Origin of the sequence: Amycolatopsis keratiniphila (assembly GCF_000400635.2) — a bacterium.
In the GTDB taxonomy this organism is placed as follows: domain Bacteria; phylum Actinomycetota; class Actinomycetes; order Mycobacteriales; family Pseudonocardiaceae; genus Amycolatopsis; species Amycolatopsis keratiniphila.
Genome location: NC_021252.1, coordinates 3134102 through 3249444, shown reverse-complemented (window position 1 = coordinate 3249444; position 115343 = coordinate 3134102). Strand labels below are relative to the sequence as shown.

Sequence of the window (115343 nt, the reverse complement as noted above, 5' to 3'; positions counted from 1 at the left end):
GCCGGGAGCTGGTCACGTGGTGAGCCGGGCGCTCGGGTGGTCGCTGCTCGCGATACCACTCCTGCTCGCGGTGGCCGGGCCGGTGCTCGCGGGTCCCGTCGTGTCGGTCGGCGCGCCCTGGCAGGCGCCGGACTCCGCGCATCCGCTCGGCACCGACGTCCTCGGCCGCGACGCGCTCACGGTGATCCTCGCGGGCGGGTTGCCCGTGATCGGCATGACCGTCGCCGCGCTCCTGCTCGCTTATCTGATCGGGGTTCCGCTCGGGCTCGTCGCGGCCGGGCGCGGACGGCGGGCCGACGAAACCGTGATGCGCTCGCTCGATCTCGTGCTGGCCTTCCCGTCGCTGCTGGTGCTCATGGTGCTCGCCGCGACCGGGCACCGCGGGCCCGGCGTGCTCATCCCGGCCGTGGCCGTCCTCCAGGTGCCGGCGATCACCCGCGTGGTGCGGGCCGCGGCACTGGCGCCCGGCTGCCGTACCGCCGTCGAAGCCCTGACCCTGCAAGGAAGATCGTGGTGGCGCATCCAGCTCGGATACGTCGCCCGGCACGTCACCGGCCCGGTCGCGACCGACGCCGGCACCAGGCTCGGCGTGGTGCTCTACCTGCTGGCGTCGGCGAACTTCCTCGGCCTCGGCCTGCCCGCCGACTCCCCGGACTGGGCCGTGGTCATCGAACGCAACAGCGAAGCCCTCTACACCGCGCCCGCGGTGGTCCTCGTGCCCGCCGCGCTGCTGATGGCGTTGTGCGTCGGCACGAACCTCGTCACCGACCGGCTGCTCGCCGCCCGGCGGGTGATCGCGTGACCGTCCTGGAGATCACCGGGCTGTCCGCCCACGCCGGGGAAACCGTTCTGCTCGACGACGTCTCACTGTCCCTCGCACCGGGCCGCACGCTCGTCGTGCTCGGTGCGTCGGGCGCGGGGAAGACCACCCTGGGCCTCGCCGCGACCGGACGGGCGCGCCCGGGGATCACGCTGTCCGGTTCGGTCCGGACGGCCGGCGCCGGGGTCGTCGGCCACCTGCCGCAACAGCCGTCGTCGGTGCTGGACCCGGTCCGCCGCTGCGGACCGGTGCTGGCCGAACTCGCCGCGCTGCACCACCGTGGCCGCGCCGCGCGGCTGGCGGCGGCCCGCACCGCCCTGGCGGAGGCGGGACTGGAGCCGGAGCTGTGGCGCCGGTTCCCGCATCAGCTGTCCGGTGGGCAGCAGCAACGCATGGCGCTGGCCACCACCCTCGTGACCCGGCCACGCCTGCTCGTGCTCGACGAGCCGACCAGTGGTCTCGACGAGGCGAACAGGGCCGTGCTCACCGCCAGGCTGGCGGAGCTTTCCCGCTCCGGCACGGCGTTGCTGGTCCTGACCCACGACCTCACGCTGGCGCGTGCTTTGGACGGCGACGTCGCCGAACTCCGCGACCACCGGCTGCTGCCGCGCGAGGCCGTCCCCGGCCACGCGCGCCTCGACGAACCCGCGCCCGCGTCGCCGACATCGCCGGTGCTCGTCGTTCGCGGACTCACGGTGCGCGCCGGGCGGACGCCCCTCATCGAGGACGTCGATCTGGATCTGGCGGCGGGGAGCCGCACCATGCTCACCGGCGTCTCGGGAGCGGGCAAGACGACGCTCGGCCGCGCACTCGCCGGGTTGACCCCGCCGACCGCGGGCACGATCGAAGTCGACGGCGTGCGGCTCCCCCGCCTCGCCCGTCGCCGCGACCGCGCGCAACTGCGGGCTGTCCAATACGTCCACCAGGACAGCCGCGCGTCCTTCGACGAGTTCCGAGGGGCGCTCGACCAGGTCGCCGACACCGCCCGGCTTCTTCGCGGACTCGGTCGCGAAGAAGCCCGGCTCGAAGCGACGGAGATCCTGGATGCCCTCGGCGTCTACCCGGCCGACCGCCGCCCCGGCCTGCTCTCCGGCGGCCAGCTCCAGCGCTGTGCTGTGGCCCGCGCGCTCCTGGCCCGTCCCAGGGTCCTCGTCTGCGACGAGCCGACGTCCGCCCTCGACGCGGCCAACCGCGCCCGGCTGTGGGAATTCGTGACCACGGCGGCGCTCCGGCACGGCATCGCGCTGCTCGTGATCAGTCACGACACCGCGGCCGCGCCGTTCGTCGACGGCACGTTCACCATGGCCGGTGGACGTCTCGTCTGAGCCTTCGATCACGGCCGGGCGGGAAGGATGTGGCGCCCTTCGCGGTCCGTGCTCAGGCACAACGAGCAGATCGTGCCGCCGGTCGCGGACGCGGCCACGTCGGGACGCTCGTAGGCCTCTCCGCAGACCTCGCAGTCGTAGTGGGTGCCGCTCGGATTGCCGTCTTCGTCCAGCAGCGGCTCGGTGATGCCGTCATCGGTGCGGCGCAGGTAGTAGCGCCCTCGGGTGAGGACGGCCATCAGCGGGGTCAGCAGGATCGCGACCACCACCGCGACCAACGGGGAGTACGGCCGGGGCCCGTCGCCGAAGAGTCCGAAGTAGACGGAGATGGACAGGAGCGAGGAGCCCAGGAACGCGACGACACCGACCGGGTTGACCGCGAACAGCATGCCGCGCCGGAACTCCGGCTGTTTCGGCGAGAGCCCGAGCACGAACTTGTTGATCGCGATGTCGGTGGCGACGGTGACCACCCACGCCATCGCGCAGTTCGAGTAGAAACTCAAGATGCCGTTGAGGAAGCTGAACATGTCCGCCTCCATCAGGATCAGCGCGATGGCCAGATTCACCAGCACGAACACCAGCCTGCCCGGATAGCGTTTCGTGATCCGGGTGAAGGAGTTCGTCCACGCCAGCGAGCCGGAATAGGCGTTGGTGACGTTGATCTTCACCTGGCTGAGCACCACCAGGACCAGCGCCAGCGGTACCACCAGCCACGACGGCATGACTTCGATGAACACCCCGGTGAACTGCTCGATCGGCTCGACGGCCGCCGCCTTCCCGACCGCGTCGAGGATGTAGATCGCCATGAACACGCCGATCGCCTGTTTGATCGCGCCGAAGAACACCCATCCCGGCCCGGCCAGCACCATCGAGGTCCACCAGGCGCGCCGGTTCTCCGCCGTGCGCGGCGGCATGAAACGCAGGTAGTCGACCTGCTCGCCGATCTGCCCCATGAGCGAAAGACACACTCCGGCACCGAGCATGATCGCGGCCGTGCTCAGCCCGGCGCCGCCCTCCCCCTCGTAGGACAGCCACCGCTGGACCGAACCGGGATCCTTCACGACGAGGAACACCAGCGGGGCCACCATCAGCAGCAGCCACAGCGGATTCGTCCAGCTCTGCAGCTTCGCCAGTACCTTCATGCCGTAGACGACCAGCGGGATGATGACCAGGGTGGACACGAGGTAGCCGAGCCACAACGGCAGCGATATCGCGTACTTCAGGCCCTGCGCCATGATCGAGCCTTCGAGCGCGAAGAAGATGAAGGTGAAGCTGGCGAAGATGACGCTGGTGAGCACCGAACCGTAGTAGCCGAAACCGGAACCGCGGGTGATCAGGTCGAGGTCGATGTTGTACCGCGCGGCATAGTAGGCCAGCGGGAACCCGGTCACGAAGATGATCACCGCCGCCAGGGCGATCGCCAGCAGCGCGTTGCCCGTGCCGTGGGTCAGGCCGATGCCGGCGCCGATCGAGAAGTCCGCCATGTAGGCGATCCCGCCCAACGCGGAAGCCCCGACCACCGCCGGTGTCCAGCGACGGTACGTCCTCGGCGCGAATCGGAGGGTGTAGTCCTCGAGGGTTTCCTTCGTCGCGCCGAGGCCGGCGGGCGCGGCACGGGTCTCCGATTCTTCGATGGTCATGGCCGAGGTCTCCTCCAGAGCGCCGGGGACGGAAGCCCGAAGCTACGAACGCCTCGTTTCCACCCGCCCGCCCGGTTGTGACGGCCGGGTTTCCGTGTGTTGCCGGATTTCGGCGCGGCCGTTAACAACCTTCGAGGGCGAGGGTCGTGAGTGATACCCATCTGCACAGTTTCCGAACTCGCGGGAGCGTCTACAAAGGACACATCCTGTGGTCTTATGTCCGCTTCATGCCTGTATGCGTGGTTCCCGAGAGGGATCGTGAGCGGTAATGAGGGTTAGAACGATCATTGCCACTCACGACCCCGCACGAAGCACCCAAACCGGACAACCTGACGAGAACTGCTGGCCCTTGGGGACAGTTAGGCCGACGCATGACTCGAGTCCTCGCTCACGACGGGCCGGAGTGGGCCGGAATCGACGCCGTGCAGTTCGCCATCCTCGGGCGGTCGAGGTCTTGGTCAGGGCCAACCCTCGACAAGCTCCAGCGGTCTCCGCTAGGCCTGTGACTCGGCGAGCAGTTTCAGCGCGAGCGCCTTGAGTTCCGGGCTCGCCGTCGCGGCGTTGCCCGAGTCGAACGGCGGCCGCGGGTCGTATTCGACGGCGAGCTGGATACCGCGAGCGATCTCTTCACCGGCCAATAGGGACGCGAGATGGAAGGCGAGGTCGATCCCGGCGGACACCCCTGCCGCGGTGACGACCTTGCCGACCTGAACGTAGCGCTCGGGCACGTAACGGACGCCGAAGGTCTCCTCCAGATAGCCCGCCGAAGCCCAGTACGTGGTGGCCCGCTCGCGGAGCAGCCCGGCCGCGCCGAGGATCAAGGATCCCGTGCACACCGACGTGGTCCAGGTCGTGTGCCGATGGATACGGCGGATCCAGTCGAGCAGAACCGGGTTCTCCATGGCGGCGACCGTGCCGCGGTTGCCCGCGCCCGGAACCAGCAACACGTCCAGGCGGTGCACCTCGGCCACCGAACGCTCCGCCAGCACCGCGACGTCACGGGTGTCCGTGCGCACCGGGCCGCGTTCCTGAGCGATCATCGTCACCGTGGCGCCGGGCAGCCGGGACAACACCTCGGCCGGCCCCGTCGGATCCAGCAGGCTGAACCCGTCGTAGAGCAGGATGCCGATCTTCGGTCCTTGTGTCTCCGCCTGAGCCGTGCCGGTGCCGAGGCCGAAGGCGGCGGCCGCCGCGACTCCGGCCAATACCGTCCTGCGTGTGGTCTTCGCACTGTCCATGCCGCGATTCTGGGGAGCTCAGGCGCCGATCGGGCGGGGCATGTCCTTCATCCTGCGAAGTGTGTCCCCGGTGATCCCGTAGTACTGGCGGAACGCCGTCCGCAAGGTCTCCGACGAGGCGAACCCGCATCGCCGCGCGACCGCGGCCAGCGGCAACGCGGTGGACCGCACCAGCTGGGCGGCGGCTTCGGTCCGCGCCGTCCGCACGGTCCGGGCCGGGGTGCTGCCCAGCTGCGCGGTGAACAGCCGGTTGAGGTGCCGCGTGGTGACCCCGGCGCGGGCCGCCAGCGCCGACGGGCTCAGGTCTTCGGCGAGATGCGCGGCGATGTACCCCAAGAGGTCGCGCACGACCCGGTTGCCCGGCGGCGGGACGGCCAGGAACGTGCTGATCTGGGCCTGGTCGCCCGGGCGATGCAGATAGGTCACCAGTTCGCGGGCGACCTCGCGGGCCAGCGTCGGACCGCAGTCGTCCTCGATCAGGGCGAGCGTGAGATCCAGCGCGCTGATGACCCCGGCCGAGGTGAACACGTTGCCGTCGCGGATGTAGAGCGGAGCCGGATCCACCGTCACCGCGGGGAACGTGGCGGCGAGCAATTCGCCGTATCCCCAATGCGTCGTGGCCCGCCGGTCGTCGAGCAGCCCGGCGGCCGCCAGCACGAAGGCGCCTGTGCACACCGAGGCGATCCGCCTGCTCCACCCGGCCAGCCGCCGCACCTGGGTCAGCAGGCGCTCGTCCGCCGCGGCCGCGCCCGTTCCCGCGCCGCCGACCACGATCACCGTGTCCACCCGCCCGGACACCTCGGCGAGCCGCCGGGCACCCGCGAGCATGATCCCCGACGAACTCCGGGTCGTCCGCCCCTGCACCGTCGCCAGCTCGACGACATACGGTGGCGCGGCGCCGTGCGAGTTCGCGATCTCCAGTGCCCCGCTGGGACAGGCCACGTCCAGGATCTGCGCGTCGTCGAACGCGACGATCACCACCCGGCGCACCGCTTCGTTTTCAACCCCCACACGGAGAATCTACCCGGCTGCCCGCTTACCTCAGACGTAATCGACAGGGTCCCCCGTCTCGATGATCCTTTGGCCATGAAGGTTTCACGACTCTTGCCCGCCCTCGACCGGCCCGCGAACGTGGAGCGGTTCATGGACGCCTACCGCGCCTGGGGAAGGAACGCCCAGGATGTCGACGCGTACATGAACCTGTTCGTCCAAGACGGGACGGCGCGCTTGTGGGACAGCGGGCTCGAAACGCCGCGGGACTGGGCGGGCATCAGGAGCCAGATCGAAGGCGTGCTGAGATTGGTCCCGGACTACGTCTTCGTACCGGAGACCGTCACTTCCGACCCCGACGGGAGGGTCGTGTTCATCGAGGCGCTGAACACCGGCACCGTCAAGGGGAAACCGGTCTCCTTCAAGACGATGCACCGGCTCGTCCTCGGCGATCCCGCCGCGGGCAAGGATCCGGCCCGGGTGCAGGACGGCAGGCGGTTCTGGGACCAGGTCAACATGTTCCGCCCGGTCGAGGATCCGGCGAACCCGCTGCGAAACCTCTTCGCAGGGATCACCGCGTCGGCGACGGACCCGGCCCCGGCGGTCCCCTTGCCGCCGCCGATCCGGCAACTGGCGTGGAACCGGGAAGCGGCGGGGATCCTGGTCGCCGGGGTGGACGGTACGGCGACCCTGCTGGGTCCCGGCCTGACCGAGCCGATCTCCGGCCGCCGGGCGATGACCGAATACCTGGACCGGTTGTTCGGCGCCGTCCGTGACGTCGCGCTGGAGCAGCGCGCCACCGTGTCCGCGGACGGCACCGAATACCGGGAGTGGATCGGCACCGCGGTGGCGCTGGGCGGCGCCGACCCGCGCACGATCTCCTTCAGCCTTGTCGAGCGGACGGTGAAGACGCCGACCGGCACGGCCTGGTCGCTGCATTTCGACACTTTGGACCTGATCGCTTCGGTCCAGACGGTGAAAGAACTGCGGGCCCGGATCTTCGGCTAGCCTCCTCGGCCTCAGGCGCGGCCGGTCCAAGGACTTCCGGCGCCCGTTCGTGTCGCGCTGCCGCCCGGCGGCAGGTCGAGGACGTCGATCAGGGTCCGGTCTTCGTCGATGGCGTGGTGCAGGTGCCCGACCTTGCCGGTGCCGCCGTCCGCGTCGGAAGCACCGACTAGTTGCCACATCCCGTCGTCGGCGTCGTGCTGCACAAGCAGAATCGGCTCGCGGCGCTCGAACACCTCAAGGGTCTGGACGCACAGGGTGCCCAGAAGCCAGTGCCGCATCCACCACGCCCGCCGATCGCGTCGCATGACCTCGTCGGCGACCGCCCAGACGAACGGCAGGTCCTCGTGGGCACGTGCCTCGTCCGCGGTCAGGTCCGGACCGCCCTGGGGTACCCGTTCGAACGGGTCACCGGTCAACGAGAACGCATGTCCGTCCTCGTGCGGGAAGATGACGGCGTGGAAGGTCCCGCCGCCGGGGTTGCCCGCGCCGATCCCGACCGAAAGGCGAGCGGCGTGCGGATCCGCGCCGGTGGTCCAGCCGAACGCGTACGAGGCCAGCTCGCCCCGCGGCCCGACGAACTCCCCGAACGCACGCCGGTCCGTCCCCTCGGCGGTTTCCGTCAGTACCAACGCACCCTCGTGCACCTGAATATCCACGTCCGCAAGGTAGGCGATGTCACCCGCTCACAGCGGTTCGGCCAGCAGCACGACCCGGTCCTGATCCGGATCGAATCCGAGGACCGGATGGGCCGGGCTTCCGCCTTCCGGCGTCATGAGAACCGGCTTTCCCAGCTCTCGCCCGATATCGGTAAGGAACCCGCACAAGATGTCGACCCCGGCCTGTCCCTGTAGCTCCCGCAGGTCGACGTCGAAGTCGATTTCCTCGGCCGCCGTGAGGCGGAAGATCGCGAGCACGCCTGGAACAGGGCAGACCTGCAGCTCCACCAGTGCGGCATCGGGCTCGCGAAGGAGCACTTCGGCCGATGAGGACAAGGGCAGCGTCAGGCCGTCCCGCCGGAGTTCCCGCTGCCAACCGCGCGCCTCGACCAGATCGAACACCTTCTGCCAGTCCTCCGCGGAGGTATCCGGAACGAACACGTCGGGCAGCGCACCCATCAGATCAGGGTCGAAGAAGCTCCTGACCGCATCCCACCGAAGATCCGCCATGCGGCCATTGTCCCGGCCGGATATTCCGGTGCGCCACCGAAAAACCGACCGTAGGATTCGCGCGGTGACGGAACTACCTCACGAAATCGTCCAGCATTACAGATCGACCGATGAGGGAGCACGACTCACCGGGTCGTCCGGCCGTCTCGAGTTCGTACGGACCCAGGAGATCGTGCGACGGCATCTGCCGCCCAAAGCCCTGCGCGTCCTCGATATCGGCGGAGCCACCGGAACGCACGCCGCCTGGCTCGCCGCCTGGCTCGCCGCGGACGGCCATCAGGTCACATTGTTCGACATCGTTCCGGAGCACGTCGCCGCTGCGCGGCAACTCGCCGACAGGACACCGGGAATGACCGTGGCGTTGGCTGACGCCCGGCGGTTGCCGGTGCCGGACGGCAGCTTCGACGCCGCGCTCCTGCTCGGTCCCCTCTATCACCTGACCGACCGCGATGAGCGTCTCGCGGCATTGCGTGAAGCCGGTCGCGCCGTCCGTCCGGGCGGATGGATATTCGTCGCGGCGATCTCGCGCTTCGCGTCGCTGTTCGACGGCCTGGCCCGCGGCTTCCTTTTCGACCCGGAATTCCAGCGGATAGTGAGCGTCGATTTGGCTTCCGGTCAGCACCGCAACGACGGCGACCATCCCCATTGGTTCACCACCGGTTACTTCCACCATCCCGGCGAATTGCGTCAGGAATGTCTCGATGCGGGGCTCGACCTGCTCGACGTGGTGGGTGTCGAAGGACTCGCGGGCTGGCTGCCGCAGCTCACCGAGCGGTGGAGCCACCCGGCGGACCTCGACGTTGTTCTCCGCTTCACCAGAGCCGTCGAAAACGAACCCTCATTGCTCGGGTTGGGCAGCCATCTGATCGCGATCAACCGGACGCCGGCCTGATCCGCCTTCATGTAACAGCTCCCCCAAACGCGACGACCTGCATGCAAGGTTCTCCCACGAAGGGGGCAGTGATGCGGCGACGGTGCTCACGAACGGCCTCTTTCGTGGTCGCCCTGGCGATCACTTGGACCACCGCGGGTTGCGACGACGAAACCGGGCAACGCGCCGACCCCGGCTGCCCCGATGCCACGACCGGAAGCCGGGTTCCGTTGTCGATGATCGAAGGGCGGCCGCGGGACTTGTCCCAGCTGGTCATGTGCACCAACGCAAGCGGAACCGCGGTCTTCGTCGGGAACGACACCAAGGTCGTCTGGCTGGTGCGGACAACCCCGAACGTCATGGCCGATCGCCACGGCGGCGTACCCACGGACGTGCAACTTTTCCGCCTGTGGAGAGCGAAGAAGCCCTTATACGGAACTCCGCTCGAACCCGGCACCGCGTTGACCGTTCCCTTGCCTCCGGCACAGGTGACGCTCCAGATCGACGTCGTACTTCAACACCAGTGGGCGACGTTCGACATGCTGGGGAAAACGTTCTCGGCCGCCGGTGAAAACCTTCCCGAGTTGGTCAAGAACGACAAGTACAAGAACGCCGTGCAAAGTTGTCTCGAAGCCAGCACACGAATCGCCGACTACGCCGCGGCGGCACGGTACGACACGGAGAAGTGGATCGATTCCCTTGGCTTGCTCACCGGCGGGGCCACTTGTGCCTCAGATCTCAAGCTCGCGGAGGACGAGCGGCAGCTCAAGGCCTGGCGCGAAGGTCGACGGCCGTTGCCGGCGCTGAAACCGTCGACCTTCGCGCAAAACGCGAGATCGGTCTCGTCAGAATTCGACGACGTTCTCAAAGCGGTCGGCCAGATCCTGGCCAAGTAACAGGAGCGCCGTTGATCAATCCGGCGATCACGGCCATCTCCACCGGCGGGTCGACCACCGGCTGGATCACGATCTCACCGACCCCGGCTTCGGCCAAGGTGGCGATGCGGGAGCGCAGGTCGTCCGGGGTCCCGACCAGGGTCAGGCTGTCCATCAGCGACGGCGTGATCAGGTCCCGGTCCGCCGGTGCGATGCGTTCGAGGTAGCCGGGGTAGAGCTTCGTGTACCGGTCCGGCGCGGTGGCCGTGGTGCCACGCCGGTCGAGCAGGCGGCGCACGGCGTCGCGTTCCTCGGCGCCGAGCCCGCCGGCGGCCGAAGGGGTGTCGGCGGCGAAGGCCAGCAACGACAACACGACGTGGCCCACCGCGTCCCGGGCCGGGTCGCCGTAGGGGTCGGCGCCGTCGTCGAGGACGTGCAGCGCGGTCATCAGGTACGAGCCGGTCCGGGGCGTGTCTCCGCGAGCCGCGTGCAATCCCCGCCAGGCCGCGGGATCGAGAAGTCCGAAAGAGACGAGGCCGGCATCCCGGCGGCCGGCGACCGCACCGGCTTTCGGTCCCAGCGCGGCCACCACGAACTCGATCGGGTCGGCGGTGTTCACCGCCGACCCGGCATGCAGGAACCGGACGTCGCGCACCCTGTCGCCCTCGCGGTACTCGACCGGGTGCCCGGCGCAGAGCCCTTGGAGCGCGGCGGTGAAAGCCTCCAGCTCGGCCGTCGTGGCCGGCGGCATGCCCAGGGTGCGCCGGGCGGTGTTCCCCGTGCCGACACCGCAGACGATCCGGCCCGGCGCCAGCGCATTGAGGCTGGCGAACCCGCTCGCCGCGGCGGGCGCCGACCGCAACGCCGGTGACGTCACCCCGATACCGAGCTTGATGCGGCTGGTCACCCGCGCACACGAGCTCAGCGCCACGAACGGATCACCGTGGACCATCGGTGTGTCGTACACCCAGAAGCTGCTGAACCCGAGCTCCTCGGCCCGCACGGCCAGCTCCGCCACACCCGGATGAGCCGCGACCACGATTCCGGTCCGCACAGGACTCCCCCTTCCACCCGTGAATCCGAGCTTGCCAGAGATCGTGACCGAATCGGTTACCGTGGCCTCATGCCCTCGCCTGATCGCCTCGCCGCTTTCGCGCTCGCGTCGTTCGTCCTGATCCTCATCCCGGGCCCCGCCGTGCTGTTCGCGATCAGCCGTGCCCTGGCATACGGCCGCCGGACCGCGCTGATGACCGTGATCGGCGGCGCGCTCGGCAGCTTCGTCGCCGCCACGGCCGTCGCCATCGGGGTAGGAGCCATCATCCAGGCCTCCGCGGTGATCTACACCGTGATCAAGTTCGCCGGTGCCGCGTACCTGATCTACCTCGGTGTCCAGGCGATCCGGCACCGCCGGGCGCTGCGGGAGGCCTTCGAGGCGCAAGCGGCCCCGATCAGCGGCAGGCGCACGTTGCTGCAGGGCTTCATCGTCGGCGTGACGAACCCGAAGGCGGTGGTGTTCTTCGCCGCGATCCTGCCCCAGTTCGTCGACCCCTCCGCCGGACAGGCCGGCCTTCAGATGGTGATCCTCGGCGCGGTGTTCGCCATCATCGCCCTGGCGATGGACTCTGTCTGGGGTGTGGCGGCGGGAGCCGTCCGGTCCTGGTTCGCCCGCTCGGCGCGGCGTTTGGACCTGGTCGGCGGAGCGGCCGGGCTCACCATGGTCGGGCTCGGCGTCGGCTTGGCCGTCAGCGGCCGCAAGGAGTCTTGACCTCCAGCGAACTGGAGATTCCATGCTGGACGCATGACGATCTGGATCTGTGGGACCTGCGGCGTCGAGCACCCCGACACCGCCGCACCTCCGGCCGGGGTCTGCCGGATCTGCGCGGACGAACGCCAGTACGTCCGCGCCTCCGGCCAGTCCTGGACCACCGCGGAAGAGCTCGCCGCGGAGCCGCACAAGCTGGTCCACGAGCAGCCGGAGCCGGGCCTCCACCGCCTGCACCGCGAGCCGGAGTTCTCGATCGGCCAATGGACTTACGTCGTGCAGACGGATCAAGGCAACCTGCTGTGGGACCCGCCGAACGCCCTCGACGAGCCCCTGCTCGACAAGATCGCCGAACTCGGCGGGGCGGCGGCGATCGTGGCGAGCCATCCGCATATGTACGGCTCGCAGGTGAGCCTGAGCCATCACCTCGGGAACGTTCCGGTCCTCGTGCATTCCGCCGACCGGGATTGGGTGCGGCGGGAGGATCCGGTGATCCGCGAATGGCACGGCTCCGAAGAGATCCTGCCCGGCGTCACGCTCGTCGAAGCGGGCGGCCACTTCCCCGGTGCGGCGGTCGCCCACGTCGCCGCGAACGGCGGCTCGCTGCTCGTGGGCGACACCATCGTGCCGGTGGCCGCCTCGGGCTGGGTGACCTTCATGCGCAGCTATCCCAACCAGATCCCGCTCTCGGCCGGCCTGGTCGAGCGGCTCGTGGGCCGGCTGGAGCCCTACGAGTTCGACCGGCTCTACGCGCTGACAGGCGCCACTCTGCAGGCTGGCGCGAAGGCCGCCGTGCGGCGCTCGGCCGAGCGCTACGTCGCGTGGGTCAGCGGGGCGAACGACCATCTCGGCTGAACGAATGCGATACCGGCGGACGTCGGCGATGCTGTACGCGTGGAGTACGTGTCCCGAGTGCCGCGTCCGCCGCTGGACGGGCTGATCGACGACCTCTACTACCTGGAGGGAGCGCCGCCGTACGCCCGGCTGACGCTGCCTCCGTCGCCGTCGGCGTTGCTCATCGTCAACCTCGGTGACCCGTTCCGCATCCGCGCCGGCGCCGACATCGAGACGGCCGCGTACGCCGACGGCTGCGTGATCACCATGCCCACCCGTGCGTACGAGTTCAGCTACCCCCACCGGACCACGTCCGTCGGCGTGCACTTCAAGCCGTGGGGGCCGTCGTCGTTCCTGGCGGTGCCCGCGGCCGAACTGTGCGACCGGCCGGTGACGCTGGAGCAGGTTTGGGGGCGGCCCGCCGTCGCCGGGCTGCGAGACCGGCTGGCCTCGGCGCCCGGCCCGCGCGAGATGCTGGCGCTGCTGGAGGAGGAGCTGATACGACGGCTGCGCGAGACCGCCGGCCTGGAGCTGGTCCGCCATACGAGCGGCGTCATCGCGGCGACCGGGGGAACCGCGGCGATCGGCGACCTGAGCGCGGCGGCCGGGGTCAGCGGCACCCATCTGGCACAGCGGTTCAAGGAACTCGTCGGCGTCACGCCGAAACGGCTGGCCCGCACCCACCGCTTCACCGCCACCGTGTTCGGCATCGACCCCACCGGGCCGATCGACTGGGGCGAGGTCGCCAGTCATGCCGGCTACTTCGACCAAGCCCACTTCGGCCACGAGTTCCGGGCGTTCACCGGGCTCACGCCGACCCGGTACCTCGAAGTCAGACGGCGGTTCCTGCTCGAACATCCCGGCCACGTGCTGGACGGCTGGCCACTCCCCGCCGATTGATTTCTTACAAGCGCGGCGGCCCGCGGCAGGCTAGTTTCGGCACCCTCGAAGCAGAGGAGGGCCTGTGGGCAAGGTGGTCATGTACAGCTCGGTGTCGGTCGACGGCTTCATCGCCGACGAGGACGACCAGCCGGGGCCGCTGTTCGACTGGTTGACCAACGGTGACGTCCCGTTGGACGACAGCGGTGTGCTCAGGGTGTCGCGAACGTCCTACGACCACACGCGGCCGTACTGGGACCGGATCGGGGTGACGATCGCCGGTCGCCGGGTCTTCGACCTGACGGACGGCTGGGACGGGAAGCCTCCGAGCGGGATCGACCACGTGATCGTCGTGACGCACCGGCCCGCCCCCGAAGGCTGGGACCCCGGCGCGCCCTTCCACTTCGTCGACGGCGTCGAGGCGGCCGTCGCCAAGGCGCGGGAGCTCGCGGGCGACCGTGTCGTCGAGATCGCGGCCGGCGACGTCGGTGGCCAGGCGCTCGCCGCGGGCCTGGTCGACGAGGTGCGCATGGACGTCGTACCCGTCGTGTTCGGCTCCGGCAGGCGCTTCTTCGGGTCGGTCCGCGCACAGCACCTGCTGGAGGACCCTGACGTGGCGATTCGGGGCGACCGGGTGCTTCACCTGAGCTACCGGGTGCGCCGCGACCACGAGGCGCGATAGGGGCCACGCCGGGTCGGTAGGGGTTGTCCGCCCGGACCGGCCGCCCGCACGCTCGGTGGGACGGGCGATCCGCCCGTCGCCGACGCAGGAGGTGGCCGGGTGGCGGACAACGACGAGGGACTCTGGGTACGCAGGTTCCATCCCGCGGACGACGCGCCCTACCGCGTCGTCTGTTTCCCGCACGCCGGGGGTTCCGCGAGCTATTTCTTCCCGGTCTCACGGACGTTGAGCCCCGCCGCCGACGTACTCGCGATCCAGTACCCCGGACGCCAGGACCGGCGTCACGAACCGGGGCTCGCCACCATCGCCGAACTCGCCGACGGCGTCACCGAGGCACTCCTGCCGTGGCTGGACCGGCCGGCCGTCCTTTTCGGACACAGCATGGGCGCGACCCTCGGCTTCGAGGTCGCCCGCCGGCTCGAAGCCGCTGAAGTGCGGCCGCACGCGTTGTTCGTCTCCGGGCGCGTGGCACCCAGCCGCGCCCGCGACGAGACGGTCCACCGGCGCGACGACGCGGGACTCGTCGCCGCGGTGAAGGAACTCGGCGGCACCGACGCCCAGGTCTTCGAGGACGAAGCGATCCTGGAAATGGTGCTGCCCTCGATCCGGACGGACTACACCGCCGCGGAGACCTATCGATACACGCCGGGTCCTCTGTTGCAGGCCCCGATCCACGCCCATCTCGGCGAAAACGACCCGAAGGCGACCGTCGGCGAGGTCCGCGACTGGGCCGCGCACACGTCCGGGCGGTTCACCCTGACCACGTATCCCGGCGGGCATTTCTACCTGAACACCCACGCCCCGGCCGTGATCCGGGCCATCTCGGACGCCTTGCGGCCGTCCGACCTCCATATCACCCAGTGAAAGGAGCCCTTCCGTGGTGCACATCAGAATCGATCCCACGGGATCCCGCGCGCGGTCGGCGGATCTGGAGTCCTACCAGAAGGTCGAAGACCTCACCCAGGACGTGAAGATCTGCGTCGACGGAGGCTACGAACACTTTTCCCACGCCGGGGAGTTCCAAAAGGACGGTCATGAGGTCTTCGCCGTCTTCCGGTGGTCTGGCCGCACCAAGATCGCCGAGTGAGAGAAAGGGGAATCCCATGTCCGCGAGACTCTTCGCCCTCGATTCCTTGCAGACGTTCGACGAGCTCGAACACAGCGCGCTGGGGGTGGCGGAGTCCCTCCGGGAGCGCGGCGTGACACCCTCGACCAGGGTGATGCTGAAGGCCGGGAATTCGGCCGCCTACGTGACCACGCTGCTGGCCCTGATGCATGTCGGTGCGAGCATCGTCCTCGTCGACCAGCAGGAGAACGCCGCCGAGACCCAGCGGGTCTGCAACCAGGCCGGGGTCAAGATCAGCCTGGTCGACGAGGACGCGCCGTTGGTCACCGACGGCCCGCACACCCTGCTCTACGAATTGCTCGTCGCCGGGGCGTCACAGGCCACCCGCGATCCGGAGCTGCGGGTGGGCCCGTGGTGCGAACTGCCGGACGGGCTGATCATGTACTCCTCCGGATCGACCGGAGTGCCCAAGGGCGTGGTCAAGAACGGCGGGCGGTTCCTGAAGAACCTCCAGCGCAACGCCGACCAGGTCGGCCACCACTCGGGCGACGTCCTGATGCCGATGCTGCCCTTTTCCCACCAGTACGGCCTGTCGATGGTGCTGATCGCGTGGCTGGTGCGCTGTTCGCTCGTGGTGGCGCCGTACCGGCGGATCGACCGTGCCCTGCGGATGGCGGGCCAGTGCGGGGTGACCGTGACCGACGGCACGCCGTCGACCTACCAGAGCATTCTCAACATCGTGAAGCGCAATCCCCGCTACGGCCTCGACCTGGCCGGCGTGCGGATGTTCTGCAGTGGCGCCGCTCCCCTGGGGTCGACGCTCAGCGAAGACTACGTCGCCTGGTTCGGCCTCCCCTTGCTGGACAGCTACGGCAGCACGGAACTGGGCAACCTCGCCTTCGCGACGCCGGAGAACCCGGTCGGCTGTGGCCGCGCGCTCCCCGGGCACGAACTGCGGATCCTCGACGACGAAGGCCATCCGCTGCCCGCCGGGCAGACCGGCGAGATCGTGATGTACTGCCCCGACATGATGGCGGGCTACCTCGCCGCGGACGGCTCCCTGGAGCCGGCGGAGCAGGGCTGGCGGCACACCGGCGACTTCGGCTACCTGGACGAGAACGACAACCTGTTCGTGGTGGGCCGCAAATTCGCCGTGCACCGCAAGGGACACACGCTCTACCCGGAGATCATCGAGCACAAGGTCACCGAAGCGCTGTGCCCGGTCAAGATCATCGCGCTGCCGGACGAACGGCGTGGCTGCCAGCTGGCGTTCTTCGTCGAAGATCCGCTCGGCCACGACGGCAGGCACTGGCGTACGCGCATCGCCGAGGTGCTGCCGGAGTTCGAGCGACCGGACCGCATCCGGGTCGTCGAAAGGTTTCCGTTGAACCGCAACGGAAAACCCGACAAGAAGCGGATGACGGAACTGGCACTGGCCGAATCGACCACTTCGCCGAAAGCCGGCTGAGAACGTGACCGACGAACGCACCGCCCTGGTCTTCCCGGGTATGGCCCCCACGAGAAGCGGGGACGTGAGCCGGTTCCTGATGATCAACCGGAAGGCACGGGAACGGCTCGCCACGGCCGAGGACGTCCTCGGCCGTCGCCTGCTCGGCCCCGCCCGCGAAGACGGCGATGTGTACGACGAGGCCGCACAGGTCGTCTTCATGCTGACGTGTCTTTCCCTCGCGGAGTGGGCCGAAGACGCCCTCGGCGTGAAACCGGAGATATGCGCCGGTCCCAGTTTCGGCCAGAAGGCGCTGACCGCGTATACGGGAGTGCTGCCGTTCGAGGAGACCGTCCGGCTCACCGCGGAGCTCTCGCGGTGCGAGATGTCGTACTTCGAAAGCGACTATTCCGACGTCGTGACCCACTGTTTCGTCCGGACTCCGGAGGAGGGTTTCGCCGAGGTCCTGGCCGAGCTGAAGGACGAGTTCCACGACATTTCGGGCGTCATCGACCAGGGCTTCTACCTGCTTTCGTTGCGGGAGAAGGATTTGGAGCGGGTGAAGGCGCGAGTCCGGGCGATCGGCGGCTACTCGATGCACACCATGCGCCCGCCCGTGCACTCCACCTTCTTCGGTGGTTTGCGCCGGCGGGCCGAGGAGGAGGTGCTGTCCGGCTTCACTCTTCGCGACCCCGGACTTCCGGTGGTCGCGGACCAGGACGGTGCGCTCCTGGACTCGGCGGCGGGGGTGCGCCGGATGCTGCTCGACACCTTCGACCGGCCGATCGACTGGCCGTCGATGGTCGCGACCTTGCGGGAGCAGGGGGTGACGTCCTTGTGTTTCGCCGGGCCGGACAATCTCTTCCACCGGGTGGACAGCACGGTGGCGAATTTCGAGGTGCGGACGGTGACGCCGGGGATGGCTTTGAAGCCGCGGAGCCGCGCTTGAGGTTCTGGTGAGTGGGGAGGATTTCGGACGTGTCCGGAATCCTCCCCACTCGGCGTTTCGGGCTGAGGCCGGGGATCCACGACGATGTAGGAATCGGGACACTCAACGTCCCGATTCCTACATCGTCGGCCCCCCGGCACACTCTCGCACTGGTCGTGGAGGATTCGGGACGTTGAACGTCCCAAATCCTCCACACTCGACTGTGCCGCGGGCGAAGGCTCCTTTCACCGCTTAAGACGCGGCGAAGGGAGCCTTCAGCCCACGACCGGTTCACGCGCAGCCGTTACCCCAGCCGCCCCAGCCACTCCCGGACGGCCTCGGCGGTCGTCCCGGCATGCCGCTCCAGCATCGTGAAGTGATCCCCCTCGACGTCCACCGTGTCGTGCGGCAAGGCCCAGCCGGACCGCCATTCGGTCCGGTCACGCCACGCTTCCAGGGGCTCCGACGCCCGCACGAGCAGAGTCGGCACACCGGTCGGCGCGGGCACATAGTCGGCGAACAAGCGCAGGTAGGCGCCCATGGCGGTGAGCCGCGTGTCGTCGCCGAGGCCGCCGCTGAGCCGGTCACGGATGCCGTCCAGCGCGTGCTCGTCCTGCGGGTAGACGTCGATCAGCACGAGCGCGCGCGGCGCGGAGCCCGCTTCCTCCAGGTGCCGAGCCAGCGCGTGGGCGAGCGGGCCGCCAGAGGAGTGGGCCACCAGGACCACCGGGTCACCGCCTTCGCGGAGGATCGCGTCCGCCTGCGCGTGGAGGACCGCCTCGATCGAGTCCGGCAGCGGCTGCCCGTGGCCGAAACCGGGCACCGGAACGACGGAAACGTCCTGCACGTCCCGGAACGACGCCGCGAACCGCGCGTATTCGTGCGCCCCCGAGCCGGCCAGCAGGGAGGGGACGCAGACCAGTTCGGGGCCGGACGGGCCCTTCGCGAGCCGGACGGGTTGCAGGTTCTGTTCCCGCGCGGTTTCGACGGTGAACGACGGCCGGTAGCGCGAAGCCTGCGCGGCTAGCGCGACGAACTGCGCGACCTCGTCGAGTTCGATCGCGCGGGCGAACATCGCGCCGAAGACGTCGGTGGCCGCTGGCACCGGCTCGGCCTGGTCGGGAACCGCGAAGTCACCGGAGATCCGTTCCGCGACGGCGAGCGGCGTCGGGTGGTCGAACACCAGCGACGGCGGGAGCCGCAGGCCGGTCGAGGCCGCCAGCCGGTTACGCAGGTCGACGGCGGTGAGCGAGTCGAAGCCGAGTTCGAGGAACGCGACACCGGCGTCGATCGCGTCGGCACCGTCGTGGCCGAGGACGGCCGCGACCTGACCGCGCACCAGTTCCAGGATCTCCGCGTCGCGGCCGTCCGCGTCGAGTCCGGCGAGCCGGGCGCGGAACGCGCCGCCGCCGTCGGGCGCGCGCCGGGCACGAGCGCGGACGAGCCCGCGCAGCAACGGCGGCACCTCCTCGGCGCGGAGCGCGGCGAGGTCGAGCCCCATGGGGACGGTCAGCGTCCGCCCGGTGGCGAGCGCGGCGTCGAGCAGGTCGAGACCCTCCTCTGTGGACAGTCCGGTGAGTCCCGCCCTCGCCATCCGGTCCACGTCGGCGGAACCGGTCATGGCGCTGGTGGTCGCCCACAGGCCCCACGCCAGTGACGCCGCGGCGGCGCCGTCCGCGCGGCGGCGTTCCACCAGGGCGTCCACGAAAGCGTTGGCTGCGGCGTAACCGGACTGCCCCGGATTCCCGAAGACCCCGGCCGCCGAGGAGAACATCACGAACGGCGCGGCATCGGGCAAGAGTTCGTGCAGGTTCACCGCGGCGTCCACCTTCGGCGCGAGCACCCGGTCGAGCCGTTCGGGGGTCTGCGCGGTGATCAGCCCGTCGTCGAGGACACCGGCGGCGTGCACGACACCGGTCACCGGATGCGCGGCCAGCACCTGGCGCAGCGCCTCCCGGTCGGCCGCGTCGCACGCGAGGATCCGGACCTCGGCACCCATCCCGGTGAGTTCGTCCGCCAGTGCCGCCGCACCGGGCGCGGAAGCACCGGAACGGCTCAGCAGCACCAGCGAACGGACGCCGTGCGTCACCACCAGGTGTTTCGCGACGGCCGCACCGAGGAGGCCGGTGCCTCCGGTGATCAGCACGACATCATCGTCGCTCCACGGCCGGGCCGGGCCGGGTTCCGGGACCCGGACGAGCCTCGGGACGAAGCCGACCCCGTCACGGACCACGACCTGCGATTCCCCGGCGGGCAGCGCCGCCGGGACGTCGCCGTCCACGAGCACGAACCGTCCGGGGTGCTCCGACTGCGCCGAGCGCACGAGCCCCCATACCGCGGCCGTCACCGGATCCGGGCGTTCGGTCGCGATCCCGCCTCGCGTGGCCACCACGAGCGGACCGTCCCCAGGCTCGTCGAGCCACGTCCGGACGCGTTCGAGCGCCGCACCCAGCACGGTGCGGAGATCCCCGGATTCGCAGTGCCACACCGTCGCGTCGTGCGGTTCGGTCGCGCCCGCGGGCACCCAATCCAGGCCGAACAGGGACTCTCGATACCCACCGAGGCCGGACACGGACACCGGCCGCAGCAGCAGACCGTCCACGTCGGCGACCGGTAGGCCCTCACCGTCGGCGACGGTCAGCGCGACCCCGTCCGCCGCCGGTCGCAGCCGCACTCGCAGTGCCGTCGCGCCCCGCGACCACAGCCGGACCCCGGAGAACGCGAACGGAAGCCGGAGTCCCTCCCCGTCGTCGGGAAGCACACCCAGCGCGATCCCGTGGAGCGCGCCGTCCAGCAACGCGGGATGCAGGCCGAAGGCCGGAGCCTCGCCGGTCTGGGCTTCGGGCAGGTCGATCTCGGCGAAGACCTCGTTCTCGCGACGCCATGCGGCGCGGAGTCCTTGGAACGCCGGGCCGTATTCGAGGCCCGCGTTCGCGAGCTCGTCGTACAGCGCCTCGACGCCGACGCGTTCCGCCCCGGCGGGCGGCCACTCCGCGAGCGGCGTGGGCACGCCGTCCGTTTCGGGCAGCAGGACACCGTTGCCGTGCCGGGTCCAGGGTTCGTCGCCGCGGCGGGAGTACACGCCGACCTCGCGACGGCCGTCGACGTCCGCGTCACCGAGTTCGACCGAGAGCCGGACGTCCGTGCCTTCTTCGAGCACGAGCGGTGCTTCGAGGGTCAATTCGTCGAGCAGCGCGCAGTCCACCTGAGTGCCGGCGGCCAGCGCGAGTTCCACGAAAGCGGTACCGGGCACCAGTACCGTCCCGGACACGGCGTGATCGGCGAGCCAGGGATGCGTCTCCAGCGAGATCCGGCCGGTGTACAGCAGCCCGCCGGTCCCGGGGACCGCGACGACGGCGCCGAGCAGCGGGTGGTCCACCACCGTCTGCCCGAACGCCGACGCGTCCCCGGCGGCGGTCCCGGCTTCCAGCCAGAACCGCTTGCGCTGGAACGGATACGTCGGCAGATCGACCCAGTCCGCCGTCGGCAGGATCGAAGACCACGCCGGGCTCAGGCCGTGCACATGGGCTTCGGCCAGTGACGCGACGAACCGCTCCGCACCACCCTCACCCCGACGCAAACTCCCCAGAGCGACAGCGTCTTCGCTGATTCCCGGGACCAGAACCGGATGCGGACTCGTCTCCACGAAGAACCGGAAACCGTCCTCCAGCAACCGATCCACCGTCGCCGCGAACCGCACCGTCCCCCGCAGATTCCGGAACCAATACCCAGCATCCAATTCCAGAGGCTCATCGGTCACCGTCGAATAAAACGGGATCACCGGCGCCTGCGGTGAGATACCCGCCAGCGCCGACAAGACCTCCTGCTCGATCGCATCCACATGCGCCGAATGCGAGGCATAGTCCACCGGGATCCGCTTCGCCCGCACATCCAGCAACTCACACCGCTTGAGCAACGCCTCCAAGCCCGCGACATCACCGGACACCACCACCGCCGACGGGCCGTTCACTGCTGCCACCGACACACCGGCAGGCAATAGCTCCCGCACCCGGTCCTCCGAGGCAGCCACCGACACCATGCCACCGAGCCCCGACAACGCCAGAATCGCCTTACTCCGTAGGCACACCACGCGCGCAGCGTCATCCAACGACAACGCACCCGCCACACACGCCGCCGCGATCTCACCCTGCGAATGACCAACCACCGCAGCAGGCTCAACCCCACACGCCCGCCACAACCGCGCCAGAGAAACCATCACCGCGAACAAAACAGGCTGCACCACATCAACCCGCTCCAACGCAGCCGCATCCGACAACACATCGGACAACTTCCAATCCACAAAGGACGAAAGCGCCTGCTCACACTCAGCCATCGACTCCGCGAACACCGGAGCCGACAACAACAACTCCTCCGCCATCCCCACCCACTGCGAACCCTGACCCGGGAACACGAAAACAGCCTTACCCGACTGCGCGGTGCCCTCGATCAGCAGGTTCGAGGGCTTTCCGGTGGCGAGCGCGTCCAGCGCGGCACGCGGATCACCGACGATGGCCGCCCGGTGCCCGAACAGCGGCCGCGCGGCCAGTGTGGCAGCGGCGCCTGGAAGGTCCACAAAGGACCGAAGCTGTGCAGCCCTGGCACGCAAGGCCTCCGGCGTCCGCGCCGACAACAGCCACGGCGTCGCACCGGTCACCACCGGCTGCCGGGGCTCGACCTCGGCAGCCGGGGCCGCTTCGAGGACGACGTGCGCGTTGGTCCCGCTGATGCCGAACGACGACACCGCGGCCCGGCGAGGACGGTCGAGCTCCGGCCACGGCCGCGCCTCGGCCAGCAACGAGACCGCGCCCGCGCTCCAGTCCACATGCGACGACGGGGTCTCCGCGTGCAGGCTCCGGGGCAGGATCCCGCTTCGCAGCGCCTGCACCATCTTGATGATCCCGGCGACTCCGGCGGCGGCCTGGGTGTGCCCGAGGTTCGACTTGATCGACCCGAGCCACAGCGGCCGGTCCGACGGCCTGCCCTTGCCGTAGGTCGCGAGCAGCGCCTGCGCCTCGATCGGGTCGCCCAGGGTGGTGCCGGTTCCGTGCGCCTCGACGACGTCGACGTCCGCCGTCGTCAGCCGGGCGTCGGCGAGCGCCTCGCGGATCACCCGCTGCTGGGACGGGCCGTTCGGGGCGGTCAGGCCGTTCGACGCGCCGTCCTGGTTCACCGCCGACCCGCGCAGGACCGCCAGCACCGGATGGCCGTTGCGCCGCGCGTCGGAAAGCCGTTCCACCAGCAGCATCCCGACACCCTCGGACCAGCCGGTGCCGTCCGCCTCTTCGGCGAACGGTTTGCAGCGGCCGTCCGGCGCCATCCCGCGCTGGCGGCTGAACTCCACGAACGTCCCGGGGGTGAACATCACCGTCACCCCGCCGGACAGGGCGAGGTCGCACTCGCCCCGCCGCAGCGCCTGCGCGGCGAGGTGGAGGGTCACCAGCGACGACGAGCACGCGGTGTCCACGGTGAGCGCGGGGCCTTCGAACCCGAAGGTGTAGGACACCCGGCCGGAGGCGATGCTGCCGGAGTTCCCGGTGCCGAGGTAGCCGCCGACCTCGTCGGGGATCTCGGTCAGCCCGGAGACGTAGTCGTGGTACATCAACCCGGCGAACACCCCGGTCCGGCTGCCCTTCAGCGAGCCCGGATCGATACCCGCCCGCTCGATGGCCTCCCACGACGTCTCCAGCAGGAGCCGCTGCTGCGGATCCATCGCCAGCGCCTCACGCGGCGAGATCCCGAAGAACGCCGGGTCGAACTCGGCGACGTCGTGGAGGAAACCACCCTGCGAAACGTAGCTCGTGCCCTGCTTGTCCGGATCCGGGTCGTACAGCGCTTCGAGGTCCCAGCCGCGGTCGACCGGGAATCCGCTGATCCCGTCGCCGCCGGTTTCGACCATCCGCCACAGATCCTCGGGCGAGGCCACCCCGCCGGGATAGCGGCAGGCCATCCCGACGATGGCGATCGGTTCGCTGCCCGCGGCTTCGGTCTCCTTCAGGCGTTTCCGGGTTTCGTGAAGATCCGCGGTGACCTGCTTGAGGAAGTACCGGAGTTTGTCCTCGGTGTCTTTCATTTCCGCCCCCAAGTCAGGAGATCCCGAGTTCCTTGCCGATGAATTCGAACATTTCGTCGTCCGAGGCGTCTTCGAGCCGATCCGCCACGGATTCGGTGCCCTCGCCCGGATCGCAGGCCGCGAGCAGGGCGCGCAGCCGGTCCTTGACCTTGCCGCGGATCGCGTCGTCCGGGCTTCCCCCGGCGAACGCGGCCTCCAGCCGGTCGAGTTCCGCCAGCACCCCCAGCGGCGGTGGCGCGTCCTCCACGACGATCTCCGCGCCGACCAGTTCCGCCACCGCGGTGGTGGTCGGATGGTCGAAGACCAGCGTGGCGGGCAGCCGGAGACCGGTGGCCTCGTTGACCCGGTTGCGCAGTTCGACCGCGGCGAGCGAGTCGAACCCGAGTTCCGTGAACGCCTTGTCCGGATCGACCTGCTCGGGACCGGCGTGCCCGAGGACACCGGCGACGTGCGTGGCGACGAGGTTCAGCAGTGCCGCGGCGCGTTCCTCGCCGGTCATCCCGGCCAGCTCCGCCTTGAGCGCGTCCCCGGTCGGTGAACCGGCGGTCTCGGCGCGTTTTCTGGTACCGCGGATCAGGCCGCGCAGCAGGGGCGGGACGTCGGTGCCGAGGCCCGCCCGCACGGTGGCGAGGTCCAGCCGCATCGGCAACAGCACCGGTTCGGCCGCCGTCACCGCGAGGTCGAACAACGCCAGACCCTCCTCTGTGGACAGTGCGCCCGCGCCGGAGGCGGACATCCGGTCCAGATCGCGCCCGGACATACCGCCCGCCATCCCGTCACCGGCCCAGAGTCCCCAGGCGAGCGAGGTCGCGGGCAGCCCGTGTGCGTGACGATGCCGGGCGAGCGCGTCGAGGAAGGCGTTGGCCGCCGCGTAATTCGCCTGCCCCGGATTGCCGAAGGTGCCCGCCGCCGAGGAGAACAGCACGAACTCGTCGACGTCTCCCGCCAGTTCGTGCAGGTTCACCGCGGCGTCGACCTTCGGCCGCAGGACGGCGTCGAGCCGGTCCGGGGTGAGGCCGTCGAGGACGACGTCGTCGAGAACACCGGCGGCGTGCACCACCCCGGTCACCGGGTGCTCGGCCAGAAGGCGTCGCAGCGCTTCACGATCGGCCGCGTCGCAAGCGATCACAGCGACCTCGGCGCCCAGACCCCGCAGTTCGTCGGCCAGTTCGCCCGCGCCCGGCGCGTCCGGGCCGCGGCGACCGGCGAGCACCAGCCGGGTCTTCCCGTGCGCGGTGACCAGATGCCGGGCCAGTGCCGCGCCGAGCGCGCCGGTGCCGCCGGTGATCAGCACGGCGCCGTCGGTCCGAGCCTTGCCTTCGGCGGCCGTCACGGCCGGTTTGACCAGCCGCGGCGCCTTCACCGTTCCCTCGCGCAACTCCAGCTGCGGTTCGCCGGAGGCGAGCGCGGGCAACAGCACACGGTACGACGCGTCCTGTTCGTCGAGGTCCACCAGCACGAACCGGCCGGGGTGCTCGGACTGCGCCGAGCGGATCAGGCCCCAGATCACCGCCTGCGCCGGTTCGCCGACGGCGCCGCCGGTGACCAGCACCAGCCGGGAACCGGCGAACCGGTCCTCGGCCAGCCACGCACGGACCAGCTCTAGCGCGCGGTGGGCGGCGGTGTGCGCGGCGGCTGCCAGCCCTTGGCGGTGGTCCGGCGCGCAGGACACGAAGACCAGCTCTGGCGCGCGATCCATCGCCTCGGCCAGCGCGGCGAGATCGGCGTAAGCCTGGCCGCGATAGCCGGCGGCGGTGAGCGCGGCGTCGAGTTTGTAGTCGTCGACACCGACGACCGCCCAGCTCGCGGCCACGGCGGCGGTGGGGTAGAGCGGAACCGGCGCCCACTCCAGACCGAACAGCGACTCGTGGCTGCCCTGCCGCCCGCCGAGTTGCTCCAGCGAGACCGGGCGCAGCGTCAGAGCGTCCACTGTGGCCACCAGCCTGCCGGTCTCGTCCGCCGCGGCCAGGGAGACCGCGTTCTCCCCCGCCGGCGACAGCCGGACCCGCAGGGCACGCGCACCGGAGGCGTGGAGCCGGACACCGGACCAGGCGAAGGGCAGGCGCACCCGCCCGGCCGCCACGTCGGCCTCCTGCTCACCCCCTTCGGCGAAGCCCAGGGCGTGCAAGGCGGCGTCGAGCAAGGCCGGATGCAGGCCGAAGCCCTCGGTCGTGGTGTCCTCGGGGAGGTCGACCTCGGCCCAGATGTCGTCCCCTCGCCGCCGGGCGGAGCGAAGTCCCTGGAAGACCGGACCGTACTCGAGCCCGGCGGCGGCCAATCCGTCGTAGAGGCCGTCGGTTTCGACGGTCTCGGCATCGGCGGCCGCCCAGGCCGACAGATCGAACGGTGCGCCCGCCGCCAGGGGCGACACGGTCCCGGTGGCGTGACGGATCCAGTCGCCGTCGTCGGGGCGGGAGTAGACGTCCAGCGCGCGCCTGCCGGTCTCGTCCGGCGCGGCGGCGACGATCCGCAGTGCCGTGCCACCGTGGTCCGGCAGCACCAGCGGTGCTTCCAGGGTCAGTTCGTCGACGGCCGCGCAGCCGGTCAGCTCCCCGGCCCGCAACGCGAGCTCGACGAACGCCGTGCCCGGGAGAAGGGTCGTCCCGGCGACGACGTGGTCGGCCAGCCACGGCTGCTCCTGCACCGACAGCCTGCCGGTGAACAGCACCGCGCCGCTGTCCGGCGCCTCGACCGCCGCGCCGAGCAGCGGATGCCCGGCGGGCGACTGCCCCAGCCCGGTGACGTCTCCCACCGCGGGCGCGGCGGGCCGCAGCCAGAACCGCTCGTGCTGGAAGGCGTAGGTGGGCAGATCGATCTTCCGGCCGGGGAGTGCCTTCGCCCAGTCGACCCGGACGCCGTCGACGTGCAACCGCGCTAGCGCGGTGACGAACGACTCGACGTCGGATCGACCGGCCCGCAGCGACGGCACGAACAGCTGAGCGTCCACTGTGGACTCGTTCGTGACGCAGTGCTCGCCGAGGGCGGTCAGCGGCGCGTCCGGGCCGAGCTCCAGGTAACGCCGGACACCCTGCGCCTCCAGGGTCCGGATCGCGTCGCAGAACCGGACCGCGTCCCGCACGTGCCGGACCCAGTACTCGCTCGATCGCGCCTGATCGCCGGTCAGCGGGTCACCGGTCAGCGTGGACACCAGCGGGATCCGTGGGTCGGCCGCGGCGATCCCGTCGAGCACGGCGCGGAATTCGCCGAGCATCCCGTCCATGAGCGGCGAGTGGAACGCGTGGCTCACGGTGAGCCGCTTGGTCTTGCGGCCACGTTCGGCGAACCCGGCGGCCAGCGCGGTCACGGCGGCTTCTTCGCCGGAGACGACGACCGACACCGGGCCGTTGATCGCGGCGATCGACACGGTCTCGTCGTCGATCAGCGGCCGGACCTCCTCTTCGGTGGCCTGGACCGCGATCATCGCGCCGCCCGACGGCAGCGCCTGCATGAGCCTGCCGCGCGCGGCGACCACGGTGCAGGCGTCCTCCAGCGACCAGACCCCGGCGACGTGGGCCGCCGCCAGTTCCCCGATCGAGTGCCCGGCCAGGAAGTCCGGCCGCACGCCCCGGCTCTCGACGAGCCGGAACAGCGCGACCTCGACGGCGAACATCGCGCACTGGGTGTATTCGGTGCGGTCGACCAGGTCACCGGCGAGCGCCTCGCGCAGCGGACGGTCCAGCAGGGTATCGAAACGCGCGCAGATCTCGCCGAAGGTTCGAGCGAACACCGGGAAGGCGGCGGAGAGTTCGTCGGCCATCCCGGCGCGCTGGCTGCCCTGACCGGTGAAGAGGAACGCGAGTTTCCCGCCCGGTTTCGCGAGACCGGTGACGAAGTCGCCCGGTTCTCCCCCGGCCAGCGCGGCGAGCGCGTCGAGCAGTCCGTCGCGGTCGCCCGCGGTGACCACCGCCCGGTGCTCGAAAAGCCCCCGTGTGGCAAGCGTTTGCGCGACGTCGGCGAGCTCGGGTGCGTGTCCGGTCAGCAACCGGGCACGCAACCTGGCGGCCTGCTCGCGCAGAGCGTCCTGGGTCTTGGCGGACAACGGGAAGGCAAGTACATCCGGCTGTCCGGGCGGTGCCGCGTCGCCGGCGCCGTCCGCTTCGAGGACGACGTGCGCGTTGGTCCCGCTGATCCCGAACGACGACACCCCGGCACGCCGTGGGCGTCCGGTGTCCGGCCAGTCCCGCGTTTCGGTGAGCAGGGAGACGGCGCCTTCCGTCCAGTCCACATGGGACGACGGCTCGTCGACGTGCAGTGTCCTGGGCAGGACGCCGTGACGCATCGCCTCGACCATCTTGATCACGCTCGCCACCCCGGCGGCGGCCTGCGTGTGGCCCAGGTTCGACTTCACCGAACCGAGCCACAACGGCTCTTCACGGTCCTGCCCGTAGGTGGCGAGCAGAGCCTGCGCCTCGATCGGATCGCCGAGCGTGGTCCCGGTTCCGTGCGCCTCGACAGCGTCCACATCGGATGGTCGCAAACCGGCCTGCGCCAAAGCCTGCCGGATCACCCGCTGCTGCGACGGCCCGTTCGGCGCCGTCAACCCGTTCGACGCGCCGTCCTGGTTCACCGCCGTGCCACGCAGGACGGCCAGCACCCGGTGTCCGTTGCGGCGGGCGTCCGAAAGGCGCTCCAGCAGCAGCATGCCGACGCCCTCGCCCCAGGCCGTGCCGTCGGCGGTCTCGGAGAACGCCTTGATCCGGCCGTCCGGCGCCATCCCGCGCTGGCGGCTGAACTCGATGAAAGTGTCCGGAGTGGACATCACCGCGACGCCGCCGGCCAGCGCCAGGCCGCATTCGCCCTGCCGCAGCGCCTGCGCCGCGAGATGCATCGCGACCAGCGAAGACGAGCACGCCGTGTCGATGCTGACCGCCGGCCCCTCCAGCCCGAAGGCGTAGGCGAGGCGCCCCGAGATCACGCTGCCCGAGTTCCCCGTGCCGAGGTAGCCCTCCAGATCCGCCGGGATCTCGGTGAGCCGCGAAACGTAGTCGTGGTACATCGCCCCGGCGAAAACGCCGGTCGCGGAGCCGCGCAGGGTGGCCGGGTCGATCCCGGCGCGTTCGAAGGCTTCCCAGGACGTCTCCAGCAGCAACCGCTGCTGCGGGTCCATCGCCAGCGCCTCCCGCGGCGAGATCCCGAAGAAGCCGGGGTCGAAGTCCCCGGCGTCGTGCAGGAATCCGCCGTAGCGGGTGCAGGAGGTGCCGGGCCGGGAGGCCTCGGGGTCGTACAGGCCTTCGACGTCCCATCCCCGGTCCGCGGGGAACGGGGTGATGCCGTCGCGGCCTTCGCTGACCAGCCGCCAGAGGTCTTCCGGCGAGCGGACCCCGCCGGGGAACCGGCAGGCCATGCCGACGATGGCGATCGGTTCGTCCACCGGCGCCGTGGTGACGACGGCGGCCGCGACCACGGTGCCGGACAGTTCCTCCCGCAGCCGGGCGACGACCGCGTCGGAGTTCGGGTGGTCGAACACGAGGGTGGCGGGCAGGCGCAGGCCGGTCGCGGAGTTCAGCCGGTTCCGCAGATCCACCGACGTGAGCGAATCGAAGCCGAGTTCGGTGAACGCCCGGTCCGACGGCACGTCCTCCGGGCCGGAGTAGCCCAGCACCGCGGCGACCTGTGCCCGCACGAGTTCGAGCAGGCGTGCGTCACGGTCCTCTTCGGACAGTCCCGCGAGCTGCCGCTTCCACGCCGACGCTCCCGCGGAACGCCGCGCGGGCGCCTTGATCAGACCGCGCAGCAGCGACGGCACGTCGGAACCGAGTTCGGCGCGGAGCGCGGCGAGGTCGAGCTTCATCGGCAGGACGACACCGTCACCCGCGGTGTCGAACAGGTGCAGCCCTTCTTCGGTGGTGAGGCCGGACCCGGTGAGCCTGGCGACGGCGGCGGAAGCGTCCATCCCGTCGTCGGTGTCCCACAGACCCCAGGCCAGGGACCGGGCCGGAAGGCCGTTGGCCTGGCGGTGCTGTGCCAACGCGTCCAGGAAGGCGTTCGCCGCGGCGTAGTTCGCCTGTCCGGCGTTGCCGAACGTGCCCGCCGCCGAGGAGAACAGGACGAACTCGTCGACGTCGCCCGCCAGCTCGTGCAGGTTCAGCGCCGCGTCGGCCTTGGGCCGCAGCACGGCGTCGAACCGTTCGGGAGTCAGGCTGTCGATCAGGCCGTCGTCGAGGACGCCGGCCGCGTGCACGACCCCGGTGAGCGGATGCCCGGGGTCGATCCCGGCCAGCAGCCCCGCGAGGGCTTCCCGGTCGGCGACGTCGCAGGACTCCAGGACCACGGAGGCGCCGAGCCCGGTCAGTTCCGCCAGCAGGTCCTTGGCACCGTGTGCGGCCGCGCCGCTGCGGCTGACCAGCAGCAGATGCCGCACCCCGTGTCCGGAGACCAGGTGACTGGCCAGCGATCGGCCCAGCGCACCGGTCGCCCCGGTGAGCAGCACGGTGCCTTCCGGGTCGAAACGCGGTGTGGCACTGGAGGGTGCGCTCTTCACCAGACGCGGCGCCCACAGCTTCCCGTCGCGGATGGCAAGCTGTGCCTCGCCGGTGGCGACGGCTCCGGCCAGGTCCGCTGGTTCGGTATCGGTGTCGATGAGCACGAACCGGCCCGGGTGCTCGGACTGCGCCGACCGCACCAGCCCCCAGACGGCGGCGCGGGCGAGATCACGCGTGTCCTCCCCCGCCACCGACACCGCGCCGCTGGTCAGCACGACCAGTGGGGTGTCGGCGTTGCTTTCGTCGGCGAGCCAGGATTGGAGCGCCGCAAGCGTTTGCGCGGTCGCTTCGCGCACGTTCACCAGACTGTCCACTTCGGACCGGACGGCGGGCGCGGTGTCCGCGGCACGGGCGCGGACCGGGACCCACTCCACCCGGAACAGCGAGTCGCCGCCACCACCGAACGCGGCGGGGTCGACCTGACGGACGGTCAGCCCGGCGACGGTCGCCACCGGCGCACCCGTCCCGTCCGCGATCGCCAGGGAGAGCGTGTCGCCCGACCCGGTGAGCCGGACGCGCAGGCTCGTGGCGCCGAGGCCGGTGAGCGAGACGCCCGACCACAGGAAGGGCAGCCGTGCCCCGCCTTCGGTGCTCAGCGCGCCGAGTCCGGCGGTGTGCAGGGCCGCGTCCAGCAGCGCCGGGTGCAGGCCGAACCGGGCGGCGTCGCCGTGATGGCGTTCGTCGAGGTCGATCTCGGCGTACACGGTGGTGCCGTCGAGCCAGGCCGCGCGGACGCCTTGGAAGACCGGGCCGTAGTTCAGGCCCGCGTCGGCGAGCGCGTCGTACAGCCCGTCGACGTCGGTCTCCTCCGCGGCGGGCGGCCATGACGTGAGGTCGGCGGGCGTGGCGCCGGTGTCCTCGGTCAGCGTTCCGACCGCGTGGCGGATCCAGGGCTCGTCGTCGGCACGGGAATGCACGCTGACCGCGCACGCGCCGGTGTCGTCCGGTTCGCGGACCCACACGCGCAGATCGACACCGCCGTGCTCCGGCAGGACCAGCGGGCTCTCCAGGGTGAGTTCGTCGAGGACGACGCGGCCGTGCCGTCGTCCGGCGGCGAGCGCCAGATCGACGAACGCGGTACCGGGCAGGAGCACGGTCTCCCCGACGGCGTGGTCGGCGAGCCAGGGCTGGGCCGCGAGCGACAGCCTCCCGGTGAACACGGTCCCGCCGGAGTCCGGCAAGGTCACCGCGCCACCGAGCAGCGGATGTCCGGCGTCGGACAGTCCCGCCGCGGTCAGATCGCCAGCCGCGGCACCCGCGTCGAGCCAGAACTCCGTGCGCTGGAAGGCATACGTGGGCAGGTCCACCCGGCGGGCCCCGGCGGACAGCGGGCTCCAGTCGACGCCGGCGCCGTGGACGTGCAGTCCGGCGACCGCCGTCAGCAGGGTCGTGACCTCGGGCTTGTCGCGCCGCAGGGCGGGGACGACGACCGCGTCCTCCAGGCTGTCCTGCGCCATCGCGGTCAGCACACCGTCCGGGCCGATCTCCAGGAACCGCGTGACGCCCTCGGCTTCCAGGAACTTCACCGAATCATGGAACCGCACCGCGTCACGGACATGACGGACCCAATAGTCCGAAGTGGACACCTCCGCCAAGCCACCCGACACGATCGGGATCCGCGGCGCCGCGAACGTCAGGCCCTCCACCACGGTGCGGAACTCGTCCAGCATCGGCTCCATCAGCGGCGAATGGAACGCGTGACTCACGGTAAGTCGCTTGTGCTTGCGGCCCTCGACCACAGCGGCGACGGCATCTTCGTCACCTGAGACGACGACCGACTCCGGGCCGTTGATGGCGGCGATCGACACCCGCTCCGTCAGCAGCGGGGTCACCTCCGCTTCGGTCGCCCGCAGCGCCACCATCGCGCCGCCCGTGGGCAGCGCCTGCATCAGGCGGCCGCGCGCCGACACCAGCGTCACCGCATCGTCGAGGGAAAGCACACCCGCGACGTGGGCGGCCGCGATCTCGCCGACCGAGTGCCCGGCCAGGAAATCCGGCCGGACACCCCAGCTCTCCACCAGGCGGAACAGGGCCACCTCAAGGGCGAACAACGCGCACTGCGTGTTCGCGGTCTGGTTCAGCTCCTCGGCCGACAAGTCCCTGAGCGGCTGCTCGAACCGGGAACACACCTCGTCATAGACCTCGGCGAACACCGGGAAACGCTCGGCCAGCTCACGGCCCATCCCGAGCCGCTGACTGCCCTGACCGGTGAACAGGAACGCCGTCCGGCCGGTGTGCCGCGCCGTTCCCCGGACGATCCCCTCGGTGGTCTCGCCGTGCGCGAGCGCGTCGAGCGTGGCGAGGAGACCGTCACGGTCACCGGCCACGAGCACGGCACGATGCTCCAAGTCCGCCCGCGCCGTGAGGGAGAGCGCGACGTCCGCCGCGGTCACCTCGGGAGTGGCCAGCAGGTGGTCGTGGAGGCGGGACGCCTGCGCTCGCAACGCTTCCTCGGTCTTGCCGGACAGCGGCCACGGCGGGACGTCCGGGTTTCCGGACGGCTCCGCGGCTTCCGGCTCGACGGCCTCGATGATGGTGTGCGCGTTGGTCCCGCTGATCCCGAACGACGACACCCCGGCGCGGCGCGGACGGCCGGTGTCCGGCCACTCCCGCGACTCCGTCACCAGGGACACCGCGCCACCGGTCCAGTCCACATGGGACGAAGGCTCATCGACGTGCAACGTCCGAGGCAGCACGCCGTGACGCATCGCCTCGACCATCTTGATCACGCCCGCGACGCCGGCGGCGGCCTGCGTGTGCCCGAGGTTCGACTTCACCGACCCCAGCCACAACGGCTCCTCGCGATCCTGGCCATAGGTGGCGAGCAAGGCCTGTGCCTCGATCGGGTCACCGAGTGTCGTTCCCGTACCGTGCGCCTCGACGGCGTCCACATCGGACGGACGCAACCCCGCCTGCGCCAAGGCTTGACGGATCACCCGCTGCTGCGACGGCCCGTTCGGCGCCGTCAGCCCGTTCGACGCGCCGTCCTGGTTGACCGCCGAGCCGCGAACCACGGCCAGCACCCGGTGACCGTTGCGGCGGGCGTCCGAAAGCCGCTCCAGCAGGAGCATGCCGACGCCCTCGCCCCAGCCGGTGCCGTCCGCGGCCTCGGCGAAGGATTTGCACCGGCCATCAGTGGCCATCCCGCGCTGGCGGCTGAACTCGATGAAGGTGTTCGGCGTCGCCATCACGGTCACGCCGCCGGCGACCGCGAGCGAACATTCGCCCTGCCGCAGCGCCTGTCCGGCGAGGTGCATCGCGACCAGCGACGACGAACAGGCCGTGTCGATGCTGACCGCGGGGCCTTCCAGCCCGAACGTGTAGGCCAGCCGCCCCGAGATCACACTGCCCGAGTTCCCCGTGCCGAGGTAGCCCTCGACGTCCTCCGGTACGGAGTTCAGCCGTGCCGCGTAGTCGTGGTACATCACGCCGGCGAAGACGCCGGTCTTGCTGCCCCGCACCGCGTGCGGATCGATCCCGGCGCGTTCGAAGACCTCCCACGACGTCTCCAGCAGCAGACGCTGCTGCGGATCCATCGCCAGCGCCTCACGGGGCGAGATCCCGAAGAACGCCGCGTCGAATTCGCCCGCGTCGTGCAGGAAGCCGCCCTCGCGGGCGTAACTCTTGCCCACCTTGCCGGGGTCGGCGTCGTAGACGTCTTCCCAGCCCCGGTTGACCGGGAACTCCGAAACCCCGTCCCGGCCGGCGGCGACCAGGTCCCACAGCTCTTCCGGAGAAGTGACACCGCCCGGGTAGCGGCAAGCCATGCCGATGATCGCGATCGGCTCGTCGACCGGACCGGTGCGCACCGGCGCGTCCGGCGTCTCGGCGAGTCCGCCCCCGGCGAGCCCTTCCAGCAGGTGTTCGGCGAGCACGAGCGGGGTCGGGTAGTCGAAGACGAGGGTCGCGGCCAGCCGCAGGCCGGTGACCTCGGTCAGCCGGTTGCGCAGTTCGACCGCCGCCAGCGAGTCGAAGCCGAGCTCCTGGAAGGGTTTCCCGGCGTCGATCGCCTCCGAACCGAGGTGCCCCAGCACGATGGCGACGTGCGTCCGCACGATCTCCAGCAGTTCCCGGCTCCGTTCGGCCGGGGCGAGCGCGGCCAGCCGGTCGGCGAGCGCGCCGGCCGAACCGGTGACGGCGGCACGGCGGGTGGGCCGGATCAGGCCGCGGAACAGAGGCGGCACGTCACCGCCGAGCCGCGCTCGCAACGCGGGCAGATCGAGCCGGATCGGGACGAGTGCGGCGTCGTCGAGCGCCGTCGCGGCGTCGAAGAGCGCCATACCGTCTTCTGTGGACAGTGCGGGAAAGCCCGGGCGAGCGGTGAGCGCGTCACCCATGCCGGAGGCCCACATCCCCCAGGCCAGTGCCGTGCCGGGCAGGCCGTTCGCCTGCCGGTGCCGGGCGAGGGCGTCGAGGAAGGCGTTCGCGGCGGCGTAGTTCGCCTGCCCTTCGTTGCCGAACACACCGGCGGCGGAGGAGAACAGGACGAGTTCGGTGTCGCCGAGCAGTTCGTGCAGATGCACGGCGGCGTCCACTTTGGACCTCAAGACGGCGGTGAGGCGTTCTGCGGACAGGTCACCGATGAGGCCGTCGTCCAGGACACCCGCGGCGTGCACGGCGAGGGTGATCGGCTGATCGGCCAGCAGGGCGGCGAGAGCGTCGCGGTCGGCGGCGTCGCAGGCTTCGATCCGGACTTCGGCGCCGAGCGCGGTCAGCTCACGGGTGAGGGTGTCCGCGCCTGGTGCCGCCGCACCGCGACGGCTGGTGAGCAGCAGCCGCCGGACACCGCGCGACCGGACGAGGTGCCGGGCGAGATCCGCGCCGAGCGCGCCGGTGCCGCCGGTGACGAGCACCGTCCCGTCGATGTCGCCGGGCTCGGCGGAGGCACGCGGGGCGCGGACGAGACGGGCACCGGACAGGACACCTTCGCGGAGCAGGAGCTCGGGTTCACCGGTGGCGACGGCGGCCGCGATGAATTCGGGCGTGGGCTCGGTGTCGGCGTCGAGGAGGACGAACCGGTCCGGGAACTCCTCCTGCGCGGTGCGGACGAGACCCCAGACGGTGGCCTGCGCCGGACGCGGCACGGCGTCCCCGACGGCACCGCTGGTCAGGAAGACCAGTTTCGGGCCGCCGCTGTCGGCATGCACCAGTTCGAGTGCGCGGACCGCGGCCGCGTGGGCGTCGCCGAGCAGGTCGCCGGTGTACCCGGTGAACGAGGCGACGACGTACTCCGCGGCGGCTTCGGCGGGGATGGTGAGCGGCTGCCAGTCCACCCGGAACAACCCGTCGCGCACCGGGTTTCGCGAGGTGAGGGCACCGGACGGGACCGCGCGGACGAGGAGGCCGTCGGCGGCGAACACCGGCCGTCCCTCCGGATCCGCGACGGCCAGCGCGATCGTGTCCGGCCCCGCCGGGGTCAGCCGCACGCGGATCGTCGTCGCTCCGAACGCCCGCAGGCTCACACCGGACCACGAGAACGGAAGACGCGCCTCGGTGGCGTCCAGCGCGCCGAGACCGGCGGCGTGCAGTGCCGAGTCGAGCAGGGCCGGATGGATACCGAACCGGGCCGCGTCGGCCTTCTCGGCGTCGGCCAGCTCGATTTCGGCGTAGACGGCCGAATCGTGGGTCCAGGCGGCGCGCACGCACTGGAAGGCGGGCCCATAGTCGAGGCCGACCTCCGCGAGCGCGCCGTAGAGGCCGTCGATCGCGACCGGCGCGGCGCCTTCGGGAGGCCAGGCGGCGAGGCTGAAGTCGGTGTCGGGGAAACCGGGGGCGAGGACACCGGTCGCGTGGCACGACCATTCTGCGTCGGCGGCCTCGGGGCGGGAGTGGACGCCGACCGTGCGCCTGCCGGTCTCGTCCGGCGCGCCGACGACGAGTTGCAGGCTGAGGGCGTCGTGTTCGGGCAGGACGAGGGGTTCCCGCAGGGTCAGTTCCTCCACGATCCCGCAGTCGACCTTGTCCCCGGCGTGCAGGACGAGGTCGACGAAGGCGGTGCCCGGCAGCAGGACGTGCCCCGCGACCACGTGCCCGGCCAGCCACGGCTGCGCCGCGAGGGAAAGCCGCCCGGTGAGCAGGACGCCGTGCGCGTCGGCCATCGTGACGACGGCGCCGAGCAGCGGGTGATCGGTGGCGCCCAGGCCCAGGCTCGCCGCGTCACCCTCGGCGTTCAGCGGGCCGTCCAGCCAGAAACGGCGGTGCTGGAAGGCGTACGTGGGCAGGTCGACGCGGCGGGCTCCGGCGAGCAGCGGCGTCCAGTCGACGGACGCCCCGTGGACGTGCAGCGTGGAGACCGCGGCGAGCAGGGTGACGTCCTCCGCGCGGTTGCGGCGCGAGGCCGCGACGACGACCGCGCCCTCGGTGCTTTCCTGGGCCATCGCGGTGAGGACGGCGTCCGGCCCGATCTCCAGGAAGCGGGTGACCCCTTCGGTTTCCAGGAACTTGACCGAATCGTGGAACCGCACGGCGTCACGGACATGGCGGACCCAGTAGTCCGAAGTGGACACATCCGCCAGACCGCCGGACACGATCGGGATCCGTGGCGCCGCATACGAGAGACTGTCCGCGACCGCGCGGAAGTCGTCGAGCATCGGCTCCATCAGCGGCGAGTGGAACGCGTGACTCACGGCGAGCCGTTTGTGCTTACGGCCCTCGAAGCGGGACACCACAGCGGCGACGGCGTCTTCGTCGCCGGAGAGGACCACCGACTCCGGGCCGTTGATCGCGGCCAGCGACACCCGGTCCGTCAGCAACGGGAAGACCTCGGCCTCCGTCGCCTGCAAGGCCACCATCGCGCCGCCGGTGGGCAACGCCTGCATCAACCGGCCTCGCGCCGCGACCAGCTTCACGGCGTCATCGAGGTTGAACACACCTGCGACATGAGCTGCCGCGATCTCGCCGATCGAGTGCCCCGCCAGGAAGTCAGGCCGCACGCCCCAGCTTTCGACCAGCCGGAACAGCGCCACCTCGAAGGCGAAGAGCGCGCACTGCGTGTTCGCCGTCTGGTTCAGTTCCTCGGTGGACAGTTCCTTGATCGGCCGTTCGAACCGGGCACAGACGTCGTCGAAGGCCTCGGCGAACACCGGGAAACGCTCGGCCAGTTCCCGCCCCATCCCGCGGCGCTGGCTGCCCTGGCCGGTGAACAGGAACGCCGTCCGGCCGTCGGTGGCGACACCTTGAGAGACCCCGGCGGTCGTGGCGCCGGCGGCGAGGATGTCCAGCCCCGCGAGCAGCTGGTCGCGGTCGGCCGCGACGATCGCGCCCCGGTGCTCGTGCAGGACGCGGGTGGTGGCGAGCGACGCGGCGACGTCGGCGACGCTCAGCTCCGGCCGGGCGAGGATGTGCGAGCGCAGCCGCACGACCTGGTCGCGCAGCGCCTCGGCGGTCTTGCCAGACAACACCGCGGGCACGGCGCCGGTGGGTGGCACGGCCGGGGACTCTTCGCTCTCGGGGGCTTGCTCGATGATGGTGTGCGCGTTGGTGCCGCTGACGCCGAACGAGGACACGCCCGCGCGGCGCGGCTGCCCGGTCTCCGGCCACCCGCGTGCTTCGGTGAGCAGTTCGACGGCACCGGCCGACCAGTCCACTTTGGACGACGGGTCCTCCGCGTGCAGGGTACGCGGCAAGATCCCGTGCCGGATCGCCTGCACCATCTTGATCACGCCGCCGACCCCGGCGGCGGACTGGGAGTGCCCGATGTTCGACTTCAGCGAGCCCAGCCACAACGGCCGGTCCGCGGATTTCTCCCGGCCGTAGGTGGCGAGCAGCGCCTGCGCCTCGATCGGGTCGCCCAGGGTGGTCCCGGTGCCGTGGCCCTCCACGACGTCGATCTGTCCGGCCGAGAGCCGCGCGTTCTCCAGGGCCTGCCGGATGACCCGCTGCTGTGACGGGCCGTTCGGCACGCTGAGCCCGCTGCTCGCCCCGTCCTGGTTGACCGCGCTGCCGCTGACGACCGCGAGCACTTCGTGGCCGAGCCGCCGCGCGTCGGAGAGCTTCTCCACCAGGAGCATCCCGACGCCCTCGGCCCACGACGTGCCGTCCGCTCCGTCCGAATAGGACTTGCAGCGGCCGTCCGCGGCGAGCCCGCGCTGACGGCTGAAGTCGACGAACGTGTCCGGTGTGGACATCACCGCGACACCGCCGGCGAGCGCCATCGAGCATTCGCCCTGCCGCAGCGCCTGCGCTGCGAGATGCAGCGCGACGAGTGAGGACGAGCAAGCGGTGTCGATCGTCACCGCCGGGCCTTCCAGCCCGAACGTGTAGGCGACCCGCCCGGAAACGACGCTGCCCGAGTTCCCGGTGCCGAGGTAGCCCTCGAGTTCCTCCGGGATGGCGGCGAGCCGGGAGACGTAGTCGTGGTACATCACCCCGGCGAACACCCCGGTCCGGCTGCCCCGCAGGGAGCCGGGGTCGATGCCCGCGCGCTCGAAGGTCTCCCAGGAGATCTCCAGCAGCAGCCGCTGCTGGGGGTCCATGGCGAGCGCTTCCCTCGGCGAGATCCCGAAGAAGGCCGGGTCGAATTCGCCCGCGCCGTCCAGGAAACCGCCCTCGCGGCAGTACGAGGTGCCGGGCTTCTCCCCCGTCGGGTCGTACAGCGCGGACAGGTCCCAGCCGCGGTCGGCGGGGAACCCGGAGATCCCGTCGCGGCCCTCGGCGACCAGCTCCCACAGATCCTCCGGCGACCGCACGCCGCCGGGGAACCGGCAGGCCATCCCGATGATGGCGATCGGCTCGTGGCCGCGGTCCTCGGCCTCCTTCAGCCGTCGCCGGGTCTCCCGCAGGTCGGCGGTCGCGCGCTTGAGGTAGTCGAGGTACTTGTCTTCGTTCGCCACGGAAGGGTCTCCCAGTATCAGGCGGGTCAGGACGCGCCGAGTTCGTGATCGAGCAGGTCGAACAGTTCGTCCGCGGTGGCCGACTCCAGCGAGTCGTCGGCCTCGGCGGCGGGCTCGCCGGTCCACGTCGCCAGCAGCGTGCGCAGGCGCGCGGTGACCCCGGCGCGATCCCCGTTCGCCGGGGCGGCGGTGGCCAGCAGCGCTTCGAGCCGGTCGAGCCCGGCGTGCACCGACGCGGTGGTGGCCACCCCTTCGGCGGGCAGTTCGGCCGCGAGGTGCCCGGCGAGCGCGGCCGGGTTGGGGTGGTCGAACACCACCGTCGTCGAGAGTTTCAGCCCGCTCAGCGCGCACAGCTGGTTGCGCAGTTCGACCGCGCTGAGCGAATCCATCCCGAGTTCGACGAAGCCCTTGCCCGGATCGATCGCCCCGGCGCCCGCGTGACCGAGCGCGGCCGCGACCTGCTCGCGCACCACCTCCAGCACCGCGTCGTCGCGTTCGGCGCCGGTCAGGCCCGAAAGCCTGTCCTGCAACGCCGGACCGGCGGGAGCGGACGCGGCGCGCCGGGACGGAGCCCGCACCAGTCCCCGCAGCAACGGGGGCAGCACCGCGGGTTCCACATCGCGGAGCGAGGATGGCGTCAGCGCCATCGGCAGCACCACCGGCCCGGCGCCGGACGCCGCGTCGAACAGGGCGAGCCCGGCTTCCGGGGTCAGCGCGGCGATACCGGTGCGGCCCATCCTGGCCAGGTCGGTGTCGCTCAGTTCGCCCGTCATGCCGCCGTCGGTCGCCCACAGTCCCCAGGCGAGCGACGTGGCCGGAAGCCCTTGTGCGTGGCGGTGGCGGGCGAGCGCGTCGAGGAACGCGTTGGCCGCCGCGTAGTTCGCCTGCCCGGGATTGCCGAACGTGGCCGACGCCGAGGAGAACAGCACGAATTCCTCGACGTCACCCGCGAGCTCGTGGAGGTTCAGCGCCGCGTCGACCTTCGGCCGCAGCACCTTCGCCAGCCGCTCCGGCGTCAGCGAATCGACCAGACCGTCGTCGAGCACGCCGGCCGTGTGCACGACGGCGGTCAGCTCGTGCCCGGCGAGGGCCGCTTCCAGCGCAGCGCGGTCGGCGACGTCGCAGGCCTCGACGGTGACGTCGGCGCCCGCGGCCGTCAGGTCCGCCACCAGGTCCTTGGCGCCTTCGGCCTCCAGCCCACGACGGGAGACCAGCAGCAGCCGGGTCACGCCGCGTGCGGTCACCAGATGCCGGGCCACCAGCGCGCCGAGCGCGCCCGTACCACCGGTGACCAGCACCGTCTTGCCGGGATCGAGCGCGACCGGAGCGGCCGCGGCGATCTTGCGGACCAGCCTCGGCGCGTACGCGACACCGTTCTCCAGCCGAAGTTCGGACTCGTCGGCCGACACCCGGACCGGATCCCCGGTGGTCTCGGCGATGCCGAACCGGCCGGGGTGTTCGGACGAGGCCGACCGGAACAGTCCCCGCACCGCGGCCTGGGCCAGGTCGGTGCCGTCGGTCAGCAGGACGAGCCGGTGCGCGTCCAGCCGCTCGTCGGCGAGCCAGTCCCGCACCTGGCGCAGCGCCCACACGGTCGCGTCGTGCACCGCCTCGGCGGTCTCCCCGGACGGGCAGACCAGCAGCGCGACTTCGGGCGTCTTGGCGGCGAGCAGTGCCGCGACGTCCACATAGGACTCTCCGGCGCCGATCCTGACATCCTCTGTGGACACTTCCTCGGCAGGCACGTCGGTCCACTCGACGTGGAACAGCGATCCGCTCCCCTGCCGGTTTCCGAGCTGCTCGGACGAAACCCGGCGGAACACCAGGGAATCCACAGTGGCCACCGGGGCGCCTTCACCGTCGGCGAGCAGCAGCGAGATCGTGGCCGGAGCGGACGAGGACAGCCGCACCCGCAACGTCCGCGCACCGGTCGCGGCCAGCGAGACACCCTTCCACGTGAACGGTAGGAAAGGTCCCTCGCTGTCACCCTCCAGCCGGAGCTTCGACGCGTGCAGCGCGGCGTCCAGCAGCGCGGGGTGGACGCCGAAGCCTTCGGCGTCACGGGAGCGGTCCTCGGGCAGCGAAACCTCCGCGTAGACGTCGTCCCCGGCCTTCCACGCCGCGCGCAGGCCCTGGAACAACGGCCCGTACTCGAACCCGGTGCCGTCGAGCCGGTCATAGAAGTCCTCGACCGGGATCTCGGTGCCGTCCGGTGGCCAGCTGTCCAGGTTCCCGCTGGCGGCCGGGGTTCCGGTGGCCAGGAGGCCGGTGGCGTGCCGCGTCCACGGTTCCTCGTCGGCGGCGGATCCCGCACGGGAATGGATCTCGATCGTGCGCCCGCCGTCCTCCCCTGGCTCGCCGACGGTGACGTGCAGCCGGACGTCACCACTTTCCGGCAGCGCCAGCGGAGCTTCCAAGGTCAGCTCGGCGACGGTTCCGCAGCCGGCGCGGTCACCCGCGTGCAACGCGAGATCGACGAACGCGGTGCCGGGAAGCAGAGCCGTACCGAGCACGACGTGCTCCGCGAGCCACGGCTGAGCCCGCAGGGAGAGCCTTCCGGTGAACGAGATCCCGCTCCCGCCGGGCACCGGGACGGCCGCGCCGAGCAGCGCGTGCCCGGCCTCGCCGAGCCCGAACGCGGCCGCGTCGCCCGTGGTCGCGCCGGTGCTCGCCAGCCAGAAGTGCCGATGCTCGAAGGGATACGTGGGCAGCGTGACCCGGCTCGCCTGGACGCCGTCGAACACACCCGCCCAGTCGATCCCGACACCGTGGACGTGCAGGCGGCCGAGTGTGGTCGCCAGCGCGGCGACCTCCGGACGTTCCCCGCGCAGGGTCGGGATCAGCACGGTGTCTTCGAGGAAGTCCTTGGCCATGGCGGAAAGGACGCCCTCGGGGCCGAGTTCGACGAAGGCGCGCACGCCCTCGGCCTCGGCCTCGGCGAACCGGATCGCGTCGTGGAACCGCACCGCCTCGCGGACGTGCCGCACCCAGTAGCCGGGTGAGGCGATTTCGGGATCGGAGCGGCCGGTCACCGTCGACACGATCGGGATCCTCGGCTCGCTGAAGGAAAGCCCGGACACGACACGGCGGAAGTCCGCGAGCATCGGTTCCATCAGCGGCGAGTGGAACGCGTGACTGACCACGAGCCGCTTGCTCTTGCGGTCGGCGAACCGGTCCACCACTGCGGTAACGGCGTCCTCGTCCCCGGACAGCACCACCGCTTCCGGGCCGTTGACGGCGGCGATCGACACGCGCTCGGTGGGCAGCGGGGTCACCTCGTCTTCATTGGCCTGCAAGGCGATCATCACGCCGCGAGACGGCAGGGCGCCCATGAGCCTTCCGCGCGCCTCGACCATCGTGGCCGCGTCCGCGAGCGACAGGACCCCGGCGACGTGCGCGGCCGCGATCTCGCCGACCGAATGCCCGAGCAGCAGCGCGGGCCGGACACCCCAGCTCTCCAGCAGCCGGAACAGCGCGACCTCGACGGCGAACAGGGCACACTGGGCGAACGCCGTTTCGTGCACTCGCTCGGTTTCGAGGACTTCGCGCAGCGACAGCCCGAGGCGCGGGTCCAGATGGGCGCACACCTCGTCGAACGCGGCGGCGAACACCGGGAAGCGGGCCGCGAGTTCGGCGCCCATCCCGGGTTTCTGGCTGCCCTGACCGGTGAACAGGAACCCCGGCGCCCCGGCGGTGAGCGCGCCGCGCAGCACCGCCGCGCTCGGCGTCCCCTCGGCGAGGAGGGCCAGCTCGCGCAGACGATCCGGCCCGGTCACCGCGGCCCGGATCTCCAGTCCCGCACGGGCGGTCGCCAGCGTGTACGCGATGTCGGAGTCGTCCCCGGGGTGCTCTTCCAGTTGCGCGTGCAGCCGGGAAGCTTGGGACCGCAACGCTTCCTCGGTCTTGGCCGAGAGCACCCACGGCACCCACGTGTCCCCGCCGGCGGGAGGCGCAGCGCTCTCCGGGACCTCTTCGATCAGCGTGTGCACGTTGGTCCCGCTGACCCCGAAAGAGGAGACGCCCGCCCGGCGCGGACGTCCGGTGTCCGGCCAGTCCACCGGTTCGGTGAGCAGCCGGACATCACCCGCCGTCCAGTCCACCTCCGTGGTCGGCGCGTCGACGTGCAGGGTCCGCGGCAGGACACCGTGCCGGATCGCCTGCACCATCTTGATCACGCCCGCCACACCCGACGCCGACTGTGTGTGCCCCAGGTTCGACTTGACCGAACCGAGCCACAGCGGATGCTCGCGTTCCCCGCCGTAAGCGGCGAGCAAGGCCTGTGCCTCGATCGGGTCGCCGAGGCTGGTTCCGGTGCCGTGCGCCTCGACGGCGTCCACATCGGACGGTGCGAACCCGGCGTTCGCCAGCGCCTGGCGGATCACCCTCTGCTGTGACGGCCCGTTCGGCGCGCTCAGCCCGTTCGAGGCGCCGTCCTGGTTCACGGCCGAACCGCGCACCAGCGCCAGGACGGGGTGCCCGAGGCGGCGCGCGTCGGAAAGCCTTTCCACCAGAAGGATCCCGGCACCCTCGGACCACGCGGTGCCGTCGGCGGCGTCGGCGAACGCCTTGCAACGCCCGTCCGGCGCGAGCCCGCGCTGACGGCTGAACTCCACGAACGCGGCCGGGTTGGCCATCACGGTCACCCCGCCCGCCAGCGCCAGCGAACATTCGCCGCGCCGCAGCGCCTGCGCCGCGAGATGCAGTGCCACCAGCGAAGACGAGCACGCGGTGTCGATCGTCACCGCCGGGCCTTCCAGCCCGAAGGTGTAGGAGAGGCGGCCGGAGACGACCGCGGTGGCGGTTCCGGTGAGGAAGTAGCCCTCGGTGCCTTCGGGCGCGTCGACGGCGTCCAGGCCGTAGTTCTGGAAGGATGCGCCGACGAAGACGCCGGTCGCGCTCCCCCGCAGGGTCGCCGGGTCGATCCCGGCCCGTTCGAACGCCTCCCACGACGTCTCCAGCAGCAACCGCTGCTGCGGATCCATCGCCAGCGCCTCACGCGGCGAGATCCCGAAGAACGCCGCGTCGAAACCGCCCGCGTCGTCGAGGAAGCCGCCTTCACGGGCGTACGTGGTGCCGAGGTGCGCGGGGTCCGGGTCGTAGAGCGCGTCGAGGTCCCAGCCGCGGTCGCCGGGGAAGGCGGCCATCGCGTCCCCGCCGTCCGCGACGAAGTCCCAGAACTTCTCCGGATCCGTGATCCCGCCGGGGAACCGGCAGCTCATCGCGACGATCGCGATCGGCTCGTCGTCGGTCACCACCACGGCCGGCGCGGCTTGTGTCCCGGTGACGTCGCCGGTGAGTTCGGCGACGAGATGCCCGGCAAGCGCCGAGGCCGACGGATGGTCGAAGACCAGGGTCGCGGGCAGCCGCAGCCCGGTGGCGGCGGCCAGCCGGTCGCGGACCTCGACCGCGGTCAGGGAGTCGAAGCCGAGGTCGCGGAAGGCGCGGTCCGGCTCGACGGCGGCGGCGCCACCGTGGCCGAGGACCGCGGCTGCCTGCGCGCGAACCAGGTCGAGCACGATACGGGTCCGGTCCGCCTCGGGGGCGGCCAGCAGTCCGGCGGCGAATTCGGAGCCGCCCGGTCCCGCGGTGTCGGCGGACAGCGCCTCGCGGACCTCGGGCAACGCGTCGAGCAGCGGCCGGGGCCGGGCGAGGGCGAATCCGGGAGCGAACCGCGCCCAGTCGACGTCGGCGACCGCGACGAAGGTCTCGTCGTGCGAGACGGCTTGGACGAGCGCGGACACGGCGAGCGCCGGGTCCATCGCGGCCAATCCGAGACGGCGCAAGCGGTCGACGTCGTCCTGGCCGGCCAGCCCGCTGCCGCCGCCCCACAGCCCCCACGCCACCGAGGTGGCGGGCAGGCCCCGGGCACGACGTCGTTCGGCGAGCGCGTCCAGGGCAGCGTTCGCGGCACCGTAGGCACCCTGCCCGGCGCCGCCCCAGACACCCGCGTTGGAGGAAAAGAGCACGAAGGCGTCCAGTTCGGCGCCTTCGAGAAGTTCGTCGAGGTGAGCGGCACCGCCCGCCTTGGCGGCGAGCGCGTCGGCGAGTTCCGCCGGGCCGGTCTCGGCGAGCGACGCGGTGGCCCCGACCCCCGCCGTGTGCACGACGGCGTTCGGCGGATACTCGGCCAGCACCGCCGCCAGTGCGTCACGATCGGCGACGTCGCAGGCGGCGAAGGTCACCCGCGCACCGAGACCGGCGAGTTCGTCACTCAATTCCGCCGCACCCTCGGCCGCCGCCCCGCGCCTGCTGGTGAGCACCAGATGCCCGGCGCCGTTCCCGGCGAGCCACCGCGCGACGTGGGCGGCCACCGCACCGGTGCCGCCGGTGACCAGGACGGTCCCACGGGGCCGCCATTCCGGCGCGACGGCGTCCCCGAGCGGCGCCCGCACGAGCCGCCGCAGATAGACCCCGGACGACCGGACGGCGACCTGGTCCTCGTGACCGGTGGCGAGCACCCCGGCGAGCCGGGCCGCGGCGCGTTCGTCGAGTTCCTCCGGAAGGTCGACGAGGCCGCCCCAGCGTTCGGGGTGTTCGAGTCCGATCGCCCGGCCGAGACCCCAGACGGCGGCCTGCGCGTTCGGGGTCTCCGACCGGCCGACGGCGACCGCGCCGGAGGTGACGATCCACAGTGGAGCGTCGAGGTCGGCGAGCTGGCGGACGAGGTCCGCGGTCGCGGCGAGCCCGGCGGGTACCACCGGGTGTTCCGGATGCGGCCGTTCGTCGAGTGCCAGCAGGGAAAGCACGCCGTCGACCGGCTCGTGCGGCAGTTCGTCATCGGGGCCCGCGAGCAAGACACGGGCGCCGAGCCGGGTGAGCGCCTCCGCGACGGGCGGCATCGGTCCGGACGGGACGACCAGCAGCCACGTCCCGTCGAGGGTGGCCGCTGCCGTCCCGGTCGCGGGGACCCAGTCGATCCGGTACCGCCAGTTGTCCACTGTGGACTTGTCGAGACCGGAACGGCGCCAGGCCGAAAGCGCGGGAAGCACCGCGTCCCAGGCTCCCTCCCCGGCGGGCACGGCGGCGTCGAGCGCGCCGGTGTCGGCCTGGTCGACAGCCGCCCAGAAGCGCAGTTCGGCCGCCGTGCCGCCCTGCCGGACGACGGCGGCGTCGAGCCAGTACGGCACCCGCTGGAAGGCATAGGTGGGCAGGTCGACCCTGGTGGCAGTGGGCCACAACGCGGCCCAATCCGGGCGGAGGCCGCGTACGTGAGCCTCGGCCAGCGACGTCAGGAACCGGCGGGGGCCGCCCTCGTCACGGCGAAGCGAACCGAGCGCGACCGCGTGGGCGCCCCGTTCCTCGATGGTTTCGGTGACGCTGCCGGTCAGCACCGGATGCGCGCTGGCTTCGACGAAGAACCGGTGACCGTCGTCGAGCAGCCGCCGGACGGACCGGTCGAACCGGACGGTGGCCCGCAGGTTCCGGAACCAGTACTCCGGGGTCAGGCCCGCCGTGTCGAGGGGTTCCCCGGTCACCGCCGAGTAGAACGGCACCGTGGACGCGTGGTGCTCGACGCCGTCGAGCAGGCCGAGCAGTTCCTCACGCAAGACGTCCACCTGCGGCGAATGCGAGGCGTAGTCCACCGGGATCCGGCGGGCACGCACGCCGTCCGCCTCGCAGGCGGAGACGAGCCCGTCGAGCGCCTCTGGGTCTCCGGAGACCACGACCGACGCGGGTCCGTTGACCGCGGCCACGGCGATCCGGTCGCCCCACTCCGTCAGCCGAGGGAGCACGTCGTCGCGGCCGAGGGCGACCGCGACCATGCCCCCGGCGCCGGAAAGCGCGAGGATGGCCTTGGCCCGCAAGGCGACGACCTTGGCGGCGTCGGCCAGCGACAACGCGCCGGACACGTACGCGGCGGCGATCTCACCCTGACTGTGCCCGGTCACCGCGTCGGGTTCGACCCCGCACGCCCGCCACAGCGCCGCCAGCGACACGTTGACCGCGAAGAGGGCGGGCTGCACGACGTCGACGCGCTCCAGCGCCGTCGCGTCGCCGAGCACGTCGGTGAGCTTCCAGTCCACAAAGGACGAGAGAGCGCGTTCGCAGTCGAGCAGCGCGGCCCGGAAGACCGGCGAGGAGTCCTTGAGCTCCAGTGCCATCCCGGCCCATTGCGAGCCCTGCCCGGGAAAGACGAACGCGACCTTGCCCGGTGGCAAAGCGATACCTTCGACCAGCCCTGCCGCAGGCGCGCCGGCGGCCAAGGCGTCGAGCGACGCGTCCGCTTCGGCCACGACGACGGCGCGGTGCTCCAGCGCGGCACGGGACGTCGCGAGCGAGAAGGCGGTGTCGGTCAAGGATTCCGTCTGGCGAAGGTGCTCACGCAGCCGGGCGGACTGCGCGCGCAGAGCCTCGGCGCTCCGGGCGGACAGGACCAGCGGCGTCACCTCGTCGCCGAGCGGTGATTCGCCGTCGCGTTCGGCGGGCTCGACCTCCGGCGCTTGTTCGACGATGACGTGCGCGTTGGTGCCGCTGACCCCGAACGAAGAGATCCCGGCGCGGCGCGGTTCCCCGGTCTCCGGCCAAGGGCGGGCTTCGGTGAGCAGTTCGACCGAACCCGCTTCCCAGTCCACTTTGGACGTCGGGGTGTCGACGTGCAGGGTCATCGGGGCGATCCCGTGCCGGATCGCCTGGACCATCTTGATCACGCCGCCGACCCCGGCGGCAGCCTGGCTGTGCCCGACGTTCGACTTCAGCGAACCGAGCCACAGTGGACGGACGCGCTCCTGTCCGTACGCGGCGAGCAGGGCCTGTGCCTCGATCGGGTCGCCCAGGGTCGTCCCCGTGCCGTGTGCCTCGACGACGTCGACCTGGTGCGGCGCGAGGCCGGCGCTGTCGAGCGCCTGCCGGATCACCCGCTGCTGCGACGGGCCGTTCGGCGCGGTGAGCCCGCTGCTCGCGCCGTCCTGGTTGACCGCGGTGCCGCGCACCACGGCGAGGACGGGATGCCCGTGGCGACGGGCGTCGGAAAGCCGTTCGAGCAGCAGGATCCCGGCGCCCTCGGCCCAGCCGGTGCCGTCGGCCGCGTCGGCGAAGGGTTTGCAGCGGCCGTCGGGCGCCATCCCGCGCTGACGGCTGAACTCCACGAAGGTCTCCGGCGAGGCCATCACGGTCACCCCGCCCGCCAGCGCGAGCGTGGACTCCCCGCGCCGGAGCGACTCGGCAGCGAGGTGTAGCGCGACCAGCGAAGACGAACACGCGGTGTCGATGGTGACGGCCGGGCCTTCGAGGCCGAAGGTGTAGGCGACCCGGCCGGAGGCGACGCTCCCGGCGCTGCCGTTGCCGAGGTATCCCTCGAACTCGCGCAGTTCCTCGGCGCGGGGGTCGAGCCTGGAGCCGTAGTCGTTGTACATCACCCCGGCGAACACGCCGGTCCGGCTGCCGCGCACGGAAAGCGGGTCGATCCCGGCGCGTTCGAAGGCCTCCCAAGCGGTCTCCAGCAGGAGGCGCTGCTGCGGGTCGACGGTGAGCGCCTCGCGCGGGCTGATGCCGAAGAACGCGGCGTCGAACTCGTGGGCGTCGTAGAGGAAACCGCCCTCGCGCGTGTAGGTCTTGCCGTGCCGCGCGGGGTCGGGGTCGTAGAGGGCCTCGACATCCCAGCCCCGGTCGGCGGGGAAACCGCCGACCGCGTCGGTGCCCGCGGCCACGAGATCCCACAACTGCTCCGGACCGCGGACGCCGCCCGGGTACCGGCAGGCCATCCCGATGATCGCGATCGGCTCGTGCTCCCGCGCCTCGGCCTCCCGCAGCCGGGCCCGGGTCCGATGCAGGTCGGCCGACACCCGCTTGAGGTAGTCGCGCAGCTTCTCCTCGTTCAGCATCAGTAGCCAACCTCTTCGCGCCGGGAAAAACGAAATGCCACTCGAAGAAAAGCTAGGTGAGCTGCGAAGAGACGGACAACCCCTAGCCGCCCCTACGTCCCCTTAGGGAATAGGCGACGACCAGGGGCGCTTTCGAGACCGTATCCGGCCGGGGTGAAGGCTCCTTTCGCCGCATCAGACGCGGTGAAGGGAGCCTTCAGCCCACGTGCGTTCGGTCGAGCCACCGCCGGGGGGGTGTTGCGAAAGCCACTTTCGCAACGTTGAAGGTTGCGAAAGTGGCTTTCGCAACACCCGGGAACCCCATGCCGAAACCATTCTTACCACTCAAGAAGGCTTAAGCACATTGTCGATGAAGGCGAACATTTCCTCGTCGTCCGCCGATTCGAGTTTTCCGTCGATTTCCCCGGCCGGGTCTTCCCCGCCTTGGAGCGTGCCGAGAAGGGCCCGCAGCCGGGCGGCCAGCCGGGCCCGTTCGGCCTCTCCGGGGTCGGCCGCGGTCAGCGCGGCGGCGAACCGGTCGAGTTCGGCGTCGAGGGCCGGTCCGGCGGTCTCGGTGGCCAGTTCGGCCGCCAGGTAGGCCGCGAGCGCTCCGGCGTTGGGCCGGTCGAAGACGAGCGTGGGCGGCAACCGCAGTCCGGTCGCCTCGGCGAGCCGGTTGCGCAATTCCACCGCGGTCAGCGAGTCGAAGCCCAGTTCGAGGAATCCGCGGTCCCCGGCGATCGCGTCGGCCGACTCGTGCCCGAGCACGGCCGCCACCCGGATCCGCACGACCTCCTCCAGCAGCCGGACGCGTTCGGCCTCCGGCTTCCCGGCAAGGTCGCGTTTCAGTGCCTCGGCCGTGCCCGACGCCTCCCCCGACCGTCGCGCGGGGACGCGCACCAGGCCGCGCAGCAGAGCGGGGATCTCGGCGGCCGGGCGGCCCCGGAAGGCGGTCAGGTCGATCTTGGCGGGGACGAGCAGGCCGTCCCCTCCGGCCACGGCGGCGTCGAACAGCGCCAGGCCTTCCTCCGTGGACAACGCGGTGACACCCGCGCGGGCCATCCGGCGGACGTCGGTGTCGTCGAGGTCGCCGGTCAGCTTGCTGCGTTCCGCCCAGAATCCCCAGGCGAGGGACACTCCGGGCAGCCCCTCGGCACGACGCCGGAGCATGAGAGCGTCGGCGTAGGCGTTCGCCGCGGCGTAGCCCGCTTGCCCCGGGTTGCCGAACACGCCGGCCGCCGAGGAGAACGTGACGAACCGGCGGACCGGTCCGGCGAGTTCGTGCAGCACGCGGGCGCCGTCGGCCTTCGGGGCCAGCACGGTGCCGAGCCGGTCCGGGGTCAGACCGTCGACGAGCCCGTCGTCGAGCACGGCCGCGGCGTGCACCACCGCGGTCACCGGATGGGCGGCCAGCAGTGCGCGCACCGCGTCCGGATCCGCGACGTCGCAGGCCGCGACGGTGACCTGGGTGCCCAGTTCCGCCAGGTCCGCGACCAGGTCTTCCGCGCCCCCGCCCGTCCGCCCGGTCAGCACCAGTCCGCGCACGCCGTGCCGGACGGCGAGGTGCCGGGCCAGCGCCTGCCCGAGCCGTCCGGTGCCACCGGTGATCAGGACGACGTCGTCGGGCGTCCAGTCCGGTTCGCCCGCGTCGGCGGCCGCCACCCGCGCGAGCCGGGGTACCAGCGGTTTGCCGTCGTGGACGGCGACCTGCGCTTCCCCGGTCGCCAGCGCGGTGCGGACCTCGTCCTCGGTCCGCGCGTCGATCAGCACGAACCGGCCCGGATGCTCGGCCTGGGCCGACCGCACGAGACCCCAGACCGCGGCCGCCACCGGATCCGGCGACGCGCTCGCCACCGCACCCGAGGTGAGCACGACGGTCGTGGCCGTCGAATCGGCCTGGATCCGCTTCAGGACCTCTTCCAGGACCGGCCGCAGTTCGCCTTCGGGGCAGCGCCACACCCCCGGCTCTTCCGGCGCCGGCCCCACAGGAGCGGGGACCCAGTCGAGCCGGAACAGCGAATCCCGGTGGCGGCCCAGCTGGGCCGGGGAGATCGGGCGCAGCCCCAGTTCCCCGACGGTCAGCACCGGGGCGCCGGTCTCGTCGGCCACGGTGAGCGAGCCGCCGTCGGCGGTCGGCGTGAGCCGGACCCGGAGTTTCGACGCGCCCGTGGCGTGGAGGGTCACACCGGACCAGGTGAACGGCAGCCGCACGGTCTCGTCCTGGGCCCCGAGCCCGAGGGTGTGCAGGGCCGCGTCGAGCAGGGCGGGGTGCACGCCGAAGCGGTCCGCCTCCTCCTCCTCGGGCAGGTCGACCTCGGCGAACACGTCGTCGCCCTGGCGCCACGCCGCGCGCAGTCCCTGGAACACCGGACCGTAGGCGAGGCCGAGCTCGGCGAAACGGTCGTAGAGATCGGACTCCGGCGCTTCGGCGGCGCCGGGTGGCGGCCACTCGGCGAGCGAAACCGTCGATGGGGTGCCCGCGGACAGCGTGCCCTGAGCGTTGCGGGTCCAGGGTTCGTCGGAATCCTCCGGCCGTGAGTGCACGGACACGGCACGACGGCCGCGCTCGTCGGGCTCCCCGAGCACGACCTGCAGCGCCACGGGCCCGTCGAGGACGAGCGGCGCTTCCAAGGTCAGTTCGTCGACGCCGTCGCAGCCTGCCTCCCGCCCAGCGCGCAGGACGAGCTCGACGAACGCCGTCCCCGGCAGGAGCACGGTGTCCAGGACGGTGTGGTCGACGAGCCAGGGCTGCGTGTCCGGCGAGATCCGGCCGGTGAGGACGAGGCCGTCGCCGTCCGCGAGCGGCAGGGCGGCGCCGAGCAGCGGGTGGTCGACCACCGTCTGCCCGAACGCCGACGCGTCCCCGCTCGCGGTGCCCGCTTCGAGCCAGAACCGCTTGTGCTGGAAGGCATACGTCGGCAGGTCGACCCGTTCGGCGGGCGGCAGCACGGCGGACCACGAGGGGCTCAGGCCCTGCGTGTGGGCTTCGGCCAGCGACGCGACGAACCGCTCCGCACCACCCTCACCCCGACGCAAACTCCCCAACGCGATGGCTTCTTCACTGATCCCCGGAACCAGCACCGGATGCGGACTCGCCTCCACGAAAAACCGGAAACCGTCCTCCAGCAACCGATCCACCGTCGCCGCGAACCGCACCGTCCCCCGCAGATTCCGGAACCAGTACGCCGCATCCAATTCCAGAGGCTCATCGGTCACCGTCGAATAAAACGGGATCACCGGCGCCTGCGGTGAGATACCCGCCAGCGCCGACAAGACCTCCTGCTCGATCGCATCCACATGCGCCGAATGCGAGGCATAGTCCACCGGGATCCGCTTCGCCCGCACGTCCAGCAGCTCACACCGCTTGAGCAACGCCTCCAAGCCCGCGACATCACCGGACACCACCACCGCCGACGGGCCGTTCACGGCTGCCACCGACACACCGGCAGGCAGCAACTCCCGAACACGATCCTCCGAAGCAGCCACCGACACCATGCCACCACGACCCGACAACGCCAAAATCGCCTTACTCCGCAGGCACACCAACCGCGCAGCATCATCCAACGACAACGCACCAGCCACACACGCCGCCGCGATCTCACCCTGCGAATGACCCACCACCGCAGCAGGCTCAACCCCACACGCCCGCCACAACCGCGCCAACGACACCATCACCGCGAACAAAACAGGCTGCACCACATCAACCCGCTCCAACGCAGCCGCATCCGACAACACATCCGACAACTTCCAATCCACAAAGGATGAAAGCGCGCGCTCACACTCAGCCATCGACTCCGCGAACACCGGAGCCGACAACAACAACTCCTCCGCCATCCCCACCCACTGCGAACCCTGACCCGGGAACACGAAGACGGCCTTACCCGCCTCGGCGGTACCGGTCAGGACCCGCGCGGCGGGTTCGCCCTCGGCGAGGGAACGCAAGCCGCCGAGCAGTTCGCCGAGGTCTTCGGCGAGCACGACCGCCCGATGCGGCAACGCCGACCGCGTCTCGGCGAGGGCTCGCGCGATGGCCTTGGGCGCGGGCTCGCCAGTCAGATACGCGGCGAGCTTCGACGCCTGGGCGGCCAAAGCCTCTTCACTGCGGCCGGAAAGCACGAACGGCAAGACCGCGGAGTCGAGCACCCGAGTGTCCACAAGGGACTCGACCTCGACGGCCGGCGCTTGCTCCAGGATCACGTGCGCGTTGGTACCGCTGATCCCGAACGACGACACCCCGGCTCGGCGCGGTTCCCCGGTCTCCGGCCACGGCTGTTCCCCGGTCAGCAGCGAGACCTCGCCCGCCGACCAGTCCACATGCGACGAGGGAGCGTCGACGTGCAGCGTGCGCGGCGCGATCCCGTGCCGGATGGCCTGCACCATCTTGATCACCCCGCCGACCCCGGCGGCGGCCTGCGTATGCCCGATGTTCGATTTGAGGGAACCCAGCAGCAGCGGGCGTTCCCGGTCCTGGCCGTAGGTCGCCAGCAGCGCCTGCGCCTCGATCGGGTCGCCGAGGGTGGTGCCGGTGCCGTGTCCCTCGACGACGTCCACCTGCCCCGGCGAGAGCCTGGCGTCGGCGAGTGCCTGGCGGATGACCCGCTGCTGAGCGGGACCGTTCGGCGCGGTGAGCCCGTTCGACGCGCCGTCCTGGTTGATGGCGCTGCCCCGCAGCACCGCGAGGACCTGGTGTCCGTTGCGCTGGGCGTCGGAAAGCCGTTCGACCAGCAGCATTCCGACGCCTTCGCCCCAACCGGTGCCGTCGGCCGCGTCGGCGAAGGCCTTGCAGCGGCCGTCGGCGGCCAGTCCGCGCTGACGGCTGAAGTCGACGAACGCGGCGGGATGGGTCATCACGTTCACCCCGCCGACGAGGGCGAGCGTGCATTCCTCGCGACGTAAAGACTGCGCGGCGAGATGCAGCGCGACCAGCGAAGACGAGCACGCCGTATCGACCGAGACCGCGGGGCCCTCGAGGCCGAGGGTGTAGGCGATCCGGCCGGAGGCGACGCTGCTGAAGTTCCCGTTGCCGAGATAGGGCTCCAGCTCCGGCGGGATGTCGGTGAGCACGCCGGTGTAGTCGTTGTGGATGACGCCGGCGAAGACGCCGGTCCGGCTGCCGCGCAGGGTGGCCGGGTCGATCCCGGCGCGTTCGAGCACCTCCCACGCCGCTTCGAGCAGCAGCCGCTGCTGCGGATCCATCGCCTGGGCCTCACGCGGCGAGATCCCGAAGAACGCGGCGTCGAAATCCCCGGCTTCGTAGAGGAATCCGCCTTCGGAGACGTAGGTCTTGCCCGGGGTGTCGGGGTCCGGGTCGAAGAGCCCACCCAGATCCCAGCCCCGGTCACCGGGGAACTCCGACAGCGCGTCGGTCCCGGAGGCGACCAGGTCCCACAGCTGTTCGGGCGAGCGGACCCCGCCGGGGAAGCGGCAGCTCATCCCGACGACGGCGATCGGCTCGTGCCCGGCCTCCTCCAACTCGACCAGCCTGCGCCGCGCGCGCCGCAGCTCGCCGGTCGCCCACTTCAGGTTCTCCAGCAGTTTCTCATCGCCCGACACGGGTCACGACCTTCCGAATTCCTTGTGCAAGATGTCGAACAGCTCGTCGGCGCTGGCGTCGGCCAGATCGCCGTCACCCTCGTCCTCGGCCGGGCCGCGGGCCTCGGTCCACCGGGCGAGCACCGCGCGCAGCCGGTCGGTGATCCGGTCCGCGGTCTCGTCGTCGGTGACCGCCGCGGCCAGTGCGGTCTCCAGCCGGTCGAGGTCTGCCAGCACCGCCACCTCGGGTTCGGCGCCGGCCGGTTCGCCCAGTTCCGCCAGCAGGTGCCGGGCGAGCGCGGCCGGGCTCGGCTGATCGAAGACCAGCGTGGACGGCAGCCGCAGCCCGGTCGCCGCGCCGAGCCGGTTGCGCAGCTCGACCGCGGTCAGCGAGTCGAAGCCGAGGTCGCGGAAGGCCAGCTCCGGGCCGACCTTGGCGACCGACGCGTGGCCGAGCGCGGCCGCGGCGTGCGAGCGCACCAGATCCAGCAGGAACGGCTCCCGGTCCGCGGCGGGCAGTGCCGCCAGCCGCTGGGCGAGCGACGGTCCGCTCGTGGCGGCCGCTCCCGCGACCCGCTTGGCCGGAGCACCCGCGAGAACACGAAGCAGGGCGGGCACTTCGGTCTGCCCTCGGAGGGCGGCGGTGTCCAGGTGCACGGGCACCAGCGCCGCGACGTCCCGTTCCGCCGCCGCGTCGAACAGCGCAAGACCGTCCACAGAGGACAGTGGACTGACGCCGGATCGCTTCATCCTGGCCACGTCCGCCTCGTCGAGATGGCCGGTCATCGCGCTCCGCTCGGCCCAGAAGCCCCACGCCAATGCCTGCCCGGCGAGCCCTTCGGCCCGGCGGTGCTGGGCGAGTGCGTCGAGGAAGGCGTTGGCCGCCGCGTAGTTCCCCTGTCCGGCGGCGCCGAACGTCGCCGCGGACGAGGAGAACAGCACGAACGCGGCCAGTCCGAGGTCGCGGGTCAGTTCGTGCAGATGGACCGCGGCGTCGACCTTCGGGCGGAACACGGTGCCGAGCCGGTCCGGGGTGAGTGCCGGGATCAGCCCGTCGTCGAGCACGCCGGCGGTGTGCACCACGGCGGTCAGCGGGTGCTCGGGCGGGACCGAGCCGAGCAGTCCGGCGACCGCGGCGCGATCGGCGACGTCGCAGGCCACGACGGTCACCGTGGCCCCGAGGCCGGTCAGGTCCGCGACCAGTTCCCGCGCACCCTCGGCGTCGAGCCCGCGCCTGCTGGTCAGCAGCAGCCGCCGGACGCCGTGCGCGGTCACCAGATGTCGGGCGAACAGGCCGCCCAGCACGCCGGTGCCACCGGTGATCAGCACCGTTCCCTCGGGGTCGAGGACGGCGGGCGGCTCCAGCACGATCTTGCCCGTGTGCTTGGCCTGGCTGAGGAACCGGAACGCTTCGGGGGCGCGCCGGACGTCCCACGCCGTGGTCGGCAGCGGCCGCACCACGTCCTTGTCCGCCAGCGCCAGGAGTTCGCCCAGGATCTCCTGGATCCGGTCGTGCCCGGAGTCGATCAGGTCGAACGCGCGGTAGGTGACGCCGGGATGGGCGGCCGCGACCTCGTCCGCGTCGCGGATGTCGGTCTTGCCCATCTCGACGAATCGCCCGCCTTCGCGCACCAGCCGCAGCGACGCGTCGACGAACTCCCTTGCCAGCGAGTCCAGCACCAGGTCGACCCCGCGTCCGCCAGTGGCTTCGCGGATCTTGTCCTCGAAATCGAGGGTCCGGCTGGACGCGATGTGGTCGTCGTCGAAGCCCATCGCCCGCAGCGTGTCCCACTTGGCGGGGCTCGCGGTCACGTAGATCTCGGCACCGAAGTGCCGGGCCAGCTGGACCGCGGCCATGCCGACCCCACCGGCGGCGGCGTGGATCAGCACGGTCTGACCCGGCCGCAGCTCGCCGAGGTCAGCCAGGCCGACGTAGGCGGTCAGGAACGCGACGGGCGCCGAAGCGGCTTCGGTGAACGACCAGTCGTCCGGGACGGGCGCGATCAGCTTCCGGTCGGCGACGGCGATCGGGCCGAACGACGCGTCGAACATGCCCAGCACGCGGTCGCCCGGCGCCAGGTCGGTGACGCCGGGGCCGGTCTCGGTGACCACGCCCGCGCCTTCCCCGCCGATGCCTTCCTGCCCTGGCACGAGCCCGAGGGCCACCACGACGTCCCGGAAGTTGAGCCCGGCCGACCGCACGGCGATACGGACCTGCCCGTCGGCGAGCGGGGCCAGCAGATCGGGCCGGTCCCGTAGCACCAGGTTCTCCAGGGTGCCGCCGCCGAGGGTGTCGACGGTCCACGCGCGGCTGCCCGGGGGCGGGACGAGCGCGGTGTCGGCGGACGCCTTGACCAGCCGGGCGCCGAGCACCGTTCCGGCCCGCAGCGCGAGCTGGGGCTCGTCGAGCGCCAGCGCCGCACCCAAGACGGCCTCGGAACCATCGGTGTCGAGAAGACCGAACCGGCCGGGATTCTCCTCCTGCGCCGTGCGCACGAGGCCCCAGACCGTCGCGTTGGCCGGGTCGGACACCGGTTCGTCCGCGGCCACCGAGACCGCGCCCGAAGTGCGGAAGACCAGCCTGGCTCCGGAGAACCGCTCATCGGCCAGCCAGTTCTGGACCAGCGTCAGCGCGTCCCTCGCGGCGGCGTGCGCGCCCTCGGCGATATCGCCGGTGACGGGTGCGCAGGTCGTGAGCACCACGTCGGGCGCCGGCCTTCCCGCGTCGAGATCCGCGGCGAGCTCCGCGAGGTCCGCGCAGTCCTCGCCGAGCACGACGACCGCCGGTGCGACGACGTCCTTTGCGGACAGATCCGTCCACTGGATCTGGAACAGCGAATCCGCCGGATCCCGCCGGGCGCCGGCGAGCTGTGCCTCGGCCACCGGCCGGAACACCACGGAGCCGATCGAGGCGACCGGCGCCCCGGCGGTGTCGGCGAGGTCCACCGCCACCGCGTCCTCCCCGGCGGGGGAGAGCCGTACGCGCAGGCTCGGCGCGCCGACGGCCGACAGCGAGACCTCGTTCCACGCGAACGGAAGCCGCAGCCGTCCGTCGTCGGGGAGCATGCCGAAGCCCAGCGCGTGCAGGGCGGCGTCGAGGAGCGCGGGGTGCAGGCCGAACGCGGCGGCCTCGGCGATCCGGTCTTCCGGGAGCGCGACTTCGGCGAACACGTCGTCGCCCCGGCGCCACACGGCACGCAGCCCGCGGAACGCCGGACCGTAGCCGTAGCCCAGTTCCGCGAGACCTTCGTAGTGCCCTTCGAGGGAGATCGGTTCGGCTCCCGCGGGCGGCCACTGGGTCAGGTCCGCCACGGGCGTTTCCCCGTCCGCGGCGAGCAGGCCGGTCGCGTGCCGGATCCAGTCCGTGCCAGCGGTTTCGTCCCGGGAGTACACGGCGACCTCGCGGGTGCCGTCGTCTGCGGACGCTCCGACGGTCACCTGCAGCCGCGCGCTCCCGGACTCCCCGAGGACTAGCGGCGCCTCGATGGTCAGTTCGGCGATCCGGCCGCAGCCGGTGCGCTCCCCCACCGTGAGCGCCAGGTCCACGAGCGCCGCGCCGGGCAGCAGCAGCGCGCCCCCGACGGCGTGATCGGGCAGCCAGGTCTGGTTCCGCGCCGAGATCCGGCCGGTGGCCACCAGGCCGTCGCTGCCCGCCAGCGGGACGACGGCCCCGAGCAGCGGATGCCCGCCGTCGTCCAGACCGGCCTGTCCGGGATCGGCCGAAGACCGCGTCCGCAGCCAGTAGTGCTCGTGCTGGAAGGCGTAGGTCGGCAGGTCGACGCGGGTTCCGGGGGCCAGCGCCGCCCAGTCCGGGCTGAGGCCGTGGACGTGGGCTTCGGCCAGCGAGGTGAGGAACCGCAGCGGCCCTCCCTCGTCCCGGCGCAGGCTGCCGACGGCGACGGCGCGTTCTCCCGCGTCCTCGGCGGTGTCGGCGATCCCGGTGACCAGGACCGGATGCGGGCTCGCCTCGACGAAGAACCGGAACCCGTCGTCGAGCAGCCGCCGGACGGCTTGTCCGAAGTGGACGGTCCCGCGCAGGTTCCGGAACCAGTACGCCGCGTCCACCACCGGATCGAGCGGCTCCCCGGCCACCGTCGAATAGAACGGGATCTCCGGCGCCCGCGGCTCGATCCCGTCGAGCGCGGCCAGGACGTCTTGTTCGATGGCATCGACGTGCGCGGAATGCGACGCGTAGTCCACCGGGATCCGCTTCGCGCGCAGCCCGCTCGCCTCGCAAGCGGTCATGAGCGCGTCCAGACCGGCGACGTCACCCGACACCACCACCGACGCGGGACCATTCACCGCGGCGAGCGACACACCCTCGGGCAGGATCTCGCGAACCTGGGCTTCGGGAGCGGCGACGGAGACCATGCCGCCCCGGCCCGAAAGCGCCGTGATCGCCTTGCTGCGCAGGCAGACCACCCGTGCCGCGTCGTCGAGCGACAGCGCGCCGGCGACACACGCCGCCGCGATCTCGCCCTGGGAATGACCGACCACGGCGGCCGGTTCGATGCCACTGGCACGCCACAGCCTCGCCAGCGACACCATCACCGCGAACAAGGCGGGCTGCACGACGTCGACCCGCTCCAGCGCGGTCGCGTCCGAGAGCACCTCGGTCAGCTTCCAGTCCACATAGGACAGCAGAGCCGCTTCGCACTCCGCCATCGACTCGGCGAACACGGGTGCGGACGCCAGCAACTCGACCGCCATCCCGGCCCACTGCGAACCCTGGCCGGGGAAGACGAACACCGCCTTCCCGCTGGTCGCGGTCCCGGTCACCACCGAACCCGACGGCTCGCCCGCGGCCAGCGCGGCCAACCCGGCGATCGGGTCTTCGCCGACGACGACCGCCCGGTGTTCCAGCGTGGTCCGCGCGGTCGCCAGCGAGTAGGCCACGTCCGCCGGACGTTCGCCGGTCAGGAAGGACTTCAGCCGTGCCGCCTGCGCGGCCACGGCCTCGGGTTCCTTCGCCGACAGCGGCCACGCGACGACGTCACCGAGCAGCCCCGGCGAGGTTTCATCCCGTGTCTCGACCGCTTCGGCCTGTTCGAGGACGACGTGCGCGTTGGTACCGCTCATCCCGAACGACGACACCGCCGCCCGGCGCGGGCCACCGGTCTCCGGCCACTGGGTCGGCTCGGTCGCGAGCTCGATCCGGCCCGCCGCCCAGTCGACGCGCGAAGTCGGCGTGTCGACGTGCAGCGTGCGCGGCAGTGTCCCGTGCCGCATCGCGAGCACCATCTTGATCACCCCGGCGACGCCCGCCGCGGCCTGCGTGTGCCCGATGTTCGACTTGACCGAACCGAGCAGCAACGGCCGTTCCCGGTCCTGGCCGTAGGTCGCCAGCAGCGCCTGAGCCTCGATCGGGTCGCCCAGCGTGGTCCCGGTTCCGTGCGCTTCGACTGCGTCCACTTCGGACGGTTCGAGCCGCGCGTTCGCCAGCGCCTGGCGGATCACCCGCTGCTGCGAAGGACCGTTCGGCGCGGTGAGCCCGTTCGACGCGCCGTCCTGGTTGACCGCGCTGCCCCGCAGCACCGCGAGCACCGGATGCCCGTTGCGGCGGGCGTCGGACAGCCGCTCCACGAGCAGCATCCCGGCGCCTTCGCCCCAGCCCGTCCCGTCGGCGCCGTCGGCGAACGCCTTGCAGCGGCCGTCGGCGGCCAGTCCGCGCTGACGGCTGAACTCGACGAACGTGCCCGGTGTGGCCATCACGGTCACTCCACCGGCCAGTGCCAGCGAGCACTCGCCCTGCCGCAGCGCTTGCGCCGCGAGATGCAGCGCGACCAGCGACGACGAACACGCCGTGTCGACGGTGACCGCGGGACCTTCGAGCCCGAAGGTGTAGGAAACGCGGCCCGAGGCGACACTCGCCGAGGTGCCGGTGGCCAGGTAGCCCTCGACCCCGTCAGGGACCTCCGCCGAACCGGATACGTATTCGTTGTCCATCACCCCGGCGAACACGCCGGTGCGGCTGCCGCGCAGGGTGGCCGGATCGATCCCGGCGCGTTCGAACGCCTCCCACGACGTCTCCAGCAGCAACCGCTGCTGCGGATCCATCGCCAGCGCCTCACGCGGCGAGATCCCGAAGAAGCCCGCGTCGAAATCGCCGGCGGTTTCGAGGAAGGCGCCTTGGCGGGTGTAGGAGGTGCCCCGGCGGTCCGGGTCGGTGTCGAACAGCCGCTCCAGGTCCCAGCCGCGGTCGGCGGGGAACTCGCCCAGCGCGTCCCGGCCCTCGGCCAGCAGGGCCCAGAGCCGTTCGGGGGTGTCGGCGTGGCCGGGGAACCGGCAGCTCATCGCGACGATCGCGATCGGCTCGTCGGCCGTCACCGCCGCCTGCCCGGTCTCGGGCCCGCCCTGCGCACCCAGGACGCCTTCGCCGATGTGGGCGGCGAGCGCTTCCGGGGTCGGGTAGTCGAAGATCAGCGTCGCCGGCAGCCGCAGCCCGGTGGCGGCGGTGAGCCGGTTGCGCAGCTCGACGGCGGTCAGGGAGTCGAAGCCGATCTCCTGGAAGGACCGCGTGGCCTCGACCGCGTCCGCCGCGGTGTGCCCGAGCACGGTCGCGGAATGGGTGCGCACGAGGTCGACCAGCAGCGTCTCCCGGTCGGCGACGGGCACCGCGAGAAGCCGGTCTCGCAATGAGTCCGCGTCACCGGCGGCCCCGGCGGACGCGGCACGGCGTACCGGGCCGCGGGCGAGGCCGCGCAGCAACGGCGGGAGCCCGTCCCCGCCCATCGCGGTGACGTCCAGGCGCATCGGCACCAGGACCGGTTCCGCCAGCGCGCCGGCGGCGTCGAAGAGCTCCAGGCCGTCCTGTGTGGACAGTGCGGCGGTACCGCTCTGGGCCATCCTGGCCAGCTCGGCCTCGCCGAGCGTCCCGCCCATCCCGCCCGTTTCGGCCCACAGACCCCACGCCAGCGACCGGGCGGGCAACCCGTGCGCCGCGCGCCGGACGCTGAGCGCGTCCAGGAAACCGTTGGCGGCGGCGTAGTTCGCCTGCCCGGCGTTGCCGAAGACCCCGGCGGCCGAGGAGAAGACGACGAACTCGGCGAGATCCGCGCCGCTGGTCAGTTCGTGCAGGTTCAGCGCCGCGTCGACCTTCGGCCGCAACACCTTCGCCAGCCGCTCCGGGGTCAGCGAGCCGACGAGGCCGTCGTCCAGGACACCCGCCGTGTGCACCACGCCGGTCAGCGGATGCGCGGCCGGGATTCCGGCGAGGACGGCGGCGAGCGCGCCGCGATCCGCCGCGTCACACGCCTCGACCGTCACCGAGGCGCCTGCCTCGGTGAGTTCGGCGACCAGCTCGGGTACGCCCGGGGCGTCGTGGCCGCGCCTGCTGGCCAGCAGCAGCCGCCGGACGCCGCGTTCGCGCACCAGATGCCGGGCGAAGAGCGCGCCGAGGGCACCCGTTCCCCCGGTGACGAGCACGGTGCCGTCGGGATCGAGGGCGGCGGGCATGGTCAGGACGTTCTTGCCGACGTGCTTGGCCTGGCTGAGGAAACGGAACGCGTCGGGGCCGCGCCGGACGTCCCAGCCGGTGACCGGCAACGGCGTCAGCGCCCCGGCCGCGAACAGCTCCAGCAGTGCGGCGAGCATCTCGTGGATGCGCTCGGGTCCGGCGTCGATGACGTCGAAGGGGTGGTACTCGACGCCGGTCTCCCCCGGTTCCCGGATGTCGGTCTTGCCCATCTCGGCGAACCGCCCGCCCGGGGCCAGCAGCCGCAGTGACGCGTCGACGTAGTCGCCGGCGAGCGAGTTCAAGACGACGTCGACACCGCGTCCGCCGGTGGCATCGCGGAACTTCTCCTCGAAGCCGAGGTCACGGGAGGACGAGAGGTGGGTGTCGTCGAAACCGTTGGCACGCAAGGTGTCCCATTTGCCCGGACCGGCGGTGCCGAACACCTCGGCCCCGGCGTGACGGGCCAGCTGGGTCGCGGCCATACCGACGCCGCCCGCCGCCGCGTGCACCAGGATCGACTCTCCCGCTTCGAGCCGCGCGAGGTCGAACAGGCCGTAGTAGGCGGTGAGGAACACGATCGGGACCGAGGCCGCCGTGGCGAACGACCAGTCCTCGGGCATCTTCGCCAGCGTCCGGTGATCGGTGACGACCTGGGGCCCGAAGCCGTTCGACATCAGGCCGAACACGCGGTCGCCGACGTCGAGGCCGGTGACACCGGGCCCGATCTCGGTGACCACGCCCGCGCCTTCACTGCCGAGGGTGGCCGCGCCCGGGTACATGCCCAGCGCGATCAGGACGTCGCGGAAGTTGAGCCCGGCGGCCCGCACCGCGATCCGGACCTCGCCCTCAGCCAACGGCGCGACTGCTTCGGGCGACGGCACCAGCGTGAGGTTCTCCAGGGTGCCGCGACCGGTGGTGTCCAGCCGCCAGGCTCCCTCGGGCGGGGTCAGTTCCGTGGACGAGGCGGTGGTGGCCAGGCGCGGCGCGAGTGCCCGGCCGTCACGCAAAGCGATCTGAGGCTCGTCGATGGCCAGGATCCGGCCATCGGGCAAGGTCTCGGCGTCGACCAACAGGAACCGACCGGGGTTCTCCGACTGCGCGGCACGCACCAGCCCCCAGACCGCGGCGTGCGCGAGGTCGGTCACCGCTTCGCCGTCGCCCGCGGCGACTCCGCCCCGGGTGTGGACGACAAGCGGACCGCCCGGCTCGTCTTCGAGCCGCCGCTGGACGACTTCGAGAACGGCGGCCGTCGTTTCGTGGACACGCTCGGCGGAGTCGCCACCGCGCGGCACGGAGAAAACCGACTCCGCGGGGAGGGTTTCGCCGGTCTCCGGGAGCGGGACCGGACGCCAGGCGACCCGGTAGAGCGAGTCGTGTCCCTTGCGGGCCAAGGCGTCGCCCGAGATCTCGCGCAGCGTCAACTCTTCGGCTGAGACGACCGGGCGGCCGGTGCCGTCGGCGACCAGGACCTCGAACCCGTCGGGACCGGACGGCCGCAGCCGGACACGGAGCCGGGTCGCGCCGGCGGCGTGCAGGCGCACCCCCGACCAGGCGAACGGGAGCCGGGTGCCGTCGCCGCCGCCCGCGAGGCCGAGGGTGTGGAGCGCGGCGTCGAGCAGCGCCGGATGCACGCCGAACCGAGCCGCGTCGGAGTGCTGGTCCTCCGGGAGTTCGACCTCCGCGAACAGGTCTTCACCCGCTCGCCACGCCGCACGGAGGCCACGGAACGCCGGGCCGTACTCGAGACCGGTGGCGGCGAGCCGCTCGTAGACGTCACCCACCGGGACGGCTTCGGCGTTCTGGGGCGGCCAGGTCGTCAACCCGGCCGGTTCGACGGCTCCGGCGGCCGATAGCAGCCCGGTCGCGTGCCTCTGCCAGCCGTCTTCGCCTTCCTCGCGCGAGTGGATCTCGATGGTCCGGCGACCGGTGTCGTCGGCCGCGCCGACCAGCACGGACAGCTGGGTCGCACCGCGCTCGGGCAGGACGAGCGGCGCTTCGAGGGTCAGGTCTTCGAGGTGGCCGCAGCCCGCCTCATCCCCCGCACGCAGGGCGATCTCGACGAACGCGGTGCCCGGCAGCAGGACCACGCCGCCGACCCGGTGTTCGGCCAGCCACGGCTGGGCGTGCCCGGACAACCGGCCGGTGAGCAGGAACCCGCCGTCGCCCGGCAGTGCCGCGGCCGCGCCGAGCAGCGGGTGATCGGTGGTGCCTAGCCCGGCTGCGGTGACGTCGCCCGCCGCGCCGCCCGCCGAGGAAAGCCAGAAACGTCGGTGCTGGAAGGCATACGTGGGCAGGTCGACGGGGCTTCCACCGCCGAGCAAGGCCGTCAGATCGACGCCCACGCCGTGGACGTGCAGGCCCGCGACCGCCGTCAGCAGCGTCTCCACCTCCGGCCGGTCGCGCCGGAGTGCCGGAACGACGACCGCGTCCTCGGCAGTTTCCTTGGCCATCGCGGTCAGGACACCGTCGGGCCCGATCTCCAGGAACCGTGTGACCCCCTCGGCTTCCAGGAACTTCACCGAATCGTGGAATCGCACCGCGTCACGGACATGGCGGACCCAATAGTCCGAAGTGGACACCTCCGCCAGACCACCGGACACGATCGGAATCCGCGGCGCCGCGTACGACAAGCTGTCGGCGACCACACGGAACTCGTCGAGCATCGGCTCCATCAACGGCGAGTGGAACGCGTGACTCACGGTGAGCCGCTTGCTCTTGCGACCCTCGAACTGAGAGACCACCGCAGCGACGGCGTCCTCCTCACCCGAAACGACCACCGACTCCGGACCGTTGATCGCCGCCAGCGACACCCGCTCGGTCAGCAGCGGCGTCACCTCGGCTTCCGTCGCCTGCAACGCCACCATCGCGCCACCGGTAGGCAAGGCCTGCATCAAACGGCCTCGCGCCGACACCAGGGTCACCGCATCGTCGAGGGAAAGCACACCCGCGACGTGAGCTGCCGCGATCTCACCGACCGAATGCCCAGCCAGGAAGTCCGGGCGGACACCCCAGCTCTCGACCAAGCGGAACAGCGCCACCTCAAGCGCGAACAACGCGCACTGCGTGTTCGCGGTCTGGTTCAGCTCCTCGGCCGTGAGGTCCCTGAGCGGCTGCTCGAACCGGGAACACACCTCGTCGTAGGCAGCGGCGAAGACCGGGAAACGCTCGGCCAGCTGAAGGCCCATCCCGAGCCGCTGACTGCCCTGACCGGTGAACAGGAACGCTGTCCGGCCCTCCGTCGCGCGGCCGGTGACAGTGAGGTTCTCCAGCGCGGCCAGCAGGGTTTCCCGGTCTGCGGCCACGACGGCGGCCCGGTGCTCCAGGGCCGCTCGGGTGGTCGCCAACGAGAAGGCGACGTCGGCCAAGGCAGCAGGCGTCTCGGCGAGGAAGTCCCTCAACCGCGACGCTTGGTCATGCAGGGCCGCTTCACTCCCGGCGGACAGGACGAACGCCGCCGGTCCCTCACCGGATTCGATGGCCTCCACCGGAGCGGGGCCCTGCTCCAGGACGACGTGCGCGTTGGTACCGCTGATCCCGAACGACGACACCGCCGCACGCCGGGGACGTCCGGCGTCCGGCCAGAGTCGCGCCTCGGTCAGGAGGGAGACCGCGCCCGCCGTCCAGTCCACATGAGACGACGGTTCGGTGACGTGCAGCGTCTTCGGCAGCACCCCGCGGCGCATCGCCTCGACCATCTTGATCACACCCGCCACCCCGGCGGCGGCCTGGCTGTGCCCGATGTTCGATTTGATCGACCCGAGCCACAGCGCGGCGTCCTCGCGGCCCTGGCCGTAGGTCGCCAGCAGCGCTTGCGCCTCGATCGGGTCACCCAGCGTGGTACCGGTCCCGTGTGCCTCGACGGCGTCCACTTCGGACGGTTCCAGGCGCGCGTCGGCCAAGGCTCGCCGGATCACCCGCTGCTGCGAAGGACCGTTCGGCGCGGTCAGCCCGTTGGACGCACCGTCCTGATTCACCGCCGAACCCCGGACGACGGCCAGGATCCGGTGCCCGTTGCGCTCGGCGTCGGAGAGCCGCTCGACGAGCAGCATGCCGACACCTTCGGACCAGGACGTGCCATCCGCACCGTCCGAAAAGGACTTCGAGCGGCCGTCCGGTGCCAAACCTCGCTGACGGCTGAAGTCGACGAACGTCTCCGGCGTGGCCATCACGGTCACCCCGCCGGCCAGCGCGAGCGAGCATTCGCCGCGCCGCAACGCCTGTGCCGCCAGATGCAGCGCCACCAGCGACGACGAACACGCCGTGTCGACGGTGACGGCCGGACCTTCGAGGCCGAAGGTGTAGGAAACCCGCCCGGACAGCACACTCCCGGAGTTGCCGGTGCCGAGGTAACCCTCGACGTCGTCGGGAACGACCGTGGCGCCGGTGAGGTAGTCGTGGTACATCTGCCCGGCGAAGACGCCGGTGTCGCTGCCCCGCAGCGTTCCGGGGTCGATCCCGGCCCGTTCGAAGGCTTCCCACGAGACCTCCAGCAGCAGCCGCTGCTGTGGGTCCATGCCCAGTGCCTCACGCGGCGAGATGCCGAAGAAACCGGCGTCGAAATCGCCTGCCTCGTGGAGGAATCCGCCCTCGCGCACGTAGCTCTTCCCCGCCTTGCCGGGGTCCGGGTCGTAGAGGCCGTCCACGTCCCAGCCGCGGTCGGCCGGGAAGAGCGAGATGCCGTCGCGGCCCTCCGCGACCAGCCGCCAGAGGTCCTCCGGCGAGGCGACCCCGCCGGGGTACCGGCATGCCATGCCGATGATGGCGATCGGCTCGTCGGCCGCCATCGCGGGCCCCTGAACCGGGGCTTCGGGGGCTGCGCCGAACAGTTCGGCGGCGAGCAGGTCCGCGAGCGCCTTCGGGGTGGGGTGGTCGAACACGGCGGTCGCGGGCAGCCGGAGCCCGGAAGCGGCGTTGAGGCCGTTGCGCAGTTCCACCGCGGTCAGCGAGTCGAAGCCCAGTTCCCGGAACGGACGAGCCGGTTCGACGGCCCCGGCGTCCCGGTGGCCGAGTACCTCGGCGACCTGGCCGCGCACCAGCGCGAGCAGTTCCCGGCCCCGCTCCTCGGTGGGCAGCGACGCCAGCCGGTCACGCAGTTCCCGCGCGGCGGGGGCGGCCGACGCGGTCCGCCGGGATTTCCCGGCGAAGGCCCGCAGGAGCGGCACGTCCGTGGCGCTCGCGCGCAGAGCGGGCACGTCGAGCCGCATCGGCACGAACAGCACTTCCTCCGCTCCGACGGCGAAGTCGAACAGGGTCAAGGCGTCCCCGACCGGAAGCGGCAGCAGCCCGGAGCCCGCCATCCGCGCGCGATCGGTCCCGGCGAGCGCACCCGCCATCCCGTCGCCGGTCTCCCAGAGCCCCCACGCGAGCGAGGTCGCGGGTAGTCCCCGTTCCCGGCGGCGCGCGGCCACCGCGTCGAGGGCGGCGTTGGCGGCGGCGTAGTTGGCCTGCCCCGCGCTGCCGAGCACCCCGGCCGCGGAGGAGAAGAACACGAGGTGGGCGTCACCGGCCAGTTCGTCCAGCAGGATTGCGCCGTCCACTTTGGACCTCAGGACGGTTTCGAATCGGTCCCGAGTGAGATCGGCGAGCAGGCCGTCGTCGAGGACGCCCGCGGCGTGGACGACCGCGGTCAGCGGAACGCCGTCGAGCAACGCCGTCAGCTGGTCGCGATCCGCGACGTCGCAGGCGACGATCCGGGCCTGCGCGCCGAGGTCCGCCAGTTCGGCGGCCAGCTCGCTCGCGCCTTCCGCGGCGGGACCGCGGCGTCCGGCGAGGATCAGGTTCCGCACACCGCGTCGTGTGACGAGGTGCCGGGCGAGTTCGGTGGCGAGCGCGCCGGTGCCGCCGGTGATCAGGACCGTGCCTTCCGGGTCCCAGCCCGGTCCGGTTTCGCCCCCGCGCACCGGGGTGAGCCGCGGGACACGGACCTCGCCCTCACGCACGATGGCTTCGGTCTCGCCGGAGGCCACGATGCCGGCCAGCAGGCCGGCCGTGAGCGTGGCGGGGTCGTCGGCGTCGACGAGCACGAACCGGCCGGGGTACTCCTCCCGCGCCGAACGCATGAGTCCCCAGACCGACGCCTGCGCAGGATCGGTGAACGCGCCGCTGGTCAGGAACACCACGGGGGCCTCGCCGGGCTCCACGGCGATCTGCCGGGCGTGCGCCGTCGCTTGCCGGACGTCATCGAAGTCCACAAAGGACTCCACGGTGGGTTCCCCAGCACCAGCGGGCACCGTCACCGGCGTCCAGGTGACGCGGAACAGCGAGTCACGGGGAAGCGAGGCGGTCGCGGCGACCGGAGCCCGCAGGCTGAGCGAGCCGACCGACAACACCGGCGCTCCGGCGGGGTCGGTCGCGAAAACGGAGACGGCACCGTCGCCCGCGGGGCTGAGGCGAACCCGGAGCACCGTCGCGCCGTCGGCGTGCAGGCGGAGATCCGACCAGGCGAAGGGGATCTCCAGCCCCCGCGACTCGCCGACGCCGATGGCGTGCAGGGCGGAGTCGAACAACGCGGGGTGGATCCCGAAGGTGCCGGGAGTGTCGTCCACCTGGACTTCGGCGAACACGTCGCCATCGCGGGTCCAGACGGCACGGACGCCCTGAAAGGCAGGGCCATAGCCGAGCCCTTCGGCCGCCAGGTTCGGGTAGAAGCCTTCGAGGTCGACAGGCTCCGCGCCCGAGGGCGGCCACTCGATCATCTCGTCCTGTGTGGACACTGCGGTACCGAGGACGCCGGAGGCGTGCCGCACCCAGAAGCCGTCGTCCTCCGGCCGGGCGTGCACGGTGACCGAGCGCCTGCCCTGGTCGTCAGCCGCGCCGACCGCGACCTGCAACTGGACCCCGCCCTTCTCGGGCAGCACCAGCGGCGCTTCCAGGTTCAGTTCCTCGACGGCCTCACAACCGGCCTCGTCGGCGGCCGCGAGCGCGAGTTCGGCGAACGCGGTACCGGGCAGAAGGACGTTTCCGCCGACGACGTGGTCCGCCAGCCACGGCAGTGTGCTCAGCGAGATCCTGCCCGTCAGGAGGATCTCGTCCTCGCCCGCCGGCCGGACCGCGGCGGCGAGCAGGGCGTGCGGCGACGCGTCCAGCCCGGCGGCGGACACGTCGCGGTGAGCGGCACCGGATTCGAGCCAGAAGTGCTCGTACTGGAACGGATACGTCGGCAGATCGACGCGCCGCGCACCGTCGAACAGCGGCGCCCAGTCGACCTCGGCCCCATGGACGTGCAGTCCGGCGACCGCCGTCAGCAGCGTCGTCACCTCGGGGCGGTCCCGTCGCGAAGCCGGGAGGACGACCGCGTCCTCGGCGCTTTCCTTGGCCATGGCGGTCAGGACGGCGTCGGGTCCGATCTCCAGGAACCGGGTGACGCCCTCGGCCTTCAGGAATTCGACCGAATCGTGGAACCGCACCGCGTCACGGACGTGCCGGACCCAATAGTCCGAAGTGGACACTTCAGCCAGGCCGCCGGACACGATCGGGATCCGCGGTTCGGCGAAGGTCAGCCCCTCCACCACCGCGCGGAAGTCGTCGAGCATCGGCTCCATCAAGGGCGAATGGAACGCGTGACTCACCGTAAGGCGCTTGCTCTTCCGGCCCTCGAAGTGGGACACCACCGCGGCGACGGCTTCTTCGTCACCCGAGACGACCACCGACTCCGGGCCGTTGATCGCGGCCAGCGACACCCGGTCGGTCAGGAGCGGGGCGACCTCCGCCTCGGTCGCCTGAAGCGCCACCATCGCCCCACCGGTCGGCAACGCCTGCATCAGGCGGCCACGAGCCGACACCAACGTCACCGCGTCGTCGAGAGAGAGCACGTCCGCGACATGAGCCGCCGCGATCTCCCCGACCGAATGCCCGGCCAGGAAGTCCGGCCGGAGGCCCCAGTTCTCGACCAGCCGGAAGAGCGCCACCTCGAAGGCGAACAACGCGCACTGCGTGTTCGCCGTCTGGTTCAGTTCCTCGGCGGACAGCTCCGCGATCGGTCGCTCGAACCGCGAAGAGACGTCGTCGAAGGCTTGAGCGAACACCGGGAAACGCTCGGCGAGCTCGCGGCCCATCCCCAGCCGCTGACTGCCCTGGCCCGTGAACAGGAACGCCGTCCCGCCGTCCGTCGCCCGCCCTTCCACCAAAGTGGCGGTCAGCAGATCGTCCAGCGTGCCGACCAGGGCGGCCCGATGATCCAGCGCGGTCCGCGTGGTGGCCAGCGAGAACGCCAGGTCCGCCGCGGTGACGTCCGAATCCCGCGCGAGTTCCCGCACGCGGGCCACCTGCTCGTGCAGGGCGGCTTCGGTCTTGCCGGACAGCACGAACGGCACCGGCCCCGCAAACGTGGACGGCGGTTCCTCTTCCGCGGTGGGCTGTTCGAGGACGACGTGCGCGTTCGTCCCGCTGATCCCGAACGAGGACACCGCGGCCCGCCGGGGTCGATCCGTCTTCGGCCACGGCTCGGCCTCGGTCAGCAACGAGACCGCGCCCTCGGACCAGTCCACATGCGACGTCGGCGCGTCGACGTGCAGCGTCTTCGGCAGCACACCGTGCCGCATCGCCTCGACGAGTTTGATGATCGACGCGACCCCGGCCGCGGCCTGGCTGTGCCCGATGTTGGACTTCACCGAGCCGAGCCAGAGCGGGGTGGTCCGGTCCTGGCCGTAGGTGGCCAGCAAAGCCTGTGCCTCGATCGGGTCGCCGAGCCGGGTGCCCGTGCCGTGCGCCTCCATGGCGTCCACATCGGACGGTGCGAGCCGCGCGTTCGCGAGTGCCTGCCGGATGACCCGTTGCTGGGAAAGACCGTTGGGCGCGGTGAGCCCGTTCGAGGCGCCGTCCTGGTTCACCGCGGATCCGCGCACGACGGCGAGGACGCGGTGCCCGTTGCGCCGGGCGTCGGAGAGCCGCTCGACGAGCAGCATGCCCGCGCCTTCGCCCCAGGCGGTGCCGTCGGCGGCTTCGGCGAACGCCTTGATCCGCCCGTCCGCCGCGAGCCCGCGCTGACGGCTGAAGTCCACGAACGCCGCCGGGTTGGCCATCACGGTCACCCCACCCGCCAACGCCAGCGAACATTCGCCCTGCCGCAGCGCCTGTGCCGCCAGATGCAGCGCCACCAGCGACGACGAACACGCCGTGTCGACGGTGACCGCCGGGCCTTCGAGCCCGAAGGTGTAGGAAACCCGCCCGGAGGCGATGCTCGCGAAACTCCCGTTGCCGAGGTACGGCTCGAGATCCGCGGGCGGCGTGCCCGCGATGGCCGAGTACTCGTTGTGGATGACGCCCGCGAACACGCCGGTCCGGCTGCCCCGCAGGGAATCCGGCGCGATCCCCGCGCGTTCGATCGCCTCCCAGGAGATCTCCAGCAGCAGTCGCTGCTGCGGGTCCATCGCCAGCGCCTCACGCGGCGAGATCCCGAAGAACGCCGGGTCGAACCGGGCGGCGTCGTGCAGGAAACCGCCTTCCCGGACATAGCTCTTGCCCGGTTTCCCCTGCTCGGGGTCGTAGAGCCCGTCGAGGTCCCAGCCGCGGTCGACCGGGAATCCGGTGAGGCCGGTGCGTTCTCCGGCGACCAGATCCCACAGCTCTTCCGGCGAGCGGACCCCGCCCGGGTAACGGCAGGCCATGCCGATGATCGCGATGGGCTCGCCGGTCAGGCGCCGGTTCTCCCCGCGCAGGCGGTCGGCTTCCTTCAGCGCCGCCCGCAGGGCCTCGACGACCTTGTTCTCGGATGTGGACATCGCAGCTCCAGGGTGTTTCACGTCAGGCGGGGTCGGAAGCGTCGAAAGCGAGTGCGATCAGGCGGTCGGCGTCCATCTCGTCGATGTCCGCGCCGTCGGGCGACTCGGTGGGGCGGTAGCCGGGGTCGGCCAGCCGGGTCAGCAGGTCCAGCACGCCGGCTTCGCGGAGCCGGTCGGCGGGCACCGAAGCGAGGACCGCGCCGATACGGGCGACCTCGTCGTCAACGGCTTCTTCGGCGGGTGCCAGCCGGTCGCCGAGGGTTTCGGCGAGCGCGGTGGGCGTCGGATGGTCGAACACGACCGTGGCGGGCAGCCGCAGACCGGTCGCCGCGTTGAGCCGGTTGCGGAGTTCGACCGCGCTGAGCGAGTCGAACCCGAGCTCCCGGAAGGCCTGCCGGACCCCGACCTGCTCCGGTGAGCCGAAACCGAGCACCGCGGCGACGTTCGCGCGGATCAGGTCCAGCAGGGCCCGGCCGCGGGCGGCCGGGGCGAGCCCGGCCAGCCGGTCGGCTAGTCCCTCGGACTGTGTGCCGGTGGCCGCGGCGGCCCGGCGCACCGGTGCCTTCACCAGCCCCCGCAGCAACGGGTGCACTTCCTCGCCCCGCAGGGCGGCGAGGTCGATGTGCATCGGGAGCGGCGCCGGTTCGTACCCGGCACGGGCGGCGTCCATCAACAGTAGTCCGTCCTCAGTGGACAGAGGGCTCATCCCGGACCGCTTGAGCCGGGCCAGATCCGCTTCACCGAGGTGGCCGGTCATCCCGCTCAGCTCGGCCCAGAAACCCCACGCGAGCGAGACCGCGGGCAACCCCTGCGCCCGACGGTGCCGGGCGAGCGAGTCGAGGAAACTGTTCGCGGCGGCGTAGTTGCCCTGTCCGGCGTCGCCGAACGCGCCGGCGGCCGAGGAGAACAGGACGAACTCGGCGAGATGCGCGTCGCGGGTCAGTTCGTGCAGGTTGACCGCGGCGTCGACCTTCGGGCGCAGCACCTTCGCCAGCCGCTCGGGGGTCAGCGTGGCGACGAGGCCGTCGTCCAGGACACCGGCGGCGTGCACCACCCCGGCCAGCGGATGCTCGGCCGGGACGGTGGCGAGCAGGGCGGCCAGCGCCGCCCGGTCGGCCGCGTCGCAGGCGGCGATGGTGACGGACGCCCCGGCGGCGGTCAGTTCCGCTTCGAGTTCGGCCATCCCGGCCGCCGCACGACCCCGGCGGCCGACGAGCAGCAGGTGCCGGACACCGCGCACGGTGACCAGATGCCGGGCGACCAGCGCGCCGAGTGTCCCGGTGGCGCCGGTGATCAGCACCGTCCCGTTCCCGTCCATTGTGGACGGGATGGTGAGCACGTTCTTGCCGATGTGCTTGGCCTGGCTCATGAACCGGAAGACCTCGGGTGCGCGGCGCGCGTCCCACACCGTCGGCCGGGGCACGGTGAGCGACCCGGCGCCGAACAGGTCCAGCAGTTCGGCCAGGATCTCGCCGATCCTCGGCCGTCCGGCGTCGAGCAGGTCGAACGCGCGGTAGGTGACGCCGGGATGCGCGGCCGCGACCTCGTCCGCGTCACGGATGTCGGTCTTGCCCATCTCCACGAACCGGCCGCCCTCGCCCAGCAGCCGCAGCGACGCGTCGACGAACTCCTTGGCGAGCGAGTCCAGGACGACGTCCATCCGGCCGAACCGGTCCTCGAAGTCCAGCGTGCGGGAGGAGGCGATGTGCTCGTCGTCGAAACCGAGGCCCCGCAGCACTTCCCACTTGCCGGGGCTCGCCGTGGCGAACACCTCGGCGCCGAGGTGGCGGGCCAGCTGGACCGCGGCCATGCCGACACCGCCGGTCGCTCCGTGGATCAGCACCTTCTCCCCCGGCCGGAGCCCGCCGAGGTCGACCAGCCCGTAGTAGGCGGTGAGGAAGACGACCGGCAGAGCGGCCGCTTCGGCGAACGTCCAGTCCACGGGCATTTCCGTGACCGTCCGCCGGTCGGCGATCGCGACCGGTCCGAACGCGCCGTCGAACAGGCCGAAGACCCGGTCGCCGGGCTTCAGGCCGGTGACGCCGGAACCGATTTCGGTGACGATACCCGCGCCCTCGCTGCCCATCACCGCCTTGTCCTCGGGATACATGTCGAGCGTGATGAGCACGTCGCGGAAGTTGATCCCGGCGGCCCGGACCTGGATCCGGACCTCGCCGTCGGCGAGCGGCCGGGCGGCCGTGGGCGCCGGGACGAGCGCGAGCTCTTCCAGCGTGCCGCGGCGGGGCGCGTCCAGCACCCAGGGGCCTTCCGGCGGGGTCAGCGTGCCGTCGGTGGAGACCTTGGCGAGCCTCGGCACGAGCAGTTCCCCGTCGCGCCACGCGAGCTGCGCCTCACCGGTGGCCAGCACTTCGGCGAGCAACGCCGGCGGAAGGTCGGTGTCGCTGTCGAGCAGGACGATCCGGTCGGGGTTCTCGGCCTGCGCGGACCGGACCAGGCCCCAGGCCGCCGCGGCCGGCAGGTCGCGGACGTCCGCGACCGCGCCGCGGGTGTGCAGCACCAGCCGCGCGTCGGCGAACCGCTCGTCGTCGAGCCAGGTCCGGAGCAGATCGAGCACCCGGGCGGTCGTGCGATGGACGCTCTCGGTGAGGTCCCCGGCCTCGGCTCCCACCGGCACCAGCACCACGTCGGGGATCTCGGCGAGCGCGGTCAGGTCGCCGTCGGACAGGACGGTGACGGTCGGCGTCTCGACGGCTTCCGGCGTGGAGACCGGAGTCCAGTCGACGCGGAACAGCGAGTCCGGCCGCCGGGATCCGGGCAGGGCGGCGGGCCGCGTGACGAGGCCTTCGACGGTCGCGACCGGCGCGCCCGCCGGATCGGCCGCCGTCACCGCGACGGTGTCCGTCCCCACGGTGAGCCGGACCCGCAGCGCGGTGGCGCCGACGGCGTGCACGGTGACCCCGGTCCACGCGAACGGCAGTTCCGCGCCGTCGCCGGACCGGACGGTACCGAGGGCGTGGAGGGCGGCGTCGAGCAACGCCGGATGCAGACCGAACCGGTCCGCGCCCTCGGCATCGGGCAGGACGACCTCGGCGAAGACGTCGGAACCCAGGGTCCAGGCCGCTCGCAGCCCTTGGAACGCCGGACCGTAGCCGTAGCCCTGCGCCTCGGCGTCGGCGTAAAAGCCGTCGAGGTCGGCGCTCGTCGCGCCGGCGGGCGGCCATTCGGTCAGTCCCTCTCCCGGGGTTTCCGCCGAAGTCAGGAAGCCGGATGCGTGCCGCACCCAGGTGTCGTCACCGGATTCGGCCTGGGAGTGCACGGTGACCTCGCGGCGTCCGTTCACTTCGGACCCCAGGACGACCTGGACGCGGACGCCGCCCTGCTCGGGAAGCGGCAGCGGGGCTTCGAGAGTCAGCTCGTCGATCCGCCCGCAGCCCGCGTGGGTTCCGGCCTGCAGCGCCAGCTCCACGAACGCCGTACCCGGCAGCAGCACCACGCCCTGCACCGCGTGGTCGGCCAGCCACGGCTGGGCGGCCGTCGAGATCCGGCCGGTGAGCAGCAGGCCGCCGGAGCCCGGCAGCGCGGTCGCGGCGGTGAGCAGCGGATGCCCGGTGGCGCCGAGACCGAATCCGGCGGCGTCACCCGGTTCCCCGGCGTCGGTGAGCCAGAACTCCTGATGCTGGAAGGCATAGGGCGGCAGATCCACCCACCCCGCCTCGGGCAGCAGCGCGGCCCAATCGGGGCTGAGACCGTGGACGTGCGCCTCGGCCAGGGAGGTGACGAACCGGGTCGGTCCACCCTCGTCACGGCGAAGGCTCGCGAGCGCGACGGCGGGCACGGCGGCCTCTTCGACGAGTTCGGTCAGCCCGGCGACCAGCACCGGATGCGGGCTCGTCTCGACGAAGAACCGGAACCCGTCCGCGATCAGCCGCCGCACCGCCTGGTCGAACCGGACGGTGGCCCGGAGATTGCGGAACCAATAGGCCGCGTCGAGGGTGGTCGTGTCGATCGGCTCACCGGTGACGGTCGAGTACATCGGCAGTTCGGCTTCGCGCGGCATGATTCCGCTCAGCGCCGTCACGACCTGCTGTTCGATCGCGTCGACGTGAGCCGAGTGCGACGCGTAGTCCACCGGGACCCGCTTCGCCCGCACGTCGAGCAGTTCGCATCGCTTGAGCAGCGCCTCCAGCCCGGCGACGTCACCGGACACGACGACGGAAGCCGGGCCGTTCACCACGGCCACGGAAACGCCATCGGGCAGCAGTTCCCGGACGCGATCCTCAGAGGCCGCGACCGACACCATCCCGCCCAATCCGGACAGCGCCAGGATCGCCTTGCTGCGCAGGCAGACCACGCGTGCGGCGTCTTCCAGCGACAGCGCGCCCGCGACACACGCGGCCGCGATCTCACCCTGCGAATGCCCGACCACGGCGGCGGGTTCGATGCCGCACGCCCGCCAGAGCCGGGCCAGCGACACCATCACCGCGAACAGCACCGGCTGGACGACGTCCACCCGTTCCAGCGCCGCCGCGTCGGACAGGACGTGCGTCAGCTTCCAGTCCAGATGGGACAGAAGTGCGGCCTCGCAGTCGGCCATCGCTTCGGCGAAGACCGCCGACGATCCCAGCAGATCCACCGCCATCCCGGTCCACTGCGATCCCTGGCCTGGAAAGACGAAGACGGCCTTGCCGTTCTCGGCGACCCCATCGACCACGTGGGGCGCGGGGACGGCGTCGGCCAGCGCGCGCAGCCCGGCGGTCAACCCGGCGCGGTCGCCCGCCACCACCACGGCACGGTGGTCCAGCGCGGACCTGGTCACCGCGAGCGCGCGGGCCACGGCGGGCAGGGAGACGTCGCCGGCCAGGTGCCCGGCGAGCCGGTCGGCCTGCGCGGCCAGGGCGGCGGACGTCTTTCCGGACAGGACGAACGGCAGCACGTCACCACCGAGCGGCGATGTGTCCGAAGTGGACTTTTCGACCGGTTCCGCCTGCTCCAGGACGACGTGCGCGTTGGTCCCGCTGATCCCGAACGACGAGACAGCCGCACGCCGGGGCCCGCCGGTTTCCGGCCAGGCCACGGGCTCGCTGAGCAAGGACACGTTCCCGGATGTCCAGTCGACCTTGGTCGTCGGCGTGCCGAGGTTGAGCGTGCGGGGCAGCACACCGTGGTGCATCGCCTGCACCATCTTGATGATCCCGCCGACGCCGGCGGCGGCCTGGGTGTGGCCGAGGTTCGACTTCAGCGACCCGAGCCACAGCGGCCGGTCCCGGTCCTGGCCGTAGGTGGCGAGCATCGCCTGCGCCTCGATCGGATCACCCAACGGCGTCCCGGTGCCGTGGGCCTCCACAGCGTCCACTTCGGACGGTTTGAGACCGGCGTCCGCCAAGGCCCGGCGGATCACCCGTTGCTGCGACGGACCGCTCGGGGCGGTGAGGCCGTTGGACGCGCCGTCCTGGTTGACCGCGCTCCCCCGCACGATCGCGAGGACGCGATGGCCGTTGCGGCGGGCGTCGGAAAGGCGTTCCACCAGGAGCATCCCGACGCCTTCGCTCCACACCGTGCCGTCTGCTTCGTCCGAAAAGGACTTGCAGCGGCCATCGGGAGCGAGGCCGCGCTGACGGCTGAAGTCCACGAAGACCTCGGGCGTGGCCATCACGGTCACCCCGCCCGCCAGCGCCATCGAGCACTCACCGCGCCGCAGCGCCTGCGCGGCCAGGTGCAGCGCCACCAGCGACGACGAACAGGCCGTGTCGATCGTGACGGCCGGGCCTTCCAGCCCGAAGGTGTAGGCGACCCGGCCGGAGTGAATGCTGGCCGAGGTCCCGTTGCCGAGGTAACCCTCGACGTCGTCGGGGACGCGGTTCAGCCCGGTCGCGTAGTCGTGGTACATCACCCCGGCGAACACGCCGGTTCCACTGCCGCGCAAGGACTTCGGGTCGATCCCGGCCCGTTCGACGGCTTCGTGGGAGATCTCCAGCAGCAGCCGCTGCTGCGGGTCCATCGCCAGCGCTTCCCGGGGCGAGATCCCGAAGAAGCCGGGATCGAACTGTCCGGCGTCGTGCAGGAAACCGCCCTCGCGCACGTAGGTCGTGCCGCGGTGGTCGGCGTCGGGGTGGTAGACGCCGTCGGTGTCCCAGCCGCGGTTCTCGGGGAACCGGGTGATGCCGTCGTTCCCGTCGGCGACCAGACGCCACAAGTCGTCGGGTGTGCTCACCCCGCCCGGATAGCGGCAGGCCATGCCGATGATCGCGATCGGCTCGTCGGCTTCGGCCGGAGCGGCGGGCTCGTCCCGGACCGGAGCGGAGCCGGCGGCGAGGAACGCGGCGACCGCACGCGGGTTCGGGTGATCGAACACCAGCGTCGGCGCGATCTTCAGTCCGGTGGCCGCGATCAGCCGGTTGCGCAGTTCCACGGCGGCGAGCGAGTCGAAACCCACCTCGGTGAACGCGCGATCCGGGTCGATCGCGTGCGCGTCCGGGTGGCCCAGGACGGCGGCGACCGTCGTCCGGACGAGGTCGAGCAGGGCCGCCTCGTCCAGTCCGCGCGGTGCGGCCGACGGCGCCGGGCGGGTGACCCGGACGAGTCCGCCGAGGACTGCCGGAAGTCCTTCGGCGGAGGCGCGGGCACGCAACGCGGCACGGTGCATCCGCATCGGCAGCAGTACCGGCCGGTCCGCCGCCAGTGCCGCGTCGAACAGCGCGAGCCCGTCTACTTCGGATAGTGCACGCTGGCCGGAGCGCTCGATCCGGCGCAGCCCCGCCTCGTCGAGCCGTGCTCCCATCCCGGTGGCCCAGAGGCCCCAGCCCAGTGCGACGCCGGGGCGGCCTTCCGCACGGCGGCGGAGGGCGAGCGCTTCGAGGAAGGCATTGGCCGCAGCGTAGTTGGCCTGACCCGCGCCGTCGAAGGTGGCCGCGGACGAAGAGAACAGCACGAACGCCGACAGGTCGAGGTCCCGGGTGAGTTCGTCCAGGACGAGCGCGCCGGTGACCTTCGGCCGCAGGACGGCCGCGAGCCGCTCGTGGTCGAGCGTGGTGATGGTCGCGTCGTCGAGCACACCGGCGGCGTGGACGACCGCCGACACCGGATGCTCGGCGAGCAGTGCCGCGACGGACTCGCGGTCGGCGATGTCGCAGGCGGCGACGGTGACGTCGGCACCCAGCGCGGTGAGGTCGTCGACGAGCGGCCCCGCGGCACCGCGACGGCTCACGAGAAGCAGGCTGCGTACCTCGTGCCGCTCGACCAGATGCCGGGCCAGCAGCCCGGCGAGACCGCCGGTCCCGCCGGTGATCAGCACCGTGCCGCCGGTGGTGAACGACGCCGGGGCCGGGCTCGGCACACGCGTCAGCCTGGGGACCAGCACCGCGCCGTCGCGGGCGGCGAACTCGGGTTCGCCGGAAGCCAGTCCGGCGGCGAGGCCGTCTTCTCCCGTGACGTCGGCCAATACCAGCCGGTCCGGGTGCTCGGCCTGCGCGGAACGCACAAGCCCCCACATGGCGGCCGCGGCGGGATCGGGGTTTTCGGTGGCGACGGCGCCGTCGGTGAGCAGCGCCAGCCTGGCCGGGGCGAACCGGTCGTCGGCGAGCCACGTCTGGACGAGATCCAGCACGCTTTCGAGAGTGGTGCAACGGACGGCGACGACCGGTGGCACGTCGTCGACGGCGGTGAGGTCCGGATAGAGCCGGTACTCGGCGACGCCCGGCGTTCCGGGAAGCGAAATCCAGTCGACGCCGTAAAGCGCGCCGTCCTGCGCGCGAGGAGCTGTGGAAAGAGGTCGCAGGGCTAAGGATTCGACCGACGCGACGGGTTCGCCCGCGCCGTCGGCCACCTTCAGGGACACCGAGTACGTCCCGGCTTCGGCACCCGCGACGTGGTTCTCGAGCTTGACGCGCAGAACGTCGGCGCCGCGCGCGTGCAACGTCACGCCGGACCACGCGAACGGCAGCGCCGCGGGGCCTCCACCGCCCCCGGAGCCGAGTTCGAGCACGTGCAGCGCCGCGTCCAGCAGCGCCGGATGCACGCCGAACCCGCCCTGGGTCTCCGGCACGGCGGCGACCTCGGCGTAGAGGTCGTCACCGGAGCGCCATGCGGCACGCAGGCAGCGGAACGCCGGCCCGTAGTCGAGGCCGGAGTCGGCCAACCGGTCGTAGAGATCGGAAAGGTCGAGGGGCTCACCGGCGGGCGGCCACGCCCCGAAGCCGGGAGCGGGCGCCGCGGCGCCGAGCGTGCCCGAAGCGCAGCGCGTCCACTCGTCGTCCTCGGTGTCACGGAAGAAGATCAGGAGCCCGCTGTCCCGGACCGACACCTGAACCTGAACGCCCGCTTCGGAAAGCACCATCGGCACTTCGAGGGTCAGTTCCTCGACGCCCCCGGCCCCCGCGAGTTCCGCGGCCCGCAGCGCCAGTTCGAGCAGCGCGGTACCCGGCAGCACCACGTCGCCACCGACGACGTGGTCGGCGAGCCAGGGCTGGGTGAGCGGGGACAACCTGCCGGAGAGCAGCAGCGCACCGTCTTCGGCCGTGGTGACCGACGCCCGCAGGAGCGGATGCCCGGTGTCGCCCAGACCGTAGGCGCCGGGATCCCCGGCGGTGTCCTGGTCGATCAGCCAGTACCGCTGCCGTTCGAAGGCATAAGTCGGCAAATCGGCCCTCGGGTGTGCACCGAACACCTGAGGCCAGCCGAGTTCGGCGCCGCGGACCCACAGTTCGGCCAGCGACGCGGCGAGCGCCTCCGCCTCCGGCCGCGACCCGCGCAGGCTCGGCACCAGCGCCGCTCCCTCGCCGTCGAGGACTTCGGCGGCCATCGGCGTCAGCACCGCGTCCGGGCCGAGTTCCAGGAGCACGTCGACGCCGAGCTCGTCCAGCCGCCGCACGCCGTCGGCGAACCGCACCGGGCGGCGCACGTGCTCCACCCAGTATTCCGGCGCCGTCGCCTCGGTGAGCAGCTCACCGGACACAGTGGACACCAGCGGGATCACCGGCTTCCGGAAGGTGAGGATCTCGGCGAACCGGCGGAACTCGTCGAGCATCCCGTCCATGTGATGCGAGTGGAAGGCGTGACTCACCTTGAGCCGTTTGGTCTTGCGCCTGGCGAACGCGGCGGCGACCTCCTCGACCGCGGCCTCGTCGCCGGAGACGACCACCGACCGCGGGCCGTTGACGGCCGCGATCGCGAGGCGTTCGTCAAGCAGCGGCAGGACCTCGTCCTCCGTCGCCTGCACCGCGAGCATCGCGCCGCCCTCGCGCGTGTCCTGCATCAGGCGTCCCCGCGCGGCGACGAGCGCGGCGGCGTCGGAGAGCGAAAGCATGCCCGAAACGTGCGCGGCGGCCAGCTCGCCGATCGAGTGCCCGGCGACGTAATCGGGGCGCAGGCCCCAATGCTCGTACAGCCGGAACAGCGCGACCTCGACGGCGAACAACGCGCACTGCGCGTATTCGGTGCGGTGCAACAGGCCGGCTTCCTCGGTGCCCTCGTCGGCGAACACGATCTCGGCCAGCGGCCGGTCCAGTTGCAGGTCGAGATGCCCGCAGGCGTCGTCGAAGGCGGCGGCGAACACCGGGAACCGGCGGTGCAGTTCGCGGCCCATCCCGGCGCGCTGGCTGCCCTGGCCGCTGAAGACGATCCCGATCCGCGCCGTCCCGTGGACCAGGCTCGGCAGAGCTTCACCGGTGGCCAACGCGTCCAACCCGGCCAACAATCCCGCGCGATCGGCGACCGTCACCACGGCCCGCCACTCCAGGGCGGACCGGGTGGTGGCGAGCGCGGCGGCGATGGCGGGGAGGTCACTGTCCGGCAGGGCTTCACGCAGCCGGGCGGCCTGACGGCGCAGGGCCTTCTCGTCGCGGCCGCTGACGGGGAACAGCCAGGTGGGCCACGCTTCCGGCGACGGCTCGGGCTCGTCCTCGGCGGGGGCCTGTTCGAGGACGGCGTGCGCGTTGGTCCCGCTCATCCCGAACGACGACACCGCCGCGCGGCGAGGCGCGCCATTCTCCGGCCAAGCAACGGTCTCGTTGAGCAGTTCGACGGCACCGGAGGACCAGGCGACCTTCGGGGTGGGCTCGTCGGCGTGCAGGGTCTTGGGCAGCACACCGTGCCGCATCGCCTGCACCATCTTGATCACCCCGGCCACCCCGGCGGCCGACTGGGTGTGCCCGATGTTCGACTTGACCGAGCCGAGGAGCAACGGGCGCTCACGGTCGCGGCCGTAGGTGGCCAGCAGTGCCTGCGCCTCGATCGGGTCGCCGAGGACGGTACCGGTGCCGTGTGCTTCGACGGCGTCCACTTCGGACGGTGCGAGCCCGGCGTTCGCCAGCGCGCGCCGGATCACCCTCTGCTGAGCGGCGCCGTTGGGCGCGGTGAGACCGTTGCTGGCGCCGTCGGAGTTGATCGCGGTGCCGCGGACGACGGCGAGCACCCGGTGCCCGTTGCGCCGGGCGTCGGAAAGCCTTTCCAGCACCAGCATCCCGACACCTTCGGACCAGCCGGTGCCGTCCGCCGCGGCGGAGAACGGCTTGCAGCGCCCGTCCGGCGCGAGCCCGCGCTGACGGCTGAAGGCGAGGAAACCGCCGGGGCTCGACATCACCGCGACGCCGCCGGCCACCGCGATCGGGCACTCCCCCAGCCGCAGCGCCTGCCCTGCCAGGTGCAGGGCCACCAGCGACGACGAGCATGCGGTGTCCACGGTGACCGTCGGGCCCTCGAACCCGAAGGCGTACGAGACGCGGCCCGACGCGACACTCGCCGCGTTACCGGTCAGCAGATAACCTTCGAGACCTTCTTCCGCGCCACCGAGACGCGGTCCGTACTCCTGGGTCTCCGCGCCGACGAACACGCCGGTCGCGCTTCCCCGCAAGGTCGCGGGGTCGATCCCCGCCCGCTCGAAGGCCTCCCACGACGTCTCCAGCAGGAGCCGCTGTTGCGGATCCATCGCCAGCGCCTCACGCGGCGAGATCCCGAAGAATCCCGCGTCGAAATCCCCGGCGCCGTCGAGGAACCCGCCTCGCCGGGTGTAGGTCTTGCCGGGCACCCCGGGGTCGGGGTCGTACAGCGATTCCACGTCCCAGCCGCGGTCGGCCGGGAAGTCCGACGTCGCGTCCCCACCCTCGGTGACCAGCCGCCAGAGGTCCTCCGGCGAACCGATCCCACCGGGGTAACGGCAGGCCATGCCGACGATCGCGATCGGCTCGTCGTCGGCGATCGCCTGGTAGTCCTCGATCTCGGCCACGGCCTCACCGGCGAGCAGATCGCGCAGATGACCGGCGAGCGCCGACGGTGTCGGGTGGTCGAAGACGAGCGTCACCGGCAGCTCCAGCGCGGTGGCCGCGGAGATCCGCCGGTGCAGTTCCACCGCCGCGAGGGAATCGAACCCGAGTTCGGCGAAGGGCGTGCCGGGCGCGGCGGTCCCCGCACCCGGCTTCGCCTCCAGCACCGCTTCGGTCTCGGCGACGACCAGCGCGGCGAGCGCCCGCCGCCGCTCCCCGTCCGGGGTTTCGTCGAAAGCGGCCAGCACCGTGGCCCAGTCCGGCCGAACACGTCGAGTTCGCAGAATCAGTTCGTCTCGCATGGTCCGCATTTCGGGTTCGAGGATGGGATTCCGAAGCTAGTGCGGGAACGGACCCCTTTCGCACCCCTACGTCCCCCTGTTCACGGTCGGGCGCGGGGTGGGGGCAGGGGTTGGCGAGCGGCGGTGTGCTGCGAAAGCCACTTTCGCAAAGTTGAAGGTTGGGAAAGTGGCTTTCGCAACGTCGGCGAGCGGGGAAGATTGAGGACGTCCAGTGTCCGAAATCTTCCCCACTCGGCTGCGACCTTGATCGACGGAGGATTGGGGACGCTGAGTGTCCCCAATCCTCCGTTGATCAAGATCCGAGACCCGGTCCCCCGACGATGTAGGAATCGGGACACTCAACGTCCCGATTCCTACATCGTCAACACCAGACACGCCAACGCTTGAGCTGGCCAGGTGATTCGAGTGTGGAGGATTTGGGACACTCAACGTCCCAAATCCTCCACACTCGACCGTGCCGCGATTCCGCCTGGGCCGAAGCACAGGAGTCAGTGCCCGAGGAGCTCCGCCAGCTCCCGCTTGAGGATCTTCCCGCTGGGCCCGAGCGGCATCGCGTCCAGGAACTCCACGCGGCGCGGATACTTGTAGGCCGCCACGCGCTTCTTGCTCCACGCCACGAGTTCCGCCGCCAGTTCCGGCCCGGGTTCCCGATCGGAAGCGGCCACCACGACGGCGCAGATCTCCTCGCCGTACCGTTCGTCCGGCACGCCGACGACCGCGACCTGGGCGATCGCGGGATGCCTGGCCAGCACTTCCTCGATCTCGCGCGGATACACGTTGTAGCCGCCGCGAAGGATCATGTCCTTCTTACGGTCCACAATGGACAGATAGCCGTCGTCGTCGAGGAAGCCTAGGTCGCCGCTGCGGAACCAGCCGTCCACGATCGCGGCCGCCGTGGCCTCGGGACGGTTCAGGTAGCCCGCCATCACGTTGTGGCCCCGGACGACGATCTCGCCGACCTCACCCGGCGGCACGGGTTCGATCCGGTCTTCGGTCTCGGCGCGCGCGATGGCGACGTCCACGCCCCAGATCGGTTTGCCGACGGTGCCCGCGCGGGTCGGCCACGCGCGCTGGTTGTAGGCCACCACGGGCGAGGTCTCGGTGAGGCCGTATCCCTCGTAGATCGGGCAGTCGAACACGGCCTCGAACCGCTCCAGCAGCGCTACGGGCAGCGACGAACCACCGGAGAAGGCCCGGTCGAGTTTGGGCCGCCGCGGCTCGTCCTCGGCGGCCTCCAGCAACGCGACGTACATCGTCGGCACGCCCATGAACAGCGAGCAGTTCTGCTCCACCATCAGTTCCAGCGCGGCTCGCGCGTCGAACCGCGACATCAGCACCATCGTCGCGCCGGCGCGGAAACAGGTCGCCATCCCGCAGATCTGGCCGAAGGTGTGGAACAGCGGCAGGCAGCCGAGCAGCACGTCGTCGGCGTGGAAGTCGAACGGCGACAGCATCGTGGTGGAAACGTTCAGCACGATGCTCAGGTGGGTCAGCATCGCGCCCTTGGGTTTGCCGGTGGTCCCCGAGGTGTAGAGGATCAGCGCGAGGTCCGAGGGTTCACGCGGTTCGTACCGCTCGATCTCGGCCGCGTCCCCGGCGAGGACGTCGAGGCGGACGCGGCCGGTGTCGGAGTCCTCCAGCATCGTCAGGACTTCGACACCGGCCGCGTCGGCGGCCTCGCCGCCCTGCTCCAGCAGGGCGGCTCCGCAGATCAGCACCCGGGCGTCACAGTCGGTGAGGATGTAGTGGATCTCCTCCGCGACGAGCAACGTGTGCACCGGCACGACGACCGCGCCGAGCGCCAGCGCGCCGAAGTAGACCATCGGGAACTCCGGCGTGTTCGGCAGGAGCAGCACGACCCGGTCGCCGGCGGCGACCCCCTGGTCCCGGAGCGCGGAGGCGTACCTCTTCGCCCCGGCCCAGAGTTCCCGGTAGGAGAACGGTTCCCCGTCGAACACGAGCGCGGGGTGGTCCGGCCGCCTGCCCGCCGAGTCGGCGAGGACGGCCGCTAGGGACAAGGACACCGGTCTCCCCTCTCAGAGCCTGTTGGCGGAAGCTGAAGTTGTACCTCGACAAGCACCCGAACGCGTGAACCCACCCTGGCCGAAGGCCCCGCTATCGCGGTGGCAGGACGCCTTGTCCGCCATCGCGATGTGGATGACCAGCGGCGTCCTGCCGACGTCGATCGCGGACACGGGTTCACCAACACGCACTCAGCCGCGCGGCAGACCGAGATCCAGCCAGATCTGGTCCAGCGCCTCGACCATCTTCTGCACGTCGCTGCCGGTGTGCACCGCCGACGGGGCCGTGCGCAGGATCTCCTGTCCGAACGGGACACTCGGCGCGTTGATCGACTGGATGTAGATCCCGTGCCGCTGCAACAGGAGTTCGTGCACCTTCTTGCAGAGCGCGTCGTCGCCGACCAGGATCGACACGATATGCGACTCGTCCGAGAGGAAGGGGATGCCGCGTTCGGCGAGCAGTTTGTGCAGCAGCTGCGCGTTGTCGGCGAGGATCTCGCGCTCCCGCTCCGACGAACGCAGGTGCCGGACGGCGGCGAGCGCTCCGGCGGCCACGGCGGGCGGCAGCGCGGTGGTGAAGATGAACGATCGCGAATGCGTGCGCACGGCGTCGATCAGCGCGGCGGGCCCGGCGATGTATCCGCCGGTGGTGCCGAAACCCTTGGCCAGCGTGCCCATCACGACGGTGAACTCGTCGGCGATCCCCTCGCGCGCGGCGATCCCGGCACCTTCGGGCCCGTACATTCCGACGGCGTGCACTTCGTCCACATAGGTCATGGCGTCGTACTGCTTCGCCAACGCGGCGAATTCGGCCAGCGGCGCGATGTCGCCGTTCATCGAGTAGACCGACTCGAACACGATCATCTTCGGCCGGTCCGCCGGGGCGGCGGCGAGCAGCTCGGCCAGATGGGCGACGTCGTTGTGGCGGAAGATCTTCTTCTCCACACCACTGTGCCGCAACCCGTCGATGATGGAGGCGTGGTTCTTCTCGTCGGAGAACACGATGCAGTCCTCGGGGCGGCCCGCCAGCACGGTCAGCGAACCGTCGTTGGCGGTGTAGCCGGAGGTGAAGAGCAGCGCGTCCTCTTTGCCGTGCAGTTCGGCCAGTTCGCGTTCGAGCGCCACGTGGTAGTGGTTGGTGCCCGCGATGTTGCGTGAACCGCCCGCCCCGGCGCCGAACCGCTCGACGGCCTCCTTCATCGCGGAGAGCACGTCCGGGTGCTGGCCCATGCCGAGGTAGTCGTTGCTGCACCAGACGTTGATCTCGGCGACCGCTTCGGCCTCCTCGTACCGGCTGGCCGCCGGGAACCGGCCCGCCTGCCGCCCGATCTCCAGGAAGTCGCGTTTCTGCAGCACTTCGCCTTGCAGGGTGCGCTGGAAGGACTCCAGGTAGGTGGTCATGACGTCAACTCGCTCTCTGGCTCGGCGTGGCTGGACTTGGTGGCGGGTTTCGCCTCTTCGCGGAGGCGGAGCTTGTCCGGCTTCCCCGCGTCGGTCAGCGGAAGCTCGGCGCGGAGCCGGATCTCCGCCGGCACGTGGCTCGGGGACAGCACCCGCGCGACATGCGCGGCAAGGTCGGCGGGATCCACGTCCCTGCCGCGGCGTGGCACCGCGATCGCGTGCATGTACTCGACGTTGTCCTCGTCGGCGACCCCGAACACCGCGGCCTGCGCGACGTCCGGATGGGCCAGCAGCGCGTTCTCGACCTCGGCCGGATACACCTTGATGCCGTTGGTCTTGATCATGTCGGCGAGCCGGTCGACCAGGTACAGGTAGCCGTTCTCGTCGAGGTAGCCGACGTCGCCGGTGTGCAGCCAGCCGTCGATGAGGACCTTCGAGGTCAGGTCGGGCCGCTTCCAGTAACCGTCCATCATCATCGGCGACCGGACGCAGATCTCCCCGGTCTTCCCGGCGGGCAGCTCGTGCCGCACATGCGGGTCGCGGATGCCGACCTGGACGAACGGGACCGCCTTGCCGACCGTGGTGAGCAGTTCCGGTTTCAGGTGCTCTTCCGGCGAAAGCGCGGCGATCACCCAGCTTTCGGTGGTGCCGTAGATCTGGATCAGCTTCGCGCCGAACACCTCCGCGGCCCGGGAGAGCCGCACCGGGGAGGCCGGGCTCCCGCCGTAGTACAGCTCGCGCAGGCTGGAATGGTCGGTGGTGCCCAGTGCCGGATGGTCGAGCAGGTCGTAGAGCTGCGGGGTGGCCAGGTAGACCCGGTTGACCCGGTGGCGTTCCACGGCTTCGAGCACGGCGCCGGCGTCGAACCCCTCGTGCAGGACGATCATCCCGCCGGAGGCGACCGCGTCGTCCACTGTGGACGAGACGGAATGGCTGAGCGGCGTGGTGACCAGCATCGTGCAGCGCTCGGTCATGTGCCGGGCCTTGGTGACCACCGCGCCCAGCCCGCCGAACCCGCGGCCGATGCCCTTGGGCCTGCCGGTGGTCCCACTGGTGTAGGTCAGCACGGCGGTGCCCTCGGCTCGCGGCTCGACCTCGCTCGCGGTCCCGGTGAGGTCGGCGACGTCGTCACCGAAGTCCCCGAAAGCCGCCAGTGCCGCCGGTTCCGCCATGGCGTCGCGGATCTTCCTGGCCCGGTCGAGGTTCGCCGCGTCGGTGAGCAGGACGGTGGTGCCGGTGTCGTCGACGATCTCGACCTGCGTGGCGACCGGGAGTTCGTCCAGCGGATCGGCGGCGTTGATCCCGCGCAGGTGCACCACGGTGGCGCCGATCAGGTTGGCGGCGTACCGGCCGATCAGCGTCGCCGGGCTGTTCCCCACGGTCAGCAGGGCCACCACCCCGCCTTCGCCGGTCCCGCGGTCGCGCAGCGCGGCGGCGGCACCGGTGATCGCCGCGGCGAATTCCGCCGACGTCAGCGCTTCGTCGCCGTAGCGCAACGCGATCTCGTCCGGGCGGGTGGAAAGCACGTCCAGCAGCTGGCTGACGTAGTGGTCGATCTGCACCGCGCTACTCCGTTCCCGCGGCCCGGCCGGCGAGCTCTTCGAGATGGGCCACGGCGGATTCCACGCCCGGCATGGTCAGGCTCCGCCGTTGGGCCCGTGCGACGGTGGCCGCGATCGTGGCGTCGGCCAGCACCGCGCGGCAGGTCTCGGCGACCGCTTCCGGCGTGGTGGCGGGGATCTGCTTGCCGAACCCGAGCTCCTCGATGCGGCGCGCGTTGTGCGGCTGGTCGCCGAACTGCGGCAGCGTGGCCATCGGGACTCCGGCACGCAGCGCCTCGCGGATGCTGTTGTACCCGGCGTGGGTCAGGAACAGCTGCGCGCATTCGAGCAGCAGCGGCTGCGGCATCCGTTCGACGACGAGCACGTTGTCGCCGACCTCGACGTCGCCGATCGGGAACCCGGCCGTCGCCACCACCGCCGAACAGTCCACACTGGACAGTCCTTCGATCAGGGCGCGCACCGTGACGTCGGGATCTTCCATCTCCTCCGGCGGGTCGATGCCGAAGGCCTTGAACGCGCCGAGCATGGGCAGCGCGGTGCCGACCGAGGCGAGCACCAGCGGCCGGTCCGCGGGCAATGCGGCGATCTCCGGCGGCAGGACCTCACCGGTGGCCACCTCCGACGGCTGGCGGTAGGTGAACGGCGTCGGCAGATCGAAGGCGGCGAACGAGGTGTCGGCGGGCAGGCAGTCGAAACGGCCGTAGCGGTGCACCATCCCGGCGTCGGGTTCGGCGGCGAGCCCCAGCTCCTGGCGGCGCTCGTTCAGCGGCTCCACCAGGCCCGCCGGGTCGATCAGGTTGCCCGCACCCGACGGCGCGCTGATGTAGGGCACGCCGAGCTGCTCGGCGACCAGCGCGCCGGACAGCTCCGCGCCGTCGCGCAGCACGATGTCGGGCTGAAACTCCTTGGCCAGTGGGTAGAGCTTCTGGTAGGCGGTGGTGACGTGCGGGCCGCTCGCGGTGGCGATCAGCTGTTCGCGCGTGTCCAGCACCCGGCGCGGGGTCCCGGCCGCTTCGGCCTCCTGGCGTTCCTGGACCATCCGCCCGATCGCCTCGACCATCCCCGGGAGCACCGGTTCGATCCGCATCAGCCCGGGTTCGAAGACGTCGGCCAGTTCCGGCGGGGTCACGACGAGCACTTCGTGGCCCGCCTTCGCCGCCGCCCTGGCCAAGGGCAGCACCGCCCGTGCGTGGCCCTGCGAGCCGGTCACGGTGCACAAAACCCGCATGGGGTCCACCTTTCTTTTCTGTCCTTTGAGGACGATCAGGGAACGGGGTCGAGGGACGGCGTGCGCACCGGGTCGACCGGGGGCCTGCCGAAGCCGCGCCAGGCGATGCCGGCCCGGCTGAGCGCGTCGGGGTCGAGGTGGTTGCGGGTGTCGATGACGACCGGTCCTTCGAGCAGACCGGCGATCCGCGGCCAGTCGAGGGCACGGAACTGCGGCCAATCGGTCAGCAGGACGAGCGCGTGCGCGTCCTTCGCGATGTAGTAGGGGTCGTCGACGACCCGGACGCCGGGGATCGGAGGTTCGGCGCCGGTGAGACCGGGGTCGTATCCGGTCAGCTCCGCGCCGCGCTCGGCCAGCAGCCGGGCGACGCTGAGCGCCGGGGAATCCCGGAGGTCGTTGGTGCCCGCCTTGAAGGTCAGCCCGAGCAGGCCGATCCGCAGGCCGGTGAGGTCCGCGTCCGCGTCGAGTCCACAGGCGACGGCGATCCGTTCGACCACTCGGGACGCCTGTTTCGCGTTGCCCGAGATGACCTCGTCGAGCAGGCCGAACTCGAAACCCGCGACCTCGGCGACCTGTTTGAGCGCCATGGTGTCCTTGGGCAGGCAGGAACCGCCCCAGCCCGGCCCCGGCGAGAGGAACGTCGGGCCGATCCGGCGGTCGTAGCCCATGCCTTCGGTGACGTCGCCGATGTCGGCGCCGAGCCGCTCGCACAGTTCGGCGATGGCGTTCACATAGGACAGTTTCGTCGCGAGGAAACAGTTGGCGGCGTACTTGACCATCTCCGCGCTCGCCGCGTCGGTCAGCACCGTCGGGGCGCCGAGCCGGGCGTAGAGCGCCGCGACCCGTTCCGCCGGGCCGCGCGTGTCGGAACCGACGACGATCCGGTCCGGGTTGAGGAAGTCGTGGACGGCGGTGCCCTCGCGGAGGAACTCCGGATTGCTCACCACCGCGACGTCGTCCCGGCCGAGCAGCGCGGCGACCCTGGCCGCGGTCCCGACCGGCACGGTCGACTTGTTCACCAGTACACAACCCGGCGAAAGCACGTCACGGACCTTGGTCGCGACGTCGATGACGGCCGACAGATCGGCCATCCCGCCCTCGCCCATCGGGGTGGGTACACAAAGGAACACGGCCTCCGCGGTCTCGACGGCCTCCGCGGCCGACTCGACGAAACCGAGCCGTCCGGCGGCGATTCCCTCGGCGACCAGACCGGGCAGGCCCTTTTCCAGGATGTCGACCTCGCCTCGTTTGAGCCGGGCCAATTTGCCGCGATCGGAATCGGTGCATCGGACCCGGTGCCCGAGCGAGGCGAGACACGCCGCGGTGGTCAGCCCGACGTATCCGGCGCCGACGACGGCCACTTGGTAGGAATGCAACGTGAGACACCTTTCAGTCGGCGAAATCCGGCTCCGAATTCCGGGAAAGGGGATTCGGAAGCGAGAGCCGATCGGGCCGGGAATCGGCGGTCCGGCCGATGAACCCGACAGTAGGATCGGCCTCGAAGCACCAACAACCCCTAGCGACCGGTGCCCACCCCTAATCGCCGGATCCCCGGTTCGGGTGGACCGGGGAATTCCACCCGGACCTCAACCCGTGGTTGGTCGCCGCGGCGGGCCCCGGCTCCTACGCTCGTGATCGATACCGAACGAACAGGTCGCCCACAGCCGAGGAGAGTGCGCAGTGGACACCAGCACGCTGATCAACATCGCGGTCGCCATCGCCGTCGTCGTCTACGTGATCTACCAGCGCATGAGCTGGAAGCCGCTGGAGAACGTGGAGATCTGGGGCGGGCCGCTCACCCTGGTCGCCATCGGGGTCATCCAGATGCGGCATCTGGACACCACCATCAGCGTGACCGACATCGTCTTCCTCGGGGTGGGCCTGCTGGTCTCGCTCCTCGGCGGCGCCGCGATGGGCGCGATGACGCAGCTGCAGCGGCGCGGCGACAAGGTCTACCAGCGGATCGGCGTGGTCGGCCTCGCCGTCTGGGTGGGCCTGCTGCTCGTCCGCGGCGTGCTCGGCGTGATCGGGCACTTCGCCGGCGCGACGCTGACCTCCGGCGGCGGCACCATCCTGCTCTCGCTGGGCGCGAACCTGATGGCGATGACGCTCGTGCTGTCCGCCCGCCTCGGCGGCGCCAAGGTCCCCGGCGGCAGCCCGCAGCGCTGACACATTCGGGCGTCGATACAGCGGGTCGTGAGTGGCGTTTCGGGTTAGAACCCGAAACGCCACTCACGACCCGCTTTTGTGAGGCGCAGGCGCCGGTTCACCGCCGCCGGACCGCGGCGGTCACCACCTCGGCGAACTCCTCGGGACGCGCCTCCGGAAAACCGTGCCCACCAGGGAAGACCTGGAGGTCGAACGGGCCGGTGGTGTACTCGTGCCAGTCGCGCGCCTCGTCGAGGGACACCGTCGGATCGCTGTCGCCGACGAGCACCGTGACCGGGCAGCGCAGCGGCGGCGCGGGCTCGGGCCGGTAAGCGGCCAGCGCCCGGAAGTCGGCCCGGATGGCCGGGAAGGTGGCCTTGAGCAGCTCCGCGTCCCGCGCGCCCGGCGAGCCGGCGGCGCGCTGCGAGTACAGCTCGGCCACGAGGTCCTGATCCGGCAGCAGGTGGAGCCCGGCGGTGCCGGACCGGGACGGGGCGGGACAGCCGGACACGATCAGCGCGACCGGGCTCCCGGTCAGCGCCTGCTCCAGCCGTCTGGCCACCTCGAAACCGACGACCGCGCCCATTCCGTGGCCGTACACCGCGAACGGCGCGCCTTCCCAGAGCGCGAGCGCCCCGGTGACCCGGTCGGCCAATTCCCCGATGTCTTCGGCGCACGGTTCCGCGACCCGATCCTGGCGTCCCGGATATTGCACCGCGTGCACCTCGATCCCCGGCGCGAGCGCGGCGGAAAGCGGGAAGAACGCATTCGCGGCCGCACCGGCGTCGGGCAGGCAGATCAGACGCGGTACCGACGGTCCTCCGGGCCGGAAAACACGGACCCAGTCCCCGGCATCGCCGCTTGGAGCGGTCATCGCAGGATTCCTCCGAAAGGGATGGGAATTGTTCGGCGGAGGGGCGGGAGACCGCTTTCTTTCGCCTCGGCGAACACTAGCCGGACGCTTCCTGCGGAAACAACCGCGCGAGAGCGACCTCCTACCAACGGTGACGGTATTTCCACCCTCGGAATGATCACCCGCGAGCGGAAAACCGTCGTGGCCCTACGATCGTCGTATGACCGACGCAGTGTCCGACGAGGTCGAGGAACGTCGCTGGCGATGGGCCGCGCCCGCCGCCGGGACGGCGCTGCTGGCCGTCACCCAGATGACCGCGACCGTACCGGCCGGCGCCGGCTGGCTGTGGGTGCTCTACGCGGTGTCGTCGGCGAGCTGGCTGCTGTGGATCGGCATCAGCGAGCGCTTCCCCCGTGCCGCCCTGCTCCCGCTCGCCGCGGCGAGCGCGGTCCCCGCCTTCGGTACCGGCGCCGCCACCGACGGCACCGCCGTGATCATGACCTGCATCACCCTCGCCGCGTTCGCTTCACGGCTGGAGCCGGGCACCGTCGCGATCATCGCGCTGATGGTCTTCGACGCCGCCGCCATCGTGGTTTCCAGCCTGCTCGGCCACCGTCCTTCGGAGGCCTGGCTGGGCGCACTGGGCGCGGTCGTCATCGTGGTCCTCGTCGGATTCACCCGCCGCGGTCATCTGACCAGGGTCGCGCAGGCGGAACGGTTGCTGCACCAGGAACGGCTGGCGCACACCCGCGGCGTGCGCGCGGCGACGCTGGACGAGCGCACCCGCATCGCCCGCGAGATCCACGACGTCGTCGCCCATTCCCTCGGCGCGCTGCGGGTCCAGCTGGAGGTGATGCACACCCTGCTGGTGGAGGAGAACGACACCGAAGGCGCCCTGCGTTCGCTCGCGCTGTCGCGAAGTCTCGCCGACCAAGGGCTCAGTGACGTCCGGGACGCCGTGGCGGCGCTGCGCGAGGACGTCCGCGCCCTGCCGGACGCGCTGACCGAACTGGTGCGGACCTTCGGCCGGGAACACGACACTCCGGCGGATTTCACCATGCTGGGCGAGCACCGCGATCTCCCGTCGGCACAGACGATCGCGCTGCTGCGGATCTGCCGGGAAGCGCTGACGAACGCGGCCAAACACGCCGCGGGCGAGGCGGTGAGCGTCGAACTGGAGTACCCGCCGGACGAGGTCCGGCTGCACGTCCGCAATCCCCTCGCCGCCGCGCCGGACCCCGGGCACACGCCGGGCTACGGCCTGACCGGGATGCGCGAACGGATCGAACTCGTCGACGGCACGCTGGTCACCGGGCCCGACGGCCGGTTCTGGGACGTCACCGCCCGGGTCCCGGGGTAGGCCCCAAAGCGCGTTGGCGTTGTTGCGAAAGTGGCTTTCGCAACGTCGGCGCGGCATGCCTGGTTGATCAGCTCCAAGGCCCGAGAGCCCGTATCCGGCCGGGCTGAAGGCTCCCTTCACCGCATCAGACGTGGTGAAGGGAGCCTTCAGCCCACCCAGGAAGGACAGTAACGACGTCGGCGGAGCGCCGCGTCAGTCCCGCACATAGCCCGCTTGGTAGGCATAACGGACGGCCTGCGCGCGATCCCGGCTCCCCGTCTTGGCGAAGATCCGGTTGATATGGCTCTTGACCGTCGTCTCGCTGACGAACAGTTCCGCGGCGATCTCCTTGTTGCTGTGCCCCGCCGCGATCAGCGTCAGCACATGGGCTTCCCGCTTGGTGAGGTTCGCGTCGTCCTCCGGCGGTGGCGCCGAAGCGGGCGCGGACGTCAGGGCGGCGCCGAGCACCCGTCGCTGCACCTGCGGATCGAGCAGGGCCTGGCCCGCCGCGGCGGCGTGTACCGCGCGCCCGATTTCGTGTTTGTTGGCCGATTTCGTCAGGTATCCCAACGCCCCGGCCTCCAACGCGCGCAGCACCCAGTCGTCGTCGGCGTAGGTGGTGAGCACGACGATCTCGATCTCCGGATGCCGTTCCTTGATCCGCCGGGTCGCCTCGACGCCGTCGCACCGGGGCATGGAGAGATCCATCAGGACGACGTCCGGGCGCAGTTCCCCGGCCAGCCGCACGGCGACCTCGCCGTCGGGTGCCTGGCCGACCACGGTGATCCCCGCGACCGTCCCCACCAGGAGGGCCAGTCCTTCGCGTACCGCCGCCTGGTCTTCGGCGATCACGATCCGGACCGGGGGCACTTCTTCGACCATGCCTGCATCATCTCCTGCCCTCACCTGTCCGCGCCACACGGCACTCCACCTCGAGGTGGACGCCGATCTCCAACCGGATTCCCACCCGCACGCCGATGATCGGCCCGGCCGCTCGCCTTAGATTTCGGGACAACCGGCATCGAACTGCCGGATGGGGAGTCTTTCGAAGGAGTTTTGATGAGTGAAGCCATGCGAAACGCCCTCATCCTGAGCGGCGTACTGCTGGCGCTGGTGCTGTTCACGCACATCGGTCGCCATAAGGCCCACCTGGTCATCCTGATCCTGCCGTTCTTCACGTGCGCGCTGGTGGGCTGGGCGGTCCTCTACGACCTCAAGCTGACCACGCCGAACACACTGGCCGGGCTGGTCGGCATCGCGGCGGGCGTCCTGATCGGCTGGGGATTGCTGAAGGGCACGAAGGTCGAGTGGGACCAGGAGAAATCCGCCGTCTACACCAGGGCGGGCTGGGTCTACTTGGGACTGTGGCTGTTCGTCCTGGTCGGACGGCTCATCTTCGTCTACACCCTCGAACACAGCCACTCGTTCGCGGCCGACTTCGGCAAGTTCCTGATGGACACCGGGATCGACGCCGGCGGCGTCTCCGCCTTCTTCGTCACCATGGCGCTGACGATGGTCATCTTCCGCACCGCCGGGGTCTGGGTCTACCGGGCCAAGGTACTCAGGCAGGCTCAGCGAACCCCCAGCTACGCGAGCTGAGCACTGTCTCGCCTGCCCGGTCCGCCGACTACCCCCCAGTCGACGGACCGGGCCTCGGCCCGTTCAGGACTCGGGCAGTTCGATCGGCGCGATGTGGTCGAAGACGTCGCCGGGGCCGGGATTACGCGGGTCGGTGGCCCCGCCGAGATGGCGCAGCGTCCCCCACACCGCGTTGAGCGCGCTGGTGACCGCCCCTTCGGCGAAGCCGCCCATCCACGAGATGTCGTCACCGGCGAGGAACAGGCCGCGCTGAGCGGCGGGAAGGTCGTCTTGCCGGAAATGGGTGAACAGGCGGCGCTGATAGCGGTACTGCCCTGGCAGGTTCGCCTTGAACGCGCCTTGGAAGTTCGGCTCGTTCTCCCAGGTGACGGTGACCGGATCGCCGGTGATGTGGGAGCGGATGTCGACACCCGGGTAGATGTCGGCGAGCGCGTCGAGCGCGAGTTCGAGCCGGTCCGCCGGGCCGAGCGTCGCGAACTTGAGCGAATCGTCGTTCCAGGTATAGGAAAGGCACAGCGCGGCCGGCGAATCCGGCCCGTCGTCGAACAGGTAGACGCTGCGCGGGGTCCGGTCGGTGAGGGTCATCCCCATCAGTTCCTCACCGGTGCGGGGATCGACGTCGTGCCAGAACGGCCGGTCGACCGGGACGAACAACTTCGAAGCACCCATGTAGTGCGTGCGTTCCAGCGCGGTCCACACGTTCGCGGGCAGCAGCGGGCGCACTCCGGCGATCTTGGTGAGCAGGACCCGGTGCTGCGCGGTGAAGACCACGGCCGGATAGGTCCGCACGTCACCGTTCGCGTCCTCGACGGCGAACCCGTCCGCGGCCGGGCGCAACCCGAGGACGGCGGGGCGCGGCGATCCGTCGTGCAGCGACGCGACCGATGTCCCGGCAGGCCAGAAGCGCGCAGACGCGGGTGCGTGGTTCCACAACCGCCGCGGAAGTTGCTGGCAGCCACCGATGATCTGCCGCGGCCCCTCCTCGACACCGGTGTAGATGACGCGGAGGATTTCCAGCACGGAGTTGGGGAAATCGGTGTCCCAGCCGCCGGTGCCGAAGCCGACCTGGCCGAAGATCTCACGATGGCGGAAGGAGGCGAAAGCGGTCGACCGTGCCAGGAAACCATAGAAGGACTGGTCGTCGAGTTCGGGCAGCAGCCGGTTCCAGATCGCCTTCACCATGGCGGTGTCGCGCATCCGGATGGCGTCGCGCATGGTGGACAGATCGGCCAGTTCCTGCAGGGCCTTGTGCCAGGCGTCGTCGACCTCGTGGAACACCGACGGGAGGTCCGCCGGGGTCCGCGCGCGGTAGGTCACCCCGTCGAGGTTGATCACCGTGGTGGAAGTGCTGCGGGACAACGGGTTCGCGAACGGCTTGGTCTCCAGGCCGACTTCGTCGATGTACCGGTACAGGGTGGTGGCCGAGGGCGGGAACCGCATCGCGCCCATCTCCGCGACCGCGCCGTCCTCGCCCGCCAAGGGGATGGAGCGCATCCGCCCGCCGATCTGGCCCGCTTCGTAGACCACCGGTTTCAGGCCGAGGCGCAGCAGTTCGTAAGCCGCGACCACACCCGCTATCCCGCCACCGACGACGGCGACCTCCTGGCCGAGGCGGTCCGGCGGCAGCTCACCGAGCCCGGCCGGATGCGCGAGCCAATCGTCGTAGGCGAACGGGAAATCGGGGCAGAGAGTGGTCAGCGGGGGCGCGAAATCGGCTGCGGTCATCGTGGCGGATCTCCCTGGTCATCGGGGCCACACTGTCTCGACCGAAACGTACGACGGGGTCCGGCGCGGACCAACCCCTCACTTTCCCCTACTCGCCCCTAGTCCAATTTAGACAGCAGCGGGCGCCGCATCCGCCGTGCGAAGCGACTTTTCCAGACCGTGGCCGGCGGAGCGACGCCGGTACCAGATGGTCCAGGCGACCACGCCGGTGATCGCGGTCAGTTCGATCGCGGTGGACAGGCCGACCATCACCGACGCGGGCAGCAGGTAGATCAGGACGAGCCGGGCGGCGGACTCGGTGACCAGGACCACGCCCCAGCCCGCGGTGGAGACGCGATGCAGTTTGCGGAACTCGGGTTCCGCGGCGTACAGCCGGTCCCAGCCCAGGCGCCGAGCCGGGGTGAGCGCCCGGATCCGGCGGGAGATGAAGAAGGTCACCGGTTTCCCGAAGACGAGGCTGCCGAGGAAGGCGATCCCGGCCAGGCCGCTGGTGAAGGGATCCTTGGCCAACAGCAGGCGTTCGTCCCCGCTCACCAAGGAGACCAGCAGGGTCACCGCGCAGACTCCGAGCACGAACACCCCGAAGCCGTCGACCCTGCGTTCCTTGACCGCGACGGCGAGCACGAGGACCCCGATGGCGACCGTGGCCGCCACCAAGGCGGAGCCGCTGCTCCACCCGAAGGCGAGCAGCGCGTAGTAGACGACGACCGGCACGGTGACGTCGGCGATCAACGATACGACGGAGCGCCTGCGCGCGCCGCGGCCGTCGGTGTCCTGGTTCTTGGTTTCCCCCGGCATGTGAAGTTCCTATCACGGGGAAACCCCCCGTGCGGAGAACTTCACCCCCTATTCTCCGAACCCCTATTCCCGGCGTCAGTGCCGTTCAGTGGTCAAGTCACCCCCTGCATTTCGGCTACCGGACCAAGATCACCGATACCGTGGGCTTGAAAGGACTCGCGTGACCGTAGGAGATATACCAGAATGCAACGGAACTTCAAGGAATTCAAGATAACGGTGGACCCGGTCAGGGACGACTTCCTCCGGGCGAAGGGGCCCGGCCAGCGCAACCTCCTTCTCGGCCGCGCGGTGTTCGAGTTCGCCAGCGATCTGGAACATCTGGACACCATCCAGCAGGAATTCGTCGACGGCTCGCACCGGCCGCTGATCCGCCGGAACTGGCAGGACAGCACTGCGGACTACAGCGATCCGACGCAGCTGCTCATCCAGGGCCAGCAGGTGATGCAGAACTGGGAACGGCCGCTGATGAAGGTGCTGGCGGAAAACGCCGCGGCGAACGGCGGGGATCTGCTCGAAGTCGGTTTCGGGATGGGTATTTCGGCCACCTACGTCCAGGACGCGGGCGTCCGGTCGCACACCCTGATCGAAATCAACTCCGAGGTGAAGGCGGAGTTCGAGAAATGGCGTGCCCAGTGGCCGGACCGCGATATCCGGCTGGAACTCGGCGCCTGGCAGGACGTGCTCGGCGGCCTCGGCCAGTACGACGCGATCCTGTACGACACCTATCCGACCGACGAGCGGGAATTCGCCAGGACCCTGGGCCCGAAGGCCATCGTGCTGGCGGCCGAATTCTTCGAGCACGCCGCCGCCCACCTTCGTCCCGGTGGCGTCTTCTCCTACTACACCAACGAAATCGACTCACTGAGCCGGGCACACCAGCGCGCCCTGCTCGAACACTTCAGCTCGTTCCGGGTGGAGGTCGTCCGGGACCTGAAGCCGCCGGCCGACTGCACCTACTGGTGGGCGGGCACGATGGCCGCCGTGACCGCCGTCAAGTAGACGGGACGACGAAGGTCTCCTTACCCGAGCCGGGTAAGGAGACCTTCGTCGTTTCGCGAGCCGGAGATCGACCACGATCCTCGCCAAATGCCCGATTGGCCGCTTCGCGCGAGGGTCGTGAGTGATTTGGGTGGTTCTAACCCGAATCGCCACTCACGACCACCGACATGCGTGACTTGAGAGCTACGACGCGACCCGCCGGGTTCTTTCGGTCAGGCGCTGTTGACGACCGAAACCTGGAGCCACGACGGGAGATCCCGGCGCCGGTTGACGTCCAGTTTGCGATAGACGCGGGTGAGATGCTGTTCGACCGTGCTCACCGTGATGTAGAGCTTGCTCGCGATCGCCCGGTTCGTGTGCCCGAGGGAGGCCAGCCCGGCGACCCGTCGCTCGGCCTCGCTCAGCGACTCGATGAGCTCGCGTTCGACGCCCGACGCGGCGATCTCCGCCGCGGTGGACGCCGGCTTTCCCTCGTCGCCTGTCCCGTCGAGACGCAGATCCCGGCAGATCACGTCGGCGTGGCAACCCTTCGCGATATGCCACGCCTGCCGGGCCACCGTGCGCGCGCGACCCGACTCGGCCAGCGTGTAGTGCGCGCGGCTGAGATCGCCGAGCGCGCGGGCGAGTTCGAGGCGGATACCGCCCGCCTGGAAGATCTTCACCGCTTCACGCAGCAATTCCGGGCGCTTCTGCGGTTCGGCGATCTTGGCCTTGAGCCGCAACGAGATTCCCCGCACATGAGACGTCGAGCCGGCGAGCTTCGCGAGCTGCTCGTCCAGCAGGGACTTCGCCTTCTCCGGCATGCCGAGCCGGAGGTACGCCTCGGCCGTGTCGCCGCGCCAGGGCACCAGCACCGGCAGGTCGAAATCCCAGCTCTTGCTGAGTTCCCCGCACAGGACGAAGTCGCCGAGCGCGGCGTGCACCCGGTCGGTCTCCAGGTAGAGCCTGCCGCGGGCGCGCAGGTAGTGCAGGCCGAACCGGGTTTGCAGCATCGAGGCCGGCACCGGCTGGTTGATATGCGACGCCGCCTCCTCGAACTTGCCCATCCCGACGGCGGCGAGGCACAGCGTCGCCAGCGGGACTCCGACGGCCACGCCCCAGCTCTGCGGCGTGATGAACGTCAAGGCCGCCTTGGCCTGCTTCTCCGCCGTCACCAGATCTCCCTGGCGCAGCGCCATTTCCGCCCTGGCCGCGGCGAACACGGCCTGCCAGCTGGGCGCGTCGCAGTCGGCGGCCTCCTGCTGCAGCAGCTCGCACCACGGCACCGCCTTGTCCAGCCGGTCGGCGTAGATGAGCGCGAACAGCGCGCTGCGCACGGATTCGACCATCGTGTCGCCGAGCTGGATGCTCTTCAGCACGTTCTCAGCCGAAGCGATCGCGTCGTCGTCGGGGCCGTTCGTGACGATCCGGCTCAGCGCCATCGCCGCCTGCACGTTGGGGTCGAAGGATTGCGCGGGAACGCGGTCCTTCGCGGCCGGGGCAGGCAGCTTGTCGCGCAGAACGGGATAGGAACAGAGAATGAACAGCCGGGTGATGCGCAGTTCCGCCTCGGTGCGATCGTCGGCCGAAGGCTCCATGACGGCGAGCTTGTCGAGCACCTCACCCGCTTCCGCGGTGCGGCCGTGCCACAGCAGGAACCGCACCAGGATGGCGGCGGCCCGCACCGGGAGCTGCCCGGCGAGGAAGATCTCGTAGAGGTGGTCCGTGTGCACGGCGCCGATGGCCGGGTTGTTCCGCCATTCCAGGCCGGCGAGCTGGGTCACCATCTCGACCTCGAGCGCTTCGTCGCCGCACGACCGGCAGGCCAGTTTCAGGCATTGGACCGCGAACGAGGTCCGGTTGTCCACTTTGGCCAGTTCGGCCGCGGTGCGCAGCACGGGCACCGCCCACGGCCGGTCGGCCCGGTCGGCGGCGACGAGGTGGCGGGCCACGTCGAGCGCGCCGGCGCCGTCGTGATGCAGGAGCACCGCGGCGCGCTCGTGCAGTCGCGCGCGTTCCGCGACCGGGACGTCGGCCAGCACCGCGGTCACCGTCATCGGATGCCGGAACCGGCCCGCGTCGAGCAGGCCGACCTGGTGCAGGAGGGCGATCGCACGGCCGGCGGTGCGCTGGTCCATCCCGGTCACCCGGACGGCGAGGCAGACCGTTTCCCCTTTACCCAGCACCGCGAGGACACCGGCGAGGGTCCGGGTGTCCTGGTCGCCGCGCTGGAGACACGCCGCCACCGCCTGGCAGTAGTGATCGCCGGGGATCGGCCGGGTCTCGGGCGCGAGGGGTACGCCCGAGGCACGGAGATCTTCGAGGAGTGCCTGAGCCAGCAACGGATTCCCGCCGCTGAGCTCGTGCAGGCCCTTCACCAGGGTGTCGTCCTGGCCGGGCGGGACGAACCGGGCCACCTCGTCGCGGCCCAGCGGCTTCAGCCGGATCCGGCGGCAGTGCGGGAGCCGGAGGTACTCGGCGCCCAGCAAGGGCAACGTCTGCTTGGCGGACAACGACTCCGTCAGCACGACGAGCACGTTCATCGTGCGCATGCGGCGCATGAGGAACATCAGCCAGTGCAACGACGGGGTGTCCACATGGTGGAAGTCGTCGACCAGGACCACGACCGGACGGTGCGCGGCGAGCTCGCGCACGAGCTCCAGCAGGTCGAGCATGAGATGTGTGCTGGGCCGCCCGGTCAGCCCGGTCCGTTCGGCCCGCGTCAGCAGGTCCGCGGCCTTCGCGCGCAGATCTCCGGACAGTGCCGGGCCACGGAAAAGCTGGAACAGCGCGGTGAACGGGAGATCCTTCTCCGCTTCCACGCAAAGCGCGCTCATCACCGTTGCTTCCGCTTCAGCGCATTGTTGCGCGAATGCGTGCAGAAGTTCACTTTTCCCGCTCGCGGCGGTTCCGGTGACCACCGCCGCGACGGCGTTTCCCTGTTCGGATTCCGTCAAGAAGTCTCGCAGGACCAGCAGCTCCGCGCGGGGATACGCCCTCGCGCGGACGTCGCCGTCCACTCTGATCACTGATTTCACGTGCATTCTTCGTCGCCCCCATGGCAAACCCGCAATGTGGAGTCCGGCGGCGGACCGACGTCGTCCGTTCCACGCAGGATCTCTTGCCGAGGAGCCTAGAGGACGTCACCCTATCGTGTCGACCCAAGAGAACATATGAGAGGTTAGTCCGTTTTCCTCAGTGGATGACCACTGTGGACGAAGCGAAAACCCAGGCACGACAAGCACAACCGGCGTCGCCGGAGGCGTCAGTCCTGTTTGGACCCACGCTCTCGCATGGCCTGCTGATCCCGCCAGACCACGTCGAGGAGGTTCTTCACCAGTTCGCGGCGATCGGTCGTCAACTCGCCCGCGCGCATGGCCATCAGGCGGACCTCGTCGGTTTCGGCCAGCTCACGCAACCGCGCCTGTTCCGCGCGCAGGTACTCCAGCTGCCGGTCCACCCGGTCGCTCACGTCCTCGTTGAAGAAGTACGTGACCGGGACACCGAAGAAATCCGCCAGCCCTTGCAGGTGCTTGAGCGTCGGGTTGTCCTTCTTTCCCTTGCGCAGCTGCCAGACGTAGCTCTGGGAGATCGTCACACCCTCGGCGGTGATCGCGGACGCGACCTCTTCGTACGTGAACTCGGTGCCGTTGCGCCGGGTGACGTGCGCGAACAGATGGTCGAGTTTTTCGGCCAGGCTCCGGCCTGGTCCGTCCTGCCGGGACATGCTGCCTCCCAAGAACACTGCCGAGTTCCTCACGAACCCGTGCCGCGCTGCCATATGGCGGTGCAGGTCCCCCCGAGTACCGGAGTATAGGTGCCCACCTCCCTTTCATCAACTGACGTGAATGGATCCCTCCCGGTTCCGTACAACTGAGGAAAAAACGGACGATCAGGCGCGCAGCGTCTTCGACAGCGTGACGAGCTCCCCGACGTCGGCCTCGACGTCCTGCCCCTCGGGGCGCGCCACCGCCACCGCGGTACGCGAGGTCGGCCGCTCCCCCGACCGCAACCTGGCCAGTGCCTCGCGGAAGACCTCGGGCGAAACCCGCTCCCTGCCTTCGACGAAACCGCAGTCGGCCAGGTATGGGCTCAGCCGGACCAGTCCGTCACGGATCTCGACGACCCTTCGCCAGTACCGGCGATGCATCCGCCAGAACGCGAGTTCCTCCAGCCATCCGCCGCGCTGCCCGGCGTACAGCGCGTCACCGGGGAACACGTCGTGCAGGTGCCCCCACAGCGGTCGCAGATCCTCGTACCGCCGCCGGTGCCGCAGCCACAGCCTGACGGCGGCGAGCACGGCGAGCAGCCCGACCAGGGTGATCCCGGCCATGAACAGGATGATTCCCACGTGGACCAGCACGGCCGTCGCGACCGGCAGGGACGACGGCACGTCGCCGCCGGACCAGCGCACCAGGATCGTGCCGAACCGCGCGACCGAGGTCACCGCGAGCGTGATCAGGCCGCAGGCGGCGATCCGCAGCCCCCAGCGGACCCGGAGCGGGGTTTCCACGGCGTCACGCAGCGCCCAGCTCGCAGCCTGCACGGTCGTGTAGGTGCCGTACGCCGCGTCGACCAGGAAGAAGAGCGCCACCCCCGGCTCCGTCACGACCGCCGGCAGCGCCGCGCCGACACCGAAGGCCTGCTCGCGGGACGCGGCCGGGACCACGAACATGGCCACCGCCAGGGCCGCGCAGACCAGTAGCAGCAACCAGGCGTCGAGGGCCACCCGCCGCCGCGAGCCGCCCGCGGAGAGCAGGAAGAAGACCAGCAGGAAGAACAGGCTGGCGTCGAGCACGACCGTCTGGACCAGGCGGAAGGTGTCGACGTCGAGCGTCCCTCCGGTGAACTCGTGCAGCGCCACCATGCTCGAAGGCGCGGTCAGCAACCGCAGCACCAGGCAGCCGACCAGCGCCCAGATCGCCGGGTCGCGCGGCGATCGCGCCAGCCGGTAGGAGAACCACACCAGCGCCGCGATCACGAATTCCTTGGCCAGGCTCACAGCCAGCCCCGCGCCTCGCCGAGGACGTGCCGCATCCGCCTGGTCCGCGACGAACCCGGCTCGTCGAGCAGCCGGACGACCAGGGAACGTTCGAGCAGGAGGGTGGCGATCGTCTCGGCCTCCCGCTCCCGGACCGAGTCGTACTGCGTTCTTTTCAACAGCCTCCGAATTACCCCCGGATCGAGGTCGGGCATGAACCGGGACCATATTTCCTCTTCGTCCGGTTCCGCCCGATGTCCGGAGAGGATATGCCCCAGCTCATGCGCGATGATGTGCTCTTGGTGTATCCGGGTGGTCTCCGACTGGAAGACGATGTAGTCGCCGGAAGACGCGCTCAGCCACGCTCCACACGGGCCGGGAACCTCCATCGGGAACGCGACGAGTTTGATCGGCCGACCTCGGCTTTCCCCGATGCGGCGGCAGAGTTCGGCCATTTCGACCGGCCCCTCGATCCCGACCTTGACCAATTCTTTACGCAGGCCGCGACGTAGTTTCCGCTCACCGGCAATGGTCTTGACGAAACCATGAATCGCTTTCACCCGACCCCCAGGACCACTTGACACCCACGGGTCGACGGCGACCCGCAGCGAAGAAGGAAATGCTGCACCACAGTTGTTTCGCGTCCCCAGATGACGCGGACTTCACATCCGAAACGCCAGACCCTCGCGAGCAACCAGCGGCAGGCTAACACGAGTGATCAGCACGTGTCCGCGTATCACCTGAACGGATCAACTCCGGAAAATATCCACCTCGAACACGTGGCGAACAGCAGGAAGAGGCCTCGTCTCCAAAGCGGGAACAAGGCCGCCGTCCACCTACTCCGCGTCCGTTGCCCGGACACCATTGTCCCTATTGGCACTAGGTAATCGATCGATTGCGAAGCGTCAGTCCCACCCCTTTGACATCGGCATCCCATCCACCGGACGAACACCGTTAGCGGGCGACGAACGCAAGGGCCAATCACACCACAACCGCACCCGGCCGCGTAAACGCGTCAATTCTTCGTATGGGCCGCAAAAGAATCGAGAAGATGCGGGGACGGCGATAGTCTTGAAGCCGCCGAGGACTTCGACAAGGAAAGCAGGCGCGATGAAGGAGCCACTTTACCGTCGCGTGAATACCAGGGCCAGACACGTTCACCACGACCACGGCGGGGACTACCGGCATCGGCGCACCACGAAGAGCGAAACCTCTTCCGACCTGACGCGCGGGCCGATGGGACGGCGGGCACGCCGGGGCCTGGACTACACGCCGTTGTTCCGGTTTCTGCTCGGCAAGCTCGGCGAGGACTGGGACGGGGTGCGCGACGAAGCCGCCGCCCGGCTCGACTCCCCCGACCCGATCCACTGGCTCGTCGCCCGGCAGCCGCACGAACGACGCGACTACGTGCGGATCGGGGAGGCCAGTTACTACAGCGGCCTCTACGTGGACGACGAGAACCGGCTACGGGCCGTCGCCCCCGAGCTGGGTGCCGACGATCTGGAGCCGAGCTGTCCGTGCTGCACCCACACGTTCAACGGTGTCCGGTTCAGTCGGAAGTACCGGGAGCCTGAGCGCTGATGGCGTTCTTTGAGTCTACTTAGGACAGGCCGCTTCGGCGGCGGTCCGCCTTCGCAGTCGAAAGGTCCAGCGCATGCTGCGACGAGGGCCGGTTTCCTTGTGGGCAGCCGACCTTGACAGGCAAGCCCGGCGCGCCGGATCCCTCATCAGCGGTGTCCGGCGTCATCTCGAAGCCAAGCCTTCAGTTCGTGTTGCGAAAGTGGCTTTCGCAACACGTCACCTTTCCTTCACCTCCCGGCAAACCGGACGGCCATCCCGCTCGTCCCGGACGAGCGGCAGTTTTCCCGTTACGGCTTCCCTGGCGCCGATCCCGTCCGTAGCGTCCCGCACTGGCTGATTCGCCGCATTCGACGAGAAGGGAACGTCGTTGAGAAGATTGATGGTCATCCTGTTCGGCGTGGCACTGGCCTTGAGCGGCACTCTCGTGGTCACCCCGTCGGCGCAAGCCGCGACGGCACGGAACGGCGTCTGCGAAGACGGTGAGTTCTGCCTGTACTACAACAGCAATCAACAGGGATCGGTCAGCGATTTCGACGCGTCCGTCGGCAACTACGGCACGGGTTCCGACTGCTACCACTTCCTCGGCGCGGGCGCCGGGAAGGGCCTGTGTGTGAAGGGCAACGCGGCCTCGGTGTGGAACCGCCGGGACGCGGTCGTCACCGTGTTCTTCAAGAACGGCTGGACGGGCCCGATCGACTCGTTCACGCATGGCGTCAAAGGAAACTTGACCTCGACGTACAACGAAAACGCCGGGCACCTGCTCGGCCTGGTTGGCAACGACTGGCTGGAAACCGGGCTCTACCACAGTGATGCCGGCCGTATCAGCTCCTATTTCGACGGCTACGTGAGCACGTCGGGCAGGCATGAAGGGATCGACTTCGCCCGCGGCTTCGGTGCTTCCGTGTTCTCGATGACCCAGGGCTACGTCATCAGGAAGACCGAGGGCAGCAACGGCAGCGGAGGCCTGTCCACGTTGGCGATCTACAACCGTGATCAGGATTTCACCATCATCTACTTGCATCTCAACCCGTCGAACGGGCTCGCGGTCGGTGAATTCGTCAGCCGCGGCCAGCAGATCGGCACGGAGGAGTACCGCGGCGCCAGCTCCGCGCACACGCATGTCGAGTACCGGCCGGGCAGGCACGAGAGCGCGTCGGACAGCACCGGCGACCCGGTTCTCGACAACCCGAGCCCCTCGATGTTCTGGCGGAACCACGGCTACAACATCTGCTGCGGATAACGCCGTCGAGCCCGTTCTGCTCTACCCGAGCCGAACGGGCTCACCCGGTGAACCGGCAATTCTTCGGTGAAGTTTCCGGTTGTCCCTCCCCCGCCGCCTGCCGACCATGATGCGGCATCGCTGAGCGAAGCGGAGGACGCCAGTGACTCAAGGTGTTCACACAGGACCGACCCTGCCCCGATACCTCGTGAGGATGGCCGACGCCGCCCCTGCGCCGGAGCCGATGAGCCCGGCGGACGAGGGGCCGGCCCGGTTCGGCAGCTTGCTGCGGAGCCATCGGCACAGCCTCGGCACCACCCAGCGGCTTCTCGCCGCCCGCTCCACCGTCAGCGTCCGGGCGATCAGAGACCTCGAAAACGGCCGGGTCTGCAGGCCCCGCCGCGACACGGTCCGGCTCATCGCGGCCGGGCTCGGCCTGTCCGGCCAGGCCCGCGCCGACTTCGAACGAGCGGCGCGATCGGCCACCGGCACGCCCGCGCCGGGGACACACCGCGAGGGACCGGTGTGAACCATCCGTCGAGAGCGGCGATGACCCGTTTTCGACCAATTTCGATCAAAGTCGTGGCCGAAACACCGTTTTCGGCGTCGCACCCGCTCTAACATCCGCGAAATGGACCGTGGGGCGAGTTCACTGCTGGGTGAGGCACGACGGGACGCCGTTCTCACGCAAGAGGAGCTGGCGGAGCGCACCGGGTTGACGGTGCGGAGCATCAGCAACATCGAGCGCGGCCGGGTCGCCCGGCCGCGGCGCCATTCGGTGGAGGCGCTGGCGCTGGGGCTGGGTCTCCAGGGCGAGCAGGCGAGCCGGTTCGTGCGGCACTACTGCCCGGACGCGGTGTCACCTGCGAGAACACCGGTCGTTTCGGTGCCCGCGCAACTGCCTTCGGGGATCACGTCGTTCATCGGGCGGCAGCGGGAGATCGACGCGCTCGACGCCATCCGCGGCGAGAGGGCAGGCGCGGGGGTCGTCGTGGCGGTGCTGGAGGGCATGGCCGGGGTCGGCAAGACCTCGTTGGCCGTGCAGTGGGCGCAGCGGGTCAAGCAGGACTTCCCCGACGGGCAGTTGTTCGCGAACCTGCGTGGGTACGGGCCGGGGGCGCCCGCCGATCCGGGCGAGGTGCTGCGGTCGTTCCTGCGGGCGCTCGGCGTGCCGGTGGCGGACGTGCCCGCCGACCTCGACGACCGGGCCGCGTCGCTGCGCAGTGTGCTGGCCGGGCGTTCGGTGCTCATCGTGCTGGACAACGCCCGTTCGGCGGACCAGGTCCGCCCGCTGCTGCCCGGCCACGCGGGCTGCGCGGTGGTGGTGACGAGCCGCGCGGCCCTGCACGGGCTGACGATCAGCGCCGACGCGCACCGGGTGCCGGTGCCGCTGCTGACCGAGCAGGAGTCCTTCTCCTTGCTCGACCGGTTGGCGGGCAACGGACGAAGATTCGCCGACCGCACCGCGCTCGCCGACATGGTGTCCGGATGCGGCGGCCTGCCGCTCGCCCTGCGCATCGTCGGCGAACGGCTCGCGCACCACCGGAATCTGGCGAACGTGGCGTCCTCGATGCGGTCGGCCGGGGACCGGCTGGCCGCACTGACCACCGAAGAGAAGACCACCTCCCTGCCCTCCGTGTTGTCCTGGTCCTATGACGCGCTGCCCGGCGACGTCGCCTCGGGCCTGCGCCTGCTCGGGCTCCACCCCGGCCCGCACTGGGACATCGCCGCCGCGGCGGCACTGCTGGGCACTGATCCGCCGGAGACCGGCAGGCTCCTCGACGCGCTCCTCGACAGCCACCTGCTGCTCGCGCACCGCGCGGACGGCCGGTTCGAATTCCACGACCTGGTGCGCGACTACGCGCGGGGCCGCGCCGACGAGGAACCGGCGCAGCGGAGATCGGCGGCCCGGCGGCGCCTCGCCGAGCACTATGTGGCCTGGGCGGCCGACGCGGCCGCGTCGATGGGGGCGGGCGATCCCAACCGAAGACCGTTGCTCACCCCGATCGCCGAGAACGTCCACTTCACCGGCGCCGAAGACGCGGCGACCTGGCTGGCGGCGGAACTGCCCACCTTGATCGCCATCGCGGAGCAGTCGTCGGCCGACGGCGGCGCCTATGCCCGCGACCTCTCGACCGTGCTGTGGCAGGTGCTGCGGGTGCACGGTCACTACGGCGCGCTTCGCACACTGCACCGTCTCGCGCTCGCCGAAGCGCAACGGGCCGGTGACGCCATCGGCATCCAGCAGGCGCTCGTCGACCTGGCCTCGATCTGTGCCAGGCTCGGCCATTTCGACGAGGCGGTGACGCATCTGACCCGCTGCCTCGACGTCGACGGCAGCCCGGTCGTCACCGGCCGCGCGCTGAACATCCTCGGCACCGTGTACGGGCAGCTGGGCCGCTACGCCGACGCGGCGGACCACTTGAGCAGGGCGGTCACGGTCTCCCGGGAGACCGGCGACCGCCTCAACGAGGGGCGCGCGCTGTCCAACCTCGGCTTCGTCCACGAACGCCGTGGCGACCTCGACGCCGCGCTCGACTGCTACCGGCAGTGCCTGACCAACGCCCAAAGCATCGGCGACCGGCTGAGTGAGGCGATCGCGCTGCACAACCTCGGGGACGTGTACCGCGCGCAGGGCCGGTGGACGGAGGCCCGCGATCACCTCGACCGGTCGTTGACGGTCAGCCGGGCCGAGGGTCACCGGGAGGCCGAAGGGTACGCACTCGCCTATCTCGGGCTGGTGCACCTCCGGCAGGGTGACGCGGCAACGGCACGCACGCACCAGGAAGCCGCGCTCGAGATCGCGGTGGCGACGGGCATCCAGCCGTTGGAGACCCTCGTGCACAACGGGCTCGCCGACAGCGCGCTGGCGTGCGGCGACCGGCAGGCCGCACTCGCGCACTACACGCGGGCCGCCGGTCTCGCCCGGCTCACCTCCGAACCGCACGAGGAGGCCCGCGCGCTGACCGGGATCGCCGCGGCCCACGACGAGGTCGGTGCTCCGGACAAGGCCAGGCCGTACCGCGAACGCGCGCAGTCGCTCTACGAGGCGATGGGCATCGCGATGGTTCCTTCGTGACCGGAACTTACCGACCGCGCAGTTTCCGGTCGGGTTTCCTGGTCCGGACGCCGTCCCGGAAGTTCAATCTGCCGAGGTCGGCCAACTCCGGCCGGGTCACGAGGGGATTCAGCGGTTGCGGGTACACGAGGCGTTCGAGGCGCAGGCGAAAAGAACACCACACCGCTGTGCGCTCGTCGCGGGCGACGAGCGGCTGAGCTACGCCCGGCTGGACGAGATCGCGAACACCGTCGCGCACACGCTGCTTCGTCGTGGGGTGGCCCGGGGTGACCTCGTCGGCGTCTGCCTGCGCCGCGGCCGGTGGCTGGTACCCGCCCTGCTGGGGATCCTGAAGGCGGGCTGCGCGTACGTGCCGCTGGACCCGGCCGCTCCCCCGGCCCACGGCGCGTCGGTCGTCGCGGACTCCGGGCTGTCGCTGGTGGTGGCGGACGAACCGGATGCGGCCGCGCTCGCGGACGCCGACGTGCCGGTGCTGGCCGTCGGGGACGTCGTCTCCGCACCCACGACCGCCCCCGCCGTCCCGGGTTCCGGCACGGATCTCGCGTACGTGATCTACACGTCCGGCTCCACCGGCAGGCCGAAAGGCGTCCAGGTCGAGCATCGCAACGTGCTCGCGTTGCTGGCGTGGGCGGCCGCGACCTACACCGACGACGAACTGCGGGGCGTGCTCGGCGCCGCGTCGGTGTGCTTCGACGCGTCCGTCGCCGAGATCTTCCCGCCCCTGGTGACCGGCGGGAGCCTGGTGCTCGCCGAGAACCTGCTCGCTCTGCCCGGGCTGGCCGCACGGGACGAGGTGACGTTCGTGCAGGGCGTGCCGTCCGTACTGGCGGTGCTGGCGCGCACCCCGCTGCCGCGTTCGGTGCGGACCGTCGCGATCGCGGGCGAGGCACTGCACCGGTCCCTGGTCGACCGCCTCTACGCCAACGAGGGCGTACGGCGGATCGTGAACTGCTACGGACCGACCGAGGCGACGGTGAACTGCTCGTGCCACGAGGTCGGCCGGGACGAACCGGACGACCCGCCGATCGGCACCGCGCTGCCCGGCGCCGCGTTCTCGGTGCGGGACGCCGACGGTCGCGTGCTCGGCGACGACGAGGTCGGCGAACTGTGGGTCAGCGGGGCACTCGTGACCCGGGGATATCTGGGGCAGCCGGAGCTGACCGCCGAGAAGTTCGTGGTCGACTCCGGCGGTGTCCGGCACTACCGCACCGGTGACCTGGTCCGGGCCCGCGACGGCGTGCACCATTTCGTCGGCCGCGCCGACGACCAGGTGAAGGTGCGGGGTTTCCGCATCGAACCGGGACAGGTCCAGGCGGCGCTCCTCACCCACCCGGCCGTCGGCAACGCGGTGGTGCTCGCGCCCGCCGACGAGCACGGGGAACGCAGGCTCGTCGGGTTCGCCGAACCGGCCGGTGCCCCGGTGTCCGAGCCGGAACTGTTGCGGTGGCTGCGATCGCGGCTGCCCGCGCATCTGGTGCCGTCACGGATCGCCGTACTCGACGCGATCCCGCTCGGCACGACCGGGAAGGCGGACCGGACCGCGCTGGCGGCGTGGGTGTTCGACCGCGAGGACGTCGAGTACGTCGCCCCGGGCACCGAGACGGAGCGGCTGGTCGCCGAGGCGGTCGCGGCCGCGTTCGGGCTGCCGGGGATCGGTGCGCACGACCGGTTTTCCGAGTCGGGCGGGCATTCACTGGCCGCGGCGCGGGCGGTCGCACGACTGCGGGAAGAGACCGGCCGGGTGGTGACGCTGGCCGAATTCCTCTCCGACGGCACGGTGGCGGCGGTCGCGCGGCGGCTCGCGGACGCCCCGGTCGCGGCGCCTTCCTTGCCGCTGGGCGAAAACCCGGGGACCTTTCCCTTGACCGGCACCCAGCGGGATCTGTGGACGCTCGCCCAGCTCGGTTCGACCGGCACCGCGACGACCGTCGCCTGGCGGCTTCGGCTGCGCGGCCGGGTCTCGGTGCCCGCGCTGCGGGCCGCCGCGGACGGGCTCGTCGCCCGGCACGAGGTGCTGCGCGGCACGATCGGCGACCACGACGGCGAACCGGTCATGGTGGTGGGCCCGCCCGTGCGGGTTCCGGTGGACGTACACGACCTGCGCGGACTCGCCGACGCGGACCACCGGGCCGGGGAACTGGCCGCGGCCGCCGCCCGGCACGCTTTCGACCTCACGGGCGACACGCCACTCCTGCGGATCACGCTGCTCCGCCTCGCCGACGATGTGGCCGACCTGGTCGTCGTGTCCGACCACATCGCCACCGACGGTGCGTCCATCGGCGTGCTCATGGCGGAACTGGCCGGCGCACCCGCGCCTTCCTTCGCGCAGGTAGGCGCGGTGGCATCGCGGGAACGCGCGCTCGCGCGGGTGCCCGGTGAACGGGACCGACTGGCGGCGTACTGGTCGGAAGAGCTGGCGGGCGCGAACCCGCCGGATGCCCTGTTCGACCGCGCCGCACACGGCCGGCGGCGCTTCGGCGGGGAACGGATCAGCACGCCGTTGCCCGAGTCGCTGGGATCGGCGGTGCGGGCGCTGGCCGAATCGACCGGGGTGACGCCGTTCGCGGTGTACCTGTCGGCGCTGGGGCTGCTGGTCGGCGAACTGGTGCGGGGCCGGGACGTGCTGCTGGGGATGGCGGCCGCGCACCGGGACCGGCCCGAGCTCGAACACACCGTCGGGCCGCTGGTCGACGTCCTGCCGGTGCGGTTGCGGCTCGACGCGGGCACGTCGTTCCGCGATCTGCTGCGCGCGGCCATGACCACGGCGGCGCGCGCCATCGACCATCGTGGGCTGCCCAGCGGTGAACTCGCCGGGCTGTGGGGCGGCGACCGGCCTGCCGGGGTACCGCTCACACCCGTGTCGATCGCGGTGCAGCCGGACGGTCTCCCGCTGTCGGTCCACGGTCCGGGCACGCGGCTCGACCTGCTCGGCGAGCTGCCGACCGGCGGCAGCCACAACCCGCTGACGGTGTTCGTGAACACCCACGCCGACGGCACCGAGCTGATCGTCGAGCACGACCCGTCGTGGCTCGCCCCCGACCGCGCCCGCTGGTTCTCCCGTTCCCTGCTGCGTTTTCTGCACATCGCGGTGTCCACACCGGACACCGCCCTCTCCGAGCTGGCAGTGGCGTCGGACGGCGAACTCGCCGAGCTGACGAGGTGGGGCACCGGTCCCGCGCTGCCCGCCGACGACGCGAGCGGCGTGCCGGACGCGGTGTGGCGCGCCGCGTCGCGGACACCGGACGCGGTCGCGGTGTCGTCGGAGGGCGGGCAGCTGACGTACGCGGAACTGGTGGGGCACGCGGACCGGATCGCGCGCGTGCTCGCCGCGTCCGGGGTGACGGCGGGTGACACGGTCGGGGTGTGCCTGCCGCGCGACGAGTTCCTTCCCGCCGCGCTGCTCGCCGTGTGGCGGGCGGGTGCGGGGTATCTGCCGCTCGACACCGGACAGCCTGTCGCCAGGCTTGCCCAGCTCGCCGATGAGGCGGGGCTGCGTGTCGTGCTCACCCGTGGCGGCGCCGAACCGATGGCGGCCGAGGTCGCCGACGCCGTGCCTGGCCTGCGCGTGATCAGTGCCGACAGCGCCGATGGGGCGTCCTTCGAGCCGGTGCTGCCGGACGGCGACGCCCTCGCCTACGTGCTGTACACCTCGGGGTCGACCGGGCGGCCCAAGGGCGTCGAGATCAGCCACGCGAACCTGCACGCGTTCATCCGTTCCCGGGGACTCCTCCCGGGTATGACGCGGGACGACGCGATGCTCGCGGTCGCGCCGCTCGCCTTCGACGTGTCCGCCGAGGAACTGTGGTGGCCGCTCACCACCGGCGCGCGCTGTGTCGTCGCCGACCGCGACACCGCCGTCGACGGCCACGAGCTCGCGCGGCGGATCGCCGAGAGCGGTGTCACGGTCGTCGATCTGACCCCCACGAGCCTGCGGATGCTGCTCGCCGCGGGCTGGACCGGTGACCCCGAATTGCGGCTGCTGCTCGGCGGCGAGGTGCTCGACCCGGATCTCGCCGCGCGGGCCCGTCCGCTGGTCGGCGAGCTGTGGAACGGCTATGGCCCGACGGAGACCACGGTCTCGGCGACCGCGCACCGGGTCACCGAGCACGACCGCGAGCGGGTCCCGATCGGTTCGCCGACGCCGGGCGCCCGGCTGTACGTGCTGGACGAGGCGGGCAGGCTCGCGCCGCCCGGCGCGATCGGTGAGCTGTGGATCGGCGGCACCGGCGTGGCGACCGGCTATCGGGCGCGGCCCGAGCTGACCGGGTCCGCGTTCGTCACCGACCCGGTGCGGCCGGGCGAACGCTGCTACCGCACTGGTGACCTGGTCCGCTGGCGTCCCGAGGCGACACTGGAGTTCCTCGGCCGCGCCGACGACCAGGTGAAGGTGCGCGGCAACCGGTTCGAGCCTGGCGAGATCGAGTCCGTCCTGCGTGGACTGTCCGATGTGGACGACGCGGCGGTGACGGTGGCCGCGGACGGCGTGGACGCGCACGTGATCGGCTACCTCACTCCCGCGACCGTCGACGCGGCGGCCGTCGAGCGACGGCTTCGGCGGCTGCTGCCCGCCTACATGGTGCCGACTTCGTGGTGTGCCTTGGACGCGCTCCCCTTGCTGCCCAACGGCAAACTCGACCGGCGCGCGCTACCGCCGTCGTCCGTCGCCCGTCCGGGCACGGTCGCGCCGCTGTCGGAGGCCGAGGCGTCGGTCGCGCGGGTGTGGCGGGATTGTCTCGAACTCGACGGGGAAATCGGCCCGGACAGCGACTTCTTCGCCCTCGGCGGCCGGTCGCTGGCGGCGACCCGGGTGGTCGGTCTCCTGCACGCCAGGCTGGGACGCCGGATCACCGTCCGCACGTTGTTCGACCACCCGGTGCTCGCCGACTTCACCGCACAGGTCGGCGAGGAAGCCGACCGCCCGCTCGTCGCCCGTGAGGATCCGGCCGCACCCGCTCCGCTGTCGCCTGCGCAGCGCATGCTGTGGTTCGCGGCGAAGCTCGACCCGGGCAGCGCCGCCTACAACTCCCCTACCGTGCTGCGGATCCTGGGAGCACTGGACGAGCCGCGGCTGTTCCGCGCGATCCGCACGCTCGCGGCGCGCCACCACGTGCTGCGCAGCCGGTTCACCGAGATCGACGGGGAGCCGGTCGCGCTCCTCGGGCCGGTCGACGCCGTTCCGATGTCCACAGTGGACGTTCGCGAACCCGACCTGGCCGCGGCGGTGACGGCGGAGATCCGGCGGCCGTTCGCGCTGGACGCCGCGCCGCCGCTGCGCGTGGTCCTCTTCCGGCTCGCCCCGGATCACCACGTGCTGGCCCTCACCTGCCACCACATCGCCACCGACGCGACCTCCCAACGGCTCCTGCTGTCCGAAATGGACACGTGGTACCGCACGGAACCCGGCGGCCCGCCACCCTCGGTCCAGTACGCCGCCCACGCCGCACGGGAACGCGAGCAGGACCGCGCCGCCGGACTCGACTGGTGGGAGCGGCGGCTCGCGGATCTGCCCGCGTTGCGGTTGCCCGCCGACCGGCCCCGCCCCGCCGTCGCGGACCGGACGGCCGACGAGGTCCCGCTCCGGCTGCCCGCGGACGTCACGGAACGAGTCCGGGCACTGGCGCGTACAGCCGGGACCACCCCGTTCACGGTCCTGCTCGCTGCCTGGCAACTGCTGCTCGCCCGGCTGGCCGGGGTACGGGACCTCGCCGTCGCTGTGCCGCACAGTGGACGCCGCACCGCCGAGCTGGCGGAAATGGTCGGCTTCTTCGTCGACACCGTGGCCGTCCGTGCCGATCTGGGATCCGACGTCCGCTCGGGCCGCGACCTCGTGGCCAGGACCCGCGACGCGGTGCTCGACGCGTTCGCGCACGCCGACGTGCCGTTCGACGAGGT

48 protein-coding genes (2 of these 48 running past the window's edge) are annotated in these 115343 nt (G+C 71.1%); 23 read left to right on the top strand and 25 right to left on the bottom strand.

Annotated features, from left to right (window positions below):
- The 3 genes in view from AORI_RS55830 to AORI_RS55820 are tightly spaced (each overlapping or abutting the next) and all read left to right on the top strand, a layout consistent with a single transcriptional unit that may run on beyond the window.
- Positions 1-23, top strand: partial view of an ABC transporter permease gene (locus AORI_RS55830; RefSeq protein ID WP_016333323.1) — the 3' end only. It extends 919 nt beyond the left edge of the window; 23 of the gene's 942 nt are visible here — the last part of the coding sequence; its start codon lies off the left edge, out of view; it ends in the stop codon at positions 21-23.
- Positions 17-802, top strand: a complete 786-nt coding sequence (locus AORI_RS55825) for an ABC transporter permease (protein WP_016333322.1) — start codon at positions 17-19, stop codon at positions 800-802. Before AORI_RS55830 ends, AORI_RS55825 begins: the two co-directional genes overlap by 7 nt.
- Positions 799-2145, top strand: coding sequence for an ABC transporter ATP-binding protein (locus tag AORI_RS55820; RefSeq protein ID WP_016333321.1), 1347 nt, complete (start codon positions 799-801; stop codon positions 2143-2145). Before AORI_RS55825 ends, AORI_RS55820 begins: the two co-directional genes overlap by 4 nt.
- An 8-nt stretch (positions 2146-2153) precedes the next feature.
- Here the strand turns inward: AORI_RS55820 and AORI_RS55815 are convergent, their stop codons facing one another.
- From AORI_RS55815 to AORI_RS55805, 3 genes are all read right to left on the bottom strand, one after another.
- Complete coding sequence (locus AORI_RS55815) at positions 2154-3785, bottom strand: purine-cytosine permease family protein (RefSeq protein ID WP_016333320.1); 1632 nt, start codon at positions 3783-3785, stop codon at positions 2154-2156.
- A 494-nt stretch (positions 3786-4279) separates the two neighbouring features.
- On the bottom strand, positions 4280-5023 hold the full coding sequence (locus AORI_RS55810; protein WP_043848039.1) for a DJ-1/PfpI family protein: 744 nt from the start codon (positions 5021-5023) through the stop codon (positions 4280-4282).
- Between the two features lie 18 nt (positions 5024-5041).
- Positions 5042-6004 (bottom strand): GlxA family transcriptional regulator, encoded by a 963-nt coding sequence (locus tag AORI_RS55805; RefSeq protein ID WP_046199943.1) that lies wholly within the window; start codon positions 6002-6004, stop codon positions 5042-5044.
- A 105-nt stretch (positions 6005-6109) separates the two neighbouring features.
- Here AORI_RS55805 and AORI_RS55800 point away from each other — a divergent pair, with 105 nt between their 5' ends.
- Entirely contained in the window at positions 6110-7021 is a 912-nt protein-coding gene (locus AORI_RS55800; protein WP_016333317.1) for a nuclear transport factor 2 family protein, read from the top strand.
- Positions 7022-7032: 11 nt separating this feature from the next.
- Here AORI_RS55800 and AORI_RS55795 read toward each other — a convergent pair whose 3' ends face one another.
- Together AORI_RS55795 and AORI_RS55790 are read right to left on the bottom strand one after the other, a co-directional pair.
- Complete coding sequence (locus tag AORI_RS55795) at positions 7033-7677, bottom strand: hypothetical protein (protein ID WP_043848037.1); 645 nt, start codon at positions 7675-7677, stop codon at positions 7033-7035.
- Between the two features lie 27 nt (positions 7678-7704).
- On the bottom strand, positions 7705-8187 hold the full coding sequence (locus tag AORI_RS55790) for a hypothetical protein (protein WP_016333315.1): 483 nt from the start codon (positions 8185-8187) through the stop codon (positions 7705-7707).
- A gap of 172 nt (positions 8188-8359) precedes the next feature.
- Between AORI_RS55790 and AORI_RS55785 the strand changes: the two genes are divergently transcribed.
- A complete protein-coding gene (locus AORI_RS55785; RefSeq protein WP_158509126.1) occupies positions 8360-9079 on the top strand; it encodes a class I SAM-dependent methyltransferase in 720 nt (239 codons plus the stop codon).
- Positions 9080-9183: 104 nt separating this feature from the next.
- The gene (locus AORI_RS55780; RefSeq protein ID WP_016333313.1) at positions 9184-9954 is read left to right on the top strand and encodes a hypothetical protein; all 771 of its coding nucleotides are present in this window, start codon (positions 9184-9186) and stop codon (positions 9952-9954) included.
- On the opposite strand, the gene AORI_RS55775 is transcribed toward AORI_RS55780, so the two are convergent.
- Positions 9923-10987, bottom strand: coding sequence for an LLM class flavin-dependent oxidoreductase (locus AORI_RS55775; protein WP_016333312.1), 1065 nt, complete (start codon positions 10985-10987; stop codon positions 9923-9925). The genes AORI_RS55780 and AORI_RS55775 overlap by 32 nt on opposite strands.
- Before the next feature lie 69 nt (positions 10988-11056).
- Here AORI_RS55775 and AORI_RS55770 point away from each other — a divergent pair, with 69 nt between their 5' ends.
- From AORI_RS55770 to AORI_RS55735, 8 genes are all read left to right on the top strand, one after another.
- A complete protein-coding gene (locus tag AORI_RS55770; protein ID WP_016333311.1) occupies positions 11057-11698 on the top strand; it encodes a LysE family translocator in 642 nt (213 codons plus the stop codon).
- Positions 11699-11731: 33 nt separating this feature from the next.
- A complete protein-coding gene (locus AORI_RS55765) occupies positions 11732-12550 on the top strand; it encodes an MBL fold metallo-hydrolase (protein WP_016333310.1) in 819 nt (272 codons plus the stop codon).
- A gap of 57 nt (positions 12551-12607) precedes the next feature.
- The gene (locus tag AORI_RS55760; protein WP_043848036.1) at positions 12608-13429 is read left to right on the top strand and encodes a helix-turn-helix domain-containing protein; all 822 of its coding nucleotides are present in this window, start codon (positions 12608-12610) and stop codon (positions 13427-13429) included.
- A gap of 64 nt (positions 13430-13493) precedes the next feature.
- Positions 13494-14090, top strand: coding sequence for a dihydrofolate reductase family protein (locus tag AORI_RS55755; protein WP_016333308.1), 597 nt, complete (start codon positions 13494-13496; stop codon positions 14088-14090).
- Positions 14091-14189: 99 nt separating this feature from the next.
- Positions 14190-14954, top strand: a complete 765-nt coding sequence (locus AORI_RS55750; RefSeq protein WP_016333307.1) for a thioesterase II family protein — start codon at positions 14190-14192, stop codon at positions 14952-14954.
- A gap of 13 nt (positions 14955-14967) precedes the next feature.
- Positions 14968-15177 (top strand): DUF5988 family protein, encoded by a 210-nt coding sequence (locus AORI_RS55745; protein WP_016333306.1) that lies wholly within the window; start codon positions 14968-14970, stop codon positions 15175-15177.
- 16 nt (positions 15178-15193) lie between these two features.
- A complete protein-coding gene (locus AORI_RS55740) occupies positions 15194-16624 on the top strand; it encodes a class I adenylate-forming enzyme family protein (protein ID WP_016333305.1) in 1431 nt (476 codons plus the stop codon).
- 4 nt (positions 16625-16628) lie between these two features.
- Positions 16629-17552, top strand: a complete 924-nt coding sequence (locus AORI_RS55735; RefSeq protein ID WP_016333304.1) for an ACP S-malonyltransferase — start codon at positions 16629-16631, stop codon at positions 17550-17552.
- Positions 17553-17835: 283 nt separating this feature from the next.
- Here AORI_RS55735 and AORI_RS55730 read toward each other — a convergent pair whose 3' ends face one another.
- The 11 genes from AORI_RS55730 to AORI_RS55675 all read right to left on the bottom strand — a co-directional run bounded on the left by AORI_RS55730 (position 17836) and on the right by AORI_RS55675 (position 90527).
- Positions 17836-23601, bottom strand: coding sequence for a type I polyketide synthase (locus AORI_RS55730; RefSeq protein ID WP_016333303.1), 5766 nt, complete (start codon positions 23599-23601; stop codon positions 17836-17838).
- Positions 23602-23614: 13 nt separating this feature from the next.
- Complete coding sequence (locus tag AORI_RS83875; RefSeq protein WP_016333302.1) at positions 23615-38914, bottom strand: type I polyketide synthase; 15300 nt, start codon at positions 38912-38914, stop codon at positions 23615-23617.
- Positions 38915-38940: 26 nt separating this feature from the next.
- Positions 38941-48738: a type I polyketide synthase gene (locus AORI_RS55720; RefSeq protein ID WP_420806988.1), complete on the bottom strand. Its 9798-nt coding sequence runs from the start codon at positions 48736-48738 to the stop codon at positions 38941-38943.
- A 321-nt stretch (positions 48739-49059) separates the two neighbouring features.
- A complete protein-coding gene (locus tag AORI_RS55715; RefSeq protein ID WP_016333300.1) occupies positions 49060-54267 on the bottom strand; it encodes a type I polyketide synthase in 5208 nt (1735 codons plus the stop codon).
- 3 nt (positions 54268-54270) lie between these two features.
- Entirely contained in the window at positions 54271-71421 is a 17151-nt protein-coding gene (locus AORI_RS84270; protein ID WP_016333299.1) for a type I polyketide synthase, read from the bottom strand.
- A gap of 22 nt (positions 71422-71443) precedes the next feature.
- On the bottom strand, positions 71444-82804 hold the full coding sequence (locus AORI_RS55700) for an SDR family NAD(P)-dependent oxidoreductase (RefSeq protein ID WP_420806987.1): 11361 nt from the start codon (positions 82802-82804) through the stop codon (positions 71444-71446).
- A gap of 623 nt (positions 82805-83427) precedes the next feature.
- The gene (locus AORI_RS55695; protein ID WP_016333296.1) at positions 83428-84963 is read right to left on the bottom strand and encodes a long-chain-fatty-acid--CoA ligase; all 1536 of its coding nucleotides are present in this window, start codon (positions 84961-84963) and stop codon (positions 83428-83430) included.
- Positions 84964-85152: 189 nt separating this feature from the next.
- Entirely contained in the window at positions 85153-86361 is a 1209-nt protein-coding gene (hemA, locus tag AORI_RS55690; RefSeq protein ID WP_016333295.1) for a 5-aminolevulinate synthase, read from the bottom strand.
- Positions 86358-87923 (bottom strand): AMP-binding protein, encoded by a 1566-nt coding sequence (locus tag AORI_RS55685; protein ID WP_016333294.1) that lies wholly within the window; start codon positions 87921-87923, stop codon positions 86358-86360. Before AORI_RS55685 ends, hemA begins: the two co-directional genes overlap by 4 nt.
- 4 nt (positions 87924-87927) lie before the next feature.
- On the bottom strand, positions 87928-89151 hold the full coding sequence (locus tag AORI_RS55680; RefSeq protein WP_016333293.1) for a glycosyltransferase: 1224 nt from the start codon (positions 89149-89151) through the stop codon (positions 87928-87930).
- 35 nt (positions 89152-89186) lie between these two features.
- Positions 89187-90527, bottom strand: coding sequence for a UDP-glucose dehydrogenase family protein (locus tag AORI_RS55675; protein WP_016333292.1), 1341 nt, complete (start codon positions 90525-90527; stop codon positions 89187-89189).
- Between the two features lie 304 nt (positions 90528-90831).
- On the opposite strand from AORI_RS55675, the gene AORI_RS55670 reads away from it, so the two are divergent.
- Entirely contained in the window at positions 90832-91320 is a 489-nt protein-coding gene (locus AORI_RS55670) for a hypothetical protein (RefSeq protein WP_016333291.1), read from the top strand.
- A 97-nt stretch (positions 91321-91417) separates the two neighbouring features.
- On the opposite strand, the gene AORI_RS55665 is transcribed toward AORI_RS55670, so the two are convergent.
- Positions 91418-92173 (bottom strand): thioesterase II family protein, encoded by a 756-nt coding sequence (locus tag AORI_RS55665; RefSeq protein WP_016333290.1) that lies wholly within the window; start codon positions 92171-92173, stop codon positions 91418-91420.
- Positions 92174-92372: 199 nt separating this feature from the next.
- Here AORI_RS55665 and AORI_RS55660 point away from each other — a divergent pair, with 199 nt between their 5' ends.
- Positions 92373-93512, top strand: coding sequence for a sensor histidine kinase (locus AORI_RS55660; RefSeq protein ID WP_016333289.1), 1140 nt, complete (start codon positions 92373-92375; stop codon positions 93510-93512).
- 192 nt (positions 93513-93704) lie between these two features.
- Here AORI_RS55660 and AORI_RS55655 read toward each other — a convergent pair whose 3' ends face one another.
- On the bottom strand, positions 93705-94373 hold the full coding sequence (locus AORI_RS55655; RefSeq protein WP_016333288.1) for a response regulator transcription factor: 669 nt from the start codon (positions 94371-94373) through the stop codon (positions 93705-93707).
- A 177-nt stretch (positions 94374-94550) separates the two neighbouring features.
- Here AORI_RS55655 and AORI_RS55650 point away from each other — a divergent pair, with 177 nt between their 5' ends.
- Positions 94551-95090 (top strand): DUF1453 family protein, encoded by a 540-nt coding sequence (locus tag AORI_RS55650; RefSeq protein WP_016333287.1) that lies wholly within the window; start codon positions 94551-94553, stop codon positions 95088-95090.
- A 63-nt stretch (positions 95091-95153) separates the two neighbouring features.
- Here the strand turns inward: AORI_RS55650 and AORI_RS55645 are convergent, their stop codons facing one another.
- Both AORI_RS55645 and AORI_RS55640 read right to left on the bottom strand, forming a co-directional pair.
- Entirely contained in the window at positions 95154-96815 is a 1662-nt protein-coding gene (locus tag AORI_RS55645; protein ID WP_016333286.1) for a flavin monoamine oxidase family protein, read from the bottom strand.
- A 108-nt stretch (positions 96816-96923) separates the two neighbouring features.
- The gene (locus AORI_RS55640) at positions 96924-97613 is read right to left on the bottom strand and encodes a VC0807 family protein (RefSeq protein ID WP_016333285.1); all 690 of its coding nucleotides are present in this window, start codon (positions 97611-97613) and stop codon (positions 96924-96926) included.
- Between the two features lie 183 nt (positions 97614-97796).
- Between AORI_RS55640 and AORI_RS55635 the strand changes: the two genes are divergently transcribed.
- Positions 97797-98612 (top strand): class I SAM-dependent methyltransferase, encoded by an 816-nt coding sequence (locus AORI_RS55635; protein WP_016333284.1) that lies wholly within the window; start codon positions 97797-97799, stop codon positions 98610-98612.
- Between the two features lie 212 nt (positions 98613-98824).
- On the opposite strand, the gene AORI_RS55630 is transcribed toward AORI_RS55635, so the two are convergent.
- The 4 genes from AORI_RS55630 to AORI_RS55615 form a co-directional block, all read right to left on the bottom strand.
- Positions 98825-101629: an ATP-binding protein gene (locus AORI_RS55630; RefSeq protein WP_158509125.1), complete on the bottom strand. Its 2805-nt coding sequence runs from the start codon at positions 101627-101629 to the stop codon at positions 98825-98827.
- Between the two features lie 227 nt (positions 101630-101856).
- Entirely contained in the window at positions 101857-102318 is a 462-nt protein-coding gene (locus tag AORI_RS55625; RefSeq protein WP_043848035.1) for a helix-turn-helix domain-containing protein, read from the bottom strand.
- A gap of 165 nt (positions 102319-102483) precedes the next feature.
- A complete protein-coding gene (locus AORI_RS55620; protein WP_016333281.1) occupies positions 102484-103593 on the bottom strand; it encodes an MAB_1171c family putative transporter in 1110 nt (369 codons plus the stop codon).
- Complete coding sequence (locus AORI_RS55615) at positions 103590-104132, bottom strand: hypothetical protein (RefSeq protein WP_016333280.1); 543 nt, start codon at positions 104130-104132, stop codon at positions 103590-103592. Before AORI_RS55615 ends, AORI_RS55620 begins: the two co-directional genes overlap by 4 nt.
- A 550-nt stretch (positions 104133-104682) precedes the next feature.
- Between AORI_RS55615 and AORI_RS55610 the strand changes: the two genes are divergently transcribed.
- The 5 genes from AORI_RS55610 to AORI_RS55590 all read left to right on the top strand — a co-directional run.
- Complete coding sequence (locus AORI_RS55610) at positions 104683-105153, top strand: hypothetical protein (protein WP_016333279.1); 471 nt, start codon at positions 104683-104685, stop codon at positions 105151-105153.
- A 367-nt stretch (positions 105154-105520) separates the two neighbouring features.
- Positions 105521-106393, top strand: coding sequence for a peptidoglycan DD-metalloendopeptidase family protein (locus AORI_RS55605; RefSeq protein WP_200870970.1), 873 nt, complete (start codon positions 105521-105523; stop codon positions 106391-106393).
- A 193-nt stretch (positions 106394-106586) separates the two neighbouring features.
- Positions 106587-106901 carry a helix-turn-helix domain-containing protein gene (locus AORI_RS55600; protein WP_016333277.1) on the top strand — a complete coding sequence of 105 codons (315 nt, stop codon included), beginning with the start codon at positions 106587-106589 and terminating at the stop codon, positions 106899-106901.
- A 102-nt stretch (positions 106902-107003) separates the two neighbouring features.
- Positions 107004-109451, top strand: coding sequence for an ATP-binding protein (locus AORI_RS55595; protein WP_016333276.1), 2448 nt, complete (start codon positions 107004-107006; stop codon positions 109449-109451).
- A 115-nt stretch (positions 109452-109566) separates the two neighbouring features.
- On the top strand, positions 109567-115343 hold the 5' portion of the coding sequence (locus AORI_RS55590; protein ID WP_016333275.1) for a non-ribosomal peptide synthetase. It continues 2131 nt past the right edge of the window; 5777 of the gene's 7908 nt are visible here — the first part of the coding sequence; the start codon lies at positions 109567-109569; its stop codon lies beyond the right edge, outside the window.

Bases quoted from the DNA above. Each gene is read 5' to 3' on its own strand.
- AORI_RS55815 (WP_016333320.1), bottom strand. From the start codon at position 3,785: ATGACCATCGAAGAATCGGAGACCCGTGCCGCGCCCGCCGGCCTCGGC.
- AORI_RS55810 (WP_043848039.1), bottom strand. From the start codon at position 5,023: ATGGACAGTGCGAAGACCACACGCAGGACGGTATTGGCCGGAGTCGCG.
- AORI_RS55800 (WP_016333317.1), top strand. From the start codon at position 6,110: ATGAAGGTTTCACGACTCTTGCCCGCCCTCGACCGGCCCGCGAACGTG.
- AORI_RS55790 (WP_016333315.1), bottom strand. From the start codon at position 8,187: ATGGCGGATCTTCGGTGGGATGCGGTCAGGAGCTTCTTCGACCCTGAT.
- AORI_RS55770 (WP_016333311.1), top strand. From the start codon at position 11,057: ATGCCCTCGCCTGATCGCCTCGCCGCTTTCGCGCTCGCGTCGTTCGTC.
- AORI_RS55765 (WP_016333310.1), top strand. From the start codon at position 11,732: ATGACGATCTGGATCTGTGGGACCTGCGGCGTCGAGCACCCCGACACC.
- AORI_RS55740 (WP_016333305.1), top strand. From the start codon at position 15,194: ATGTCCGCGAGACTCTTCGCCCTCGATTCCTTGCAGACGTTCGACGAG.
- AORI_RS55730 (WP_016333303.1), bottom strand. From the start codon at position 23,601: ATGAAAGACACCGAGGACAAACTCCGGTACTTCCTCAAGCAGGTCACC.
- AORI_RS84270 (WP_016333299.1), bottom strand. From the start codon at position 71,421: ATGTCCACATCCGAGAACAAGGTCGTCGAGGCCCTGCGGGCGGCGCTG.
- hemA (WP_016333295.1), bottom strand. From the start codon at position 86,361: ATGACCACCTACCTGGAGTCCTTCCAGCGCACCCTGCAAGGCGAAGTG.
- AORI_RS55680 (WP_016333293.1), bottom strand. From the start codon at position 89,151: ATGCGGGTTTTGTGCACCGTGACCGGCTCGCAGGGCCACGCACGGGCG.
- AORI_RS55665 (WP_016333290.1), bottom strand. From the start codon at position 92,173: ATGACCGCTCCAAGCGGCGATGCCGGGGACTGGGTCCGTGTTTTCCGG.
- AORI_RS55660 (WP_016333289.1), top strand. From the start codon at position 92,373: ATGACCGACGCAGTGTCCGACGAGGTCGAGGAACGTCGCTGGCGATGG.
- AORI_RS55655 (WP_016333288.1), bottom strand. From the start codon at position 94,373: ATGGTCGAAGAAGTGCCCCCGGTCCGGATCGTGATCGCCGAAGACCAG.
- AORI_RS55650 (WP_016333287.1), top strand. From the start codon at position 94,551: ATGAGTGAAGCCATGCGAAACGCCCTCATCCTGAGCGGCGTACTGCTG.
- AORI_RS55645 (WP_016333286.1), bottom strand. From the start codon at position 96,815: ATGACCGCAGCCGATTTCGCGCCCCCGCTGACCACTCTCTGCCCCGAT.
- AORI_RS55640 (WP_016333285.1), bottom strand. From the start codon at position 97,613: ATGCCGGGGGAAACCAAGAACCAGGACACCGACGGCCGCGGCGCGCGC.
- AORI_RS55635 (WP_016333284.1), top strand. From the start codon at position 97,797: ATGCAACGGAACTTCAAGGAATTCAAGATAACGGTGGACCCGGTCAGG.
- AORI_RS55625 (WP_043848035.1), bottom strand. From the start codon at position 102,318: ATGTCCCGGCAGGACGGACCAGGCCGGAGCCTGGCCGAAAAACTCGAC.
- AORI_RS55610 (WP_016333279.1), top strand. From the start codon at position 104,683: ATGAAGGAGCCACTTTACCGTCGCGTGAATACCAGGGCCAGACACGTT.
- AORI_RS55600 (WP_016333277.1), top strand. From the start codon at position 106,587: ATGGCCGACGCCGCCCCTGCGCCGGAGCCGATGAGCCCGGCGGACGAG.
- AORI_RS55595 (WP_016333276.1), top strand. From the start codon at position 107,004: ATGGACCGTGGGGCGAGTTCACTGCTGGGTGAGGCACGACGGGACGCC.